Below are 110,000 nucleotides of genomic sequence, written 5' to 3'. Positions count from 1 at the left end.
GAAACCCGGCTGGACGAACTCCAGTCATCCATACGCCAATCCATAACGTATGGAAGGGAACCCGGTGAACTGAAACATCTAAGTAGCCGGAGGAAGAGAAAGAAAAATCGATTTCCAAAGTAGCGGCGAGCGAAATGGAAAGAGGCCAAACCATGGTGCGTGCACCGTGGGGTTCGGACCGCATAATTGATTCGTTGATCCTAGCAGAAAGGTTTTGGGAAAGCCTGCCAGAGAGGGTGAAAGCCCCGTAAGCGAAAGGAAAGATGACATGGCGGTATCCAGAGTACATCGAGACACGAGAAACCTTGATGGAATGAGCGGGGACCACCCCGTAAGCCTAAATACTCCTTAGTGACCGATAGCGCATAGTACTGTGAAGGAAAGGTGAAAAGGACCCCGGGAGGGGAGTGAAAGAGAACCTGAAACCCTGTGTTTACAAGCTGTGGAACATCTTTATATGATGAACCGCGTACTTTTTGTAGAACGGTCCGGCGAGTTACGCGTGCCGGCAAGGTTAAGCACTTAAGGTGTGGAGCCGAAGAGAAATCGAGTCTGAACAGGGCGTTCAGTCAGCACGCGTAGACCCGAAACCGGGTGATCTACCCATGTCCAGGTTGAAGTTGCCGTAAAAGGCAATGGAGGACCGAACGCACATCCGTTGAAAAGGGTGGCGATGAGGTGTGGGTAGGGGAGAAATTCCAATCGAACCCGGAGATAGCTGGTTCTCCTCGAAATAGCTTTAGGGTTAGCCTCATTTTAGTCTTATGGAGGTAGAGCACTGAATTTCCGCGGGGGCGTCAAAGCTTACCAAAGAATATCAAACTCCGAATGCCATGTAGATGATGAATGGGAGTCAGACTGCACGAGATAAGTTGGGTGGTCAAAAGGGAAAGAGCCCAGACCTACAGCTAAGGTCCCAAAGTGCGTGTTAAGTGGAAAAGGATGTGGGATTTCAAAGACAACCAGGATGTTGGCTCAGAAGCAGCCATACATTCAAAGAGTGCGTAACAGCTCACTGGTCGAGAGGTCCTGCGCCGAAAATGTCCGGGGCTGAAACACGACACCGAAGCTTAGGAATCACATAGTGATTGGTAGAGGAGCATTCTTAAGACCGACGAAGCTGTACCGGAAGGAGCAGTGGAGGGATAAGAAGAGAGAATGCCGGAATGAGTAGCGAGAGGAAGGTGGGAATCCTTCCGGCCGAATATCTAAGGTTTCCAGAGTAAAGCTGATCTGCTCTGGGTAAGTCGGGGCCTAAGGAGAGGTCGAAAGACGTATCCGATGGACAACAGGTTTAGATTCCTGTACCACATATAAACAGAACTGTGGGGACGCATGTGGAAAGCATAAGCCGGGAATGGAAATACCGGTACAAGCGGAAGAGGTGTCAGGCTGGCAAATCCGCCTGATAAGCCAAAGACGTGATGTGTAGCGAAATAAAAGTAGCGAAGTGTGTGAGCCATGTGCCGAGAAAAGCCGCTATTGTTTTATATGTGCCCGTACCGTAAACCGACACAGGTGGATGAGGAGAGAATCCTAAGGCCGACGGAAGAAGCATTGTTAAGGAACTCGGCAAAATGACCCCGTAACTTCGGGAGAAGGGGTGCCCACTTCAGGGTGGGCCGCAGAGAATAGGCTCAAGCAACTGTTTAGCAAAAACACAGGTCTATGCGAAACCGTAAGGTGAAGTATATGGGCTGACGCCTGCCCGGTGCTGGAAGGTTAAGAGGAGAGGTTAGTCGCAAGATGAAGCTTTGAATTTAAGCCCCAGTAAACGGCGGCCGTAACTATAACGGTCCTAAGGTAGCGAAATTCCTTGTCGGGTAAGTTCCGACCCGCACGAAAGGCGTAATGATTTGAGCACTGTCTCGACAATGCATCCGGTGAAATTGAAGTACCAGTGAAGATGCTGGTTACCCGCGCCAGGACGGAAAGACCCCATGGAGCTTTACTCCAGTTTGGTACTGGGATTCGGTACTGCACGTACAGGATAGGTGGGAGACTGAGAACTTGGGACGCCAGTTTCAAGGGAGTCGCTGTTGGGATACCACCCCTGCAGTATTGGGTTTCTAACCAGCCGCTGTGATCCAGCGGTGGGACAATGCCAGGCGGGGAGTTTGACTGGGGCGGTCGCCTCCGAAAGGGTATCGGAGGCGCTCAAAGGTTCCCTCAGAATGGTCGGAAACCATTTGAAGAGTGCAAAGGCAGAAGGGAGCTTGACTGCGACACCGACGGGTGGAGCAGGTACGAAAGTAGGACTTAGTGATCCGGTGGCATAAAGTGGGATTGCCATCGCTCAACGGATAAAAGCTACCCTGGGGATAACAGGCTTATCACTCCCAAGAGTTCACATCGACGGAGTGGTTTGGCACCTCGATGTCGGCTCATCGCATCCTGGGGCTGTAGCAGGTCCCAAGGGTTGGGCTGTTCGCCCATTAAAGCGGTACGCGAGCTGGGTTCAGAACGTCGTGAGACAGTTCGGTCCCTATCCGGCGCGGGCGGAGGATATTTGAGAGGAGCTGTCCTTAGTACGAGAGGACCGGGATGGACGGACCACTGGTGTATCTGCTGTCGACCAACGGCATGGCAGAGTAGCCAAGTCCGGAAGGGATAAACGCTGAAGGCATCTAAGCGTGAAGCCCCCCTCAAGATGAGATATCCCTTCCATAAGGAAGTAAGATCCCTTGAAGAGTACAAGGTAGATAGGGCAGAGGTGGAAGCACGGTAACGTGTGGAGCTGACTGTTACTAATCGATCGAGGGCTTGACCAAATAAAATCGGAGTTCTGTATGAAGTTTTGAAGGTACTAACTTTTAATACATATGATAAAAATGACGTATCAAATACGTCGTTTTGTTATATATTTAATATTCCTCGATAGCTCAGTTGGTAGAGCACGCGGCTGTTAACCGCGCTGTCGTAGGTTCGAGTCCTACTCGGGGAGTTTTTTTATCCGGTAAATCATAGTTTGTGTTTATCCGGATCATACTCCGGCTCCGTGGTCAAGCGGTTAAGACATCGCCCTTTCACGGCGGTAACACGGGTTCGATTCCCGTCGGAGTCACTTACAATATTATATGGCGACATAGCCAAGCGGTAAGGCACGGGTCTGCAACACCCTTATCATCGGTTCGATTCCGATTGTCGCCTCTGAAAAGTAGAGAGCTTTAGGATTTTCTAGAGCTCTTTGTTTTATTTATAAATATAAACAGAACAAAAAGCGCAATAAAAAGTAAAAATTTACAAAAATTGACTTTTTAAAACTCATTTTTTGTGATATTCTAGTATATATTCTAAATATTATTATGTTGGAGAGGCAGCAGAAGATTCTGCTCAAGAGGGTAGTGTTATGGCCAATAAGAACAAAAAATCACCTGTAAAAGGTGTAAGATCACAAAGGTCAAAAAAAGTTTCGAAACAGACAATGGTTCAAAAAAAGGAACAGAAGAAAGGCGTACTGTTTAGTATACGTGCGAAGATTTTTTTATGTTTTCTGGTTCCGATTCTGTTTTTGATTTTGGTTGGGGTATTTTCTTATAAAAAAGCAGCTGCCGGTATGTATGATACATTCCGGGATTCAAATGAACAGACAATCAATATGGCAAACCAGTATATTGATGTAAGTAACTCTTTTATTGAGGCAGAGGCATTAAAGTATGCATTTCAGTCAGATCTTGGGAAATATATGATAGGTCTGTATGAGACTGATTCCACGCGGAAAAAATCTGTTATTAACAGTGTGGGATCAAGTATCCGTGCATCTCAGGCAGGAAATGAGTTTATCAGCAATATACATATTGTGACAATTGAAGATATCCAGATGTTATCCACAAGGGCAGGCGGAACTGCAATGGGTATCTACAAAGAGTATAAGGATGAAATGCTTGGATATTCTGATAATGGAAAAAAATTACCAGAATGGGTTGATTATCATAAGACTTTAGACGAAACCCTTGGTTTAAAACAGTCAGATTATATTATGGCATATCAAACAACGCCACAGTCTGGTAAAGGATTTATTGTAATTGATATCAAAGCATCTGCTATTCAGGAATTTTTAGATAGCCTTGATATGGGAGAAGGTAGTATCATTGGTTTTGTTACTAAGTCAGGAAGAGAAATCATTTCCGAAAAACTTCCGGAAGGTCAGGAGAGTACCAGAGCGGATGGTGAGACAGTATTCTATGGACAGGATTTCTTTAATAATATTGAAGACCAGCAGACTACCAAAGAGGTCAGCATAAATGGAAAGAGCTACCTGTTCTTTTACAGCCGGATGGAGCGTACAAATGCTGCGGTATGTGCACTTGTACCAATGGAGATTGTCAATGGACAGGCAGATGAGATCCGCAATGTGACGATCGCAGTAGTAGTAATTGCATGTATCGTTGCAGTAATGATCGGTATTATCATCAGTACCGGAATACAGAAGAATATGATACGTATTTCCGGAAGACTTGAAGAGGTTGCAGAGGGAAATCTTACAACTAAGGTCAGCGTTAAAGGTCATGATGAATTTAACAATCTTGCAGTTGTTGCAAATAATATGATCAATAATAATAAAAAGCTGGTTCAGAAAGTAAGTGGAGCAACTGACACATTAGAGTCATCTGCGCAGGAAGTAAGACAGGCATCAGATGTTATGAAAGATTATTCTGCGAACATTATCCAGGCGATAGATGAGATTAATGATGGTATAACAAAGCAGTCTGAACATGCAGAAGAGTGTGTAAGAAAGACAGATACGCTTTCAGAGGAAATTCAAAATGTCAGCAGCATTGTAGGCCAGGTCGAGAAACTTGTCTCTGAGGCAGAAAGTATGATTAGTCATGGTATGGAGATGGTTCAGACGTTGGGTGAACGTGCAACAAAAACAACAGATGTAACCATAAAGGTAGAGACCAGTATTGAGGAGCTCAAAAAGGAATCTGAGATTATCAATGAGTTTGTGGAAACAATCACAGATATTTCTGAACAGACGAATCTGCTTTCTTTAAATGCTTCTATTGAAGCGGCGAGAGCAGGAGAGGCAGGAAGAGGATTTGCAGTGGTTGCTGAGGAGATCAGAAAGCTTGCAGATCATTCTGCAGAGGCAGCCGGAGAAATTCAGAACAATGTAGCTCATATCAGTGACCAGACGGTAAACAGTGTAGAAAATGCAAAACAGGCACGAGACATGGTTGCACTTCAGACAGAAGCTGTACAGGAAGTTGTTGGAGTTTTTGATGACATGAATCAGTGTATGCAGAAGCTGTTTGATGGATTGAAAGAAATCGTATCCAGTACAGAGCAGGCGGATAAAGAGCGTGAAGATACTTTGGCTGCAGTAAAGAATATTTCGGATATTATTGCAGAAACAGCAGAGGGAACAAAACTGGTTCAGAGTGTTGCTGCAAAACTTCAGGAGAATGTAGATACCATGAATCAGACGGCTCAGTCACTGGGTGATAATATGAATGATCTGAAATCGGAGATTTCAGTATTTAAAACAGAATAAAAGAAATTATGTTAAATGGGGAAAGTATAGAGTGCTTTCCCCATTTTTATGTCGTAAGCGGCGTACTAATCAGCAGGCGGCTTTTTTATTTTCTTGCAACAAAACCTGCCTTTATTTAGACTATATATATGACAGAAAAATAAGTATCTAATGAAAATCCCATGGAGAAAATATTTATGGAAAATTATCTGAAGCTTGTGTGGCGGGCAAAACGCGGAGACGTGGATGCATTTGCCCAACTGTATGCCGGAATATACGAGGATATGTACCGCTTTGCATTGTATACGTTGCGAAATGCAAGTGATGCGGAGGATGCGGTAAGTGATGCCGTTACTGACGCGTTTGCATCAGTTAAAAAGCTGCGCAGTGAAGAAGCATTTAAGAGCTGGATATTTCGGATTTTATCCAATAAATGCAAGGATAAACTGCGTGAGTATGCGGGCAAAAATGAGACAGGGATTGAGGATACAGAGGAGATTGCGTGTGATTCCGAACCAGAGATGACAGAATGTATACAGATCAGGAAGCTATTTTTTGAACTTGCGGATGAAGAGCGCCTGATCATCAGCTTGCATCAGTTTGCAGGTTATACGAGCCGTGAGATTGCTGAAATATTACATATGAATGAAAATACCGTGCGCTCGAAGGAAAGCCGGGCATTAAAAAAAATGGGTGAGTGGTTACAATAAATTGCTATCAGTAGTTAATGAGGTAGTGAAAAAGGGATTTTTCATTACAGAATGGAGTGCCTATGTCAGAAAAAGAAATTTTAGATAAAATAGAAAAATCTGCCGCACAGGAAAAAATTCCAGAGAATATTGAACCGGAGCAGATCAAAAGAAAATTAAAGGAGAACCAGAAAAACAAGGTAAAACGGAGAAGCGGGATCACTTATTACGGGGCTGTAGCAGCGGCGGCACTTGTGCTTGTCATTGGCGCAGCAGGAGGAATCCATGCGGTTACCGGGGGCGGCACAGGGCTTATGACGGCGCCGGTGGGTATAGAAAAAGCGGCATCCGGGCAAAAGTCAGATGAAGGATCAGAAGGCAGCAGCGAATTAAAAGATGGAGCGACTGCAGGCGTAGAGAAAAATGCACAAAAAAAAGATGCAGGATCTTTGTATACAGTCGCAAAAAATTATGGAGAGGTCTATGATGCAATCTGGTCTGGCAGTGGTCAGGAAAAGGAAGCAGACGGAATAGCGGTTGCGGAGGGAGATAGTTCTAACTCTGGTGATGCAGCGACATATATTATGGATGACACATCAGATACCGTGGGTGCGGCTGTAGACGGAGTGGAAGAAATCGGCGGTACACAGATGATAAAGGGCGCAGGAGCACAGGAGGGACAGACAGCGGCAGATATATCATCAGATACGGCAAAACAGCGGTATTCCGGGACAAATCTGCAGACGCAAGGCGTGGATGAGAGCGATTTTGTCAAAACAGATGGTTCTTATATTTACACGGTAAGCCACAATGAAATATTGATTACGGATATCCGGAAAAAAGCATTAAAACAGATCGGAAAAATACAGATTTTTGAAACTTCATCCGACCGTGTGCTTGAGATGTATGTGGATGGTGATATTTTAAACGTGATCGTGGAAAGTGAAGATTCCGGACTGGAAATGCAGGCAGATGATACAGAAAATTATACGGAAGACTGCTTTTATTATTTTAGTGAGGGAACACAGACACAGGTTCTTACCTATGATATCAGTGATCCGGAAAAGCCTGTAAAAACCGGGTGTGTGACGCAGGATGGAAGGTATCAGACATCAAGAAAGATCGGAAATATTATTTATCTTTTTACCAATAAAAGAATCAGTATGCCACAACAGACAAAAGAAGAAGCCGTTACGGAAGAAAATGTAAGTGGATGGATTCCGTTAGTCAATGATAATGCGGTAGATGCAGAAGATATTTACGTGGACAATGGCGGTGGAGGAAGCAACAGTCTGCTGATATCCTCAGTAAATGTGAAAAATCCGGATCAGGTTGTGGATAATACCATGATTTTAAGTCAGTATGTGGATATCTATGTGAGTGAAAGTGCGTTTTATGCGTATCAGATAAAAGGTTCCTGGAATGATGCGGTAACACAGATTGCAAAATTTGGGCTTGCTGATGGGAAGATGGATGCTGATGGGGCAGTTTCAGTGAACGGGAGAATTACAGATACATTTGCGATAAATGAACAGAGCGGAAAATTGCGTGTTTTAACGACCAGCCAGGATTCAGTGAATGGAGAGGACACGAATAATCTTTATTTGTTTGATACAAATCTGAGTCTTACAGGCAAGATAGAAGGACTTGCACAGGGAGAGGAAATCTATGCTGCGCGTTATCTGGGGAATATGGCATATTTTGTTACCTATCGCAATACAGATCCGCTTTTTGCTGTAGATTTATCGGATGATAGAAATCCAAAGGTACTTGGAGAATTAAAGATAAGTGGTTTTTCAGAATATCTGCATTTCTGGGGCGATGATAAACTGATCGGGATTGGATATGAGACGGATGAAAAGACAGGAGAACATACAGGTATTAAGATCACAATGTTTGATATTTCAGATCCTGCAGATTTAAAAGAGGTGGAGAGCCTTGTTTTAAAGGATTATAATTACAGTGAGGCGCTCTACAATTATAAATGTGTACTTGCAGATGCGGACGAAAATCTGCTTGGATTTGCACTGCAGTCTTATGGTGATGGGGAGAGTGTTACGTATCTTTTACTTACATGGAATGGGGAAAAATTTGAAACTCTGCTGTCACAAAGTCTGACTGATAAGGCGGGAAATCCGGATCAGTCCAAAGCGGCAGATACATCAGCATATAGGGGAATTTATGCGGGAGATATGTTTTATATTGTAAGTACTGAAAAAATCATCTCTTACGACAGAACACAGGAATATTGTATGAAAAAAAGCATAGATTTTAAGTAGAATTTTAAGTAGAAAATTAAAATCGGTCTTGACGCAGAAGTTTTGTTCTGATAAAATCTTAACAGAACTTCTGCGAGAGATTGGAAGTTAAAAATAACAGAAGAGACAGCATCTGTTATAACATCATATGGCGCGGTAGCCAAGCGGTAAGGCTCCGGTCTGCAACACCGTCATCACCGGTTCGAATCCGGTCCGTGCCTCTTAAAACCTCGAAAATATCTATTTTCGAGGTTTTGTTTTTTTATTCTTGATAATAGAATGTTTATGGAGCATGCATTTTGTTATAGTAAAAGTAATTTATAGCAGAAAATATAATGGAGAAGAAATTATGTTAACGGAAGTTTTTCATTTACACGAAAAAGGTTCACTTGCGGATGCAAGACTTTGTACTTATATACTGGACGATTCGGATTCCATTGCGATTGATAAGCGTCCTATGATGCTGATCTGTCCGGGTGGCGGTTATGAACACACGTCTGACAGGGAATCAGAGCCGCTTGCCATGCATTTTTTAAGTATAGGATATCATGTGGCGGTGCTGCGTTATTCGGTGGCACCGGCAGTTTATCCGACGGCACTTTTAGAGGCGGCCGCATCCATGAAGCTGATTCATGAGCATGCAAAAGAGTGGCATGTGGATACAGATAAGATCGTTGTCCAAGGGTCTTCCGCGGGCGGACACCTTGCAGCATGCCTTTCTATGTTCTGGCATACGAAGTGGCTGGCTGAGGCTGCCGGTGTGATGAATGAGATATTAAAACCTGCGGCAATGCTTTTAAATTATCCGGTTATCACATCCGGGGAATATGCACACCGTGGATCTTTTAAGCAGCTTCTCGGTGGCAATGAGACAGAAGAAATGTTGGAATTGCTTTCTCTTGAAAAACAGGTGACAGAGTATACACCGCCGGCATTTATCTGGCATACTTACACAGATCAGTCAGTCCCGGTGCAAAATTCCCTGCTTTTGATCGAGGCAATGAAAAAATATGAGATACCGGTGGAATTTCATATGTATCCGGTCGGGAAACATGGCCTCAGTACCTGCAGCAGGCTCACAGCAATGCGGGATGGTACAGGAATCCAGCAGGAGTGCGAGAGCTGGCTGCCTTTGGCAAAGAGGTGGCTGATCGCACTCCGGGATGAGTAAAAAATTATTTTACGATAATTTTTACAAATTTCTTTTTACCACGTTTTACGACAAGTCCGTCAGCACCGAAAGCGTCAGCTCCGTAAGTGGTCTGGATGTCTGTTACTTTTTCGTCAGCAACGGAGACACCACCCTGCTGTACGGCACGTCTTGCGTCGGAGCGGGATGGAGCAAGTTCTGCTTTTACTAAAAGTGCAAGGATATCTAAGTCTCCATCTGCAAAGTCAGCAGCAGTCAGTTCTAAGGTTGGCATGTGGGCAGAATCGCCACCACCTGCGAATAAAGCGTGGGAAGCTTCTTTTGCCTTGTTTGCTTCCTCTTCACCGTGTACCAGTTTCGTCAGCTCAAATGCAAGAATTTCTTTTGCCTGGTTAAGCTGTGCGCCTTCCCAGCTTTCCATTGCATCGATTTCTTCTAATGGAAGGAATGTCAGCATACGGATGCATTTTAATACGTCTGCATCAGAAACGTTTCTCCAGTACTGGAAGAAGTCAAACGGAGAAGTCTTGTTCGGATCAAGCCATACAGCACCGGACTGTGTTTTTCCCATTTTTTTGCCTTCCGAATTAAGAAGGAGGTTGATGGTCATCGCGTAAGCGTCTTTTCCAAGTTTTCTGCGGATCAGCTCGGTACCGCCTAACATGTTACTCCACTGGTCGTCACCGCCGAACTCCATGTTACAGCCGTATTTCTGGTATAAGGTGTAGAAGTCGTAGCTCTGCATGATCATGTAGTTGAACTCTAAGAAACTTAAACCTTTTTCCATACGCTGTTTGTAGCACTCTGCGGTTAACATACGGTTAACGGAGAAATGAGCACCAACTTCACGCAGTACATCAATATAATTTAAGTCCATCAGCCAGTCTGCGTTGTTTACCATAAGTGCTTTTCCATCGGAAAAATCGATGAAACGGCTCATCTGTTTCTTGAAGCAGTCACAGTTGTGCTGGATTGTTTCCGGTGTCATCATCTGGCGCATGTCGGTACGGCCGGATGGATCTCCGATCATGGCGGTTCCGCCGCCGATTAAAGCGATCGGTTTGTTGCCTGCCATCTGGAGACGTTTCATTAAGCATAATGCCATAAAATGTCCTACATGAAGACTGTCTGCGGTTGGATCAAAGCCAATGTAAAAAGTAGCTTTTCCGTTGTTGATCAGATCTTTGATTTCTGCTTCGTCAGTTACCTGGGCGATCAGACCTCTGGCAACTAATTCATCGTACAATGTCATAATTGTAAATCCTCCTAAAATTAAATTGAATCGTTTATAACAATAGATCAGCTCTTTTAGAGCAATATTTCCTGTTACATAAAAAAATCCCCGTCCTAAAAAAGGACGAGGATAAAAACCCGTGTTACCACCTTTGTTCGCAGGCAATTCACATTGTCTGCCTTATCGAGTGTCCGACAACACTCAGGCGCTTGTAACGTGCGCCGCTACGTCACAGCCTACTATCGCATCTTTCAAAAATACGAATTTGGTGTGAAGCTCGGGGATGTATTCGAAATAAGTTTTCCGTGCACCTCTCATCAGCCGGTTGCTTTCTGTTCGTTCCGCTTATTTTTACTTCTTCCCGTCAACGCTGTTGTTCTGCTTCAATTAACGCCATTATACGCATGATAGATAAAATTTGTCAAGAAAATAATTTTTTTAAAGCTGCGACCTTTTTTATTTTCCATGCGTCTAATCTATGTAAAGGTTCAGTGGTCAGAATGTTTCCACTGGATGATACAAATAGCATGAAAAATTGTATACTCAGAGGTAAAGGCAGCATGGGATATGCAATGACATGCCCTTCTATGAGCTCATAAGAAACGCTATTGTTCACACACTGTGTGAGCAGTATCAATTACAGCCCATTTGAGATGCATCTTCGATGCATGGGGCTGTAATCTGGCAAAATATAGTCTTTGGCGCACAGTTTGACAGCAAGTGTCAAACTTGCGAGTGAACAGTAACGAAGAAACAACAGAATATACAGAATATGTAAGCCGGCGGAAAGGAAAGTTATGAAAAAAGAAGAATTGGGAGAGCTGATCATCGCATCGGAAGATATGATGTATCATGTGGCGAAAACGCTGCTGTACCGGGATGCGGACTGTGCAGATGCAATCCAGGAAACGATCGTGAAAGCATTTTCCAAATTACACACGTTAAAATCAGATGCCTATGCGAAAACGTGGCTGACCAGGATACTGATCAATGAATGTTATACCGTGATAAGAAAGGAAAAGAAAGTGGTATCGTTAGAAGATTATCAGATGGAGGAACAGGCTGCGGAGACAAAGGATTACTCCGAATTATATGAAGCAATCAGCCATCTGTCAGAGGATGCGAGGCTTTCTGTCACACTGTATTATATGGAAGGGTACAGTGTGCGGGAAATAGCAGGAATTTTAGGCGTGACGGAAAGCACCATAAAAAACCGCCTGTCACGTGCAAGGGCGAGATTGAAAAACGAATTGGAACAGGAAAACAGTTACGGAATGGAGAGTTGAGTATGAATATTGAAAATATGGAGCAGGAATTTCCGAAAATGCCGCAGAGTATGCGGGATATGATAGAAAAAGAAGTAGAAAAACAGGTAAAAATAACACCTCAGAAAGGCTATTTTTCATTGAAAAAAGCGGTGGTGGCGTCACTGGCGGCGACATTTATTCTTGGAACGACGATTTTTGCGGGAACAAAATTATACCGTATGAGCAGCAGTCCGCAGGGAAATTACGGCAGAATGACAGCAATTGAAAAGACAGATGGGACAGAAAATACCGGAAAAACAGATGATCAGGCATCACAGCTTACTGCGCAGGATGCGACACAAAATGTGGCACCGGTTGCAATGAAATTATCTTATCTGCCGGATGGAATGAAAGAGACAGAAGAAGGAAAATACAGCTATGAACAGACACCAGGACAGGGGGGAATCTCCATTGTATTTTATCAGATGGATACAGGGGATGAATCTTTTGGGATGCAGGATGATTATGTGACGGAAAGTGAAAATATCCAGGTTGGAAATCATGATGGTGTCTATATAAAAAAGCAAAATACATCTGATCAGGATAAAGCATTTGATCAGATGATCTATGTGACTTATCCGGAGTATCATTATGTAATGCAGATGTATATCGGTCATGATGTGACAAAAGAGGAAGCCTGCAAGGTGGCAGAGGGGATTGTTTTAGCATCTGCAGAGGAACTTTCGGATGGCACGGTCATTCATCCATATAACTGGAGTGATTATGAGGCGACTGTGGCAGAGGATATGAAAGAGGATTCCGAAGATGGGGAGTTAAAAACAACTGCAACTGCAGATGAAATGAAAAATCTGCATAAGATTGGAGAAGAATTTGCAGTGCAGGGAGAAACTGGCGGAGAAGCTAAGAATCTGTGGATCAAAGTAACAGATGTGAAAGTAACGGATGATACCGGAATCCTTGATCCGGCTTTTGTGGACAGGGATATGATTGGCACAGATGAAAATGGAAAACTGATACCGGATACGGTTTCTTATATCAAATCCGGAGATGGAGTGAATACACTTGATGAGGTTATAAGCAGCAGGGAGGTACCGAAGAAATTAGTATATGTTACGTTAGAATACAGCAATACCGGAGATACAGAGATGAAAGACATTTTATTTTTTAATTCTGTCATGAAAATCAAAGAAGAGAACGGAATTTATGAAATCTGCGGTGCAGAGCAGCCGAAAGAGGGAGAAACATGGGATACGGTCAGCTCTGACAGCAGCAGTTTAGAATATGGTGAGGAGATGAGATATTTTGATGTGACCGGCGGAGAGCGGGGAAATAATTATTTTGACAGTATCAAAGCGGGGGAGACAAAAACGTTACATGTCGGATTTGTTGTGGATGAAGATGTGCTTCCGTATCTTTATTTAAATACCAGTACGTCAGGCTGTGGTTATGAATTTATGGAACAGGATTTAGAGCAGGGACTTGTGGATATCCGGCAGTAAAAAGAGAATATAAAGAAATGACCGAAATCGGACAGAATACCCCGAAAGCAGACAGATCCAATAACTGGAAGCTGCTTTCGGGGTATTTTTATTGGAAAATAAAGAGTTTATCTTGTGTATGAGGTATCAAAATCTTATTGACAATCTATATATACTGCCGTATAATTACCAATGGTAATTACCAAGAGTAATTATATAGAGCAGAACAGAAAAAGGAAGTGAAAGAATGACAGCAGAAAAGATAAAAAGAATGTTAGATGCCTGTTATCTTGCAAAAAGAATCCGGGAACTGCTCCCGGAACTGCCAGAAGGAGTAACACCGGCATATATTCAGTATATGGATGTGATCCACAGTCAGCAGGAGAGTAAGGAAAGAGTAAAAGTATCAGATATCAGTGATACCTTAAAGCTGCCAAGACCGGGGGTTACAAGAACGGTCAAGGAGATGGAAAAAAAGGGTTATCTCACCAAATATGCATCGGAGGAAGATGGGAGAATCACATATGTTGCGATTACAGAAAAAGGTGAAGAATTGTGGGATAAGTACGATAAAAATTATTACAGCCGGCTTTTAAAATATATGGATCATATTTCCGAAGAAGAAGCAGACTGTATGATTCAGACTATTGAAAAATTTTATGAAGTCATGAGTAAAAGGAGAGTTGACATTGAATAATTCAAAATCAGATTTTACACAGGGAAGTATTTTGGGAAAATTACTGCCATTTATGATGCCGATATTAGGTGCACTGGTGCTTCAGGCGGCTTATGGTGCAGTAGATCTTTTAGTCGTGGGAAGGTTTGGAACAACCTCCGGGCTTTCAGCTGTATCGACAGGAAGTCAGGTGCTTAACTTAGTTACGTTTGTGATCACGCAGTTTGCAATGGGTATCACAGTATTGATCGCACGGTATATCGGGGAGAAAAAACCGCAGTATATAGGGGCTTTGATCGGTGGCGCGACAATTATTTTTGCAATCGTTTCTGCGGTGCTTTTTGTAATCATGATTGGGTTTTCACAGCCGATTGCAGTATTGATGCAGGCACCGGAAGAAGCAGTGGAATTGACTTCCACTTATGTGCGCATCTGCGGCGGCGGAATCTTTTTCATTGTTGCGTATAATCTGCTCGCAGCTATTTTCAGAGGTCTTGGAGACAGCAAATCCCCATTATTATTTGTTGCGGTTGCCTGTGTGGTTAATATTGCAGGAGATCTGATTTTAGTTGCAGGACTGCATCTGGATGCAGCTGGAGCTGCGATCGCAACGGTAGCAGCACAGGCAGTCAGTGTTGTGTTTGCATTATTCCTGCTGGTAAAAAGAGAACTGCCATTTGAAATCAGTAAACACGATTTTAAAATCAATATGCACTGTGTGAGAGCCTTAAAGATCGGTCTGCCGCTTGCCTTGCAGGAATTTCTGACGCAGATATCTTTTCTTGCACTCTGCGCATTTGTCAACCGACTCGGACTTGAAGCGTCTTCCGGATACGGAGTTGCCTGTAAGATTGTCAATTTTGCAATGCTCATCCCAAGTTCCCTCATGCAGTCCATGGCATCCTTTGTATCGCAGAATGTGGGTGCAGGCAACGAAAAGAGAGCAAAAAAGGCAATGTTTACAGGCATGGGTGTTGGACTTGTGATCGGATGTATCGTATTTACACTTGTCTGGTTTAAAGGAAATCTTCTGACTGGAATTTTTACAACAGATGCAGCCGTTGTGCAGAATGGTTATGATTATCTAAAAGGTTTTGCGCTAGAAACGATCGTGACAGCTATTTTATTCAGCATAATCGGTTATTTTAATGGACACGATAAGACAGTCTGGGTTATGGTGCAGGGGCTTGTCCAGACACTGCTGGTGCGCTTGCCGTTAGCATATTATATGAGCATCCAGTCGGACGCAAGTCTTACAAAGATTGGTTTTGCGGCTCCGGCAGCAACGATATTTGGAATTGTTCTCAATGTGATCTATTATTTATATGCGAACAGAAAGCAGCAGTGATTACAATCTATTTTAAATAAAGCTTTGATGTAAGGAGGAATGTATATTGAAAGCCTGTGAAATGCATGATAAGATAAAATAATAGTGTAAATGATCAGGTTAGGAAAGGGTCCGTCGGTAAAAAGGAACTTTAGAGTGTAGACGAATTTACGGACTGGTGATGTGGAAAATGGATAAAAAGGTAGTATTTCTTGATGTAGATGGAACCATGGTCAATGAAAAAGGTGAGATTCCGGAGTCTGCACAGTATGCAGTCCGGACGGCGCAGGCAAACGGCCACAGGATGGTGGTATGTAGCGGACGCAGCCGTTTTCAGATTTATGATGCACTGTTGGAACTCGGATTTTCAGGGATCGTCGGCGGAGCCGGAGCTTTTGTGGAAGACGAAGGAAAAGAGTTTTATCATGCCTATATTGATGAGGAGCACAGAAAAAGCAGTTTTGACTATTTAGAGAGTAATGGATTTTTATTCTGCTATCAGGCGGATGACGGCGTGGTGCTAAACCAGAGAAGCTGTGATGGCATGTTAAAGGTTTACCGGGATGCCGGAATGAGTAAAGAGCGCTTAGACCGTCTGATCGGACGGATGCATCTGACCGAGAAGCCATGGGAAAATGAAAAAAATGAGAAGATCATTTATTATGGTGCACCGTTTCCGGTTGCTAAGGTACATGCGGATATGGAACCGTATTTTGATGCGGTGGCGATCAGCCTGGATGGAATGGGCGATTTTGCGGGCGAGATCGGAATTAATGGAATTAATAAGGCGACCGGTATGGAGCGTTATTTAAATCATGTCGGCATTTCACGGGAGAATTGCATTGCAGTTGGTGACGGACCGAATGATCTCCAGATGATGGAGTACGCCGGGATCAGTGTTGCAATGGGGAATGCCAGAGATGAGGTAAAAAGGTTAGCGGACATGGTAACAGACCATATTGATGAGGATGGAATTTTACATGCATTTGAGCGGCTTGGGCTGATAAACGATTGTATTTGATGGAAAATGATGATACCATGAAATGGTGCAAGTAAAATCACGAATGAAGTCGTGATGAGATCGGAGGAGCCCTATGGATAAAAAATCAGTTCAGGCAGTTTTAGTCACTATTTTTTCCGGGGTGTTATTTTTGGAAAGTATGTTTGCAGGCGGGGTCGCAAGTGAGGAGACTGGTAAAGTCTTAGATGCCATGCGGGGGCTGCGCAGAGTAAATAATGTGCATTATCTGGTGACGAACAGTTATTCCGGAAATCAGGATATTGTGCAGCAGACGCAGGAAGTCTGGGCTGATCTGTTAGATGAAACCTGGATGGTGGAATATAAGAATACAGATGCAGATGGAGCCATGACGTATGTGAAAGAATTTTGCGATGGTGTTACGGTAAATTCCTACCAGGCAGGAACCTGGAGTGAATGGAATGGTTACAGCACGACAACAGATATCCCCAATTATCAGGCACTTACCAATCCGGGTTATCGGGAGGAAGATATTGTTTCTGCAGAGACGGCAGATTTGGATGATGGAGCAAAGCAGATCATCTTTTCTTTGTCTGGGCAGCAGTTAAAAGAAAAAAGAGATCAGGCACTTGACTTAATAGAACCGGCGGGGTTTAAGGAACAGGACGATACAGAACAGATGGATAAGATGTCTGTTTATTATGAGCAGTATCAGAAGACCGGTTACCAGAATGAGCGTATTGTATATACCATTAATAAATCAGGTGTTCTGACTGGAATGGAATACAGTTTTGATGTAAAACGTCCGAAAGTAGTGATAAAAGGCGGTGTGCAGAAGCTCGAAGGGGAAGAGCAGTATGCAATGGGTGTAAAGATCGAAGTGCTTTCTTATAATCAGGCGAATATTCCCAAAGTGATAAGGAAATGTGCGGCGGATGCCGGGTATGACAGGTAAAGCATACATGTATGTCTTATGAATACTGATATTGAAAATGTTTAAAAGTGTATATTGTATGTGATTATGATGATACAAATTGTTTTAATAAAATGGGATAATGTTAACTTATAAAATAAAAAGAGTTGACATTATCCCATTTTTTAACTAATATTGTTAACTATAAGAACATTGGAGGTTAACAAAGATGAAAACAAAAGGTGTGATTTACTGTGGACTATTCACGGCACTGATCGCAGTTGGAGCATTTATCAAGATCCCGATACCGGTCGTGCCGTTTACCCTGCAATATCTGTTTACAATGCTGGCGGGGCTGCTGCTTGGATCAAGGCTTGGAACGTTGTCTGTGCTCTCGTATATGCTGCTTGGACTTGCCGGACTTCCCATTTTTTCAGAGGGGGGCGGAATCTGGTATGTGTTTAAGCCGAGTTTTGGATATATCATCGGATTTGCCGTAGGAACATTTGTAACCGGGTGGATCGCAGAACACATGGAAAAAAAGACCATAACGCGGTATCTGATTGCAAACCTGGCGGGACTTTTCTGCGTGTATGCAATCGGCATGATTTATTACTATATCATCTGTAACTTTGTGATCGATACGCCGATCGCCGTAGGACCATTGTTTTTGTACTGCTTTGTTCTGGCTGTACCGGGGGATATTGCTTTAAGTATTCTTGGAGCAGTGGTGGCAAAGCGTGTCAGACCGGTGCTTGCATATGAGGTGGTGAGAATGAGATCGTGAAAAATTCACGGTATCCGACAAAATGAGAGGGAGAAAAGGAAATGAATGCACTTACATTAGCAGAAGAAATTATTAACGGAAGAAGAATCACAAGGGAAGATGATCTGTCATTTTTTCTGACCTGTGATTTAGAGGAGCTTTGTGAGGGAGCAGACAGGATCAGAGAAGTAAGGCTCGGGGATAAGGTAGACCTGTGCTCGATCATCAACGGGCGCAGCGGAAGATGCCCGGAGGACTGTAAATATTGTGCACAGTCGGCGCACCATCATACGAACTGTGAGGAGTATGATTTCCTTCCGGAGGAAGAGATTTTGGCGGCCTGCAAAATGAACGAGAGGGAAGGTGTTGACCGTTTTTCCATCGTTACGGCGGGAAGAGCACTGACGGGAGAGGAATTTGACAAGGCGATCCATGCATATGAGACGATGAAAAAAGAATGTAAGATCGATCTGTGTGCATCTATGGGGTTCCTTTCTGCAGAGCAGCTGCACAGACTGCATGAAGCGGGTGTCACCAGTTATCATCACAATATTGAGACGTCAAGACGTAATTTCCCGAATATCTGCACGACACATACTTACGATATGAAGATCGAAACTTTAAAAAAAGTAAAAGCAGAGGGCATGTGCGCCTGCTCCGGCGGAATCATCGGTATGGGAGAAACATGGGAGGACAGACTTGATATGGCGATAAGCCTTGCGGAACTGGGAATTGACTCCATCCCGATCAATGCGCTGATGCCGATACCGGGAACACCGTTAGAACACCTGCCAAGATTGTCAGAAGCTGATATTTTGCGCACAATCGCATTTTTCCGTTATATCAACCCGGATGCCAATATCCGTCTTGCAGCGGGAAGAGCACTTTTGACAAACGATGGGGAGATTGCATTCCAGTCAGGAGCATCCGCATCCATTACCGGAAACATGCTGACGACGGTGGCATGTGCAACAATCCGCAGTGACAGACGGCTGCTTGAGGATTTAGGCCGCGATGTCACACCGGAATACTGGAAAGAGAAAAAAAAGGAAGCATAGAAATGCGCAGTATATATTGGGAAAGCGTTACAAAAAGTTGTGCAGGAATGAGGAAGTAAAATGCACAGAAAAGAGGATGGATATGAGCAAGGCTTTATTTATCACAGGAACAGGTACGGATATCGGAAAAACATATGTGACAGGACTGATCGTAAAAAAACTGGCAGAAGCCGGGAAATCTGCTGCCTACTATAAAGCGGCAATGAGTGGAAATGACCGTCGGGAGGATGGCTCTCTGATACCGGGGGATGCTCTTTTTGTGCAGAAAATGTCGGGGATTGCGCAGCCGCTTGAGGAAATGTGCCCTTATGTATATGAACATGCATATTCACCGCATCTTGCTTCAAGGATCGAGGGGCATCCGGTGCAGATGGATGTGGTGAAAAATGGATATAAAGCTGTATGTGATACGTATGATTATGTGACGGTGGAGGGAAGCGGAGGTATTTTATGCCCGATCTGCTTCGATGAAGCGAAGATCCAGCTGGAAGATGTGGTGTCAGAGCTTGGACTTAACAGTATTCTGATCGCAGATGCAGGACTTGGTACGATCAACAGTGTGGTTCTGACGGCAGAATATATGAAGGCGCATCATTTGCCGTTAAAAGGAATCATATTTAACCATTATCATCCGGGTGATGTGATGGAGGACGACAATATTTATATGTGCGAATACATGACAGGACTATCTGCGCTTGCGAAGGTGCAGGACGGTGACACGGAGCTTAAGATGGATGTGGAAACACTTGCGGCATTATATGAATAAGATACCTGGTTTGGTTATTTACGGAATATGTATCTGAAAACAGCAGGAAATGATAGAAAAGAGGAAAAAATATGATCTGGTATCCATATGAACAGATGAAAACAATGCGGGAACCGTATAAAATTTTAGATGCAAAAGGTGTTTATCTTTACACAAAAGATCAGAAACTGATCGATTCAGTATCGTCCTGGTGGTGCATGATCCATGGATATAAGCATCCAGAACTGACCGCTGCCATCAAGGAGCAGGCAGATCATTTCTGCCATGTGATGCTTGGCGGACTGACACATGAACCGGTGCAGAAGCTTTCGGATAAATTGCAGGAATATTTACCGGGAGATTTAGACTATTGTTTTTTCTCGGATTCCGGAAGTGTTGCAGTGGAAGTTTCCTTAAAAATGGCATTGCAGTACAACACAAATCAGGGCAGAAAACGTCCGCTTGTACTGGCATTAGAGCATGCGTACCATGGGGATACATTTAAGGCAATGGAAGTAGGGGATGATGAGGATTATCATTTTGCGTTTGAGGAAAAAACAGGAGTGGTTCACATTCCGACAGAAATACCGGCATTAGAGGAGGCATTTGAAAAATATCATGACAGGTTAAACTGCTTTATCGTGGAACCGTTGCTGCAGGGAGCTGGCGGGATGCGTATGTATGATATTTCTTTTCTGAAACGCGCACGGGAATTGTGTGATCAGTATGACGTGCTTTTGATCTTTGACGAAGTTGCAACGGGATTTGGAAGAACCGGCAACCGTTTTGTTGCAGATCTGGTGCTGCCGGATATTTTAGTGCTTGGAAAAGCATTGACCGGAGGTTATATCGGACATGCGGTAACAGTGGCAAACCATAAGGTATTTGATGCATTTTACAGTGATAATGACCGCCATGCGCTGATGCATGGACCGACTTTTATGGGAAATGCGCTTGCCTGTGCCGTAGCTCTGAAAGGAATTGAGATCTTTGAGCGGGAAAATTATATGGGAAAAATCAAACACATTGAAGAAATCTCACATCGTGAGATGGACGGATTTACCGATCAAAGAATCAAAGAAGTGCGTGTGATGGGTGGCTGTACCTGTGTGGAAGTATATGATAGTGCGACACTGGAAGGATTCCAGCAGTTTGCATACGAGAGAGGCGTTTTTTGCCGTCCGTTCTTAAAATATATGTATTCCATGGTTCCCTATATTATAGAGGAAGACGAACTTGTGCAGATTTTTGATGTGATGAAAGAATGGTTTCGCAGAGGTTAAAGCAGGGACTTGACATTAGACAGACAACTGTTAACATAGGATTAACAAAACTGTTATTGCAGACATATCACAATTACAGTGATTTAAGGCAAAAATTCTGTATGAAAAAGGAGAGAGGACTATGTTAACAGCGCTGTTTATTATTTTGATGTTTGCTGTGTTTGGTAAAATGATCATATTTGCATTTAAAGCATCCTGGGGGATTTTAAAAGTTTTACTTACGATCATTATCTTCCCATTGTTTCTGATCGGGTTATTTTTCTCAGGACTGGTTTATATTGCACTGATACTGCTTTTGATCGCAGGAATCGTGTCGGTGGTTAAATCTTTGACATAAAAGCTACAGCAGTGGATGTCCGGCACGCGCCAATAGACGTTCATAGCGCCTGTCGACCTCTGCCTGGATCTGGTCTGCAACTGGTTTATATTCTTCGGTGGCGAGATGTTTTGTACGCCCCATCATGGAAAACCATTCCGTGACGGGGATTTTTTTATGCGCTTTCTGTGGGTCATAGCTCAGTGATGTGATGCCGCGTTCAATTTCATAGAGCGGAAAATAACAGCAGTCTACGGCGGCAGCAATAACTTTTCGTTCTGTGTCGGGGCGGTCATTCCAGTTTAGTGGGCAGGCGGAAAGCGCTTTTACATAGGCAGTGCCAGATTCCCTTGCGTAGGCAGCGGCTTTTGCAGCTTTTTTGATAAAATCATTCGGGTTCGACTCTGCAACGGTTGCCACATAGGGCAGGTGGGTTGCAGCCATGATCTCCGGCATGTCTTTGTGAAAAAAAGTTTTTCCAAATTGTGTTTTTCCGAGATGGGAGGTGGAACTTTTTGCACCCATCGGGGTAGAGTAGGAGAGCTGGTAGCCGGTATTCATATATCCGCCGTTGTCATATTCAAACATGAGCAGATGATGACCGCGCAGCGCAGTCCCAAGCGCGGAACCCATGCCGATATCCATGCCGCCGTCACCGCTTGCCATGATAAAGGTGATTTCACCTTTAGGGTATTCGCCGCGTTTTTGCCGTTCTTCAAACACTTCCACCAGTCCGCTTAGAGTTGCAGCTCCATTTTGAAACAGGTTGTGGATATACGGAATGCGGAAAGCTGTTTTAGGATATGCAGTGGTTGTCACCATGCCGCATCCGGTCTGGAAGAGAAAGACCACATTTCCCTCGATGCCTTTTAACAGAAGGTTTAAGTTTACCGGGATGCCGCATCCGGGGCAGGTTCCGATTCCGGGGGCGATACGTTTTGGCATGGCGGTGGCATCTTTGATGAGTCCGCCTTTTACGATCATTTTTCCGGTTTCGGGATCAAAAGTGCAGGCTGTGACACCCGGAGACTGGCGTTCTTTTGTGAGCGGCGCAAAATATTGTGGCTGTGGATTTCCTGTCTTGCCCGGTGTAATACCGTAATAATCAAAAGATTTGGCGTCAGAAGAAAGTCCTTCACGAAACAGTGAAACCGCATCTTCTACAAAAAAGTCCTTACCGCCAAGACCGTAAATACGTGTCAGTACGCGGATCGGATGCGCAGAGTCCGTGGTATCCTGCAGTGCGGCGCGCAGCTCTAAGGACATATTTCCGCCGCCGGCTCCGTAGCTGTCCTGGCGGTCTGCGGCAACGATCGTCTGCGCATGCATACAGAGTTTACGCAGTTCATCCGCTGGAAATGGGCGGAGTACATTTAAGGTAATAACGCCGGCGCGGATGCCTTCTTTACGCAGTGTATCGGCGGCAACGGTTGCAGTGTGAAAAGAAGAGCCAAGCAGAAAAAGGATAATATCTGCATCTTCATACCTGTATCCGCGGCAAAAAGTATACATTCTGCCGGAGAGGGAGGCAAACTCATCAAACAGTACCGGGAGTTTTTTTCTTGTTTCTTCCATGGCAAGGGAAAGCTGGTATTTATTGTTGATGATATCCGGTTCATTCATATAAGAGCCGACAGAGATCGGATGATTCAGGTCAAGTACACTGAAAAAATGATTTTCACCGGTTGAGTCATTTCCTGCAAAAGAAGAAATATCCGGATTGTCGCAGGAAAGTTTTTTACCGATAAAATTCTGTACGGTCTCATCCTCGGAAAAAACCATACATTTCTGTTTCTGATGGCTGGTAAAGAAACCATCAAAGGCAACGGCAACCGGCAAATTTACTTTTTCAGCCAGTTTTAAGGCAATCAGGTTGAAGTCATAGACCATCTGCGGCTCATCTGCAAATAAAATGATCCATCCGGTATTGAGCAGATACATGATGTCGCTGTGGTCCCCTTTGATGCATAGAGGACCAGACACAGTACGGCAGGCTACGTTCATGACCATTGGCATGCGTGTCCCGGACTGTACCGGAAACTGCTCTAAGGCGTAGAGCAGACCGTTGGCGCTTGTGGCATTAAATACACGCCCGCCGCCGGCAGAGGCACCATAACAGATACCTGCGGCACTGTGTTCTCCTTCAGCGGCGATCAGGCGGATATCATGTTCTCCTCTTGCGCCGGACAGGTCAAGATTTTCCGCAATCTGTGTGGAGGGCGTGATCGGATAATAACCCACAATATGATAATTGATCTGTTTTGCAGCGTAGGCGGCAAGTTCATTTCCACTTTCATAGAGTTCGCGCTGCGCAGCAGTTTTCTTTACGAAAGTCTGCGATTTTTGTTGTGGCTGTTGATCTGAAATTAGAAAAGCCTGTGTTGTTGATTGCTGCTGATCCGACATTATACGATACCTCCGTCAATACGTTTTTCATCAAGATAAGAATCACTGGTGATCCAGGAGTTTGCACCTGTCTTCTGATACTGGATGCCTGCAGGCAGCAGATCCTGATCCGGCATAGAATATGGTTTTTCCGGGTAATCTTTTTCAAGTGCCTTTACGAGGGCATGTGTCGGACAGACATCGACACAGCGCAGACATCCTTTGCAGTGCCGGTAATCAAGCCCCTTGTTTACCATGGATTTTTTTCCTTTATAAGTGCCAGGAGCAAACTGAAATACCATATCCGGGCAGGTGGAGTCACACAGTCCGCAGTTGATACAACGTTCCTGCAGAAAGAGAGGAATATAACCTTCACGGGACGGGGAGAGATCGTTTGATACGGTGCTTCCGGGACGCGTATTGATCCCGCCGATCGGAGCATTTTTATATCCCCAGACATAGGTCTCTTTTGCGAGAGCAGAGGAGGCTGGGGAGTCTAAGGTCATGTCAGAGGCGTGTTTGGATCTATGGGAAAGTTTTTGTTCGGAAGTTTTTTCATACCCCATTTTTAAACCAAGCAGGTTTGCTTCGATCAGAGCCGGATATTTTTTCCCAACCGTATTTTTGCAGAGTGATTCGACAGATTCCATCGGGATAAAGGGACAGGCTCTGGCGATTGCCCCGAGCATGACCATGTTGATGCGGGATCTGGATTTCATGGCGATAGAGAGTGCGTCCAGACAATATAGTGTTCCAATAGAAATATTGTATTTTTCTGCCGCTTCATCGCATGACAAAGGTGTATTTAGAACAATTTTTGTGTCGGCGGAAATTCCGTCTAATACCGGATAAGTACCGATCAGTCCTTCGTGGAAAATGCCAAGTACATGCGGTCTTAAGACAGGACTGTTGATGCGAAGCGGGGTGGAAGCAGGACTCCAGCGGATATAGGATTTTACCGGCGAACCGCGTTTTTCGGAACCGTAGCTGGAAAAACTCAAGGAGTTTAAGGAAAGGTATAAGGCACCGAGTTCGCCGAGCATTTTTCCACAGAGATTTGCGCCGAGACCGCCGATACTCTCTAACCGTATTTCAAAATAACCGTATTCATTTGTGACAGGGAGTGTTACAGCTGGGTACATAAGATCCTCCATTTTTGTCCGGTTTTGTGACATGTAAATTTGCATGCACAGCAGTCATTAGGTAAAATATCAATGATGCTTATAGTGTGCACGGAATGCAGGAAATTATGTATGCCTTTTATTTAAGCCTGGTATCTTTACATTCGGGGGGAAAGTGATTAGAATAGACAGGTAAGTTTTATGGGTGGTGTTATATATGAAAGAAAAAATCATAGCATTTGTAAAAAAAGAAACAGTGCTGACCGTTGCAGCAATTTTAGCGGTAATATCCGCTTTTTTTGTGCATCCGGATCAGCAGTATGTGAATTATATTGATTTTCGTGTACTGGGAATATTGCTTTCACTGATGATCATTATGGCGGGGGTACAGAATAACGGGATTTTTGATGAAATCGGGCGGAGGCTTTTAGCGCATACGAAAAATACAGCCCAGCTGGCATTTGTGCTTGTTTTTTTGTGTTTTTTTTCCAGTATGGTCATTACAAATGATGTTGCGCTTCTGACGTTTGTTCCGTTTGCACTTCTGACTTTGCAAAAATGCGGTCAGGAGCGTCTTATGGTTCCGGTCATCGTACTTCAGACGATAGCAGCAAATCTTGGCAGTATGCTGACACCGATCGGAAATCCACAGAATCTGTATCTTTATAATCTCTCCGGAATGAATGTCGGGGAATTTATCGTATTTATGCTTCCATATACCGTTATTTCCGGTGTACTGCTTGCACTGACTATTTTTGTTTTAAGTGCGAGAAAAAGGAAGATCAGACTGACCGACTGCCATTTTTCGGAAGAGAAAAAGGAAATGAACAAAAAGCTGACGGTCATGTATGTGGTTTTATTTGTGATGGCACTTCTTGTTGTGGCAAGAATTCTGCCATATTATATTTTGCTTGCGGCAGTGGTTTTAGCGGTATTTCTGGCAGATAGAAAGGTGCTTGCACAGGTGGACTATTGTCTGATCGTTACCTTTATCGCTTTCTTTATTTTTACCGGAAATATCGGACGGCTGCCGGTGTTTCAGAAAACATTGCAGACATTGGTAAATGGAAGGGAGCTTTTCGTTGGACTTGTGGCAAGCCAGGTGATCAGTAATGTCCCGGCGGCATTGTTGTTATCTGGATTTTCAAGTGATTTAAAGCAGCTTTTACTGGGCGTGAATTTAGGAGGGCTTGGTACACTGATCGCTTCCATGGCGAGTCTGATCTCCTATAAGATCTATGCACATAATTATAACCGAACAAAGGGGTATTATCTGTTGTGGTTTCATCTGGCAAATATCATATTCCTTGCTGTGCTTGTGCTGCCCGCACTGGTAATGAGGTGAAGCAGAAATGAGGATTAAAATGCGGGAAAAACAGTTAGATAAAGAAAGTATGAAAGGAACCATTTATGTGCTGCTCTCTGCAGTATGTTTCAGTACAGGAGGCGTTCTGATAAAGTCGATTCCGTGGAGTTCCATTACGATCCAGGGAATCCGCAGTATTTTTTCATTTATGCTGATCGCCTCTTATATGGTGATCACAAAACGAAAATTTGTATGGAATAAGACGGTACTGTTTGGTGCTGTCTGCAATACAGTTATGGCACTGACATTTGTCTCCGCGACAAAGATGACAACGGCGGCAAATGCGATCGTGCTCCAATTTACAGAGCCGATCTTTGTGATCCTGCTGATGTGGATATTATATAAGAAGAAACCGAAAAAGGCGGCAGTGATCGCGTGCGCGGTCGTGTTCGCAGGGATATTGTGTTTCTTTTTAGATTCCTTAAGTGCCGGTGGAATGGCAGGAAATCTGCTTGCTGTATTTTCAGGATTTACCTATGCATTGGTTATGATGATGAAAGGTTTTCCTGGCGCTGATTTTGAGTCATCACTTTTAGCATCCCATGTTATGAGCCTCTGCATTGGACTGCCGTCGTTTTTAGGGGAGACCGATCATTCTGCGAAGGCATGGATCTGCATTATCCTTCTCGGTGTGATCCAGTTTGGATTATCCTACATCTTTTTATCGAGGGGCTTAGATTGTGTTTCACCGGTTACGGCATCCTTAACTTCTACATTAGAGCCGATCTTGAACCCGATTCTTGTTGCGATCTTTTGCGGAGAGACGATCGGACGCACGGCGTTTATCGGGGCTGCGCTCGTGATCGGGGCTGCGGCATGCTACAATGTTTATGAGGCGGCGCATAAGGATTAGAATCATCAGGAAAAAAGGAATCACAGGAAGAAATAAAGGCATGTTACAGAATCACAGAAATGTGGTTCTGTATTTTTTTACCCATTTTTTACATAATACTCCACACCCATTTTACAGTCACCGCTTAAGATAAGGAAAAAAGAGAAAAGCAAAAAAGCCGAGCAGAAGGAAAAACAGGCAGGATAAAAATTCTGGAAAAGAAAAACCATCAGAAAAAAGAAGAAACCGGCAGGAATGGAGTAAAAAATGGAAAGAACACTCGTGTGGGGACACCGTGGTGCGAGCGGATATGCACCGGAAAATACAATGACAGCTTTTGAGAAAGCGGTGGAGCTTGGCGCAGACGGGATCGAGCTGGATGTGCAGCTTACGAAAGACGGAGAACTTGTTGTCATCCACGATGAAACGATTGACCGTGTGAGCGGTGGAAGCGGCTGGGTAAAAGATTTTACTTATGCGAAGTTGATAAAGCATAATTTCAACCGCACGCATCCGGAATATGAGCATGCACAGATTCCCACATTAGAGGAAGTATATGCGTTGATAAAGCCAACAGATCTGACAATTAATGTGGAAATCAAGACAGGTGTTGTATTTTATCCGGAAATTGAGGAGCGGGTATTAGACCTCACAGAGCGTATGGGACTGACGGAACGTGTGATTTTTTCTTCATTTAATCATTATTCCATACAAAAAATCAAGGAGATTAATCCACAGGCGAAGACCGGAATGCTTTATGAAGACGGGATTGTCAATCCGGTCAGTTATGCATCTTATGTGGTAGGCGCAGATGCACTGCATCCGGCACTTTATAATATTCAGTATGAAGGATTTATGGAAGAGTGCAGGAGGCAGAAAAAGAAAGTCCATGTATGGACTGTAAATGAGGAAAAATATATGCGGCTTGTCTGTGCGGCACGTGCCGATGCAATGATCACAAATTACCCGGACCGTGGCAAAAAAATTGCGGAAGAGTACAGTGATGGGAAATTGACACCGGAGCTGGTGAAATTGTTGAAGCATAAAGAAATGGCGGCGTTATGAATGCGGCAGGCAGTCTGTATTTTGCAGACGAAGGATACCGGAACTGGCAAAAAAATCTGGTGGAACCATATTTAAAGCAATATCGGAAATATGGCTGCTTTCACAGTTATGACGGGGCAGTCATTTTTTATCAGCAGTATCTTAATGCAGATGCAGACACCTGTATTGTGATCTCACACGGATTCAGCGAGTTTTCGGAAAAATATAACGAGGTTATTTATTATTTCTTACAGCAGGGCTGTTCTGTTTATATCTTAGAACATCGTGGGCATGGTTATTCAGAACGTGAAGTCTCAGATGCACAGAAAGTATATATCCGCAATTTTGAAGATTATGTAAAAGACTTAGACTGCTTTATGAAGAAAATGAATTACCGGATGGAGCAGCACAGGATTCTTTTTGCACATTCTATGGGTGGTGCGATCGCAGCGCGGTATGTTGAGGAACATCCGAAAGTATTTGAACGAGCAATCCTTTCCTCACCGATGTTTCGGATGCAGACTGGAAAATATCCGTGGTGGGTAGCAAAAATGACGGCAGCTTTTTATGTGAAAACAAAAAGAGGTGATCGTTATGCTGCAGGACAGAGCGGATTTTCCGGCAGACCGGATTTTGAGCATAGCAGCTGCATTTCAAGAGAACGCTATTACTATATTTTTGGACAAAGACTGGAAAATTCCAGGTACCAGACGAATGGAGGTACATATGGATGGCTTCTGGCATCGATGAAGGCAACAGAGGTACTGATGCAAAAAAAGAGTTTAGAGCGCATTAAGATCCCTGTTTTGATCTTTATAGCAGGAAACGATCATATGGTAGATAATCGTGCGATCGCAGTTTTTGCAAATCATGTGGATACAGCTTCATTGGTCTGTATGCCGGCATCCAAACATGAAATTTTTAATGCAGATTATAAAACAAGATGCAGATATTATCATGAAATTTTTGATTTTATCATGAAGAATCGAGGTTAGTGAAAATGAAACAGAAATTGAATAAACTTGAAAAATACTGGGTAATGTACGATGTAGGCAACTCTGCCTTTGCGCTTTTAGTGTCTACGATCATACCAATTTATTTTAAAAATATGGCAACTGAAAATGGCGTATCAGCTGCGGACTCTACCGCATATTTAAGCTATGCAATCTCTATTTCTACTTTGATCGTGGCAATATTAGGGCCGGTGCTCGGAACGGTTGCAGATGGAAAGAACCGGAAAAAACCTTTATTTACGCTGTTTATGCTGATCGGTGTTCTTGGGTGTGCCGCACTTGCACTTCCGAAAAGTGCCATTTTATTTCTGGTTGTATTTGTGATCACCAAAGTCGGATTTTCCGGCAGTCTCATCTTTTATGATTCCATGCTCGTGGATGTGACGACAGATGAGCGCATGGATGATGTATCCTCGCAGGGATATGCATGGGGATATATCGGAAGCTGTGTGCCGTTTATGAGCTCTGGCTTGATGCGGCGTGGAAATTCTGGATGATGGCAACATTTGTCGGAGTATTTCAGGGAGCGATCCAGGCATTATCGCGTTCTTATTATGCGAGGATCATACCGAAAGAAAAATCCAGTGAATATTTTGGAATTTTTGATATTTTTGGAAAGGGAGCATCTTTTATGGGAACGATGCTCATGGGAATCTCCACGCAGATTTTTCATACTTCAAAAGCCGGTGTTATCGTGATCGCAGCAATGTTTGTGATCGGGTTTGTCGTTTTTAAGCTTCAGGCAAATGCGATGCAGCACAAAGAAAAGGATTTTGCACAGAAAAATGTACGGGATGAGTTCGAAGCAGAAGATCAAAATGATTATTATGAAGACGAAGATGATTACGAAATAGGAGATATGGATTTTGCCGAAGAAAGATTCTAAAAAACAGAAAAAACGCATAGGAATAAAAGAGAATTTAGCGGGAGCAGATACCTTGCTCATGGAAAAACAATTAAAAGAACAGATTGAAGCACCTATGGTACGGATTTCTTATACATATGCGATGGATGTGGTGCAGGCAAAATTAAAAATGATCAATGCGGACCTGACAGAGCAATTTGGCCGTCAGGTTATTCGTACTATGACGGGACGGATCAAGCAGACAGACAGTATTGTGAAAAAACTGATGCGGAAGGGAAGAGAGGTAACGTTTCAGGCAGCGGTAGATACTTTAAACGATATTGCCGGAATCCGTGTCGTCTGTTTTTTCTGTGATGATATTTACCGCGTGGCGGATTATATAAAGAAACAGAAGGACATTAAACTGCTCAAAGAGAAGGATTATGTAAAAAATCCCAAAAAAAGCGGTTATCAGAGCATCCATCTGATCGTGGGTGTTCCTGTTACTTATCTGGAAAAAACAACAGAGGTGCGGGTGGAGATACAGATCCGTTCGTTTGCCATGGACTACTGGGCAGAACTGGATAACCAGATGTGCTACAAGAAAAATGCAGGACAGATTGAAAATGTGGAGCAGGCAACAAAAAATTATTCTGATGTGATCGCAAAAGTAGATAACCAGATGTTAGAACTGCGCAGACAGATCGAGAAGATGTAAAAGTAAGCGAAACATTTACCATTATTTTACATACATTTTACTAAACCTCTCTCATGTATTTTACATAAGTGCTTTAAAGTAAAAACTGTCAAAAGGAAATGAAAAGAAAACAGCAGGAAAGCAGACAACCTGCAAATTGAAAAAAGAGAGGATTAAAAAATGAAAAAGAAAGTAATGTGTATGTTATTAACAGGTATGATGGCAGCCAGTATGATCGCAGGTTGTGGTAACAGTGGAAATGCAAGTGCAAATGCAGGAGCAGATACAAATACAGATGCAAGCACAGACGCATCAGGCGCTGCAGATAATTCCACAGATCAGTCAGCAGATGTCACACCAGATACGACAGCAGCAAGTGCGGCAGCAGAATCCGGAGATTTTGACAACAGTGAGTACATCAACGTTGTATCCCGTGAGGATGGTTCCGGTACAAGAGGCGCTTTCATCGAGCTGTTCGGTGTAGAAGAGAAAAACGATGCCGGTGAGAAAATCGATAATACAACAGATGAAGCGATCATTACAAACAGTACGGATGTTATGTTAACAACTGTTGCAGGTGATGAATACTCGATCGGATATGTATCACTTGGTTCCTTAAATGACAGTGTAAAAGCAGTTTCCATCGATGGAGCAGAAGCTACCGTAGATAATATTAAGAGCGGGAATTACACGATCGCAAGACCGTTTAATATTGCAACAAAAGGAACACCAAGTGATGTAGCACAGGATTTTATCAACTTCATCATGAGCGCAGACGGACAGGCAGTTATTTCTGATAACAAATACATCCCGGTAGATGACGGTGCAGCAGCATTTGAGTCAAACGGCGCAAGTGGAAAAATCGTTGTAGCAGGATCTTCTTCCGTAACACCTGTTATGGAAAAATTAAAAGAGGCATATGCTGCAGTCAACAGCGGTGCAGAGATCGAGATCCAGGAGAGTGATTCCACCACAGGTATGACAGCAGCTATGGATGGAACCTGTGATATTGGTATGGCTTCCCGTGAATTAAAAGATTCTGAGACAGAGGGTGGCTTAACAGCAACCGTGATCGCTATGGATGGTATTGCAGTGATCGTAAACAATGACAACCCGACTGCAGATCTTTCCAAAGATACTGTAAAAGGCATCTATACAGGCGAGATCACATCCTGGGATGGCGTTACAGAGTAATACAGACAGATACAAACAACATATTTCATAGAATTCCTTATTATAAAACATCAGGTAAAGACCGGGAGAGACAGATACTCTGCCGGTCTTTGCATAAATAATGTACACGACTTTTGATCAGTTTGGAGATAACAATGAATCATATCAAAGAAAAAGTAATGGAAGGCGTTTTCCTCTTTACGGCAGTCATATCCATTATCGCGGTAGCCTTAATCTGTGTGTTCTTGTTTGCAAACGGATTTCCGGCAATGCAGAAAATCGGCGTATGGCAGTTCTTGTCGGGAAAAGTGTGGAAACCGACGAATAACATATTCGGAATCTTTCCGATGATCTTAGGAAGTATTTATGTAACCGGAGGAGCTCTCCTGATCGGTGTTCCGATCGGAATTCTGATGTCGATCTTTATGGCACGTTTCTGTCCGGAAAAACTGTACCGGATATTAAAACCGATCGTGGATCTCTTAGCAGGTATTCCTTCGATCGTATACGGATTTTTCGGTCTGGTTGTGTTAGTTCCATTTATCAGAGAGCATTTTAAAGGAAATGGAAACAGTATCTTAACAGCGTCGATCCTGCTTGGAATTATGATCCTGCCGACAATCATAGGTGTATCAGAATCAGCGATCCGTGCCGTGGAAAACAGCTATTATGAAGGAGCACTTGCACTTGGTGCAACACATGAGAGAAGTGTTTTTACTGTAATCGTTCCAGCAGCAAAATCCGGTATTATGGCAGCGGTCGTGCTCGGTGTCGGACGTGCGATTGGTGAGACAATGGCGGTTATGATGGTTGCAGGAAACCAGGCAAGGGTGCCATCGAGTATTTTTAAAGGAGTCCGTACCTTAACGGCAAATATTGTAATGGAAATGGGATACGCAACGGATCTTCACCGGGAAGCATTGATCGCAACCGGTGTGGTACTGTTTGTGTTTATCCTCATCATCAATGTCTCTTTCTCTATTTTAAAGAGACGTACAAAGGATAATTAGAAAGGGCGGAATCAGATGGAAAAACATATGGAATCTGAGATTGCTGCGATCAATCAGCAGTCTTTGAAAGACAAGATCAAATCATATATGAAACATCCGGGTTCATTCATATTGCTGCTTTTAGTGCTGATAGCAGCAGTGCTGACCGTAGGCGTTTTAGTGTTTCTGGTGGGGTATATTTTAATCCGCGGTATCCCGTACTTAAAACCATCGCTGTTTGCATGGACATATAACTCAGATAACGTGTCAATGCTTCCGGCAATGATCAATACACTGTTTATGACAGTGCTGGCACTTTTGTTATCCGTGCCGTTTGGCGTAGGTGCAGCGATCTACCTTGTAGAATATGCAAAAAAAGGAAATAAGCTGGTTGGGATCATTCGTGTTACGGCAGAGACGCTGTCCGGTATTCCGTCTATCATTTATGGACTGTTTGGTATGCTGTTTTTTGTGACTGCATTAAAGTGGGGGTATTCGATGATGGCAGGTGCTGCAACACTCGCGATCATGGTACTCCCGGTCATCATGAGAACGACGGAGGAAGCACTTTTGTGTGTCCCTGATTCATTTCGCGAAGGAAGTTTCGGACTCGGCGCAGGAAAACTGCGTACCATATTTAAGATCGTACTACCAAGTGCAATTCCGGGTATTTTATCCGGCATCATCTTAGCAATCGGACGAATCGTAGGAGAGACGGCGGCACTTATTTATACATCAGGCACAGTTGCAAATCTTGCGGGATTTTTCGATTCCGGACGTACTTTAGCGATTCACATGTACTCGTTATCGCGTGAGGGTATGCATACAAATGAGGCATATGCGACAGCAGTTGTACTTCTTGTCGTGGTACTAATCATCAACGGGGTATCTTCCCTGATCGCAAAGAAGTTTGAAGCACCGAAGCAGTGATGTGAAAAAGATTTGCAGGCAAAAATAGAGGAGAAAACATGTCAGAAAAATTTAAAATTTCAAACCTTGATTTATATTATGGTGATTTTCATGCATTAAAAGATATCAATATGTCGATCGGCTCGAATGAAATTACCGCTTTTATCGGACCGAGCGGCTGCGGAAAATCCACCTTTTTAAAAAGTTTAAACAGAATGAATGATTTAGTGGAAGGATGTAAGATCACCGGAAGCGTCCTTTTGGATGGAGAAGATATTTACAATGGCATGGACGTCAATCTTTTAAGAAGGCGTGTCGGGATGGTATTCCAGAAACCAAATCCGTTTCCAATGAGCATTTATGACAATATTGCCTATGGACCGAGAACACACGGTATCCGTTCCAAGGCAAAATTAGACGAGATTGTGGAAAAATCCCTGCGGGATGCAGCAATCTGGGATGAAGTCAAAGACAGACTGAAAAAAAGTGCACTTGGTATGTCCGGTGGACAGCAGCAGAGACTCTGTATTGCAAGGGCACTTGCAGTCAATCCGGAAGTTATCTTAATGGATGAGCCGACTTCTGCGCTTGATCCTATTTCAACATCAAAGATCGAGGATCTTGTCATTGAACTGAAAAAACAGTATACGATCATTATGGTAACGCATAACATGCAGCAGGCAGTCCGTGTATCGGATAAGACGGTATTTTTCCTTTTAGGAGAAGTCATTGAAGCTGGTGATACAGAGCGGTTATTCTCAGTTCCGCAGGATAAGAGAACAGAGGATTACATTACCGGACGTTTTGGATGATACCTCAGGTTTCATTGCTTATAACATACAAAAAGCGTAAGAAAATGCACATTAACATATTACAGTGAAAAGAAAGAAGGAAGTGGAAAATCATGAGAAACAGGTTTGACAGACAGCTTCAGACATTGAATGACGAATTAATAGAAATGGGAGGCTTGATCGAGCAGGCAATCGAGATGGCATGTTCTGCACTTGTGAAACAGGATGTGGAAAAAGCGGAAAAAGCGATCAGCTTTGATGAGGAGATCGATCATCAGGAGCGGGATATTGAAAGTCTTTGTATGAAATTATTACTGCAGCAGCAGCCGGTAGCAAAAGATCTGCGCCTGATCTCTGCAGCACTTAAAATGATCACAGATATGGAGCGTATCGGAGATCATGCATCCGATATTTCGGAGATGACGATCTTAATGGCAGATGCATCCTATGAAACCGGTGATCCGATCAATCTTGACCTTATCAAGGCAATGGCAAAAGAGACAACAAATATGGTGATCAAGAGTGTGGATGCATTCGTGCAGAAAGACATGGATTTAGCACACTGGGTCATCAAAGAAGATGATGTGGTGGATGATCTGTTCAACCAGTTCAAACAGCAGCTTATCAAAAAGATCAATGAAAATGTAAAAAATGGTGAACAGGCAACGGATATGCTGATGGTTGCAAAATATTTTGAGCGTATCGGAGACCATGCGACCAATATTGCGGAGTGGGTAATCTATTCCATTACCGGGCAGCATGAAAATTAAAAATAGACAAAAATAAATGGTTTCTTAAAGATTTTACATAGATTTTACATAAAGTTGACGGCGAATTTACATACTCCTTTTTATGCTAATTGCAAAATGACGAAAAATGCTGTATAAATAAATTATATGTCAAAAAAACGTAAAGAATAAGAAAAGCGGCATACAAAAGGAGATTGAGATGGATATTTTTGGAGTACTGACCCTCATTGGCGGATTGGCACTGTTCCTGTACGGAATGAATGTAATGGGTGCCGGACTGGAGAAGATGTCAGGAGGTAAATTAGAGAAGATCTTAGAGACTCTGACATCAAACCCGATCAAGGCAGTGTTGCTTGGTGCAGGTGTAACGGCAGTGATCCAGTCGTCATCGGCGACGACGGTTATGGTGGTTGGTTTTGTAAATTCCGGTATTATGAAGCTGTCACAGGCAGTCGGCATCATTATGGGTGCAAATATCGGAACAACGGTAACGTCATGGCTTTTGAGCTTAAGTGGACTGCAGGGGGATAACTTTTTTATCCAGATGTTAAAACCATCCTCCTTCTCACCGATCCTTGCAATGATCGGTATCATACTTTGTATGTCGAAAAAGAGCGACAAGAAAAAAGATATCGGTGAGATCTTACTTGGATTTGCAGTATTAATGTACGGTATGGAGAGCATGAGCGGGGCGGTAGAACCGCTTGCAGATGTGCCGGAATTTACGAATATCTTAACGATGTTCCATAATCCGTTCCTTGGTGTATTAGCAGGAGCTGTACTTACTGCGATCATCCAGAGTTCCTCTGCATCGGTCGGAATTTTACAGGCACTGTCTGTAACAGGAGCATTTACCTATGGTTCTGTGATCCCGATCATTATGGGACAGAATATCGGTACCTGTGTGACGGCGATGATCTCAGCGGTTGGCGCAAACAGAGGTGCAAAGAGAACGGCATTCGTGCATCTTTATTTTAATGTGATCGGTACGATCCTGTTTCTGGTATTGTTTTATACAGGCAATGCGCTGATCGGATTTGAATTTACAAATGAAGTCGTTGGAGCAGCGGGAATCGCAATGATCCACACCATATTTAATGTGTTCGCAACCCTGGTTTTACTTCCATTTACAAAGGGATTGGAGAAACTGGCATACTTAACGATCCCGAAAACTGCAGAGGAACAGAATCAGAAAGAGGATGTATTTGTGATCTTAGACGACCGTTTCTTAAACAGCCCTGCATTTGCGATTGAGCAGTGCCATTCTCTTGCCAATCAGATGGCAAAGATCACACACGAAGGATTTTTAGAGGCGATGACCGTACTGGATGAGTACTCCGAAGAAAAAATCGAGGATGTCATTGCAAAAGAAAACATCGTGGATACCTATGATGACAAACTTAGTGCATACTTAACCAGGTTAAGCAGCCAGAATTTATCTTACAAAGATAGTCTGAAGGTAACATCACTGCTTCACTGCCTGACAGATTTTGAGCGAATTTCCGACCATTCCATCAACGTGGTGGAAAATGCACAGCAGATGGTAAAAGAGGGAGCCGTATTTTCTAAGAAAGCAAAAGAAGAAATGCTGGTATACAGTGCGGCACTCCGCGATATCTTAGAGCGTACCACAAATGCGTTCGTGGAGGGGGATGAAGCACTGGCACGTACGGTAGAACCGTTAGAAGAAGTTATTGATGAGTTAAACAAGAAAGTAAAGAAAAACCATATGAAGCGTCTTAGAAAAGGGAAATGTACCATTGAGCTTGGTCTTGTATTGTCAGATCTTGCAATGAACTATGAGCGTGTTGCAGACCATTGTTCGAATATCGCGGTATATATGATGCAGTTAGAGGATACCCAGTTAGAGGAACACAGTTTTACCGAGCAGATGGATGCTGAGGAGAGTGCAGAGTTTACAAAACAGTTAAACGAGTTCGAGAAGATGTATCAGATTTAAGTGTGAAGGATTTTTAGCAATCGAATATTTGCATGGAACACAGTTGGTGTACAAAAAAGACGCTTGAAAATGGAGATTGAGGGAAAATATGGCAACAATCTATATAGTGGAAGACGATATTAATATTCGTGAAATTGAGCGGTATGCACTCAAAAACAGTGGCTATGAAGTGGAAGAATTTGAGGGCAGTGCACCATTTTTTAAGCGTCTGGAAAAAAATATTCCGTCACTGATCCTTTTAGATATCATGCTTCCGGGGGAGGACGGACTGGATATTTTAACAAAGATAAGGGCAGATAAGGCAACTGCAGAGGTTCCGGTCATCATGGTAACGGCAAAGACAAGTGAACTTGATAAAGTAAAAGGACTTGATCTTGGAGCGGATGATTATATCACAAAACCGTTTGGTGTGATGGAGCTGATCTCCCGTGTGAAGGCAATGCTTAGAAGAACAAGCCGCGTGCATGAAGATTCACAGCTGATTCATGAAGATATTCTTATGGATATGGATAAACATGCTGTTACCGTTGCAGGGCAGACGTGTGAACTGACGTTTAAAGAGTTTGAATTACTGAAGTACCTGATGCTCAATCAGGGAATCGTTTTATCAAGAGATAAGATCATGGATCAGGTATGGGGCTTCGAGTATGAGGGTGAGAGCCGTACCGTTGATATGCATATCAAAACACTGCGGCAGAAACTTGGTGCAGCGGGAAGCTGTATCAAGACCGTGCGGAATGTGGGGTACATGATAGAATGAAGAAAAAGATCAATACCGGGTTTATGTTGATTGCGGCAATCGCCATTGTGGTGACTGCCGTTTGTTCTATGTTTCTGTTTTATCAGATTTTAGAAGAACAGATATTTGATGATCTAAAGGCAAATGCACATGTTGTTTCAGTGATAAGTCCGGATCAGTTATCGAAAGATATCACTTATTCTTTGGAAACCGATGGACTGCGCATTACATGCGTGGATGAAAATGGTGATGTGGAATATGACAGCATGGAAGATGTATCTTCCATGGAAAATCATAAAGAACGTCCGGAGATCGCAGAAGCAATGAAAAATGGTGAGGGAAAATCAATCCGTGTCTCATCCACTTCGTCGAAGCATACTTTTTATTATGCACTCAGAAAAGAAGATGGAAGTGTTGTGCGTGTAGCAAAAGAGAGCGGAAGCATTTATCATCTGGTGTCTACGATGTCGGGGCTGATCTTGGCGGTTGGACTGATGGTATTTCTGATGTGTGTATTTTATTCATACCGCCTGACGCGGAGACTGATGGCACCGATCGAGAAGATGGCAGACAATATCGTTCTCGTGGATGAGACAGAAGTTTATGAGGAAATGCAGCCATTTATTTCCATGATCAAAAAGCAGCATATGGATATCTTAAACCATGCGCAGATGCGGCAGGAGTTTACAGCCAATGTCTCACATGAATTAAAAACGCCGCTGACAGCTATCTCCGGATATGCAGAACTGATCGCAAGCGGAATGACAGGCGGTGAGGATACCGTGCATTTTGCAAATGAGATCCATAGGAGCGCGGAGCGGCTGCAGTCGCTGATCAATGATATTATTAAGTTGTCAGAATTAGATGACAGTGATTTAAAACTTGAATTTGAGACGGTTGATCTGCATGAGCTTGGAGAGCAGTGCGTCAGCTCCATGCAGATGCAGGCAGAGAAAAACGAGGTGACATTGCAATTAGAGGGGACGTCTGTTCCGATGAGCGGGAATAAGACACTGCTTGAGGAACTGTTGTTTAACCTTTGCAGTAATGCGGTGCGCTACAACAAAAAAGGCGGCAGTGTCACGATCGTGACTGCCATCGAAAATACAAGACCGGTACTGATCGTAAAAGATACCGGTATCGGAATCCCAAAAGAACAGCAGGAACGTGTATTTGAGCGTTTCTACCGTGTTGATAAAAGCCGTTCGAAATCTACCGGCGGTACAGGTCTTGGACTTGCCATCGTAAAACACATTGTTGCCCAGCATGATGCACAGATTTCAATGACGAGTGAAGTCGGTGTGGGAACAGAGATCAAAGTTGTGTTTTAGAAGCAGTTTTTAGTAAAAAAATCTAACCGAATCCTCAAATTTATGCTACAATAAAAAGATGCAAGAAATATACGATTGAGGAGCAAAGCAGACATGTTTTCCATATCAGACATTAAACAGGAAGCATATCCGGCAGCATACCGCCGGGGAAAGGAATTGTATGAGCAGGGACTTGTACAGGAATTTTCCTATGATGTATACACGGAAGATGGCGTTCCAAAGGCAGAATTAACTGGAAAAGTAAAAGGACAAGTCGAGGATCATTATGATGTCCGGCTTGTGATAGATGAAGAATATGCGGAAGTTTCAGAGAGCCGCTGCAACTGTGAGGCATTCTGTAACTATGAGGGCATCTGCAAACACTGCGTTGCCATTGCACTCGCTTATGTGAACCGCAGACAGGCAAAAGATATTTTGAATGCAAAACTTGGCATCACTCCTGAGAAGGAGACAAAGCCTTATGCGGAAAAAGAGTTAAAGACAGATATATCGCTGAAAAATCTGTTAAACCGTTATTCCATGCGTGCAGGTTCTACTTATCTTCTACCGGAAAATATTTACGGTAAGGTGGAGTTAGAGCCATACTTTAAAATGGAATACAGTTACGCGACAGTAGAATTTAAGATCGGAATGGAACAGAAATATGTTCTCAAAAATATTTCTGCATTTTTACATTCGATCAAAATTAACGAAAAAGTCCGTTATGGAAAAAAACTGGAATTTTATCATCATTTAGATGCATTTACGGAATCTGCAAAACGCATCATCACATTTATGGAACAGCAGGAAATGGACAAAAGGCGTCAGAGCCAGTTCCATGCGTATTATGCGTATACAGGCAGCTATGAGCGCACAATGGAGTTAGATGGTGTGGGAATCGACCGCTTTTTTGAGGCAGTTGGTGACATGCCGTTTGAGGCGGAGGTAGGATTTTTACCGGAGGATACCTATACGTTTTCACCGGAAGAGAAAAAGCCGAAACTGGTCATCCGTCAGGGTGGTTCCGGAATCTTTCTGCTGCTGGAAGATGATTCTGTGATCATAGGTGAAAAATATTTTTATTTTTATGATGCGGATATGATCTACCGCAGTCCTGCAGGAATGAAGGAGACAGTCGGGGAGTTTTTTGAATTTATGCACCGTCAGACCGGGGGACAGGCCTATATTGCTGCAGATGAGCTTGCCATGTTCTGCCGTGATCTTCTTCCATTGCTCAAGAAATATTTTAAGGTGGAGAAAGAGGCCGGATTTGATGAGAGCCTTTATGTGCCGCCAAAGCCGGAGTTTGAACTTTACTTAGACAGACAGGATATGAATACGGTAGGCGCGAAACTGATGGCTGTTTACGGGGATGATAAATATAATGTCCTTGAGAAGATCGCACCGGGGGAAGTGCGTGACCTTGCAGAGGAACTCCGCATCAAAAATCTTGTAGAACCGTATTTTAATGAATACGCCATGGCACAGACCGTGTTTGTGCTGTCACATAATGAGGAAATGCTTTACCAGCTTGTTTCAGGCGGTCTCAGAAGACTGGGCGAATTTATGACCATATATACGACGGAGAATTTCCGTAATTTAAAGGTTGTATCTTCACCGGCTGTTTCTGTGGGCATTTCGTTAAAGAGCGATCTTCTGGAATTAAAAATTCATTCCGATGAAATGTCACGGGAAGAACTTGCATATCTGCTTTCAAAATATGACCGGAAAAAGAAGTATATCCGTCTGAAAAACGGTGATTTTCTAAATATTGAAGAAGATGGACTGAGTACGTTAGCGGAAGTCAGCGAGGATCTGCGCCTGACAGAAACAAACCTGAAAAAAGGCACTGTAATTGTTCCAAAATACCGCGCAATGTATCTTGATGCGGCATTAAAGAACAATCAGCTTCTATCGATCGAGAAAAATAAAGAGTTCAAGGGCATGGTCCGCAATATGAAAACGATCGAGGACAGTGACTATGAAGTGCCGGAAACGTTAAATTCGATCATGAGAAGTTACCAGAAGAATGGTTTCCTGTGGTTAAAGACACTCCGTGAAAATGGATTTGGCGGTATTTTAGCGGATGATATGGGACTTGGAAAGACGCTTCAGGTCATCAGTCTCCTGACAGCAGAACAGGAAGAGATGCAGTCCGGGGAAAAGGAGCTGCGGCGTTCGCTGATCGTGTGTCCGGCATCTTTGGTTTATAACTGGCAGAAGGAGATCTCGCGGTTTGCCCCGCAGTTGCAGACTGTCATAGTAGCCGGCAGTGTACCGGAGCGTGCATCGATCATAAGACACAGTAAAGAGGGCGAGATCCTTATTACCTCGTATGATCTGTTAAAGCGAGATGCAGAAGTGTACCAGAAATTTGTATTTGCGATCCAGGTCATTGATGAAGCCCAGTATATCAAGAATCCGTCCACCCAGGCGGCAAAAGGTGTGAAAAAGATCACTGCAGCATTCAAACTTGCATTGACCGGAACACCGATTGAAAACAGGCTCAGCGAGCTGTGGAGTATTTTTGATTATCTGATGCCGGGATTTTTATATACTTATCAGAAATTCCGGGAGGAAATTGAACTTCCGATCGCGGTAAATCAGGATGCAAACAAGATGGAACGCTTACAGCGCATGATCCGTCCGTTTATTTTAAGACGTCTGAAGGGAGATGTATTAAAAGACCTTCCGGAGAAGATCGAAGAAAATGTATTTGCAAGGTTAGATGGCGAGCAGATGCAGTTATATGATGCTTACGCGACCAGAATGAAACAGATGTTAAGTCAGCAGAACGACAAAGAATTTCAGAAAGGAAAGATGCAGATCCTTTCCGAACTTACAAAACTGCGTCAGCTCTGCTGTGATCCGGCTCTTTTGCTGGAAGATTATCAGGGAGAATCTGCAAAGACGGATATGTGTATGGAACTGATCGTAAATGCAGTCGGAGCAGGACACAAGATCCTTTTGTTCTCACAGTTTACATCCATGTTAGATCGTCTGACAGAGCGTCTGAAAAAGGAAGGTATTGATTATTATCTTCTGACCGGTTCTGTCAATAAAGAAAAACGTATGCAGATGGTAGATAGTTTTAATAATGATGATGTTCCGGTATTCTGTATCAGCTTAAAAGCAGGTGGAACCGGATTAAACCTTACCTCTGCGGACATCGTGATCCACTATGATCCATGGTGGAATGTTGCGGTACAGAACCAGGCGACAGACCGTGCACACCGTATCGGACAGAAGCACGTCGTGACAGTATACAAACTTGTGGCGGAGGGAACCATCGAGGAGAAGATCATCGATATCCAGGAGCGCAAAAAGAAACTTGCCGAGCAGGTACTTGAGGGCGAAGGAATGGATTCTGCAAGTTTCACCAAGGAAGAAATTCTTGAGTTGCTTGGCTGATAGGAGATAACCAGTAAAAAAAGCAGTAAGGGAAAAGAGAAAAACGGCAGGACATTTTAATGATTTGCTGCTGCCGGTGATCCTGGTATTGTGTGTTTTGCCATTTGTGGTGTATTTAGCGGAGTATGATACCGGATTTAGCCAGTATAACTGGAATTCAGATTACAGCATGATACCGGATTTTTATACCTGTTACCGGAGAAGTATTTTCCTTGTGGACGCATGGATTTTGTGCTGGTTTACATATACGAGAGCGGCGATCGTGGCACTGGTTGTGGTCGCGGCAGATATTTAAGCAGGGTGCTGGATCAGAAGAAAGATAACCGTTTAGAGTCAATCGTTACGTCCCAGGATGGCGTGACAATCACTTATGAAGGTAAATCTTACCGTTTCTTCAGCTTTTGGATAATGGACAATTACATTGATTGGAGCACTCTTTCTTGCGATACCACGCACCTCCCTCGGTATTTCAGTCTATGAGAGAGAAGTTATCCGCCGCAAATGCGGAACCCAGGAAGTCAGACAATGTGATGGCCACCTGAATGGTTGCCAGAAACTTGGCAGGCTCTCTTGTCAGACGGAACAGGCGTTTTGCTCGTTTATCTCCTTGACCCGCCATCCTTTCCAATTTTGTTTCGTTTATGGAAAGTACCGCAATCTCTGCACAAGCAAAAACTGCATTTAATGCAATCAATATAATCTGTAATAAAAACAATACTAACATTTTAACCTTTTTCTGCAATAACAATATACTATCTTCAAAAAAAGCAAAAGACACATCCCATGCATGGATTCCAATGCACGAGTCGTGTCTTAACTTCTATATCTGAACAAATAGATTTTGTAATTGCATCGGTTAGGGTCAGGACAACTGTCGCTTGTATCCATTTTGTGATTCCACCTTCTTTCCCACAATATAATATTTTTTATTATAGAATAGCTCTCTGGCTATGTCACCAATTGCTCCATCAACAAAGTGTAAGTAGAGATTTTTTAACTGTTTCTTAGCATTATTCCACTTTCTGCATCCTATATCCAACGCCAATATGAGTCTGGATGAATTGTGGAGCGCCAGGGGTTTTCTCCAGCTTTTTTCGCAGAGTTGCCATAAAAACACGCAGAGAACCAATGTCATTCTCCCAACTGCTTCCCCATGCATTTTGTAAAATAAAACGATGTGTCAATACCTTGCCTGTGTTTCGTGCAAGTAAACACAGCAGCTTGTATTCCGTTGCAGTCAGAGACAGCTCATCGTCACCCAGATAAGCACAACCCACAGAATAGTCAATTCGAAGTGGACCGTTTTGATAGACCGCCTGTTCATTGCTCACATTTTGCATCAGCGCAAGGCGGCGCTGGGTAACACGCAGACGTGCTAGTAATTCTTCAACAGAGAACGGTTTTGTTAAATAATCATCTGCACCAGCATCCAGTGCATCAATTTTATCATTATCCTCAGCTCTTGCGCTGATAACAATGATTGGAACGTTTGACCAGCTACGGACACGGCGTATTACTTCCACTCCATCAATATCTGGTAGTCCCAAATCCAGTAAAATTATGTCAGGATTATGAGAAGCTACTTCCATCACGGCTCCTTCACCGGTGCCTGATGCAATAAAGCGGTAATCATGTGCTCTTAATGTTGTAGTTATTAGATTGCGTACCGGAGCATCATCCTCCACAACGAGGATTTGAAAGTTATTCATGTATTATTACCTCCTCCAGCGGAAGGGTAAAACGGAACACAGAACCATGCGGTAAATTGTCCGTAATGTGGATTGATCCGCCATGTGCCTCCACAATAGCCTTGCAGAGGTACAGACCCAGTCCAAGACTGCGGCGATTATCCGCTATTTTATGTTCGCCGCTGTAAAATTTATCAAATATTTTTCCTTTTTCCACGTCGCTGATGCCCTTGCCGGTGTCAGCGATTTTGATTTCCGCCATCCCGTTCTTGCATTCAGCACTGATACTAATCAAGGTGTCCGAAGGTGTGTATTTCAGTGCATTGTCCACAAGATTGATGATGACCTGTACGATCAGCTTTGCATCTGCCCGTACCATCAGTAAATCATCCCCATAATTCAAAGTGATGGAATGCTTTTTTGCATTGGGGCGGATATGCTGCATCGCTTCCTCGATGATTTCAGAAACCAGCTCTGGAGAGGTTTTCAGCATCATGCGACCTTCTTCGATACGAGTAGAGTACAAAAGATTTTCCACCAGGTTGGTCAACCACATGGAGTCATCGTAAATATCTGCATAAATCTGCTGTTTGGTTTCATCATCAAAGCTATGACTGTTGTGTAAAAGATTGCCTGCATTACCGGAAATCGTTGTCAGCGGAGTGCGTAAGTCATGGGAGATGGTTCGCAGCAGATTAGCTCTAAGTTGTTCACTCTCTGCCAGAATTGCTGCAGCTTCTTTTTCCCTGATATTCTTCTCATTTTCCAGTGCAAGCGCTGTTTCACCGAGAATAGACAAAAGGATGCCCTGCTCTGATGCATCCAAAGCACCTGCCATTGCATCAATTCCCACGACACCATATATTCGTTCATTGACACGAACAGCAAAATACAGATACTGTGCATCTGGGAAGTTCTTTGTTGTAGCTCCGGCATTATGATTGTTCTGAAGAACCCACTCTGCAATCGCAAGTTCTGTTTCTTCATCGTAAAAGCGCTGTTCATCCGAAATGAAACGTATCGGCTCAGATAATCGTCCACCTTCGTGGTCAAAAATGACTATACTTCGTCCGAGCAGCTTGTTGATCTGCTGTCCGGCAGTTTGCAGAATGGCTAATTTGTTTTCTGCCTTAGACAAAAGCTGATCTGTATCAAAAAGTACCTTTGTTCGTTTGGCGATTTTCTCTGATTGTCGTGCCTGTTCTTTATATCGAATGGCAAATGTACCTGTGATGTACGCCGTTAAAAACATAACTACGAATGTTACCGGATAACCGGTATCGTAAGCTGCGAGCGAGAATCGAGGTGCTGTAAACAGATAATTAAAGATAAATACACTGACTATGGATGAAATCAAGCTGTATATCTGATGGGATGTGGCAATAGATGTCAACAACACACCAAGAATATACACCATTATAATATTTGCATCGGTAAAGCCTATCTCGTGAAACAACAAACTGAGTAATGTTGCCGCAAACAGAATCAGAGCGCTCTTTACAGTGTTTTTTATGATTTGCTCGTGATGGTATTTCCTCGCCTTTTTGGGATGATAGGTCGTATCTGCTGCTTTATCTGGAATGATATGAATATCCAGCTCTGGTACATAGGACAACAGAAGTTGTGTTAATGTCGGCTTTCCAAACAGATGCTTTTGGATAGCGGAGCTTTGGCCCAAAACAATTCGAGTAATACCGGAGATGCGGGCAAACTCTGCAATTTGGTACGGAACATCGTCGCCATATACCGTTTCGATAGTCGCTCCAAGCTGTTCAGCCAGCTTGCGGTTTTCCTCCAATCGCTTTTTGTTTTCGTCGGTAGCCACTGCAAAATCCGGTGTTTCAACGAATAATGCTGTAAACTGACTGTCAAAGGCTTTTGCCATTCTTGCGGCGGTACGAATGATCTTTGCATTGGACGGTGCCGACGACAGACAGGCGAGGATATGATCCTGCTTGCTGTTAATGTTATTTAGTTTATTCATTATCCTCACCTCCAATTTTGTAATAGATTCTACCATACAAAAGTCCTGATTTCTACCTCGAAAATGTGAACGATCAGTCTAAATAGTCAGCATATCCGCATTTTAGTCTACAATGTTCCATTTCCAATGCTGTAATTACTCGGTCACGATTTTTGGATTTCAAACTCTTTTTCCAAACAACACGAATCCATTTTTCCTCATCCAAATTTTCAACCGTTAGACCAAGCGTGGTTACCAGCATCTTTGTCTTTTCGTATGGAATCCGAACAGAAGCATATTGTTGCCCCAAAGGTTCTGTGCTGTCATCTGCCAGAAGAAGAATGTCGATACGTTCGTTTATTAGCTTATCTAAGAGATGATTGATTTGTCCACTACTGAGAAAGAACTCAACATGAGGAGCAGATTCAGAACAGCTCTCTAATGCAGATGCAATGGAATTCAACAGCATCGGGGTTTCTGCTGCAATATGAATCTTGCATTGGCTATTTCGGTTACCTTCGGCGATTAGGCGTTGGTTTTCTTCAATGAAATCTCCGAATCTTGCAACAACATAGTATCCAAATGCAAAAGTTGCCAACAGAATTAGTATTAAAAATAGATCCTTCATCAAGAACACCTCCTTAGCCTGATTAAAAAAGGATTGATTATATGCGGAAGCACTTGTGGACGGCTTTTTCCTGTCCTAACACAAGAATCGATTTATTTCGACCAAGCGCGGTATCCGGCGTAATGCTCATATTTAATCTTCCGTTCTCACGGATACCAAGGATGTTGATGCCAAACTTTTTACGAATGTCTAACTGTACAATGGTTTTTCCGTTCCACTCAAGTGGGGTTTCCAATTCGAAAATAGCGTATTCGTTATCCAGTTCAATGTACTCCAAGATATTCTCAGAGGAACAACGGACTGCTGTCCATGCAGCCAACTGCTTTTCAGGGTAGACCACTTCATCTGCGCCATTACGTAGCAGAAACTTTTCCTGTATCTCACGAGATGCACGGGCAATAACCTTTTTAGCGCCCAATTCTTTCAGCAGATAAGCGGTTTCCAAAGAGTTTTGGAAGTTATCTCCAATGGCAACAATACAGGAATCGTAATTGCCAATACCCAGAGAAGCGAGGAATTCTTCATTGGTGCTGTCCCCAATCTGTGCATTGGTAACATAAGGAAGCAGTGCATTTACACGTTCCTCACTGGTATCTACTGCCATAACCTGATGTCCCATAGTGTGCAGCTTCATAGCAATAAACTTGCCAAATCGTCCAAGACCAATCAATAATATCGATTTCATAACAGAACCTCCTTGTTCTTAACCTACCGAGATTTTCTCGACAGGGAGTTTTGATAATGTGTTTTTTGTTGCCGGCAGTGTAGCGAAGATCAGCGTCAGCCCACCAACTCTGCCGATATACATCTGTGCAATCAGAATCAGTTTGCTTATAGCCCCAAGTTCCGGTGTGATACCCAGTGTCAAACCGACTGTGCCAACCGCCGATGCACTTTCATACAGGCAAGTTACAAGCGGAAGATTTTCCAGTTTACTGATTGCTATGCCACCAAGAAGAAATAACGAAATATACATAAAGAACACCGTTGCCGCATTTTTTACGGTATCATCATCGATGCGTCGCCCGAAGAAACAACCATTCTGACGTTTTTGAAAGACTGCCGCTGCGACAGATATCATTACTGCAAAGGTAGTAACTTTCATACCTCCTGCCGTAGAACCGGGCGCACCGCCGATGATCATCAACAATGATGTAATCATCTGTCCAGTTTCGCTCATTGCATTCAAGTCCACGGTGTTAAAGCCTGCTGTTCTCGGCGTAACAGCTTGGAACAAGGCTCCCCAAAAGCGTTCTGCAAACGGAAGATGTGCCAGTTCGAAAAAGAAGAAGTAGACCGTTGGAATCAGTATCAATCCTGAGGTAACAGTAAGGATAACTTTGCTTTGCATACGGTATCGCTTTATGTGGATGCCGTTGGTGCAAATATCTCTCCAAGTCAAAAATCCAAGTCCGCCGATGATAATCAGTAGCATGATTGCCAGATTGATAATTGGATTTGCAGCATATCCCATCAAAGAATTAAACAGAATACCATCATTTACAATGTCAAAACCGGCATTACAGAAGGCTGAGATAGAGTGAAATACTGCCATCCAAAGACCTTCGCCAAATCCGTAATCCCCGATGAACACAGGAGCCATGATCGCTGCGCCCAAAAGCTCAATAATTACGATGCCTTTCAAGATGAAACCAGTGAATCGGACAATGCCGCCAACCTGCGGTGCGGAAATTGCATCCTGCATTGTGCTTCTTTGCATCAAGGAGATTTTCTTTCCTGCTGCCATTGTAATCGCAGCAGCTACTGTGATAACGCCCATGCCGCCGATTTGAATTAACACAATAATGATTGCCTGCCCAAACACTGTCCAATGTGCCGCCGTATCATAAACCACAAGTCCGGTCACACAAACCGCCGAAGTCGATGTCAGCAGACAATCCAGAAACGGTGTAATCTCTCCACCTTTACTGGATACCGGCAGCATCAGAAGCAGCGCACCCAACAATATGACAGCGGCAAAACCGAGAATGATCATCTGTGAGGAGGATAATTTACGTTCCAGTTTCCCCATCTCAACACCTCCAACGTTCGTTTTCTTAATTGTATTATTGCATTTCAACCATAAAATGGGTATTAGCGTGCCGGTTATGGCATTAAATTCGCATTAAGATAAAGACCATCACTGGTTCTCAAATAGAGAACCGTGATGGCCTTCATTTTTAACAATATATCAATTCATTTAAGACGATTTCTTCCGCAGCATTGCGGATGAAGATGCCTATCAATTCTTTACTCAGCATGATACGGACTTGTTTTCAGACAAAGATGCCTTTGACAACAAGCATGGTATTATGGCGTACAACCGTACCGATCAGGAAAAAGGCAGAGCAACAAAGTACCTTCCTGCAAGTGAATGGATTGTATCTGTTGGCAAGCATCCGCGGCTGATTCCGGGTAAAGTGTGGGTACAGATTCAAGAATCTTTGGAATGCAATAAATCCAAATCCTTTAGAAAGCCACGCAGTAATGAAGCGCTTCTGACTGGCTTGCTATTCTGTAGCTGCGGTGAGCGTATGTATCCGAAAATGAGCAAGCGCAAAACTGCGGATGGAAAAGTAATTTATACCTATGTATGCAAAATGAAGGAACGCAGTCAGAGGTCTGTATGCAACAGCAAGAATGCCAATGGCAATACATTGGATATGGCTGTGGTCGAGCAGATTAAAATGCTTGCGGAGGATAAGGATACTTTCATTGCACAGTTGGAACAGAGCCGTAGATTCTATACCGGCAATCGCATGGACTATGAGCAGCGACTTGATGAAATGAGAAAGGAAAAGGCAGAAACCGAGAAGAAAATCAATTCTCTGGTAGACGCCCTTGTAGATATGGGCGACAGCCCTGCCAAGGCGCATGTAACCAAACGAATTGAGCAGTTGAACGAGGAATACCAGTCCCTTGAAAAACGTATTCAGGAACTGGAGGGTCTGACCACACAGCATGCTCTCAGCGATATTGAGTTTGACTTGATGCGTCAGCTGCTGACTGTCTTTAAGGATGGCATTGATGAAATGACCATAGAGCAGAAACGAGCAGCCATCCGCACCATCGTGCGTAAGGTTATCTGGGACGGAGTCAACGCTCATGTGGTTCTGTTTGGTGTGCAGGACGATGAAATCGAATACCCGGAAATCGCTTCTGTTGCTTCTGATAATACAGACGACGAGGACGAAAACGAGGAATTGGTGGCATTTTCTGATGTAGACTACGAAGATGACAATACGGAGGATGACCGCCTGGGAAAAACTAATCCCCTTAGTGTATCAAAAACGCATTGGGGGGAGGATAGCAAATGCAATACAGATGGATGCAAAAGAAGAATTAATATTTTGGCTGGATGATTATACACTGGAATTTTCAAAACTTGCTGCGGGATATTATTATGAGACAGAATGGGGAAAAGCGGATGAGATGGTGGAAATACCGCATGCTAATTTCCACGGACTGGAATATTTAGGAAGCGGCCGCCTTTACATCTGGTCAAGGATACTCCCAATGTTAAAACATTATATCTTAAAAGGGAGCGGTCCGGACACCTTTGCAGAAGTGTTTCCGCAAAATGATTATGTTGGAAAGATGATCTATGCGGAGAGCACCGGCAGGATCATGGAGCGTGCGCACAATGATTTCCTCGCGCACTGGGTGCAGACAGGATTGCTGTCACTTCTTGCACTGCTGTTGTTTTATGTGTTCCTTGGAATCGCGCTTGCAGCGGTGTAATGTTTTTTTAACGAAACATTCATTGACAAATCATGGTGTATAAGATATGATGTGAAAACAGCGTTTGGCATAAGTGAAAAACTTATGATGAGCACAGGCTGTTTTGAAGGAAAGCAGTCTGTGAAACCGTGAGGGAGTAGTTCGCGTGATCGCGTGGTTTGTCAACATACCGGTTTCTTTTGGTGGGCACACACGAAAAGAACCTGGCAAATCTTAAAGAATGAGACTCATGTATATTTTTGTAGGGATATCTGCGAGGATATCCGGTACAGGAATATACGTGGAGTCTCTTTTTTTGTCATATTTATTTGAGAAATATTATCATTTAAAGTATGTCAGAAATTGGAAATCACTGCAGGAATGACGCATACAGTACAAAATAACTGAGGAAACATCACGGAAAATGTCTGATACAAAAAGAAAGCGGGTAAAAAAAGATGGCTATTTTTATTGAATTGTTCCTGATGGGCGTCGGGCTGTCCATGGATGCATTTGCAGTGTCGATCTGCAAAGGACTTGGGATGCGTAAGGTCAACAAGAAACAGGCACTTGTGATCGGGTTATTTTTTGGAGGATTTCAGGCATTGATGCCTCTTATCGGATGGCTTTTGGGAAGTCAGTTTGAAAAATATATCACAAGCATTGACCATTGGATCGCATTTATACTTCTTGGAGTGATCGGTGGTAAAATGATCATCGAATCCATAAAACCGGATCAGGAAGAGGATGAGGTAAAAGAACTGGATGCGCCACTCGATCTCAAAGAGATGTTTGTGCTTGCAGTTGCGACAAGTATTGATGCACTTGCAGTCGGGATCACATTTGCATTTCTGGACTATCCGATCGTGGAGGCAATCACGATCATTGGAATCACCACCTTTTGTATCTCGATTGGCGGGGTTTATGTTGGAAACTTTTTTGGAAACAAGTACGAAAAGAAAGCAGAGTTTGCCGGCGGACTGATCTTAGTATTGCTCGGTGTCAGAATCCTTTTGACACATCTGGGAATTTTATAAATAACAGGATATAAATAACAGGAAAAACGAAGGAGGAAATGTGTATGGTGGCGATGATGCAGTCAATAGCTTTATTGATGGTGGGATTTGTTTTATTGATCAAAGGTGCAGATTTTTTTGTTGAGGGAAGTTCTTCCGTTGCAAGGGCGCTGCGGATTCCGTCTATGATTGTCGGACTCACGATCGTTGCAATGGGGACGAGCCTGCCGGAACTTGCTGTCAGTGTAACAGCTTCCGTTGCCGGTAACAATGCATTGGCAGTCAGCAATGTGATAGGTTCTAACCTTTTTAATTTAATGTTTGTATGCGGGGCATGTGCATTATTTGCACCGTTGATCGTACAGAAAGATACATTAAAAAAAGAAATACCAGTTTCTGTTCTGTGCGCGGTGCTTTTGTTTGTTCTGGGAATTTCCGGCATGGAGATAGGAAGAACAGATGGTGTGATATTGTTACTTCTTTTTATTGGATTTTTGGTATGGATGGTACGGTCAGCATTAAAAGCGCATGCGGCATCGGCAGAAGCAGAAGATCCTTCCGGTGAATATAAAATTTATCCTGCATGGAAATGTGCATTATATATTGTGGGTGGTGCAGTGGCTATTAAATTTGGCGGGGATTTTGTTGTAGATGGTGCGTCAGCGATTGCCGTAAAAGCCGGGTTAAGCCAGAATCTGATTGGACTTACGATCGTTGCAATGGGAACCAGCCTGCCGGAATTCGTCACCTCTGTGGTAGCTGCAAGAAAAAATGAAGTTGATATGGCATTTGGAAATGTGATCGGATCAAATATTTTTAATATTCTGTTTATTCTGGGAGTGACAGCAGCGATAAGTCCGGTAGCGTTTATTATGGAAAATGTGGTGGACAGTATACTTCTGGTGCTGGTAAGCATTCTTGTATGGGTGTTTGCATGGAGCAGGCTTCATATAGAGAAAAAAGAAGGTGTGGTGCTGCTTGCATGTTATGCAGGATATCTGATATATATCTGTACGAGATAAGAAAGATAATGTATAAGATGAAAAAGGTGTTTATTGAAGAAATACAGGGAAAAGAGTATAATTCTGTTTTGACAGTTTAAAAAATTAAATCGCTCTCATCAATTGCTACTTCAAAACTAAGTTTTTCACAAACAGTATTCAATCAACATATAAAGATGGAAAGCGAAAAAATTCTAAATATAAAGTTACAGAATCATTTAATTGGCTAAAGTGTTATTATCCTTGGAGTTATACAGACACAATTGGTGTTGCATGGAGTGGAGGTTTTGCCTATAGTACAAATTCAAAAAGCATAACGTATTATAATATGCTAGGAACACCACCATCGTTTAAATGGGCTAAAACATCAAAAGGAAGTAAACAAGCATTAGCAGATGGAACACCAGCGAAAGGATGCAAATATAATTTTTGCTTCATTATTTATACAGACTGCAGGATGCGAACAGACTGAATATTGGAAAAATAAAATACATATAGAAGATGTTTGGAAGGAAACATATGGAAATGAAACCATTATTGTGGGAATTATAGATAGTGGTATAGATATTACATCTTCTGATTTACAAAGTGTAATATATCATAACGATCAAGAAATTTCTAATAATCAAGTTGATGATGTGGTTAATGCAATTAAATATGGATATAATAAGGGAATTCGTCTTTTTAATTGTAGTTGGGATATGGAAGTATATAGTGAAAAATTATATACAATAATGAAAGAATGTTCAGATGTAATTTTTGTTTGCTCAGGTGGGAAAAATAGTTCTAATGTAGATGTACAACATGTGTATCCAGGTTGTTTTGAGTTACCCAATGTTATATGTGTAGGAGGTTTGGGGATAAATGGTAAAATATATGAGTTTTCTGGATATGGAGAAAAAATTGATATATATGCTCCGGCGGAGAAAGTATATTGTTTAATGCCGGAGGATACATATACTTATTCCGAAGGTGTGTCTATTTCAGTAGCATATGTTACAGGAATAATTGCATTGGCAAAAAGCATAAATCCTACATTGAAATGTGAAGAAATAAAAAATAGATTGCATAAGTGTTACAATGAGGAATTAAATATACCAGTATTAGACGTAAAGAAGATATGTATTCAGGAGTGAAATAATGGATAGAATCATAATTTTAATTATAGTATATCTTATTGCATGCTATATATGGAAAAAGATTGATTGTTCAAGACATAGGAAAATACATAATGCAGTGTTATTTATATCAAGTATAATGGTAATCATCGGTTGTATAACACCATTAAATTCCACATATATAATTTTGTGCGCAATCATATTGATATTATTAGATTGTCTGGTAAAAAAAGTATGGACTGCATAAGGTAATATTTTTTAACGAAACATTCATTGACAAAAGCCGGAGCAGATTTTGGTGACTTTGGGAGAAAATTAGAAAATCTTGGTCTGCCGGTCACGTCACTCCGAGAAAACCTACATCAGGCACATTTAGATTGCCTTATTTTCGTACAACGGAACAAAAATTACTCCGGCTTTGCGAGGGATGCCACTCATAAGCCTGCGACACAACATTTGAACGGGCAGCTCATATCAATCGTACTGTGTAATCAGCAGCGATTAACCCCATTTTATATAAAGTTAAGACCTTATTTATTGAAGATATATTAGGAAAAGAGTATAATGTGCGTAAGCAATGAGCAGTGTCAAAACAGGTACTGCGTAGTATAGAAATAATCAGGAAACCAATTCAGGGAGGTAGCACAGTATGGAGTTTTTTGATAAGTTAAGCGAGACAATCGTGAGTGCAGGTAAGGATGTTGGTCAGAAAGCGAAGGATGTATCCGGGATCGCAAAGTTAAAGATGGATATCAGATCCAAAGAAGATTTTGTGGAAAAACAGTATGCGGAACTTGGAAAAGCATATTATGAGAAACACAAGGATGAAGAGAGCGTAGAAGGCGAAGAAAAGACACCGGAACAGGAGAACTTTTTCCTGATCACGGAGGCGCTTGGAGAGATTGAGCGCATGCGCGCAGAAGTATTTAAACTTCAGGGAGCCGTGGAATGTCCGAAATGTGGTGCCAAAATGCCACAGGGAGCAGCATTCTGCAGTAGCTGCGGAACAAAAATGGACGATATATTTGAGGAATAGGAGCCGGATGCGTGGAAAATCAGAATAAAGCCCGGGCAGATCTGCGTCAGTTAATGCCTTTTTTCATTGTGGCTTTTGTGGGGATTATTTATCATCTGAGGATCCGTCCGATGGCGGGAGATGATGTATTTTTTTCGCAGGCAACGTCAGAGCTTGGATTGTGGAATTATCTGATACAGCGTTATGAGACGTGGACATCCCGGTTTGTGATAGAGTTTCTTCTTGTCTGGATCATAAAGTATCCAATTTTGTGGAGACTCATTGATCTGACGCTTTTTATTTCGTTTCCGGTATTAATCTCAAAAATATTTGATGGCGGAAAACTGATGGACTGGTGTGCGGCAGCGGCGGTTCTTTTATATCCGTTTCATGATATGGGAACGGCAGGCTGGATTACCACAACGGTAAATTATTTCTGGCCGGTCTGGGGAATGTTCTTTGTTGGATTTCTGCTGAAAAAAATGCTGGTACATAAGAAAATCAATATTGTGGAAGGCATTGCAGGGGTACTTGTCTGTGTGATCGCAAGCAGTCATGAGCAGGTAGCGGTGATCCTGTTTGTGGTTTTTATATTGTATGGCATTTATCTGATTTGTGGGAAATCTAAAAAGACGCCTTTGGTGCAGGATTCTGCTGGAAGCACGCTGACAGACAAAAAAGTGATACACAGCAATAATCTGTATCTGGCAGGAATGGTACTTGTTAATATCATAACACTGATCTCAATCCTGCTCTGTCCGGGAAATGCCGGAAGAAATGCGGTCAGCATTGCAGATCTTCCAATTTTTGAGACATATGGATTTGGAGATAAATTGTATCTTGGTCTGCTCAGTATTGAGCGTGTGTTTATAGCAAACTGCGATGCCGTATTTCTGACAGTTGCATTGGTGCTTGCAATGCTTGTCTATGTAAAAACGGATGACTATAAAAAGACCATTATTTCTGCGTTACCGGTCTTGATTTTATTCGGACAGACGGCAATGCGTACTGCTTATCCGGGATTATCAGGTCTGTTTGTCATGCCGCAGGAGATCACAGAATGGAGCTGGGGCACGCTTTCTACCTGGCTTCCGATGGTGTATCTTGCAGTCACAGTGGCGGCGATGCTTTATGCATTGTGGATTATCCTGGGAGAGCAGCCGATAGAGTATATTTACGCGCTTCTTATGTTGGGATGCGGATTTGGTGCAGGCATGATCCTTGGATTTATGGCGACGATCTATGTCTCAGGTGAGCGTGTTTATATTACCCTGTATTTTATATTGTTGTTTGTGACAATGTTTTGCATTTACCGTATGGAAGATGCTGTGGAAGAAAAATTAAAGCAGACAGGTGGAAAGCTGGCGGTGACACTGCTTGCATTGATCTGCCTTATAAATATTGGATTTGTAACCCTATCCTGTTAAGGATAGGGTTTTCTGTCATTGTTAAGGACAGGGTTTTCTGTCACCATATTTTTTTGTTGACAAAACATAGTATTCATATTAATATAGTAGGAAATAAGAAAACAAAAATATACAATACTTCAGATAAAAGACAGAACAGAAAAGGATAGTGTGAAAAATACATTTTTCACAAGCAAGGGAGATTACTATGAAAGAAATATTATGCTTTGGAGATTCCAATACTTATGGTTTGATTCCTGGAACGAAAAAACGTTACGATAGAGATACAAGATGGACGGGACTGATCGAGCAGGAGCTGTATGGGAAAGGCTACCGCATCATTGAGGAAGGATTGTGCGGCAGGACAACGGTTTTTGAGGATGAGCTGCGTGAGGGAAGAAAAGGAGCTGCATTGCTGCCAACTCTTTTAGAGAGTCATGCACCGGTGGATCGTGTCGTTTTGATGCTTGGAACGAATGACTGCAAGACATTTTACAATGCCTCAGCAGAGGTGATCGGTCTTGGTGTGGAACGTCTGGTGGAGCAGATACGTAAGGCAGATCAGAATATCCGGATCTTATTGATCTCCCCGATACAGCTTGGGGAAGGTGTCTGGGAGCCGGGGTATGATCCGGAGTTTAATGAAAAGTCCGTGGAGGTATCGAAGGGACTGAAAGCAGTTTATCAGAAAGTTGCAGAAAAATATGACTGCGATTTCCTTGCAGCATCCGATGTGGCAGAGCCGAGTAAAGAGGACAGAGAACATCTGAATAAGGAAGGTCACAAAAAGCTGGCGGAGGCAGTGCTTGGAGTGCTGGCGGCGTAGTAAGATCGTCGGACATTCCGCAGGAGACGAATATGGAATCTTTGGTATGGATTTAGGCATGGGAGCACGCACGGCGCAGGCATGTGAGGAAAAGTTAAACAGTATGGACGGAGCATCATAACAGATCGGATAAAATGACAGGTAAGAAGTTTGATTTGGATGATTTTTAGACAGAATGAAACGAAATGTTATATATTGATAAAAATATAACAAAGAGGCTCTGAATAAAGAAACGGAATTATGCATTATATATAAAACAAAACGAATAAAACTGTAAAACACAAACAAAAATGATAAAAAGCATCAAGAAAGTATTGCATTGCATTGTGCATTATGATATGATGCAGTCAGTTCAATAAGAGAGCTATGACAGGAGAGCGAATAGAACGGCCGATGAAGCCGTTGGTATTGTCGCTCTTTTTTATGTTATATTAAAACTGCAATGTAAAAACGTCATGAGGTGACCATTAGTTGTATACATATGAATTAGGAAAAAGGTGTCTGGGAAGGGGAAAGCATGAATCAGAATTTTTATGAAGCAGTAGTGGATAATCCCATCATTGCAGCGGTAAAAAATATGGAAGATGTGACAGAATGCTGTAAGCATGATGATATCAGAGTCATATTTATTTTATTTGGAGATGTCTGTTCTATTGGATCAATTGTAAAGACGATCAGGGATGCAGGTAAGATTGCAATGGTGCATATGGATCTCATCAGTGGTTTAAGTCCAAAGGAGATTGCAGTTGAATTTATTAAAGAACAGACCAAAGCGGATGGAATTATTTCCACGAAGCCGTCACTGATCAAAAAAGCAAAAGAAATGTCTATGTATACAGTACTTCGTGTATTTTTACTGGATTCGATGGCATTTGAAAATATCAGGCAGCAACAGCACATGATAAAACCAGATTTTATCGAGGTACTTCCGGGAGTAATGCCAAAGATCATTGCACAGATCAGTCATTCGGTAAAAGTACCCATTATTGCGGGAGGGCTGATCACAGATAAAGAAGACGTGATGGGAGCATTGTCAGCGGGTGCGATGGCGGTATCATCCACAAACCATAAAGTCTGGAATATGTAGGGTAAAAAATAATATATTTCAATAGAAAAAAGAACAATCAATTTTACGAATATTTATAATGCTCTGGGGGGAGCAGTTTAAATATTAAATAAAGCCAAAAGAAAGAGGAGGAAAAAGTATGGCAAAATATGTAATGGCACTGGATGCTGGAACCACAAGCAACAGATGTATCCTGTTCAACGAGAAAGGTGAGATGTGCAGCGTGGCACAGAGGGAATTTACACAGTACTTCCCACAGCCGGGCTGGGTGGAACATGATGCAGATGAAATCTGGGCAAGTATGCTCGGTGTTGCAGTTGAGGCGATGAACATGATCAATGCGACAGCAGAGGATATTGCAGCAATCGGTATTACCAACCAGAGAGAGACAACGATCGTCTGGGATAAGGAAACAGGAGAGCCGATCCATCATGCGATCGTATGGCAGTGCCGCAGAACTTCAGAATATTGCGATACCTTAAAAGAAAAAGGACTTACCGATAAATTCAGGGAAAAAACAGGTCTTGTCATTGATGCATATTTTTCAGGCACGAAGGTAAAATGGCTGCTTGACAATGTACCGGGTGCAAGAGAGAGAGCCGAAAAAGGTGAATTATTATTCGGAACGGTAGAAACCTGGCTGATCTGGAAACTGACAAAAGGCGCTGTTCATGTGACCGATTATTCCAATGCATCCAGAACAATGTTATTTAATATCAACACTCTTCAGTGGGATGATGAGATTTTAGCAGAGTTAAATATTCCAAAATGTATGCTGCCGGAGCCAAAACCGTCAAGCTGTATTTACGGGGAGGCAGATCCTTCTTACCTTGGTGGACCGATCCCGATCGCAGGTGCTGCCGGAGACCAGCAGTCAGCATTGTTTGGTCAGACCTGTTTTAACGCAGGAGAGGCAAAGAATACATATGGAACCGGATGTTTCCTTTTAATGAACACAGGCGAAAAACCGGTATTTTCCAAGAATGGTCTGGTAACTACGATTGCATGGGGACTGGATGGAAAAGTTAATTACGCACTGGAAGGCTCTATTTTCGTGGCGGGGGCTGCGATCCAGTGGTTAAGAGATGAATTAAGAGTCATTGATTCTGCACCTGATTCGGAATACATGGCAAAGAAAGTAAAAGATACGAACGGCTGTTATGTAGTTCCGGCATTTACCGGTCTTGGTGCACCTCACTGGGATCAGTATGCAAGAGGTACGATCGTAGGTATTACCCGTGGCGTCAATAAATATCACATTATCCGTGCAACATTGGAATCTCTGGCATATCAGGTGAATGATGTTCTGGTTGCCATGAAAGCAGATTCCGGAATTGATCTTACCGCTTTGAAAGTTGACGGTGGAGCAAGTGCTAATGATTTCCTGATGCAGACACAGGCGAACATTATTGATGCGCCGGTAAATCGTCCGCAATGTGTAGAGACAACAGCGATGGGCGCTGCATATCTTGCTGGTCTGGCAGTCGGTTACTGGTCAAGTAAAGAGGATGTTATTAAAAACTGGGCAATCGACAAGACATTTGAGCCGCAGATCGATGCCGCAAAGAGAGAAGAAATGATCAAAGGCTGGAACAAAGCAGTCAAATATGCATACGGCTGGGCAAAGGAAGATTAAAAAGAAGGTTTTGTATAGGGAAGGTAAAGATTGTAATGTATTGGTAAAGTTAATTGAATAAGGGGGGATAGTATGTTACCATATATAGCAGAGTTTTTGGGAACTATGATTCTGATCATCTTAGGTGATGGAGTTGTTGCAAACGTAAATCTCAACAAATCTGGCATGAAGGGTGGAGGAACTGTCCAGATCACATTTGCATGGGGACTTGCGGTTATGCTGCCGGCATTTATTTTCGGAGCAGCATCGGGAGCATCGTTTAATCCGGCGCTGACGTTAGCACTTGCAGTTGACGGAAGTTTTGACTGGGCAATGGTTCCGGGATATATCATTGCACAGTTTGCAGGAGCGTTTGTTGGAGCGGTGATCGTATATCTTTTGTTTAAAGGACAGTTTGATGCAACAGAGGATCAGGCGACAAAACTTGGGGTGTTCTGTACAGCGCCTTCTATTCCGAACATGGGACAGAATATTTTCAGTGAGGCAGTTGGAACGTTTATCCTTGTATTTGCGATCAAAGGTATGGCAAATGTGCCGGGACTTACCGATGGACTTGGAAAGTTTCTTGTATTTGGAATCATTGTATCGATCGGTATGTCACTTGGTGGACTGACCGGATATGCGATCAATCCGGCAAGAGATATCGGACCGCGTCTTGCACATGCCGTTCTTCCGATTAAGGGAAAAGGAACATCCAACTGGGGATATGCAGTTGTTCCGCTGGTGGGACCGGTGATCGGAGCAATTGTTGCAGTACTGCTATATGGAGCAATTCCATGGTAGACCGTATGTTTGTCATGCGATAAGTAACTTTATATGACAATTTTATATTTATGACAGTAGATGTGCATGTGGAACCTGCAATCTATTGTTGAGGGGCAAGAGAGAAGAGAGCCTGACAGGATAATCGCAACAGCATGGGTGCGCTTACTTGTCAGGCTTTTTTATTCATAGGAGATTACATCTTATGAATGAAAAAGCCCTCCGGGTTAGATACCAGAAGAACAAAGTAAAAAAAGGAGAGATGGAAAATGTATGACGTAATTATCATCGGAGCCGGTGTATCCGGCGCAGCAGCGGCGAGAGAATTGTCGCGTTATAATGCAAAAGTATGTGTGATAGAGAAAGAGGAAGATGTCTGCTGCGGCACATCCAAGGCAAACAGTGCAATCGTACATGCGGGATATGATGCAAAAGAAGGTTCCCTGATGGCAAAATTAAATGTACGGGGAAATGCCTTGATGGAGCAGCTTTCCAAAGATCTTGATTTTCCGTTTAAGCGGATAGGTTCTCTGGTTGTCTGCAAGGACGAGGAGGATATGCCAAATCTGAAGGCGCTTTATGACCGCGGTGTGGCAAACGGTGTGCCGGGACTGCGCATTTTATTGAAAGAGGAAGTACATGAAATGGAGCCAAATCTTTCGGATGATATCTATGCGGCTTTATATGCGCCGAGTGCCGGGATTGTCTGCCCATTTCATTTAAATATAGCACTGGCTGAGAATGCAAATGCAAACGGTGTGGAATTTAAGTTTGATACGGAAGTAACAGATCTGAAAAAAACAGGAGAGATCTGGGAGGTCCATACGAATCAGGGCGTGTTTGAAACAAAATATGTCGTCAATGCGGCAGGTGTTTATGCGGATAAATTTCACAATATGGTCAGTGAAAAGAAAATCCATATTACACCAAGACGCGGCGATTACTGCCTGCTTGACAAGAGTGCCGGAAACCATGTGAGCCACACGATCTTTGCACTTCCAGGTAAATATGGAAAAGGTATTCTGATCACGCCGACGGTACATGGAAACCTGTTATTAGGACCTACTGCGATTGATATTGAGGACAAAGAAGGAACGAACACGACAAGAGAAGGCTTAGATCAGGTTATCGCCGGGGCGAATCTGAATGTAAAAAATATTCCGATGCGTCAGGTTATCACTTCTTTTGCCGGACTTCGTGCACATGAAGATGGTCATGAGTTTATCATTGAAGAGGCAGAAGATGCAAAAGGCTTTATCGACTGTGCCGGAATCGAGTCACCTGGGCTTACGAGCAGTCCGGCGATCGGAGAAATGGTTGCAGGTCTGTTAAAAGAAAAAATGCATTTGGAAGAAAAGAAAGATTTTATCGCAACGCGCAAAGGCATCTTAAATCCAAATACTTTAAGCAAAGAAGAAAGAGTGGCCTTAATTAAGGAAAAACCGGAGTATGGCAATATTATCTGCCGCTGTGAGATGATCACCGAGGGAGAAATTATTGATGCCATCAGACGCCCGCTCGGTGCAAAATCACTAGATGGTGTCAAACGCCGCACAAGAGCCGGAATGGGACGCTGTCAGGCGGGATTCTGCTCGCCGAGAACAATGGAGATCTTAGCAAGAGAGCGCGGTGTGAGTCAGTCTGAGATCACAAAATCAGGCGGAAATTCAAAAATTATTGTCGGAACCAACAAGGACAGATTGTAAGAGGGAGGAGCCAGAGCATGAAAACATATGATATCGTAATCATCGGAGGTGGACCGGCAGGGCTTGCGGCTGCTGTTTCTGCAAAAAATAACGGAATTGATGACATATTGATTTTAGAGAGAGACAAAGAATTAGGCGGTATTTTAAACCAGTGTATCCACAATGGTTTTGGTCTGCATACATTTAAGGAAGAACTGACAGGTCCGGAATATGCGGGAAGATTTATCTCGCAGGTAAAGGAACTTGGAATTGAATATAAATTAAATACCATGGTCATGGATATCAGCCATGAAAAAGTAGTTACTGCAATGAACCGCGAAGACGGTCTGTTTGAAATTCAGGCAAAAGCAGTTATTCTTGCAATGGGATGCCGCGAGAGACCTCGTGGAGCGTTAAATATTCCGGGATACAGACCGGCAGGAATTTATTCTGCAGGAACGGCACAGCGTCTGGTAAACATCGAAGGGTTTATGCCTGGACGTGAAGTTGTCATTTTGGGTTCCGGCGATATCGGCCTGATCATGGCAAGAAGAATGACACTTGAGGGCGCAAAGGTTAAGGTTGTGGCAGAATTAATGCCATATTCCGGTGGGCTGAAACGTAATATCGTACAGTGCTTAGATGACTATGGAATCCCGTTAAAGTTAAGCCACACGGTTGTGGATATTAAGGGAAAAGAACGTGTAGAGGGAATCACGTTGGCTGAGGTTGACAGCAAGGGAAAACCGATCCCAGGAACTGAGGAGGAATATAGCTGCGATACACTTTTACTTTCTGTCGGACTGATCCCGGAAAATGAGATTTCCAAAGGTATGGGGGTTGACATGAACCCGGTTACATCAGGACCAAAAGTAAATGAGAGTCTTGAAACGAATATTCCGGGTGTGTTTGCCTGCGGAAATGTACTGCATGTACATGATCTTGTGGATTTTGTATCTGAAGAGGCAAAGACAGCCGGAAAAAATGCAGCAGTTTATGTAAAAGCAAATGGCGTGGAAGCGGCAAGAGATAACGATATTATTTTAAATCCGGTCGAGGGAGTCAGATACACAGTTCCGGGAACTATCAATGTTGCCAGTATGGATGAGCAGCTTACGGTTCGTTTCCGCGTGGGTGGTGTATACAAGAATTGCTATGTCAGTGCTTATTTTGGTGATGAGAGAGTCATCCACAGAAAACGTCCGGTCGTGGCACCGGGAGAAATGGAAGAGATCAAACTGACAAAAGAGCAGCTTTTGCAGTACCCGGATCTAAAGACGATCACAGTCAAGATCGAGCAGGAATAAAATGGAGGTATATCAATGGAAGAGAAAAATTTAATCTGTATCGGTTGTCCGATGGGCTGTCCGCTGACTGTAAAAATGGAGAACGGTGAAGTTGTCAGTGTTACAGGGAATACCTGTAAGCGCGGTGATATCTATGCGAGGAAGGAAGTGACAAATCCAACCAGAATCGTTACCTCTACAGTAAGGATCACCGGCGGAAGCGAAGCAATGGTTTCTGTAAAGACAAAAGAAGATATTCCGAAAGGAAAAATATTTGACTGTGTCAAAGCATTGAAAAATGTTGAGGTTGCTGCTCCGGTGCACATCGGGGATGTGCTTGTGAAAGATGTTGCAGGGACAGGTGTAGATGTGATCGCAACGAAAAATGTGGAGTAAGTTATAGATTACATGCGGTGTGAATAAATTTTAAACATCCGGGGCAAAACAGATATCTTTGAGTATCCGTTTCGCCCCGGATGTTTTTGCAATCATTTTATGGTCAGCTTTTTATTTGCTATAAAATACTGATGTAGGATTGGATACATAAACAGTTGTGGAACAATTTTTCTTTCCGACTTTGCAGACCGGCTTGACACTGATGTAGTACATGGTATTTTTTTTCAGCTTTTTCTTTTTAAATTTTTTCAGGGTGTAGCTGGTGTTTTTACTTTTAACGGTGTCTACTTTCGTAAAAGTTTTCGTATCGTAGCTTGTGGAAACGTATATTTCATATGCGGAAGCACCGGAAACTTTTGACCAGTTGATCTTTATTCCTGAGCCGGACTGTTTTGCAGTAATCTTTTTAGGCGAGGTGCCAAAAGTAATGACGGTACTCCATGGACTGTAAACTTTTTGCTTAGTGCCTGCAAGTGTGACATAGGAACGGACTCTTGCTGAATAAAAAGTGCCTGCTTTGATTTTTTTTGAATTGGTATATGTTCCAAGGTAACTGTAAAATTTTGTTTCGTTTACAATCGGTTTTTTAAATTTTTTGGAATCAGAAACTTTTGTTATCTGCAACTGAAATGCTTTGGCACCATTAATGCCTTTCCATTCAAAGCTGGCATCTCCGGGATAAGCAGTTGTCACTTTAAAATCACGTATTTTCTTTGGAAGTGTTGTGGCATAGGTTTCTGTGTAAGTATTAGAAACAACTGTAAAGTCAGAATTGCTGTTTAAGGCATAAACGCAGATTGCATAAGAGCCATCTTCTTTTAAGTTTTTAATCGTACAGGAATTTGTACTTGTGGTAAGTTCCTTGGAAAGATCAGAAAGACCACTTGGATAATATACAACTTTATATCCGGATGCACCGGAAACGGCTGCCCATTTAAAGGACAGGGATGCAGCGGTTGCTTTGGTTCCTGTAATTTTTGATGTTTTATCGCTGATCCGTGCAACAACTTTTAAGGTGTCAGACCAGTTTCCAATATCACAGAGATTTTTATCGTCCGTATAGAAATAGTCGGCAGGAGCAGTGTAGGCGCAGACACGCGCATAAAAAACAGATTTGCCGGACGGTCTCCATTTTTATAACCATATTTGGTGGCAGTGATATTTATTTCCGGAAAATCCTGAGTCAGGTTAAGCAGTTCATTGATGCCAGCAATGTTATCGTCGGTGAGTATATGTGTCAGGGCGGAATGCCGCAGTCTGTCCGGGAACGCTACCTGAAAATGAAGGAGGCTCCCGATCATCCGCAGAATCTGGATGTATTGATCCAGAATTTTGACTGTGCATTGTCTCACCCTGATGCCAATGACCTGGAAAAACTGAAAGAAGCCGTTATGAATTCATCTTTCTGATAAGGCCATAAAATAAGGCAGCCCCACATAACTGAGTCTGCCTTACCTTCTTTACTTAACGTTGATGCCTCTGGCATATTGTTGTAGAAACTGTTCTTTTCCACATGGTCTGCCCAAATAATATCCCTGCAGATAATCAACCTTCATTTCTTTCATTTTCAAGAGCCATTCCTTTTCCTCGATGCCTTCTGCGCATATCCTGACGTTAATGCTATGTACCATCGGGATGATATTTTTATATAATTCATAATCCCGGGCACTGTTCATCGCCTTGGCAGTAAAATCCCTATCCATTTTCACATAACTCGGATTCATATCACGTATACAATGAAGATTCGAATATCCTGTTCCAAAATCATCGATCACGAAGGGGATCCCGTTCGTGTCCAAGCTCTTACGGAATTTGCAGAATGCTGGTGTCATATCCATAAATCCGCTTTCTGTCATTTCAACGCATAAACATTCCGGCTTTAAAGTGTACTTTTGAATTACATCCAGAATATCCCGCTCTACATTGCCCTGCAGGATCTGAACATAGGATACATTTACATTCATCCGGAAGTCCGGAATATATTTCTGCATTTCACAGCACATTGCTGCGGCTTCGTTCAAAATATATCTTCCGGCGGGAATAATCAGTCCGGTCTCTTCCAACAATGGGATAAACTCCATCGGTGAAATGAACTCTCGTCCTTCTTCCGTTATCATGGAAAAACGCATCAGCGCCTCTGCTCCAATGATCTGTTCCGTCTGGCAATCCACGATCGGCTGATAATTGACTTCAAAGCCTTCGTAATTGTTTACAATAGCATTACGAAGTGCTGCTATGATTCTTCCTTTTCGTAAAAAGACCTCATAGTCATCCTGATTAAAAATATAGAATCCGTTTTTACCCATGCTTTTTGCCTGTTTCAGAGCGAATTCAAATTTTTTACGGCATTCTTCAGTCCCTTCACAAAATGTTGCTGCATTTATAACACCAATAGAAACGGAAAATAGAGCTTCATAATTTTCGGCTACTATGAAATTATAAAGTTTATCTGTGATCTTTTCTTTCAGTGCCACAGCGTCTTCCGCAGAAGAAGCATCCAGATCCACGATCACATACTGATCCGCTACCAGATGGTAAATTCTCTGCTTGTCTGAAAGGCATTCCTTCATGCAGCCGGCTACACTTTTCAGGATATAATTACCATAATCAGCTCCCCTGGAGCTATTGATCGCTCCGAAATCATCAATTCCTACATGCATCAAAAAGCCCTTGGAAATAGGTGCCTTTTGTGAACACAGGTAAGTAAGGAATTCCGGACCACCAAGCAGTCCTGTGACATTATCAGCTCTTCTCTTGTTGCCGGTCTCGTTCAGACATCCGACCAGATACTCTGCCTTTCCCTGCGGATCATTGATCACAATACCACGGCAGTTGATCCAGACCGGCATACCTTCTTTATCAAGCCACCTGTAATGAAGATTATGTACCTTTTCTCTTCCTTCGCATATATCCGCAAGATGCTTTGTAAGCATCCTGCGGTCTTCCTCATACACTACCTTCATAACTTCATTTGCAGCATCTGTCAGAAGATTTTTCGACATATTAAACCGTTTCACAGCTGACTGTGAAATCTCAAAGGTATTATTCTGCAGATCAAATATATACAGATAATCATCCGTACATTCTGTAATAATCTCAAATAAGATTTCTGCTGTCTGCTCTCCAAACACATTAAATATATCATTAATCACAACAAGTACCTTCCTTTTGACAACTTCACCCTATCCCTGCCATTTTTCTAGAATAACTTAAAGATATTCACGCGGTCATGCATCTTGGCTGCTCCCTCTGCCAGATTAATACTGATCGCAGTATTCTCTTCTGATGATGCCGCATTGCCCTGTACCACACCGGACAGCTGTTCAATTCCCTGACCGATCTGTTCCAAGGACTCTGCCTGGGAGTTGGCTTTCTCCATGGTGTTCTGTGCAAGCTCTGCAAAGGACTCCATATCTGCAATGATCTGATTGAATGCGTCTGCTGTTGTTCTTGTGATCGTATTTCCCTTTTCAATTTCCACTAAGGTCTTATCGATCAGATCTCTCGTATTTACAGCAGACTTTGCACTGTCTGCTGCCAGCTTGCCGATCTGATCCGCAACCACTGCAAAGCCTCTTCCTGCTTCTCCTGCTCTGGCAGCTTCTATGGAAGCATTCAGGGATAACAGATTGGTCTGGGATGCAATAGTCTCGATATCGGTGATAATATTACCGATCTCTTTGGAGATTTCTGTAATGTGCTCCATTTCCGTGAGCAGCTCATTCATTTTTTCTTTTTCTTCGTTCGCTTTGTTTGCAGAAGCTTTTACACGTGCTGATGCGCTCTGCGTTTCTTTCGCTGTATCTGCAGCCAGATCCACGACAGTGTCAATGGTGGCATTCAATTCCTCGATGACTCCTGCCTGCTCTGTTGCACCGTTCGCCAAGGATTTTGATGCATTTTCCACCTCGGATGAATTCGATGATACCTGTTCTGCCAGATCGCTGATCTCGGTCAGGGTACTGTTAAAGCGCTTCAGAATATACAGCAGTGATGTCTTCAATTCTGAGAAATCTCCCAGGAAATCTGTAATCTCATCACCATTTCTGGTCAGGTCACCCTGCGCGATTGCCTTAACCTCCGCGGAGATCTCCCTGACATAATCTGCCAGAATACCCATGGCTTCTTTCAGATTCCTAATGGTATCGCCAAACTCATCCTCAGACTCATAGGTAAGCATTTCTACGTTAGACAGTTCACCCTTACGCAGACTGGCAACCGCTGCTTCTATCTGTTCTACCGGCTCTGTAATGGAATTGGTAATGATGCTTCCGATCAGTGTCGTCACTACAGCAATCGCAAGACCCGCTGCCACGATCACAACAAATATGATTATGGTGCATACCTTGGCCATGGTATTTGCCCGATCTAATTCTACCTGGAACTCATCACGCAATGAAGTTAATTTCTCAGTAAAAGACTTATATTCTTCATACACCTCTCCGGTCATCAGCTTCGCTGCCTCCTGCTGTTTCCCCTCACGGCTTAACTTCAAAATTTCATCGGAAGCAGCCCTATATTTTTCCCATGCAGCGCTTGCCACTTCATAATCATCCCGTCCTTTTTGAGCATCGCTGTCTGCAGACATTATTGCATCCAGCTTCGCATCGGTATCCTGAATCTGGCTCTCCAGCTTCTGGATTTCTTCTTCGCAGGAGTTCATGACTGCTGCATCTGATTCTACCAGATGCTGATACTGTTTGATTCTGTATTTCGCAGTCATTGTCTCTAAATCCTGCAGATATTCCAATGACGGAGACCAGACCTCCGTGATCTTCTCTATATTTGAACGGATCACTAATGTCGAGATCAGCGCCACCAACACTAAAAATAATGTCATAACAAGCACTGTCATTCGATATACTTTTAATTTTCCTGCAACCTTTAAGTTAACTATACGCTTTTTGATCTTTTCCATGATGGTTTGCCTTCCTTTGTAAATTATTGATCTTTTATAACATTTATTTGTCCATAGACGATTAAAAGATAGCATACTTTATTGGAATAATCCATAAAAAAAATAAATTATTTTCTGCTAAATATTAGTGACTCAAACTCCGCACTTGAATAAGTGCCTATGCACCTTGAAAATCCAATAATACCTGGCACAAATATAGCATGAAACCGTCTGGTTTTGATATCATTGAGTTGCTCAAAATCAATCAAACTGCAAATGTAGACAAAAGGACCATTGGATACAAACGCAGGAAACTGTCCATGGAAAAAGGAACCTCCGCCATGCTTTCGCTTTTGGAAACTGCTAAAAAGGCGGTAATCCCTGCGAAATATGTTCTCTTTGACAGCTGGTTTTCCTCTCCAGGTACGCTTCATGCTGTAAAAGAGATTGGATATGATGTAATCGGCATGGTTAAGAAAACTCCAAAGATGTTCTTCTGGATCAATTAAAGGTACTTTGATATCGTAATATGGAAGTAAAATGCTTCCCGGCATACTTTCCAATGCCGGAATTTGAGCGGGTAAACTGGTATTGCGTGATCGCACAAAAAGGGTCAGGCGCTTGACTTTTTACACATTCCATGCTAGATTGAAAATAATCGTAAAAAAATAAAACACCATGAAAAAGAGAGTACATCTGTTGGAACTTTACAGAGAAGTTTCTATAATTCCGGGAAAGGTGATGTGAGTCAGGTACTTTAAATAAGAAAACCTGTATCACAGAAAATGAAAGGTCGAACCGGAATGAGGCTGAGAGGAAACGGGCGGACATAGATGGAAGATGGCTTTGGAGTGGCAGGACTGAACTGTTTTAGAAAATGACAGATAAGTCCCGACAGGTCCGCCTGTTACAGCGGGAGATATTACAGCAGATGCGCACCGGGGCAGTATGTATCCGGGCAGTCCGTGAGATATCAGAATGAGGCTGGCATTTTATGCCGGTAAATGGGAGTGGTACCACGGGATAACGTCTCGTCTTCTTTTTAGAGGACGGGACTTTTTTGTTATAATCCGCATCCATAAGCAAATTATTTAAGAAAGAAGGAAATACACATGAGCAGCAAAGGGAAATTTTATATGACAACAGCGATTGCCTACACATCAGGCAAGCCACACATTGGAAACACCTACGAGATCGTACTTGCAGATGCAATTGCAAGATTTCGCCGTCAGGAAGGCTATGATGTTTACTTCCAGACCGGAACAGACGAGCATGGTCAGAAGATCCAGGAGAAAGCCGAGAAAGCTGGTATCACTCCGAAGGAATATGTAGACAACGTTGCCGGAGAAGTAAAACGTATCTGGGATCTGATGAACACTTCTTATGATAATTTTGTCCGTACAACGGATGAAGATCATGAGAAACAGGTAAAAAAGATCTTCAAAAAATTATATGATAAAGGTGACATCTACAAAGGTTCCTACGAGGGACTTTACTGTACTCCGTGTGAATCTTTCTGGACAGAGTCACAGCTTGTAGACGGCAAATGCCCGGACTGCGGACGTGAGGTCCAGCCGGCAAAAGAGGAAGCATATTTCTTTAAAATGAGCAAATATGCTGACAAGCTCATCGATTATATTAATGAGCATCCTGAATTTATCCAGCCGGTTTCCAGAAAAAATGAGATGATGAACAACTTCCTGCTTCCGGGATTACAGGATCTTTGTGTATCCAGAACCTCATTTTCCTGGGGTATTCCGGTTGATTTCGATCCGAAACATGTCGTATATGTATGGCTTGACGCGCTGACAAACTATATCACAAAGATCGGATATGACGCAGATGGCAATTCCAGTGAGCTCTTCAACAAAAACTGGCCTGCAGACTTACATCTGATCGGAAAAGATATCATCCGTTTCCATACGATCTACTGGCCGATCTTTTTGATGGCACTGGATTTGCCGCTGCCAAAACAGGTATTTGGACATCCGTGGCTTTTACAGGGTGGCGAGAAGATGAGTAAATCCAAAGGAAATGTGATCTACGCAGATGATATGGCTGATTTATTCGGTGTGGATGCGACACGTTACTTTGTACTGCACGAGATGCCGTTTGAAAATGACGGAATCATTACTTGGGATCTTGTCATTGAGCGTTACAACTCTGACCTTGCAAATATCCTTGGAAACCTTGTAAACCGTACCATTTCCATGAGCAATAAATATTTTGACGGTGTGGTAAAGAGCACAGGTGTGACAGAGGAAGTTGATGCAGACTTAAAGGCAGTTGTAACATCTACAAGGGATAAAGTTGCAGAGAAAATGAAAAACCTGCGTGTTGCAGATGCAATCACAGAGGTATTTAACTTATTCCGCCGCTGCAATAAATATATCGATGAGACAGCACCATGGGTACTTGCAAAAGACGAGGCAACAAAAGACCGTCTGGCAGAAGTTCTTTACAATCTGGTAGAATCCATCACCATCGGAGCATGTCTGTTAAAGAGCTTTTTACCGGAGACAGCAGACCGTATCTTAGCGCAGCTTAACACAGGTATGCGTGAATATGATGATCTCGATAAATTCGGACTTTATGAGAATGGAAATAAAGTAACAGAAAAACCGGAAATCCTTTTTGCACGTCTTGATGCAAAAGAGATCATGCCAAAGATCGATGCGATCCGTGAAGCACAGAAAGCAGAATTTGAGGCAGAGCAGAGAGTACTTGGTGAATTGCCAGAGACAACAGAGGAAGCAGGCGAAGCAATCGATATCGAGGCAAAACCGGAGATCGAGTATGATGACTTCATAAAAATGCAGTTCCAGGTCGGAGAGATCATTTCCTGTGAAGCAGTGCCGAAGTCAAAGAAATTATTATGCTCCCAGGTAAAAGTCGGAAGCCAGGTAAAACAGATTGTTTCCGGTATCCGTAAATATTACACACCGGAAGAGATGGTCGGCAAAAAAGTCATGGTACTTGTAAACTTAAAACCAGCAAAACTTGCCGGAGTTTTATCGGAAGGAATGTTATTATGTGCAGAGGATGCAGAGGGCAATCTTGCGCTGATGACACCGGAAAAAGCAATGCCAAGTGGAGCAGAGATCTGCTAACATATTGAAAAATAAAAATCTGTCATGACAGTTGCGATAAATCTATGATGTTGTGCCGGATTTGTGAGGGAAAAAGAGATAGTGTATGCGCTATCTCTTTTTCGATATCACACAGGGAGGAACAAAAGAGTGAGAAAAAAAATACAGGGGATATTTCAAAGAAACCTGCCATTTGTGCTGGTGTTTATGGTGGCACTTATCTGGCATCTGGTCATTAAAATTTCTGCCGGTGATGATGTTGTCTATTTTCAGACGCTGATGGATGGAAGAAGTATCTGGGAGATTTTAGCGCACCGCTATGCGACATGGTCTTCAAGAATGGCAATCGAATTTGTTCTTATACCACTGGTACAGGTTTCGTGGCTGTGGAAAATCCTGGATATTATTATTTATACACTGATTCCTGTATTGTTATACCGCTTATTAAATAATTACACGGAATATATTGATGAAAATGTAAGCTGGTCAGATAAAGATTCAGACAGGGAAGAATCTAAGAGTATATTAAAATGGCTTGTCTGTGCGTTTATGCTGCTTTACCCATTTTCGGATATGGTATCAGCTGGCTGGATCGCAACGACGGTCAACTATCTGTGGCCGCTTTTTGGAATCTTATATATCGCCCTGCTTTTACAGAAACTGGCACAAAATAAGTTTTTGCACTGGTATGAGGGCGCAGCAGGGATGATCTGTTGTATTTTTTGCAGCAGTCAGGAACAGGTGGCAGCAATTTTACTGGTTATGATTTTTCTTGCGTTACTTTATAACTGGCACAGAAAAAAAGCGGGGAGTCTGTGGATTTACGGATATTTTGTCGTTGATCTGATTTCACTTTTTACGATTTTGTGCTGTCCGGGAAATAGTATCCGCAGCATGCAGGAAGTCGAAGGGCGTATGCCGGAATTTGCACATTTTTCCATTTGGGAAAAGATTTATATGGGAGTTGTAAATATAGAACGCATTTTTATTGCGCAGGTCAACAGTATTTTTCTGATCGTCTCGGTTATACTGGCAGTACTGGTCGGACTGAAAACGAAAAATATGATAAAAACATTGCTGTCATCTGTTCCTGTATTTTGTATTCTTGGATATGCACTGATCCGCACCGGGCATCCGTGGTATGAAAAAATATTTATTATACCGGAACAGACAGCAGGGTGGAATTTTAAAGATCCGGTGAACTGGCTTCCGGTGTTATTTTTGATCGTGACGGTGGCGGGGATGTCCTATGCACTGTTTTGTCTGATGAGAGAGAAGCTGGAAATATATCTTTATACACTTGTGATGCTTGGTGTGGGACTGGCATCCGGCATTGTCATGGGATTTTCTCCGACAATCTATGCATCGGCAGACAGACCATATATTTATCTGTATTTTATTCTGATGGTAACGTGTCTTTTTTGTATCCGGCAGATGTATGGGCAGATCAGAAAAGAAATTCCGGTACTGGTTCAGAAGATTTCAATGGTTGTGCTTGGAATGTTTTGCATGGTCAATATCGCAGAAACACTTTGGATGTGTCATATTATGTAAAAGAAACAGATGGATAAGGTAATCATTTTACATAGTTTTGCCGATGTTAAAGATATATGAACGGATTCATTTTCATGACGGGCATGTTTAAATTGATCCATATAATGTTTGTTTACAGAATGTACGATTTATCTGCAAAGAGGTATTCTGGGATTCCTGTCATGATTTCAGGGAGGAATATGAGCTATGGGATTTTCGGTAAATAGTGCTGGGAGCACCAGTGGAGCTATGGCAATGGCTGGAACATTGACCATTAAAAATGCGAATAAAGATGCACGTGCGCGTATTGATTATGTCTGTGGAAAGAGTAAAAGCAGCACAAAGAAAAAAGTAAATTATAATTACAGGGAAGTTTCGAATCAGCTTTTGCGTGCGAAGAAGCCGCAGGGCGCAGCAAATGCGCTGACAAAGGCAAAGAGCAGACTTGCCACTTTGCAGCGGTGTGCAGCAACCGGGGAATATGACAGCAAGGAGATATCTGCAGCAGTTGCGCATGCGAAAAGAATGGTAGAGTGCGCACAGTTAAAAGTCCGCCACTTAAAGCAGGAAGAAATCGAAAACAATAAATATAAACGCGAGAACCGGGCGGATAATATGCAGAAAAAAGGTGAGATCAGGCGCCGGGCTGCAAACAAAGAGCGTGAGTTGAAAGAAAAGATTGCGATTGAAGAAATACAGAATGTACAAAAGGAAAAGGCAAAGCGTGTTGAAATACGGCAGAAGCGCAATAATCACAGACGTCAGGAGCAGAGTAAGATCAGCGAAGCGGATATGAAATATATAAAAGCACAGATGGAAAACCACAACACATCTGATATATCTCCTGATTCCGGCGTGATCGTGAGCCTGTCTGCCGAATCTGCAAATCTGCAGATGACAGAGGCACAGATCAAGATGCAGGCACAGCAGGATGCGGAGTTAGAGACAGATCTGACATTGACGGATGCTGCCGGTGCATTGCCGCAGGGGATGTCTGCTTCTTATACCGGTGATCCATCGGGAAGCGCATCTGCCACAGGGCAGGGAATGACAGAGAATATTAATATTATAAAGTGTATCCTGTAGGAAAAAATGATTGACATATAAGAAAAAAGGAGAAACACAATTATGATATTTGAGACACATGCACATTATGATGATGAACGGTTTGAAGAGGACAGAGAGGAATTGATCACATCCATGCCAGAACGTGGCGTTGGAACGATCATCAATGTCGGTGCATCGATCGAATCCACCAAAACAACACTTGCGCTGTCAGAGCGGTATGAATTTGTTTATGCGGCAGTCGGAGTGCATCCAAGTGATATCAGTGGTCTGAATGAGGAAACATTTGCATGGCTGAAAGAGCAGACCAAAAGAGAAAAAGTGGTTGCAGTTGGAGAAATCGGGCTTGATTATTACTGGGATAAGGAGCCGGAAATACAAAAACAGCAGCGATACTGGTTTGCTGAGCAGATGAAGTTAGCGAGGGAAGTATCACTTCCTGTGATCATTCATTCGAGGGATGCGGCAGCAGATACCATGGAAGTGATGAAATCTGTATATGCGGAGGAAATTCCGGGAGTCATCCACTGTTATTCTTATTCGAAGGAGATGGCACAGGAATTTATAAAAATGGGATATTATATCGGTGTCGGAGGTGTTGTGACTTTTAAAAATGCCAAAAAGTTAAAGGAAACCGTACAGGAAATCCCGCTGGAACGAATCCTTTTAGAAACCGACTGTCCATATATGGCACCGGAGCCGCATCGCGGAGAGAGGAATGATTCATCCTATATTCCGTTTGTGATCGCCAAGATCGCAGAACTAAAAGGAATCACACCGGAAGAAGTGGAGCAGGTGACCAGGGCGAATGCAGAACGGTTATTTCGTATAATGTAATTTATGTTCTGTACATGATAAAAAGTCTATGTTATCATAGCACCATAAACTGGTTGCGTAAAAGAGCGTAATCACAAACCTAAAAGAGTTATAGGAAGAAGGGAAAAAGATGATATACAATCAAAATTACATAGGAGAGATTATTTGAGGTGGTAAATTTCGTTGCAACCACGCACCCTATGGGTTAAAAGAGATGCAGGGGCCGCGACGCCTGCCAAATAATCTCTTTCATCTATAAAGAGAGGCTCTGTTTATGGTAACAGGGCTTTATTTTTTACCAAGTTCCGGGGTATCATTCCAGAAGCGCTTCGGGATATTCTGCGCCTGGAGTCCTGGATTGATCCGTGCCTGGATCGCGATGTGGTCGAAAAAGGTCTGCCACAGCTTCTGGTATTTGGCCTCTCTGTCAGAGGTATGTTTTAAAAGCTCCTGATCTATACCGGAAGCGTCCACTAACATAAAATTCTTTCCGGCGGCGTGAACTGCGGCAAGCTGGCGGTTCTTGTCATATATCAAAAAATTCTCCTGCGGGAGACGATCGGTAAAGTGCTCTGCCAATATCGGCAGGGCATTATTTTTGGGGTGAATCGTGGAAAACAGTACACCATTTTCCAGTTCTGAAAAACGAAGAAAACCGAGCAGGTGATGTGCCTCATTTGCTGTAGCACGGGACAGAATAAACAGGCGGTGGACATAAGGGTTGGCAAGATCACAAATGGCGCGTGCTCCGGCAGGTGTATTCAGACCAAGTACAAGAGTATGGTAGATGGCGTCCGCTTTGTCTAAGTTATTCTTTTTTTCCGGAACAATGGAAAGAATCGCATTTAAAATGGTATCGTAAAATTCACTGCCAAGTTTGCGCTGTATGGTGCGAGCGACTTTCGATGCTTTATCAGAGGAAGTTTCCACATGGATATACTCACAAAATAGTTGATAATTGTCCGGTTCATGACACAGAATGTGGATATCATCGTGGGTGCAGGCGCTTTTTGGGGCACTGGAAGAACTATCAGCCGATGTGCTGCGGGCAGAATATTTTTTGTTTTCTTTTACCTTAAAATCCCATGCATCATAGATGCCGGATAAGATTCCATTGGGGGAATCTTCACAGATAAATGTGTACATATTATAAAATCCTCGTTATAGAAAGCCATTAATGCATCGGATTAATGATCATTAAGATGATGTTACAGCGAAATAGCAGGTTTTAATTTGCCAGCCGCTAAATTATGAATCGCTGTAGGTTCCGTCATCAGGAGAATAAACTGAGCTGCTGGTATCCCGCTTCACGTATTTCACGTGGAATCTGGGTGCGGTCTGCGATCAGGCTGCGGCAGATATAGTCCTCATCTAACTTTGTAGGGTACATCATGTGACCGGAACAGGTAATAAAGTATAGTGCACGTTTTAGTACGACACCGATCTTTTTCAGATCAGAGAAATCGAGCTTATTCATACGTCTTGCCTTTACGATGCGCGAGGCAGACTTTGCACCGATGCCGGGAACACGCAGAAGTGTACGATAATCTGCACGGTTGATCTCTACCGGAAAACATTCTAAATGGCGGAGCGCCCAGTCACATTTGGGGTCCAGATAAATATTAAAATCAGGCCGGTCTTCTGTTAGTAATTCATCTACTTTAAAATCATAATAGCGCAGCAGCCAGTCTGCCTGATAAAGCCGATGTTCCCGTAAAAGAGGCGGGCCACCCGGCAAAACCGGCAGATTTGAATTGTGGTTGACATTGACAAAGGCAGAGTAGAACACTCTCTTTAAGTCAAATTTCTGATAAAGCGTTTCGGCAACACGCATAATCTCATAATCGTGTTCCGGAGTAGCGCCAATGATCATCTGGGTGCTCTGTCCGGCTGGAACAAAACGTGGTGCTTTGCGGTAAATGGCAAGCTCGTCTTTATTTTCCGTGATACGGTTTTGAATCTGGCGCATTGGTTTCAAAATAGTGGTTCTGGATTTATAGGGAGCCAACTTCTTTAAGCTGTCAGCAGTCGGAAGCTCTAAGTTGATACTCATGCGGTCGGCAAGAAATCCTGCTTTTTCTACAAGCACGGGATCTGCACCCGGGATAGCCTTGACATGGATATAGCCGTTAAAATGATAGACATTGCGCAGCCGGTAGAGTGTCTGGTAGATCAGATCCATCGTGTAATTTGGGCTGACCATGATGCCGGAGCTTAAGAAAAGTCCCTCAATATAGTTACGCCGGTAAAATTCCATTGTCAGTTCACAGACTTCGTCGGGGGTAAAAGAAGCCCGTTTCACGTCAGAGTTACAATTATTCTGACAATAGGCGCAGTTGAAAATGCATTCATTGGTAAAAAGTATTTTGAGAAGAGAAATACAGCGTCCATCTGCAGAAAAAGTATGACAGATTCCGCATGCAAGGGAATTTCCCATACCGCTGCCATTGCCGCTGCGGTCTACTCCGCTTGAAGTGCAGGCTACATCGTACTTTGCAGCGTCGGTAAGTATGGCAAGTTTTTCCATAAGAGACATATTTTGCTGAATGTTCATGTTGATCTTCATCTCCATCCTTAAGGTCTTTGTCAAAAATATGATTGTAAGTTATGATCCGGTATTTGCATCAAATATTACGAAACATGTACTGCAAAACAAATGATGGTTTGTTGGGATATGAGTTCCCCGGCGAAGGGTGGTTCCGGGGGATTTCGATTGGCAAATTGCATCAAGCCGGGACTGTTTTGTTCCGTTGTCCGAAAATAAGGCAATCGATTTCACTCTGATTATTATCAGAGTGAAATTAGTCTGCCTGATTTAGTGTTTCTCGGAGTGACGTGTGCGTCTTAAACGCCCCGTCCGGGGGCATTAAGACTTGTGCTGCCGTCCGTGGCAGCACAACACTGTGTTACGGACAGGCAGACTAAGATTGCCTAATTTTCTCCCAAAGTCACAAAACGAATCCCGGCTTGATGCGATTTGCCAGCCGCAAGGTTGTGAACCACCCTTTGCCGGGGAACTCATTTTACAACCTTGGGGGTGCGTAAATTTTGGTAACATTCATTTCAAAAATGTCGCAAAATCTCGATGCAATCTGTTATACTTATGCTTTTAACCATACATACTTGGAATAGTAATCTGCATTATTAGTCTGTTAATTTATGAAATGATTAGTGTAATGCAACAGAGCAGATGAAAATTCAGACAAGTCATTAGGCTGAATATCAATGATACAGCACCTTAGGATTTTAAGCATATTTCCATTCGTGCGAATATCAAAAATCCGCACCTACGACCCCGATTTTGAGATGAACCGCCCGCCCCAATGGTGTTCATAACCTGAAGTCTGGCATCTTGCGCAAGATGCCACTCACAAGCCTGCGATACACCATTTGGACGGGCGACTCATATCATCAACAAACAAGAACTAATGTTCGATAAAATTAATATAACATGTGACAGATTTATTTGCAACAGAAAAATCGAAAATATGTTCGATGAAATATGCGAAAACAAAAGTGTAAGATTGAAAATCTACGAAAACATAACGAAACAGCATGCATTTTATTGAAAATACAGTCGAATATGGTAAAATTGAGTAAATGGGAGGAATTTTTACAGAGGGGGAATTTTGTATGAAATCAATAAAAACCAAGATCATTGTAACTGTAATACTTTGTTCGCTGGTATCAACTTTTATCTGTGGGGCGATCAGTATTGTTAATTCAGTCAGTACTTCTTATGAAGACTCACAGCGGGAGATGCAGCTTAAGTGTGTGAGCCAGAGCAGTGAACTTGATACCATGATGCAGAATGTTTCACAGTCAGTGGAAATGGTATACAGCATTGCAGTTGCCAAACTGGAACATGCAGCATCTTTCCGGACAAGCAAGGATTATGTGGATACTTATACAAAGCAGATGCTGCCGATTTTGATGCAGTCTGCACAGAACACTAAGGGAGCACTCACGGCGTATATCCGTTATAATCCTGAATTTACGGAACCAACAAGCGGACTTTTTCTAACAAGAGATAACAGTGACAGTGAGTTTGAGAGTGTGACGCCAACGGACTTTTCCATGTATGATCCGAGTGATGTGGAGCATGTCGGATGGTATTATATTCCGGTACAGAATGGAAAAGAAACCTGGATGGAACCATACTTAAATTCCAACATTGGTGTATATATGATCTCATACGTTATTCCAATCGAGGTGGACGGCGAGTCTATTGGTATCATTGGAATGGATATTGATTTCAGTGAATTTACAAATACGATTGATTCTTTAAGTATATTTGACAGTGGTTATGGTTTCCTTGCCAATGATTCCGGTGAGGTCATGTATCACAAAGATCTTGAGATTGGAAGTAATCTTGCGGATGCAGACAGCGGACTGCAGTCAGTAGTGGATGCGCTTGGAAATGAGCAGACGGAGGAGACTGCCGTTTCCTATACTTATCAGGGAAAAGATAAGGTCATGTATTATAAGACATTGGAAAATGGCATGAAATTTGTCCTTACGGCACCAAAAACTGAACTGCAGGAAAAATCCAGACAGCTTGCAAAACAGATATTCGGAGGAGCTGCTTTTGCAATGATACTTACCATAATTATCGGTACAGTACTCGGATTTACAATCACAAAGCCGATCACCCAGATCGACGGTATCGTAAAACAGACGGCTGAATTTGAGTTTGCGAGCAATCCGGCAAACCAGCACCTTTATAAAAGAAAAGATGAAACCGGAAGAATGGCGATATCACTTCATAACATGCGCAAGAATCTGCGGGAAATGGTGGGAAATATCCGCCATGTATACGCAGATCTGAACAATACGACGGAACAGCTTTCGGATACGACAAAGCGTGTGCGTGAGATGAGTAATGTCAACACGGATACAACACAGGAAATTGCTGCTGCAATGGAAGAGACAGCGGCAACAATGGAGACAGTCAATACTACAGTCAGCGATATCAAAGAGCGTGCAACAGATATTGAACGTTATTCCAGTGAAGGACGCGAAGCCTCTGTTGAGGTAAAAGAGCGTGCTGATCAGCTCAAATTAAAGACACAGGCTGCAAGCGAAAAAACGGTTCAGATGTACGAAAATGTACAGCGGAAAACAGAGGCTGCCATGGAGCAGGCGAAGGCGGTAGAAAAGATCAATCAATTTACGCAGGCGATCCTTGAGATCTCAAGCCAGACAAATCTGCTGGCACTCAATGCGTCGATCGAGGCAGCCAGAGCCGGAGAGGCAGGAAAAGGTTTTGCAGTTGTTGCAGGAGAGATCGGTAAACTGGCAACCCAGTCATCCACGACTGTCGGCAGTATTAATGAGATCATAGCTGAGGTCAATGAGGCTGTGGCGAATATGACAGGATGCTTAAAAGAGAGTACAGATTTCTTAGAGCAGACAGTGCTTAAAGATTATGAGGATTTTATGGGAGTTGCAGACCAGTATACAAAGGATGCGACGGTGTTCGATGATGACATGTCTGCCATCAGCGGACAGATCAATACACTGTTAAAATCTATTGTTGAAATCGCGGATGCCATGCAGGGTGTCAGCTCGACGGTTTCCGAGGCGGCTGACGGTGTGGCGGATATCGCACAGAAAACACTTGAGGTTTCCGGAATTGTCCAGGGAAATGAAACACTTGTGGACAATAACCGTGAGAATATTGTACGGCTGAACAGTGTTATCGAAATGTTCCACGATGAAAAATAAATCTTTGCCTTATATATGATTTTTGTATATAATGAGAGGCAGGGTGTCAGAGACGGACAGACCGTGATGGCATCCTGTTTGCATATTTATGACAATAGGTCTGCCCCTGGAATGCGCAGTCTATTGTATACAATATTTTATGCACAGAAATGGAGAATAGTGTGAAACATAAGAATTTTCACACGCAGGAATGGAGAATAACATGGATAACGATATTTTTTCACAGTTCCCGGACAGGGAAACATTTGACAAATACTGGAATGAGAATTATGTTCCTGTTACATACGAGGATGTGGCAGTGGTATTTCGCGATTTTGTAAAATCTGCAGAGGGACATATTTATCTTTCTGATTATGAGGAGAAAGGCTGTATTTCCAAGGAAGATTTCAAGGATAATCTTTCTCAGGAGGCGCAGTTTGCTTTTCAGGATGGACTGACGGAAGTATTTTATGATAAGAATCCGGAGCTTTATGAAACGGCATTTGCACTTTTTGAGGAAGCACAGATGACCGGTCAGGGAGACGCAAGTGTGGCGCAGACTTTTCATGAGACATTTAACGGATTGTATGCAGAGTTTTTAGATACACTGTTTGAGGAAATGTTAAGTAACCGGAAAGATTGAAAGGAGTTTTATGGCTACATTAGGGATTCCGCAGAATACGATTGCGGTCTTACAGAAATATCATTTTAATTTTCAGAAGAAATTCGGACAGAATTTTCTGATCGATCCGCATGTGTTAGAGAAGATCGTTGAAGCAGCAGGAGTGACAAAAGAAGATTTTGTCCTTGAGATCGGTCCGGGTATCGGTACGATGACGCAGTATCTGTGTGAAAATGCCAGAGAAGTGGTTGCGGTAGAAATCGATACCAATCTGATCCCGATCTTAGAGGATACACTGAGTGCTTATGATAATGTGACGGTGATCAATCAGGATATTTTAAAACTGGATATCGCAAAACTTGCGATGGAAAGAAATGATGGAAAACCGATCAAGGTTGTGGCAAATCTTCCATATTATATTACAACGCCGATCATCATGGGACTTTTTGAGAGCCATGTGCCGATCGACAGTATTACGGTTATGGTGCAGAAGGAAGTTGCAGACCGTATGCAGGTAGGACCGGGAACAAAAGATTACGGTGCATTGTCTTTGGCTGTGCAGTTTTATGCAAAACCGGAGATTGTTGCGAATGTTCCTCCAAACTGTTTTATGCCAAGACCAAATGTCGGCAGTGCGGTGATCCGTCTGACCAAACACGAAGAAGTACCGGTGCAGGTGGATGATGAAAAACTGATGTTTAGCATTATCCGCGCATCTTTCAATCAGAGAAGAAAAACACTTGCAAATGGATTGTCAAATGCGCCTCAGGTACATCTTTCCAAGGAAGAGATACAGCAGTGCATCGCAGAGCTTGGTGAACCGCTTACGATCCGGGGGGAGGCACTTACATTAGAGCAGTTTGCTACACTTTCCAATATCATTGGAAGCAGACAGAAAAAATAAAATAGCATCAAAAAGGAGAAGATTATGGACGAAAATCAGAACATGAACAATGGACAGCAGACTTATGGGGACCAGCAGTATAACAATGGACAGCAGACTTATGGGAACCAGCAGTATAACAATGGACAGCAGTATAACAATGGACAGCAGACCTATGGGGACCAGCAGTATAACAATGGACAGCAGATGTATGGAAATCCGCAGTACAACCAGAATACCTGGGCACCGCAGGAACAGCATGGACCGGTTTCAGATATTTTCTGTTATCTGTTACTGATCATAATGCCATTGCGGGAGATCATCAGCATGGTTTCTGCCTCATCCATATTTCAGTCGATGACATATGAAAGTATTATGGATGGCAGCTATATGAATGTGATGTACAGTGGAAATTATGTGATATTTTCCCTGCTCAGTTATGCATTGCTTGCAGCATTTATTATTTTTGTGGTAATCGATATCGTAAAGATCAATAAGCAGAATTACAAAATACTTGGACTGATCTTGTTTGCAATCTTTTTAAAACCGGGATATTATGTGTGGCGTGCACATCTTCTGAAACGAAAAATGGCGTTTCCGATCGTGTACACGGTACTGTATTCTTTACTCATCATAGCTGAGATCGGATTTTCCATGATGCAGGCATTTGGTCTTGTAATGAATATGATGTAAAAAATCTGAATGAGAAGTCTCTCTGTTTCATATATTAAATGGACAGGGAGATTTTTTTATGGGAAGACGAAGAAAAAAACGTACAAATTCATGGTTTACAGGAATCTGTCTGATACTGTTATTGCCGGTTTTTATCACGACACTGATGCAGAGAATGCAGTTGGAAAATCTTATATATGGAAAAGATGGAGTGCAGGGAGTTTTTACTACAGCCGATAGTGAAAAAAATATGGAGGGAGAAATACGGCAGCATCTGGAAAACAGGAAGAGTCTATTAGCGGAACAGACAGAGACGACAGACGATGGCAGGAAAGAAGAGGATGACGCAGTTGAGATAAAGATTTTGCAGATTGTGGCACAGGAAATTGGTGTCGATAAGCCGCCGGAAACAATAAAGGCACAGTGTGTGATCGCCAGAACGAATCTGTATGATGCAATGCAGGCAGGTACAAAGGAGCCGGAGAAAATGACACCGGAGCGCCAGCAGGAATTATGGGGAGAAAATTATGATAAAAATTATCAAAAACTAAAATCCTGCGTGGAGGCAACGGCGGGGGAGGTGCTTTTATATGATGGAACTTACATATATGCAGCGTATCACGCAATTAGCAGCGGACGGACACGCAACATGTCAGAACTATATGAAGATGCAGACATGCCATATCTGGTTATGTCAGAATGTCATGCAGATACCACTGCGGAAGGTTATCTTTCTGTGTTTTATTATGAAAAAGAGGAGTTTCTGGAGAAATGCCGGGCAGCGTATCCTGATGCAGAACTGACAGATCCGGGACAGATTGAGATCAAAAGCCGTGATGCAGCAGAATATGTGACAAAAATCAATGTTGCCGGAGAGACATATGATGGAGAACAGTTCCGTCATGCTTTAGAGCTTCCATCGGCGTGTTTTTCAATCACAGAAATGGATGGTCATGTACGTATCGTGGCAAAGGGAATGGGGCACGGATTTGGCTTAAGTCAGAATACAGCAGAAGAACTCGCAAAAGAAGGGTATGACTACCGGGAGATACTTGAATATTTTTATAAAGGAGCCGTGATCGGGCAGGCTGGGAATTTATAGACAGGAAATAAAAAACAATCGTATAAACCATCCGGAATGTGGCAACACTATGGTTAAAAATAAATAATGGATGGTGAGAAATAATGAAAAAGAAAGGTTTTTTTGGGTACAGACAATATGTAATTGCAGGATTGCTGATCGCTTTAGCAGCGGTTGGAACGACCGCCCTATACAGCAGCAGACAGGAAGAAGAACGGGAGCAGATGGAAGAAGAACTTGCGAGAGAAATGCAGAAGCAGTCAGATGACATTGCAGCGCAGGAAGATTCGGAGCAGTCTGCAGAAGCATCCGCTCTGGTTCCACCCAGACAGTCTTATGATGAGATGGAGAATGAATTAGACGACCCTGCAGTGACAGCAGAAATCGCAGAGGAAGATGATACAGCAGAAACAGAAGAATCAGAAGAGACGGAGCAGCAGACCGTTCAGACCGCAAATACGGCACAGTCACTTCATTTTTCCGAGGAACTGCTCTGGCCGATGGAAGGTAATGTCGTCATTAATTACAGTATGGATTCCACAGTTTATTTTCCGACACTGGATCAGTATAAGTATAATCCGGCAGTGATCATCGCAGGAGAAGTCAACGATAAAGTCTATGCCGTTGCAAAAGGGCAGATCAAGAGTATTAAAAATGATGAGGTAACAGGCTGTACGGTTACAGTTGATCTGGGTGATGGTTATGAGGCAGTTTACGGTCAGTTAAAAGAACTGAATTTTGCAGAGGGAGATTATGTGGAGGCTGGACATGTATTAGGTTATATCGGTGAGCCGACAAAATACTTTACCGTAGAGGGAAGCAATCTGTATTTTGAGCTTGATAAAGATGGAATACCGGTTGATCCGATCGCATATTTTGAATAAAAGAATCAAATAAAACAAAAAGCATTCTTCCTTGAATAAGACACAGTTCTATTTTATAATAAAAGATAGTATTCTTTTTATGGGAGAAAATCTTAGAAAAAATGTCTGGTGTGGAATGAGAGGAGGCAGTGCACATGGAATATGACGGATATGATGAAGTTGTCCGTGCATGGATACAGGGAGTGTACGACAGCCGGGGAAACGATGCGAAACGGACATTGAAGTTTTGTTATGATATCGAACAGTATGCATTGAAAAAAAACGATGCAAAATTGCTTGGATTTGCATACTACTACAGTGCAGAGACCTATTATCTGTTAAATGAAAGTGAAAAGTTCTTTTTCTGCATTACCAAAGGCGTATCTTATCTGAATGAATCCAATCAGTGGAAGCTAGTGGCGCGTGCATATAATCTGATGGCAATTACAGCGATCAATCGGGGAAATGAGCCAATTGCGCTTGATTATTATCTGACCGGATTAAATTTCTGCACAAAATATCAGTTAAAAGAAGAGGAAACCATGATAGATATTAATCTTGGAAATTTATATCTATCATGTGGACAATATTTAGAAGCACAGAGATATTTTGAACATTGCGGACAGCATGTAAAAAAATATGTGAATGATGACAGAAACAATCGTCTGATCACCTGTGTTTATATTGGCATGGGAACAGGTTTTTTGTTCCGTGACATGCCGGATCGGGCAGCACATTATGTGGAGCTTATTTCTGACGAGTGCGCAGGTCGGATTGATGGCATAGAACTCCTTAGTTTTCGCTGTTTTAAGGCACGTGTATGTCATGCGACTGGAAAGGCAGAGGCACGTGATGAATGTATCCGGTTAATCTGTGAGGAGATCAATACAGATATTCCGATCATGGATATTTTCGGAGATCTTTATGAAATCAGCCAGCTGCTGCTTGATATAGGAAATGATGATGCTTTTTTGCGGGTTATGGGAATCTTAGAGCCATTGACGTGGCAGTCAAAGATTGTTAATCTGCAGAGACAGATCATTTCCTTAAAGATCAAGTTTTACCGTATGCATAAAAATAATGATGCATATTTAGAGGCAGCAGGGCAGTATTATGAGTTGTCTGAGGTCATGGAAAAAGAAAAGCAGGCGATGATCGCAAATATGCTTGATGTCCGTGAATCTTTAGAGCGTGCAAATAAAAAAAGACGCGAGATCGAAGAAGCAAATATCAGACTTCAGGAAAAATCAGAAACGGATGCACTGACACGTTTAGCAAACAGATTCCGTCTGAATGATTATTTAGACAACGCATTTGAACGGGCACAGTCGGATCAGACAGCACTTGCGATGGAGATTTTGGATATTGATTATTTTAAGCAGTATAATGATAATTACGGACATCAGGCAGGGGATGAGTGCATTAAGCGGATTGCCGGACAGCTTGAGATGATGCAGAATGACAGGATTTTCTGTGCAAGGTATGGTGGGGATGAGTTTATTATCCTTTACCAGAACATGACAGAAGAAGAAGTCAGACATGCGGCAGAAGGGTTGAGACAGAGGATTATGGATCTTGCGATCCGGCATGCATATTCGCAGGCAATGTCTATTGTGACGATCTCCCAGGGAATCTGTTATGATATTCCGAAAGATGATACAAAAAGCTGGGACTTTTTACATGCGGCGGATGCAATGCTTTATCATGTTAAGAAAAAATCCAGAAATGATCTTGCAATGGGACATTTAGCGGATGCAAGCGATAAATAAAACAGGAAACATTTCTGAAAATGCGGCATAGAATATAACAGATACAAACAAAAATCCGCAATCGAGTTTTTCACACGGAAAACCGGAAGTAAAAATTGATGCAGTAGAATGGATAAGATACAGGATTGTCGATTGCTTTTAAATAGGAAGTAATACCCGGACCAGAGGCCTTGTGACAGATTCTGCCAGATGTCGTGGTTTGGGGTACATAATTCCCGAAAATCCGCGGTTGTAATGAACGTTGAACCGGGGAATTTCTTGACAAAAGTACGGGCACCGTGTTATCATTCAGACTGTTGCGCTTATGGGGGCTGTTGATCAGCCCCTTGTTTTACGCGCGCCTATGGCGCACGTTTCTATAGAAAGGAAATATATGGAAACAGTTAGATTCGACCAGTTAGATTTATATCCGCAGGTATTGCGTGCAATAGCAGAAATGGGATTTGAAGAGGCAACACCGATACAGAGCCAGGCAATTCCAGTTGTGATGTCCGGTGTGGACGTCATTGGACAGGCACAGACAGGAACAGGAAAGACAGCATCATTTGGAATCCCGGTACTGCATAAAGTAGATCCGAATAATAAAAAAACACAGGTTATCATCTTATCACCTACAAGAGAACTTGCAATTCAGGTGGCAGATGAGATCCGTAAACTTGCAAAATATATGCATGGAGTGAAAATCCTTCCGGTATACGGCGGACAGGAGATCAGCCGTCAGATCAAAGCGTTGAAGGGTGGAGCACAGATCATTATCGGTACACCGGGACGTGTCATGGATCATCTGCGAAGAAAAACGATCCGCTGTGAAGCAGTGAATACGATCGTACTTGACGAAGCGGATGAAATGTTAAACATGGGATTCCGTGAGGACATTGAAACAATTTTGGAGTATATTCCGGAAGAAGGCAGACAGACAGTATTATTTTCTGCTACCATGCCAAAGCCAATCTTGGATATTACCAAAAAATATCAGCATGACGCGGTGACGATCAAAGTAGTAAAAAAAGAGCTGACCGTTCCAAATATCGAGCAGTATTATTATGACGTAAAGAGAAAAGACAAGATTGAAGTTTTAACCAGACTTCTTGATTATTATAATCCGAAACTTTCCCTCGTGTTCTGTAATACAAAACGTATGGTGGATGAACTTACCGAGGAATTGCAGGGACGCGGATATTTTGCTGAGGGACTGCACGGAGATATGAAGCAGACACAGCGAGATCGTGTAATGCGCGGTTTCCGTACCGGAAAGACAGAAATACTGATCGCTACTGATGTTGCAGCGAGAGGCATCGATGTAGATGATGTGGAAGCGGTATTTAATTATGATATTCCGCAGGATGATGAATATTATGTACACCGTATCGGAAGAACAGGACGTGCAGGAAGAACAGGACGTGCATTTACTTTCGTCAAAGGAAAAGAAGTATATAAATTAAAAGATATCATGCGTTACTGCAAAACCAAGATCGTTGCAATGCCGATCCCGTCCACGGATGATGTGGCACAGATCAAGGCTGAAAAGGTCATGGAAGAGATCGGAAGGATCATCGATGAGGAAAATTTAAAAGATACGATCGATATCATCGAAAAGCAGATCAATGAATCCGATTATACCGCAATGGATATTGCTGCAGCATTCTTAAAACAGGCGTTGGGACAGATCAGTCTTGACAATGACAGAGAGGACTCTTTTGATTTTGACAATACCGGAGCGGAAGAGGGCATGGTGCGTCTGTTTATCAACATCGGTAAAAAAGACCGCGTGAAACCGGGCGATATCTTAGGTGCGGTTGCAGGCGAATCCGGCATGCCGGGTAAATTAGTTGGTGCGATTGATATGTATGATAAATATACGTTTGTGGAAGTGCCAAGAGAGTATGGCAAAGAAGTATTAGAAGCCATGAAAAATGCAAAGATCAAAGGACGTTCCGTTAATATGGAGCCGGCAAACCAGAAATAAAAAGTTTAAGTCCGTGAGTGAAAATATTTCCGGTCAAAAAAATCCCATGGGAAATGATTTTATAAATCAGTTTCCCACGGGATTTTTTTGGTTATAGGATTGTGAACTACTTTTTTACACCCGAAACTTCGTAGAAGATTACTGCCCAATTTTACTTACGATCGTGCGGTTGATCTTTACTAAGAAGAAGGCAGTTGCACACACAGATACCAGCTCGGCGATCGGGAAGGCCCACCATACCAGATTGACATTGCCGGACTGTGCTAACAGGTATGCTGCCGGGAGCAGGATCACTAACTGTCTTGCAATGGATATGCACATACTGTAGACTGCTTTTCCAAGTGCCTGAAAAATACTGCTGCAGGAAATTCCAAAACCGGCAAGCAGGAAACTTAAACTGATGATACGCAGCGCAGGGACACCGATGGAGAGCATGGTGTCGGAAGCCTGAAACATGGAGAGAAGCTGCTTTGGAAAGAGCTGGAATAAAAGCAGGCCGACTGCCATGATGCTGACTGCATAAGCGACACAGTGTTTTAAAGTTTTTGTGACACGCTCTTTGTTTCCGGCACCGTAGTTGTATGCCATAACCGGGATGACACCGTTGTTTAAACCAAAAGCCGGCATAAATACGAAGCTCTGCAGTTTAAAGTAAACGCCGAACACCGCGGTTGCAGTGGAGGAAAACGCGATCAGGATACGGTTCATACCGTAGTTCATCACGGAACCGATCGCCTGCATTACAATAGAAGGAACACCGATCACATAAATCTGTCCGATAATATTTTTGTCCGGGCGGAAATGGTGCAGGTCAATCTGTACTTCCTTATTTTTTGTGTGGTTTAAAACAATTGCCAAAATACCGGCAATCATCTGTCCGATGACGGTTGCAGCAGCAGCACCGGAAATGCCCATTTTCGGGAGACCAAACAGACCAAAGATGAGAACCGGATCGAGAGCGATATTGATGATCGCACCGACACCCTGTGTATACATGGTATAAATGGTTTTTCCGGTTGCCTGCAGCATACGCTCAAACATAAGCTGCGTAAAAATACCGAAAGAAAGACAGCAGCAGATCGTCAGATACTGTTTTCCGTAAACAATGATTTCTTCAATATCTGTCTGGCTGCGGAAAAACGGCTCTGCGAAAAACAGACCGATGATCAAAAAGAGCAGATAGCTGACAACAATTAAAAATACAGCGTTTTCTGCGATCTTATTCACTTTTTCTGTATCCTTTTCTCCTAAGGAGCGGGCTAAAAGTGCATTGACACCGACGGCGGTTCCGACACCGACAGCGATCATAAGGTTCTGAATCGGGAAAGCCATAGATACGGCAGTCAGTGCATTTTCACTGATCATGGCAACAAAAATACTGTCGACGATATTGTAGAGTGCCTGCACAAGCATGGAGATCATGATCGGCAGGGACATTGAGATAATAAGTTTGTCAATCGGCATGACGCCCATTTTATTTTCTTCCATATAAAAAGCTCCTTTGTAAAAATTTCCATAATTTACTCCCGGAAAATAAAAAACTTCCGGGAGCGCTACTTTCCTATATTATCATTCCTTTTACGGGAACACAAGCGGTAACTTCATCAAATCTTAATGTTTTGACTGATTGGAAATTCATAATTATTCCGTTACAATAAGAGCATGATCATAAAGAGACAGGTTTATGTAAAAATCTATCAGAAACCTGCGGAAAAGGGGACAACATGTACAGTATACTGGTGTGCGATGATGAAAAAGATATTGTTTCGGCATTAAAAATCTATCTGATGGCGGACGGTTATCAGGTATTTGAGGCATATAACGGAAAAGAAGTGCTTGAGGTGTTAAAGTCGCATGACATCCATCTGGTACTGATGGATATCATGATGCCTGAGATGGATGGAATCTCTGCCATGGTAAAAATCCGGGAAACAAGCAATGTTCCGGTGATCTTACTGACGGCAAAAAGTGAAGATACAGACAAAGTTTTAGGACTCACGGTCGGAGCGGATGATTATATCACAAAACCATTTAATCCGGTGGAAGTTCAGGCACGTGTGAAATCACAGCTCAGACGCTATATGCAGCTTGGAGGCGGAGCAGTCAAAAAAGATGTTCTCTCAATTGGCGGGATCGAACTTGACGACCGCAGCAAAGAGGTGTCGCTTGATGGCGAAAAAATCTCGCTGACGCGCACGGAATACGATATTTTAAAACTTCTGATGGAGCATCCCGGAGAGGTGTTTTCCCCGAATCAGATTTACGAGCAGGTATGGCAGGACAATCCATACGGAACAGAGAATACCGTAGCAGTACATATCAGACATCTGCGGGAAAAAGTAGAATATAATCCGGCAGAGCCGCGGTATCTGAAAGTTGTGTGGGGACGTGGTTATAAAATGGAAGGACAGGTGTAAAAAGTGGAAAAGTGGAAAGGTTCGATCATGGCAAAGATCATTGCCTGGATCGTGCTGAGTGCAAGTGCACTTTGTTTTATATTTGGTGCGGCAGGCTCAGTTTTTATGATAGAGGAAGGTGTTTATAACAATTCAAAAGATGATATAAGAAAGCAGTGGTTTGAACAGGTATCCTTTCAATATGGGTTGTCTGCAATCGATGATCTAAGGAGAGAGCGGACAGAAGGTATGGATACAAGTCCGTATTTTAAATATGGAATTATCAAGGCAGAGAGCTTGGACGGAATCGACTTAAACGATGAGAAATCGTATGCAGTCCGCAATTTTTCCGATAAGATAAGCATAGATGATGTATATACGAACAGTGTGGAGCTGTCGGATGAGGATCAGATCGTTTATACAAATGGAAATTTCCTGACCGGCGGCGGTGTGGAACTCATGTATTCCGGGGATAATTCATATGTCAGCATTTATGCGGACCGGATCTGTTATGATGAAGCGAAAGGCATTTTTGTATATCTGGCAGGAAATGAGTATTACCCGGTGCAGCAGATCGAGGTGGAATCAGAAAAATCCGGCAATCTGATTTTTACTTATGATGCAGAGAAAAAAATGTACCGGAATGAGCAGACACAGACAACAGACAGCGGGTTTATGACAGATGGGACAGGAGAGTATGATATAGCAGAATCTACAGAATCCTCCATCACGGATGTGGCAGGTGAGTATGTTTCTGCAGAGTCAACGGAAGAAACAATTACGGATGTAAAGGAAAACGAAAAAGTTGCAGCAGAATCCACAGAAGAACCGATTAAAATGGATGTGCTGGATCAGGAATATATCACATTTGATATGCTTGATGGCACACAGTGGGATGTGAAAAACTGGGATTATCTGCTGTTAGACGGTGTTCGTGGGATATCCATGGATGAGATTGACCGGGTAGATTCCTCTGAAAAAAACGCGGAAAATGCAGATATTTCTTATACAACATATGGTGATTATTATCTGGATGGTAATTATACACTCTGGGTAAATATGGGGCAGAAGACACCGAAAATCACTTATCAGTTGATCGTACTTCTTCCGCAAAATGTGGGAACAGACAAGAACAGCACAGACTGGTATGTACAGGCAAATACCCTGCTGGATTTTGTATACAGCATGCGCTATACAGCGCTGGTTGTGATGTTTTTCAGTTTTATCATCGGAGTTGCAGCGTTTGTATTTCTGATGTGCGCAGCGGGACACCGTAAGGGGACAGACAAGATTGTTACGACCGTCTGGGATCACATGTGGTTTGATGTTTTTGCAGTACTTATTGTGCTGGCAGAGGTATTTATATTTTACGTGGCATTTATGTTTCTGGCAAATATAGATATTATGTATCTGCCATTTATCCTGTTTGTGACTGCGATTGCAAGTCTTTGTATGGGATGGCTGCTGTTACTGTTTTTATTGAGTTTTGCAGTGCGGGTAAAACTTGGAAAATGGTGGAGACATACTCTGTGTTACCAGATCTGCAGCAAAATCAGAAAATTTTTTCATATGATATGGGAAAATATTGGATTTTTATGGAAAGTGATTTTAGTCATGCTGGTGCTTGCGTTTCTTGAAGGAATTGCAGTGCTCATGTTTTTGAATACAGGCATTGCTTTCTTTCTTTGGCTGGTGGAAAAACTGATTTTATATCCACTCATTCTGTGGTGCTGTGTACAGTTAAATCAGTTAAAAACCGGAACGGAAAAAATTGCAGGCGGCGAGCCGGGCTATCAGATCGGTACAAAGCATATGACCGGTATATTTAAGGAACAGGGAGAGCAGATCAATCACATCAGTGATGGCATGACGCATGCGATCGAGGAGAGGATGAAGAGTGAACGGTTTAAGACAGAACTGATCACAAACGTTTCCCACGATATCAAGACACCGCTGACATCCATCATCAATTATGTTGATCTGTTGGAAAAAGAAGATCTGCACAACGAGACAGCGCAGGAATATTTAGAGGTATTAGATCGTCAGTCGGGACGTTTAAAGAAATTGATCGAGGATCTGATCGAGGCATCAAAGGCATCTACCGGAAACCTTCCGGTACATTTGGAAAAGTTGGAAGCCGGAATATTTATGACGCAGACCGTCGGGGAATTTGAGGAAAAGACAAAAGCTGCAGGACTTGATCTTGTGATCGAAAAGCCGGATACACCAGTCTATATTATGGCAGACAGCAGACATTTCTGGCGTGTCATCGATAATCTGATGAATAATATCTGCAAATATGCCCAGAACGGAACGCGTGTCTACATCAACCTTGAGGTAAAAGAGGCACAGGTGTCCATCACCTTCCGCAATACTTCAAAATACCCGCTCAATATCAGCAGCGAAGAACTGATGGAGCGTTTTGTGAGAGGCGATGAATCCAGAAATACGGAAGGAAGCGGACTTGGACTTTCCATTGCAAACAGTCTGATGGATCTTATGGGTGGCACATTCCGTCTGTATGTGGATGGAGATCTGTTTAAGGTTGTGCTCGGATTTGCCGAGGCAAAAGAGAAAAAAGATGAAAACTAATTACCAGAAAGCATGGATGTCCGGAGGGCACCATGCTTTTTGTCTTGAACTTTGTTATTTGACGTTAGCATTTGTAGATTTTGCTGCTAAAATCAGATTGTGAAAAGGAATACCGGAGGGTATAATATAAAGTAAGAATTTATTGAATTAGTGGAAAAATACTGTATGGAACAATTTGAATAAAAAATTACACGGAGATCAGTGTGAAAAATAACATTTTTCACACGCAAGATTTGTGCTTACGCACAAACTTGATATGCAAATAAAAACGTTGTTTTTATTAAAAAGACAGCGCAAGAATGGAGATTTTTATGGACAACAATAAAATTGATGAAGGATTACAGGGAAACGAAAAAATAGAGACTGCGATTGCAGCATTACAGCAGGAACCAAGCGAGGAGATGTTAGCACATACCCTGACTGTAATACGCAGGCGCATGAAAGAAGGCGGTCAGTTTATCATAGCGGTAGAACCGCCAAAAGGCGATGATCAGATGCAGGTGCAGGCAATACAGACACCAGACGGCAATCGCTGGTGGGCGGCATTTACCAGTTTCGAGGAAGAATTAAAGGGCAGCGGCAGTGTGATGTCCACATTTTTGACGGGGATGGAGCAGGCATTTCGCACCGTTCTCATGGCAGAAGAGGTTAATGGGATCATTGTAAATCCGTGGAATCGGACGATTATGTTAGATAAGAATCTGATACGGATCATACTTGGGGAACAGGAATAGTTTTATTATTTAATTGCAACAGCATTTATGCAGAAAATTTTGAATGATAGTTAATGGCTTACGAAAAAAGAGGAACAGGTGTTTTGTACCTGTTCCTCTTAAAATGCTTATTTTTGCGTTCGCCAATTAGCCAAAGTATCTATTTAATAATCCTTCGAACGCTTTACCATGACGAGCCTCGTCACGAGCCATCTCATGAACGGTATCATGGATTGCATCAAGGTTTGCAGCTTTTGCACGTTTTGCAAGATCAGTTTTTCCTGCTGTTGCGCCGTTCTCAGCGTCAACTCTCATCTGAAGGTTCTTCTTGGTGCTGTCTGTTACAACTTCACCGAGCAGCTCTGCAAACTTAGCAGCATGTTCTGCTTCTTCCCATGCAGCTTTTTCATAGTAGGAACCAACTTCCGGATAACCTTCACGGTAAGCAACACGAGCCATTGCAAGATACATACCAACTTCAGAGCACTCGCCCTCGAAGTTTGCTCTTAAATCAGATACGATATCTTCGCTTACGCCTTTTGCAACGCCTACAACGTGCTCAGCAGCCCATACTTTTTCACCTTCCTGTAATTTGAACTTCTCAGCTGGAGCTTTACATACCGGGCAGATCTCCGGAGCTGCATCGCCTTCATAAACATAACCACATACTGTACATACATACTTTGCCATAATCTTAATCTCCTTTTTGAAAAATATTATTTGTTTACTGTAATAGATTTCCCCGCTTATTTGAAATCTATTACTGTGTGCTTTAAATTGATATCAGTAACTATTACTGATTTTAAATGAAAAACTTCTTTTTGTCAAGACTATTTTTACGTCATTTTTGAAGTTTTTGAGGGAAAACAATCAGGAAGTCTGTATTTTGCCTTTGCAGGAAGGGCATTTTCCATAAAAATATGTTACATGTCCTTCAATCTCGCCGTCAAAGTCCTGTGCGGCAAGAACATTGATATGATCCAGTCCTGTTACATTCAGATCCAGAACGCTTCCACATTCTTTACAGATAAAATGGTAATGTGGTTTTGGATTACCGTCAAAACGATCAGGTCCGATTCCTGTAGACAGCTTCTGGATCTCACCGATATCTGCAAGCAATGAGAGATTGCGGTATACCGTGCCAAGGCTGATATTCGGAAATTCTTCCTTGATATTCATATAGACGGTCTCTGCGGTAGGGTGGTCATAACGCGAGATTAAAAACTTCTTGATGGATTCCCGCTGCTTACTTCGTTTCAGCATTTTACCATCCTTTCTTAATAATAGTAATTGTTACTAAAATTATCATATGATAATTAATAAAAAAAGTCAACAGTATATTTGACATAGAACAGAAAAATCAGCATATAAATAGAAAAAAAGTAACAGAGAGTGCCTATGGCGGGAATGAAACGGTTTATTACATATATATATGCCTATGAAAATACAAAAAAAGCAGGAAATACAGGATTTGCCCGAATCGAGCTGCGTGGAGAAGAATGCAGATTAGAAATCCATCTGCGGGGTGTCTATGCGGCACAGACTCATTGTAAGATTTATCTGTTCCGTAAACAGGGCAGGGGGATAGAAGGAAGCCTGATTGGAGAAATGGATGTCCGTAATGGTGCAGGGGATTTTAACGTAATTATGAAAACAGCACATATACCGACATCATTGCTTAGCTTTTTTGAGATGGAAGGAATTTTTTTGTGCAGTGAAGATGGAAGTATTTTTATGAGCCGATGGACAGAGGGAGAGCCACTTGCTGTGGATATGGAACACTTCATAGAGTGGAAGGCAGAGCAGACGGAAGAAAATATATATGCAGAAGAAAAACAACAGGAAAATAAAATCCAGACCGCCCAATTTGACCGGGAATCTGACAATGAACTCAGAGCAACCGAACTTCCAGCCCGTAATTTCTTCCCACAGTACCAGTGGAAGGATATCTGGGAACAGTTTTTAAAAAGTCATCCGGCAAGCATGCCTTTTTCAGAAAAGAATATTACCTGCATTAAAATTGAATTAAAGGATATCAGAGAGCTTCCGAGGAAATACTGGTATCTTGGAAATAATAGTTTTTTGCTGCATGGATTTTTTAATTACAGATATCTTGTGCTTGGAAAAATAGAAGAAGATAACGAAGATAAATGGTTTCTCGGAGTGCCTGGAATTTATCAGAATCAGGAGCGTGTTATGGCGATCATCTTTGGGTTTCCGGAATTTATGCCGGAGCAGGTGGAAAACCGGTTTGGCTGCTGGTATCGTTTTATAGAGGAATAGTTATAAGTAAATAATCCTTAGCTTTCATCAGATGGGTTGAGGTATGCGTAGCGCAGATGGTCTTCCCAGCGGTTCTGGATAAGAAAGCAGCCGCGTTCTACACCTTCGTATTGGAAACCAATTGATTCTAAAAGATATATGGATGCTTTATTTTCCGGCATAACGCGAGCAAACACGCGGTGAAGATGGAGATCATAAAAGGCAAGACGCATAGCACCTTTGACAGCTTCTGTGGCATACCCCATGTGACGAAATGCTGCGTCAAATTTATAGCCAATTTCTGTACAGGAATATGCGGCAAAGCGGATGTCATGAAGGCATACGGTTCCGATGATCGTCAGGGGATCTTCTTTCCGGAAAACATAGAAACGGATGCACTGCTGTTTCAGGGCGAGATCCCATTCACATTTCAAAACAGCCTGCTGGTAGGATGCAGTATAAAAATTATCCAGTCTAGCCGGTTCATAGGCTTCAAAACTTTCGCGGTTGCGGTTCTGGAAATTTAAGACTGCATTGGCGTAGTTTGGAGTCAGGACTTTTAGGAACAGGCGCTCTGTCTCAAATTCATATTTTAAAGAAGCGTTTTTTCGCTGCATGCAAGGTGCTCCCTTCTCGACAAAAATGAAAAAGTGCGGTAAAATACTGCATATTATATAGTATAACATTTTGGGGAAACTGTCCATGAATCAGGATGAAAAATACATGAAAGCAGCGATCCGGCAGGCAAGGAAAGCATACGCCTTAGATGAAGTACCGATCGGCTGCGTGATCGTGCAGGATGATAAGATCATTGCACGCGGGTATAACAGAAGAAATACAGAAGGCAATACGTTAGCACATGCGGAACTGACTGCCATACGTAAGGCAAGCAGGAAAACGGGAGACTGGCGGTTAGAGGACTGTACGATGTATGTGACGTTAGAGCCGTGCCAGATGTGTGCAGGGGCGATCGTTCAGAGCCGGATGAAAAAAGTGGTGATCGGAAGCATGAATCCGAAGGCGGGATGTGCCGGTTCGGTGCTAAATCTGCTTCAGATGCAGCAGTTCAACCATCAGGTCGAGATTGAAAAAGGAGTGTTAGGAGAAGAGTGTTCGGAAATGCTTTCCACATTTTTCAAGGAACTTCGCCAGAAAAAGAAGTCCAAAGAGCTGTATCCGTCTTGACAATACAGGGCAAAATAGGCTATACTTAAATCTCCGAGCAGCCGGGGTGGTAGCGGTACCCTGAACCAGCAATCCGCTATAGCTGGGGTGATGCCGAACGGAGGGTTGTCAGATTGTGGAGCTGCCCTTCATAAGTGGCGTTGAAGTTTGGGTCTTACGCAACAGGAATCTGTGAACCGGGTCAGGTCAGGAATGGAGCAGCCCTAAGCAGAAGCTCTTGTGTGCCGTAAGGGTGCCTGGGCCGAGTTAACTGTGGAGGTAACGTCTGTGGTCTGGATTCGATGGGAGGCGCTCGGTTTTAATTTATGACAATCGGAATGTTCGCAGAGCGTGCATTGATTGGATTGATTTTGATAGTTGAAAGGAATAACAGTGGATAAACTCAGAAAAGGACTGTATCAGGTAAGTGAAGGTTTAGAACTCATCATAGCATTAGTTGCCGTGATCGGTGTGGTCATTGCAACACTTAATCTTTTTCCGGAACTCTTATTATACTGGCAGAACCGGACGGACGCGGAAGCGTTTCTTATCTTTCTTGATGCCGTTTTTGATGTGGTGATCGGGTTGGAGTTTATCAAGATGCTCTGCAAACCGAGTTCCCAGAATATCATGGAAGTGTTGATCTTTTTGATCGCACGCCATATGATCGTGCAGAAAACATCAGCACTGGAAGATCTGCTTTCGGTTGTCAGCATTGGAATATTATTTTTCTTCCGCAGATTCATGCTTGCAACAAAACCGGATAAAGAGCAGCATGTGCCGGAACTTTTTGGGGCAATCCGAAATGCAGGAAATAAAAAGGAGAGAGAATCCGCAGACAGTGAAGAGTAAACGGGTTTTCATGTGATAAATAAAAGGTACCGCAGGTCATAATCTGATCTGCGGTACCTTTTTGTATGAAGAAAAATACAATTTACGTTAATTTTTTCACAAAGATACTGACAGTATATCAAAATTGAGAGAATATGTCAAATAAAACTGCATTTATTTGAATACAAATATTGAATTTCAAAAAAACTGCTATATAATGAAAACATGACACGCGCTGGTAGAGAGCGCCAATTACATTATATAAAAAGTGAGGAAATAATCATGTTTGGATTTGGACAACTGATCGACATCTTAAAAAAAGATCCTAAGAAAATCGTATTTACAGAAGGCGATGATCCTCGTATTTTAGAAGCTGCTTCCCGTCTGTTAGCAGGAACATTCCTTCATCCGATCTTAATCGGTAGCCCGGAGAAAATCGCTGTAGAGGCTGAGGAGAGCGGTTTTAATATCCGTGGAGCAGAGATCATTGATCCGGCTAACTACGACAGAATGGATGAGATGATTTCTTTATTCTGCGAACTTCGTAAGAGTAAAGGTGTGACACCGGAGCAGGCAAAGGGTATCCTTTCCCAGGCAAACTACTTCGGAACAATGCTTGTAAAAATGGGCGTTGCTGATGCACTTCTTGGTGGAGCTACTTATTCAACAGCAGATACTGTACGTCCGGCATTACAGCTGATCAAAACAAAACCGGGCAATACAATCGTATCTTCCTGCTTTATCATGGTTCGTCCTGCAGCTACCGGTGAGAACGAAGTTCTTGCAATGGGTGACTGTGCGATCAATATTCATCCGACAGAGGATGAGTTAGTTGAGATCGCAGGTGAGACAGCACAGTGTGCGAAGATTTTCGGTGTTGATCCTAAGGTTGCATTCTTAAGCTACTCTACACTCGGTTCCGGTAAAGGTGAGGATGTAGACAAAATGCGCAACGCAGCAAGCAAAGCAAAGGCAAAATACCCGGATCTTCCAATTGAAGGAGAACTTCAGTTCGACGCAGCAGTTTCTCCGCGTGTAGCACGTACTAAATGCCCGGGTAATCCGGTTGCAGGTCATGCAAACACATTTATCTTCCCGGATATCAATGCAGGAAATATCGGATACAAGATTGCACAGCGTCTTGGTAACTTCGAGGCTTATGGACCGATCTTACTTGGATTAAATGCTCCGATCAACGATTTGTCCCGTGGATGTAATGCAGCAGAAGTTTATTCTATGGCTATCATTACAGCAGCACTTGCATAAGATAATGTGTAAGAAACTGTTGGCATGAATCAATCCAGTGCATAACAGTATATTTTAAATAAAATGTCAGTATGACGAGAGAGTAACGTGGCATGGCGTAAGCTGTGCCACGTTTTGCATGGGGATAAATTTTAAAATAAGATTTTTATATGCAGGAAATGAGGAGAAATATGGAGCAGCCGCTTTTTACAAGAGAAGATTTAAAAAAATTGATCATACCACTGATCATTGAACAGATGCTGGCACTCAGCATTGGTCTGTTTGATACTTTAATGGTGTCATCCTGCGGGGAAGCTGCGGTTTCGGGCGTATCGCTTGTAGACAGTATCAGTGTGCTGTTGATCCAGATATTGTCGGCGCTTGCGACCGGTGGAGCTGTTGTGTGCAGCCAGTATCTCGGTAAAAAAATGCCGGAGAAAGCAAAACTTTCGGCGGGTCAGTTGATGTTTATCATGCTCACATCATCTGGTACTGTGATGATACTGGTACTGTTTCTGCACCGTTTTTTATTGCGTGCAATTTTCGGACAGATCGAAGCAGATGTTATGGACGCAGCTCAGATTTATTTTCTGATCTCTGCGATATCTTATCCGTTCCTCGGCGTGTATAATGCAGGAGCAGCACTGTTTCGAAGCATAGGGAATAGTAAGATCAGCATGTATACAAGCCTTGTTATGAATGTGATCAATATCGGAGGCAATGCGATTTTGATTTATGGGTTTGGAATCGGTGTGACAGGTGCGGCGCTTGCGACACTGATCGCACGAATGGTATCTGCACTTGTTATGGTAGTGTTGTTGTCGAAAAAAGATAATCCGCTCTGCATCACGACACCGGGATGTATGCGTCCAAAGAAAGACGTGATCGGGAAAATTCTTAAGATCGGTATTCCAAGTGGTATTGAAAATGGAATGTTTCAGATCGGCAAACTTTTAGTATCAAGCCTGACTGCAACATTTGGAACGGCTGCGATCGCAGCAAATGCCGTAGCAAACAGCATCGCAGGCTTTGCAAATATTCCGGGAATTGCCATCGGGCTTGCAATGGTCACAGTAATCGGACGATGTATCGGTGCAGGGGAAAAAGAACAGGCAAAACGGTACAGTAAAAAACTGTTGGGACTTGCATATGGCGGCATGTGTCTGACGGACATTACGTTATTGATCCTGGTTCGGCCATTGGTTGGCTGTTTTTCTCTTTCCGGGGAGGCATTTACGATTACAGTGCAGCTTCTGCGGACATTTTCCATTTGTGCCATGCTGATCTGGCCATTAAGTTTTGCATTGCCGAATGTCCTGCGTGCTGCGGGAGATGCAAAATATACCATGGAGGTCAGCGTATTTTCCATGTGGGTATTCCGAGTTGCAAGCAGTTATTTCTTTGCGGGTACGTTAAAAATGGGAGTTCTTGGTGTATGGATCGGAATGTATGTGGACTGGGTGTTCCGTTCACTCCTGTTTGTAATACGGTATAAGCGGGGAAAATGGCTCAATAAACGTGTTGTATGAGAAGTTATAGATTGAAAAACCTAGATATACAGGCAAATAAAAATTGTGCGACAATATATAAAATAAAAATGAAAATTTAGATAATAAGTGGATAACTCTGTGGATAATGTGGATAAGAGTGTATAATAGTGGAAAACAGTAAATTTGTTGCACAATTATAAATTATATGTAAAATAAAAGGAAAATATACATAAAATATAAAAAAAGAGACATATCGCAGTCAACTTAATTGGTTTTTGCAATATGTCTCTTGTTTTTAGGTATTATTTTTCAGGATGTCTGTCGATCATACGCTCAATCAGTTCTACGGATTCTTCGATACCGTAGCATGCACTGTTGATACAAAGATCATAGTTTACGGCATCGCCCCATTTACGTCCGGTATAAAAATGATAGTACTGCTCATGTCCTTTATCAATCTTTTTCAAACGGCGAACGGCTTCCCTGAGTGGAAGATTGTTTACCTCCATCATACGGTGCACACGCTGTTCAAACGGAGCGGTGATGAAGATACTGATGTGTGGGATGCGGTTGTTTGTCAGAATCACATCTGCACAGCGTCCCATTACGATAAAGTCTTCTTTTTTTGCCATTTCCACGATCAGATCACTCTGATTGAAAAATACTGCATCTTTTTTTGGCAGACCGTGATAACGGCTGAAATCTTTTAAGAAACGCTTGGCGTTGGTATCGTGTTTAGCTACTTTATCAAGTTTGGCTGTAAAACTGTCGCGGTCTGTAACGGAATCTTTTTCTGCCTCTAAACGCTCTAATACGCGGTTGAAAATCTCAACATCATAGTAGTTGATCTTTAATGCATCTGCAAGTGCAAAACCGATATCAGTACCGGCACTTCCGTGTGTTCTTCCGATACAGATGATCAGATGATCGTCTTTGGAAAATTTCTGGTGCAGGTTGGATGTATTTAAGGAAGCAAGATTCTGGTCAAGGATATCGACCGAACCAAAACTTGCAGGCAGTTCTGCAATCTGGTGTAAAATCTCATTGTATTCATGCATCATACGGCTGCGGTCCTCTTTATTGCGGATCGTACGTGCCATATTACCGATTAAAGCAATCTCACTGCGGAGCAGGTGTCCCTGCGGGTGTGTGGAGATCAGGGTTGTCAGGTTACGAATGCTTGTTTCTTTGTCGCCGGTAAAAGTGCGTCCAAGGGAAGAACCTATCAGACGGTAAACTTCACTGTCGAGATCATAAATGCGGGTAGCAAGTGCCCGTGATGTTTCGATATTATTTTCCATTGTGAAATCCCCCCTTTATAAAAAGAATACCAGAGTGTCAATGATAAACACCGGAACTAAAAATACGATTGACCATAATAAGTATCCGAAGAACGATGGCATGCGCACACCGTTCTCGTCAGAGATGGATTTTACCATAAAGTTTGGTGCATTTCCGATATAAGTGTTTGCACCCATAAATACGGCACCACAGGAGATCGCAGTGAGCATCTTGACCGGAATTGTTCCGACGGTAGTTGCAATACCCTGCGAAAAACCAAGTGTACCTGCGGTTGTCAGGAATACCAGATAGGTCGGTGTGTTATCAAGGAAACTGGAAAGTGCACCGGTTGCCCAGAACATTTCAAATGGTTTGGAAAGACCAAGCTCCGGTCCCATGGATTTAAGAAGCATCAGCGCCGGCTGCATGGTAATAAAAATACCGATGAAGAGAACGGCAACTTCTTTGATTGCACCCCAGGTAAAGTGGTTGCTGGTACGGATCTGCGGGTCTGTTGTTTTAAAGGAGAGTAAAGCGGCAAGCAGGATGATGGCAACCTCAATAATAGAAGGAAAACCAAGAGTTACTTCACGGAATATACGGATACCACGTACATTTCCGGCTGCATCCTGAAATGCGGCAAGGTTTGGAAGTGTTCCGCTTAAAATAACGGCAGCAACGATCATAACCAGGAAGATGATGTTGTGCAGACCATCGATTTTTAAAGTAGTACCGGCTTTGCTGATATCCGGTTTTCTGCCGTTTGCGATATCTTTGCGGTAATTGTGACGGTCTAAGAGATAAAATACAGTCAATAAAATTACCATATTAAAGATTAAAATCGGGAACAGATGCATGCTCCAGAAGAACGGAACACCACGCATAAATCCCATTAAAAGTGGCGGATCACCGATTGGGGTTAAGCATCCTCCCATATTCGAGATCAGGAAAATGAAGAATACCATAATGTGACTCTTGTGCTGACGCCAGGAGTTCATCTTGATCATCGGACGTACCATTAACATACTGGCACCCGTTGTACCGATACAGCTGGAAAGTAAGGTACCGATTGCAAGGAAGATTACGTTGACACGCGGGGAACCTGCGAGATCGCCTTCTAAAGTGATGTTACCGGCAACACAGAACAGACCAAATAACAGGACGATAAAAGTCAGGTAATCGTTTAAAATACACTCAAGTACTGTTTCGACCGCATCGCCGGCACTATAGGTCACTGCAAATGGAATAATAAATAACAGGGACCAAGCAGCTACGGCAAGCGGCTGGTTTTTCTCCCACCATTCCGGTTTTACAAGCGGAAGTACTGCGATACAGAGTAACAGACCGGCAAATGGGATACAAAGCCATACCGGAACGGTTGCAGTACTGCTTTCGCCGGATTCTGCTGCGAGAATCGTTAGCGGTGTGAAAAGCAGCATAGTTGCGATGCTTCCACAAAGAGCAAGTAACTTTTTCATAAAATCAGCCTCCAAATTCTATGATATATAAATTCATATCATTATTTGTTGATTGCAAAAAAATGTCAATAGATAGTCTTTTTGCAAGGTTAAATCTTAACACAATCTGAATTTTTTTTCTGCCAGAAAATAAAAAAAGCGTAAAAACAATAAAAAAAATACAAAATTCATTTCAAACTTTAAAAAAACATGTAAATATGGTATACTGAATCTCTGACGGCTTCATATATTAATATAGGATCGTTATTTGCGGGGTATGGCGTAGTTTGGTAGCGCGCACGGCTGGGGGCCGTGAGGTCGCAGGTTCAAATCCTGTTACCCCGATTGAAACAAAATAGCCGGAAAGTCGAGATTTTGCAGTAAAATCAAGGCTTTCCGGCTATTTTGCTTTAAGCAGAATGCTTTCTTATTTCAGCAACTCTGTAATATTAATTGTCAGATCATCATAAATACATACCTGTATATCATCGTCAAAATTGTACTGGTCACTTAATTCCTCTTTTTCCAAATCAAACACGTTTACTGTTTTGGTGAGTGGATTTACAATCCAGTATTCACGGACTCCGGCAGAACGGTATTTGAATAATTTTATTCCAAAATCGAGGCGCTTCGTGCTGGGAGATGCAATCTCAATGATCCAGTCCGGTGCACCGTTACACCCACGGTCGTCAAGTTTTGATTTGTCACAAATAACGCTGATATCCGGTTCAACGTAAGTTTTATCGTCCTGATTCAGAAAAACGGCAAATGGTGCCGGATAGACTTTGCAGGAACCATTATTTTTTTTGATATAATCACGAATTTCTGCTGATAAATTCATCACAAGTTCCTGATGCAGTCTGTTTGGCGGTGCCATATCATAAATAACACCATCGATCAGCTCTGCGCGTTTCCCTTCTGGAAGGGAATAGATATATTTGGTTGTAAAAGTGTTTTCTTTTGATAATGACATGGCGTGTACCTCCTTTTCGGCAGATTCTTATACATCCATAATACAATTTAATTTTAGTATAGTCAAAAAATATATTTTTAGATATTTGATTTTGCCAGAAATATTGCAAAATATCTGTGAAAAGGGTAATATTTTAAATAGAGCGAAAGACACAGAGTCGGCACATGCAAAAATTGTGCAATGCAAATATGGGTATACAGGAGGAAACGCAGATGAAGAGAATCGGTATGTTGACAAGCGGTGGGGATTGCCAGGCATTAAATGCAGCAATGCGTGGTGTGGTAAAAGGATTGAGTGAAAACGTAGATGAGCTGGAGATTTATGGTTTCTTAAATGGTTATAAAGGATTGATCTACGGAGATTACAGATTACTGACATCAGCGGATTTCTCAGGAATCCTTACCAAAGGAGGAACGATCCTCGGATCTTCGAGACAGCCGTTTAAACAGATGCGCGTTCCGGATGCAAATGGATTAGACAAAGTAGAAGCTATGAAATCTACCTATTATAAATTAAGACTTGACTGTCTGGTTATCTTAGGCGGTAATGGGACAGAAAAAACAGCGAATCTGCTCCGCGAGGAAGGTTTAAACGTGATTCATCTTCCGAAGACTATTGATAACGATATTTATGGAACAGATGTTACATTCGGATTTCAGAGTGCGATCAATATTGCAACAGATGCGATCGACTGTATCCACACAACAGCAGCTTCACATAACCGTGTATTTATCGTGGAAGTTATGGGATATAAAGTTGGCTGGCTGACTCTCTATGCAGGGGTTGCCGGTGGTGCAGATATCATTTTGCTGCCGGAGATCCCATATGATATTGAAAAAGTGATTGCAGCGATCAATAAGCGTACCAAGGCAGGAAAAGGATTTACTATCCTTGCAGTTGCAGAGGGAGCAATTTCCAAGGAGGACGCGGCATTATCCAAGAAAGAATACAAAGAGAAAGTGGCAAAACGCAAATATCCGTCCGTTTCCTATGAGATTGCAGACCAGATTTTTAAGGAAACAGGAGTGGAAGTACGTGTGACTGTTCCGGGACATACACAAAGGGGTGGAAGTCCATGCCCTTATGACCGTGTACTCTGCACCAGACTTGGTTCCGCAGCAGCACAGGCTATTATGGATGAGGATTACGGCAATATGATCGCCATGATCAATGGAAAGACAAAGCGCGTGCCATTAGGTGAAGTGGCAGGCAAATTAAAAACAGTAGATCCGGATTGCCAGATGATCAAAGAGGCAAAACGGATCGGAATCAGTTTCGGGGATTAAGATGTCATATACAGCATTATATCGAAAGTTCCGTCCGCAGGAGTTTGAGGACGTCAAAGGACAGGAACACATTGTTACAACATTAAAAAATCAGATCAAAGCAGACAGAATCGGGCATGCATATCTGTTTTGTGGAACGAGGGGAACCGGTAAGACCACCATTGCAAAGATATTTGCAAAAGCGGTTAACTGTGAGCATCCCGTAGACGGCAGCCCATGTGGAGAGTGTCCGACCTGTAAGGCGATTGCAGCGGGCAATTCCATGAATGTGATAGAGATCGATGCGGCGTCGAATAACGGTGTGGATAATATCCGCCAGATCCGTGAGGAGGTGGAATACCGCCCGACGGAAGGAAAGTATAAAGTATATATTATCGATGAGGTTCATATGCTTTCCATAGGTGCGTTTAATGCACTGTTAAAGACACTCGAAGAACCGCCGTCATATGTGATCTTTATTCTTGCAACGACGGAGGCTCATAAGATTCCGATCACGATCTTATCACGTTGCCAGAGATACGATTTCAGACGTATTTCTATTGAAACGATCTCAGCGAGACTGATGGAGCTGATGGAGAAAGAACATGTCACAGTGGAGGAGCGCGCGATCCGCTATATCGCAAAAGCAGCGGACGGCTCCATGCGCGATGCGCTTAGTCTGTTAGATCAGTGTATTGCTTTTTATCTTGGTCAGGATCTTACTTACGACAAGGTGCTTGAGACACTTGGTGCGGTTGATACCGAGATTTTCAGCAGACTGCTCCGCCAGATTTTAGAGAAAAATGTGACCGGTGCGATCGGTGTGATCGATGAGATGGTCATTGAGGGCAGGGAATTAGGGCAGTTTGTCAATGATTTTACATGGTATTTAAGAAACCTTATGCTTGTGCAGAGTTCGGATGATATGGAGGATGTGCTTGATATTTCAACGGAAAACCTTGCTCTGTTAAAAGAAGAGGCGCAGATGGTCGATACGGATATTCTTATGCGTTACATCCGTATTTTTTCGGAATTAAGTAATCAGATCCGTTATGCAGTGCAGAAACGTATTCTGATCGAGATTGCGGTGATCAAATTATGTAAACCGGAGATGGAAAAAGATTATGGTTCACTGATCGACCGCGTGGACAGTCTCGAAAAAAAGCTGGAGAAGGGCGTTGTAGTGACGCAGGCATCCGGTGAGATGGCTGCGGGGACAACAGGTTCTTCTGCCGCATCGGAAGTGTTAAAAAAAAAGGAACTTCCCAAGGCAATCCCTGAAGATATTAAGCAGGTCATGAGCAGCTGGAGCGGCATTTTATCACAGCTGACAGGAATTACAAGAACCTATCTCAAAAAAGCAGTTCCGACATTAGGAGAGGGCAGTACGCTGATACTGGCATTTGAGGATGCCAACGCGTATACTTATATAGAAGAGAACCGTTCCAACTGTCAGGATGAATTTCGGGCAGCAGTTGCAGAAAGACTTGGCAAAGAGGTAGAGATTCTGGTAAAATTAAATGACACTGGCACGCCAAGCGGGGAGATATACCCTGATTTGCGCCAGTTGATTAATTTTGAAATAGAAGAAGACGATTTTTAGGAGTAAAATCGAGCTCAGTGTGCTGGGCATTGCTCCTGCAAGAGGCACATGCTATGCAAGCTATTAGGCATAGCATGCATAGCAGACATTTTGCTCCGCAAAACAAGGAGTAAAATCCTCTGCTCCTGCATAGGCAGTCGCATTTTGCTCCGCAAAACAAGGAGTAAAATCCTCTGCTCCTGCATAGGCAGTCGCATTTTGCTCCGCAAAACAAGGAGGATTCACATGGCAAAAAGAGGCGGTTTCCCGGGCGGTATGCCGGGCAACATGAACAACCTTATGAAACAGGCGCAGAAAATGCAGCGTCAGATGGAAGAGGCACAGAAAGAATTAGAAGAAAAAGAGATTACAGCAGCAGCAGGTGGTGGAGCTGTTGAAGTTACTGTTTCCGGTAAGAGAGAAGTAACAAAAGTAAAATTATCAGAAGAAGTGGTTGATCCGGATGACATCGAGATGTTAGAGGATCTGATCATGGCGGCAACCAATGAGGCACTTCGTCAGTTAGAAGAGTTCTCTTCGGATTCCATGTCAAAAATCACCGGTGGCATGGGTGGTCTTGGTGGACTTCCATTCTAAGGAAAAAGGCATAATGATTCAGGGAAGACGAGGAATGTTTTTCACCTGAACCATTATGCTTTTTTTGATTCATTGGAAATTATGTTCCATGAATCAAAAAGACCTCATTTTACAACTTTGCCCGGAACACTTCATCTGCCGGATAGCCGCCGGCACATTTCTGCATGCCGCGCTGAATGCTGTCAGCGGAATTTCCCCAGTCTTTATCTTTGTTCCGGTAGTCATTTTTTTCTACAAACCATGCAACTTCTTTTTGCAGGCGTTCCATATTTTCCTGCATTAGTGCAAATGCCTTCGGGTAAAATTCCCTTTTCTGCGCATCGTTCAATTTGTTTTCCGCAGTCTCGATCAGATCCCCGAAATGAGGCAGGCAAAATCCTTTGCTCTCTTCAAAAAGCTGGCGGAATTCTTCATTTTTCAGATACAGGTCGAAAAAGGTATCCAGATATCTGCCATAGATTTTGCGGAAATGATCGCAGACATAGCAGTCCGTCGTCTTTTTGGAGATCCATGCGCCAAGCGCGGTCTGCGGTTCATGCTCTGCGGTTGCGTCTGTGCGTTTCATGCGTTTTAACAGACTTGATTTGCCTGGGGCAAAATCGGACATTTCTTTTGCGAGTTCCTGATTCAGTTTCTTCAAATGCGTGCTTAAGATCAATGCATTTCCAAGTCGATTGCCGTAATCGTACATCATTTTAAAGTGATGGCGGCAGAATCCGGTTGCATCTGTTTTTTCACGGATATCATCCTCCATATAGGCGGAACCTAAAATAAATGAGACCGCATGCTGCTCGGCTTCGCGCTCTAAATTGCAGAAAGGGCATTCGTCTTTGGCGTTGAATGCTTTGATTAAAGGGATGGTTGCAATATTTTCTTTCATAAGATCTATGACTCCTTTGACCAGTTGATCCACTTTTTTATTTAAAAAATTATAACAAAGTCTGATAATTCAAACAATAACACATAATAAATTTAAAGTTATGCCATAATAAATAAAAAACGCAACATTTCATATAAAATGTTGCGTTT

General features: G+C 42.8%; 90 protein-coding genes, 5 tRNA genes, 1 rRNA gene, 1 other RNA gene and 4 pseudogenes (1 of these 101 running past the window's edge). 78 read left to right on the top strand and 23 right to left on the bottom strand.

What is annotated here, in order from left to right:
* The 9 genes from H8S51_RS00500 to H8S51_RS00460 all read left to right on the top strand — a co-directional run.
* Positions 1-2,771: ribosomal RNA gene (locus H8S51_RS00500) — 23S ribosomal RNA — on the top strand; it begins 122 nt to the left of the window's first position.
* Between the two features lie 100 nt (positions 2,772-2,871).
* Positions 2,872-2,944, top strand: a tRNA-Asn gene (locus H8S51_RS00495).
* 48 nt (positions 2,945-2,992) lie between these two features.
* A tRNA-Glu gene (locus H8S51_RS00490) sits at positions 2,993-3,064 on the top strand.
* A gap of 15 nt (positions 3,065-3,079) precedes the next feature.
* Positions 3,080-3,150: transfer RNA gene (locus H8S51_RS00485), tRNA-Cys, on the top strand.
* 199 nt (positions 3,151-3,349) lie between these two features.
* Positions 3,350-5,497, top strand: coding sequence for a methyl-accepting chemotaxis protein (locus tag H8S51_RS00480; protein ID WP_186899858.1), 2,148 nt, complete (start codon positions 3,350-3,352; stop codon positions 5,495-5,497).
* Positions 5,498-5,673: 176 nt separating this feature from the next.
* Positions 5,674-6,186: an RNA polymerase sigma factor gene (locus H8S51_RS00475; RefSeq protein WP_186899857.1), complete on the top strand. Its 513-nt coding sequence runs from the start codon at positions 5,674-5,676 to the stop codon at positions 6,184-6,186.
* Positions 6,187-6,248: 62 nt separating this feature from the next.
* The gene (locus H8S51_RS00470; RefSeq protein WP_186899856.1) at positions 6,249-8,444 is read left to right on the top strand and encodes a beta-propeller domain-containing protein; all 2,196 of its coding nucleotides are present in this window, start codon (positions 6,249-6,251) and stop codon (positions 8,442-8,444) included.
* A gap of 129 nt (positions 8,445-8,573) precedes the next feature.
* Positions 8,574-8,644 (top strand) — tRNA-Cys (locus tag H8S51_RS00465).
* Between the two features lie 128 nt (positions 8,645-8,772).
* On the top strand, positions 8,773-9,594 hold the full coding sequence (locus H8S51_RS00460) for an alpha/beta hydrolase (protein ID WP_186899855.1): 822 nt from the start codon (positions 8,773-8,775) through the stop codon (positions 9,592-9,594).
* 4 nt (positions 9,595-9,598) lie between these two features.
* Here the strand turns inward: H8S51_RS00460 and tyrS are convergent, their stop codons facing one another.
* Positions 9,599-10,825 carry a tyrosine--tRNA ligase gene (gene tyrS / locus H8S51_RS00455; protein ID WP_186899854.1) on the bottom strand — a complete coding sequence of 409 codons (1,227 nt, stop codon included), beginning with the start codon at positions 10,823-10,825 and terminating at the stop codon, positions 9,599-9,601.
* A 779-nt stretch (positions 10,826-11,604) separates the two neighbouring features.
* On the opposite strand from tyrS, the gene H8S51_RS00450 reads away from it, so the two are divergent.
* From H8S51_RS00450 to H8S51_RS00400, 11 genes are all read left to right on the top strand, one after another.
* The gene (locus tag H8S51_RS00450) at positions 11,605-12,093 is read left to right on the top strand and encodes an RNA polymerase sigma factor (protein ID WP_015561507.1); all 489 of its coding nucleotides are present in this window, start codon (positions 11,605-11,607) and stop codon (positions 12,091-12,093) included.
* Positions 12,094-12,095: 2 nt separating this feature from the next.
* A complete protein-coding gene (locus H8S51_RS00445; protein WP_118209296.1) occupies positions 12,096-13,574 on the top strand; it encodes a DUF4367 domain-containing protein in 1,479 nt (492 codons plus the stop codon).
* A 226-nt stretch (positions 13,575-13,800) separates the two neighbouring features.
* Positions 13,801-14,250 carry a MarR family winged helix-turn-helix transcriptional regulator gene (locus H8S51_RS00440; RefSeq protein WP_117920868.1) on the top strand — a complete coding sequence of 150 codons (450 nt, stop codon included), beginning with the start codon at positions 13,801-13,803 and terminating at the stop codon, positions 14,248-14,250.
* Entirely contained in the window at positions 14,243-15,577 is a 1,335-nt protein-coding gene (locus H8S51_RS00435) for an MATE family efflux transporter (RefSeq protein WP_186899853.1), read from the top strand. Before H8S51_RS00440 ends, H8S51_RS00435 begins: the two co-directional genes overlap by 8 nt.
* Positions 15,578-15,746: 169 nt before the next feature.
* Complete coding sequence (locus H8S51_RS00430; protein WP_118209294.1) at positions 15,747-16,577, top strand: HAD family hydrolase; 831 nt, start codon at positions 15,747-15,749, stop codon at positions 16,575-16,577.
* Positions 16,578-16,650: 73 nt separating this feature from the next.
* Positions 16,651-17,490 carry a hypothetical protein gene (locus H8S51_RS00425; RefSeq protein WP_117920865.1) on the top strand — a complete coding sequence of 280 codons (840 nt, stop codon included), beginning with the start codon at positions 16,651-16,653 and terminating at the stop codon, positions 17,488-17,490.
* A gap of 187 nt (positions 17,491-17,677) precedes the next feature.
* Positions 17,678-18,235, top strand: a complete 558-nt coding sequence (locus H8S51_RS00420) for a biotin transporter BioY (protein ID WP_117920864.1) — start codon at positions 17,678-17,680, stop codon at positions 18,233-18,235.
* A 41-nt stretch (positions 18,236-18,276) separates the two neighbouring features.
* A complete protein-coding gene (gene bioB / locus H8S51_RS00415; protein WP_186899852.1) occupies positions 18,277-19,272 on the top strand; it encodes a biotin synthase BioB in 996 nt (331 codons plus the stop codon).
* An 82-nt stretch (positions 19,273-19,354) separates the two neighbouring features.
* Entirely contained in the window at positions 19,355-20,038 is a 684-nt protein-coding gene (gene bioD, locus H8S51_RS00410; protein WP_118209305.1) for a dethiobiotin synthase, read from the top strand.
* Positions 20,039-20,109: 71 nt separating this feature from the next.
* A complete protein-coding gene (gene bioA, locus H8S51_RS00405) occupies positions 20,110-21,300 on the top strand; it encodes an adenosylmethionine--8-amino-7-oxononanoate transaminase (RefSeq protein WP_118209292.1) in 1,191 nt (396 codons plus the stop codon).
* Between the two features lie 121 nt (positions 21,301-21,421).
* Positions 21,422-21,637: a hypothetical protein gene (locus tag H8S51_RS00400; RefSeq protein WP_117920861.1), complete on the top strand. Its 216-nt coding sequence runs from the start codon at positions 21,422-21,424 to the stop codon at positions 21,635-21,637.
* 3 nt (positions 21,638-21,640) lie between these two features.
* Here the strand turns inward: H8S51_RS00400 and H8S51_RS00395 are convergent, their stop codons facing one another.
* Together H8S51_RS00395 and H8S51_RS00390 are read right to left on the bottom strand one after the other, a co-directional pair.
* Positions 21,641-24,022 carry a transketolase C-terminal domain-containing protein gene (locus H8S51_RS00395; RefSeq protein ID WP_186899851.1) on the bottom strand — a complete coding sequence of 794 codons (2,382 nt, stop codon included), beginning with the start codon at positions 24,020-24,022 and terminating at the stop codon, positions 21,641-21,643.
* Positions 24,022-25,143, bottom strand: a complete 1,122-nt coding sequence (locus H8S51_RS00390; protein WP_186899850.1) for a 2-oxoacid:acceptor oxidoreductase family protein — start codon at positions 25,141-25,143, stop codon at positions 24,022-24,024. Before H8S51_RS00390 ends, H8S51_RS00395 begins: the two co-directional genes overlap by 1 nt.
* Positions 25,144-25,339: 196 nt before the next feature.
* Here H8S51_RS00390 and H8S51_RS00385 point away from each other — a divergent pair, with 196 nt between their 5' ends.
* The 16 genes and pseudogenes from H8S51_RS00385 (at position 25,340) to H8S51_RS00310 (ending at position 43,244) form a co-directional block, all read left to right on the top strand.
* Positions 25,340-26,467, top strand: a complete 1,128-nt coding sequence (locus H8S51_RS00385) for an SLC13 family permease (protein WP_186899849.1) — start codon at positions 25,340-25,342, stop codon at positions 26,465-26,467.
* 7 nt (positions 26,468-26,474) lie between these two features.
* A complete protein-coding gene (locus H8S51_RS00380) occupies positions 26,475-27,341 on the top strand; it encodes a DMT family transporter (protein ID WP_241070818.1) in 867 nt (288 codons plus the stop codon).
* 246 nt (positions 27,342-27,587) lie between these two features.
* A complete protein-coding gene (locus H8S51_RS00375; protein ID WP_186899848.1) occupies positions 27,588-28,385 on the top strand; it encodes a glycerophosphodiester phosphodiesterase in 798 nt (265 codons plus the stop codon).
* Positions 28,382-29,359: an alpha/beta fold hydrolase gene (locus H8S51_RS00370; RefSeq protein ID WP_241070817.1), complete on the top strand. Its 978-nt coding sequence runs from the start codon at positions 28,382-28,384 to the stop codon at positions 29,357-29,359. Before H8S51_RS00375 ends, H8S51_RS00370 begins: the two co-directional genes overlap by 4 nt.
* A 5-nt stretch (positions 29,360-29,364) precedes the next feature.
* A pseudogene (locus H8S51_RS18335) lies at positions 29,365-30,263 on the top strand (MFS transporter).
* On the top strand, positions 30,244-30,939 hold the full coding sequence (locus H8S51_RS00360; protein ID WP_186899847.1) for a GTP pyrophosphokinase: 696 nt from the start codon (positions 30,244-30,246) through the stop codon (positions 30,937-30,939). The pseudogene H8S51_RS18335 and the gene H8S51_RS00360 overlap by 20 nt, the downstream one beginning before the upstream one ends.
* 159 nt (positions 30,940-31,098) lie before the next feature.
* Entirely contained in the window at positions 31,099-32,112 is a 1,014-nt protein-coding gene (locus tag H8S51_RS00355) for a substrate-binding domain-containing protein (protein WP_186899846.1), read from the top strand.
* Between the two features lie 134 nt (positions 32,113-32,246).
* Positions 32,247-33,101, top strand: a complete 855-nt coding sequence (pstC, locus tag H8S51_RS00350) for a phosphate ABC transporter permease subunit PstC (RefSeq protein ID WP_117920855.1) — start codon at positions 32,247-32,249, stop codon at positions 33,099-33,101.
* A 15-nt stretch (positions 33,102-33,116) separates the two neighbouring features.
* Positions 33,117-34,010, top strand: a complete 894-nt coding sequence (gene pstA / locus H8S51_RS00345) for a phosphate ABC transporter permease PstA (RefSeq protein WP_117920854.1) — start codon at positions 33,117-33,119, stop codon at positions 34,008-34,010.
* 38 nt (positions 34,011-34,048) lie between these two features.
* The gene (pstB, locus tag H8S51_RS00340) at positions 34,049-34,801 is read left to right on the top strand and encodes a phosphate ABC transporter ATP-binding protein PstB (RefSeq protein WP_118209284.1); all 753 of its coding nucleotides are present in this window, start codon (positions 34,049-34,051) and stop codon (positions 34,799-34,801) included.
* Between the two features lie 92 nt (positions 34,802-34,893).
* Positions 34,894-35,550, top strand: coding sequence for a phosphate signaling complex protein PhoU (gene phoU, locus H8S51_RS00335; RefSeq protein WP_186899845.1), 657 nt, complete (start codon positions 34,894-34,896; stop codon positions 35,548-35,550).
* A 178-nt stretch (positions 35,551-35,728) separates the two neighbouring features.
* The gene (locus H8S51_RS00330) at positions 35,729-37,489 is read left to right on the top strand and encodes a Na/Pi cotransporter family protein (RefSeq protein WP_186899844.1); all 1,761 of its coding nucleotides are present in this window, start codon (positions 35,729-35,731) and stop codon (positions 37,487-37,489) included.
* An 88-nt stretch (positions 37,490-37,577) separates the two neighbouring features.
* On the top strand, positions 37,578-38,249 hold the full coding sequence (locus H8S51_RS00325) for a response regulator transcription factor (RefSeq protein WP_117920850.1): 672 nt from the start codon (positions 37,578-37,580) through the stop codon (positions 38,247-38,249).
* Positions 38,246-39,559: an ATP-binding protein gene (locus H8S51_RS00320; RefSeq protein WP_186899843.1), complete on the top strand. Its 1,314-nt coding sequence runs from the start codon at positions 38,246-38,248 to the stop codon at positions 39,557-39,559. Before H8S51_RS00325 ends, H8S51_RS00320 begins: the two co-directional genes overlap by 4 nt.
* A gap of 93 nt (positions 39,560-39,652) precedes the next feature.
* Positions 39,653-42,949 carry a DEAD/DEAH box helicase gene (locus H8S51_RS00315; protein WP_186899842.1) on the top strand — a complete coding sequence of 1,099 codons (3,297 nt, stop codon included), beginning with the start codon at positions 39,653-39,655 and terminating at the stop codon, positions 42,947-42,949.
* A 64-nt stretch (positions 42,950-43,013) separates the two neighbouring features.
* Positions 43,014-43,244 (top strand): hypothetical protein, encoded by a 231-nt coding sequence (locus H8S51_RS00310; RefSeq protein WP_118209280.1) that lies wholly within the window; start codon positions 43,014-43,016, stop codon positions 43,242-43,244.
* A 186-nt stretch (positions 43,245-43,430) separates the two neighbouring features.
* Here H8S51_RS00310 and H8S51_RS00305 read toward each other — a convergent pair.
* The 6 genes and pseudogenes from H8S51_RS00305 to H8S51_RS00280 form a co-directional block, all read right to left on the bottom strand.
* Positions 43,431-43,673, bottom strand: a pseudogene (locus H8S51_RS00305) (CNNM domain-containing protein); the annotation flags it as partial.
* 286 nt (positions 43,674-43,959) lie between these two features.
* Positions 43,960-44,658, bottom strand: coding sequence for a response regulator transcription factor (locus H8S51_RS00300; RefSeq protein ID WP_117920846.1), 699 nt, complete (start codon positions 44,656-44,658; stop codon positions 43,960-43,962).
* A complete protein-coding gene (locus H8S51_RS00295; protein WP_158576207.1) occupies positions 44,651-46,621 on the bottom strand; it encodes a DUF4118 domain-containing protein in 1,971 nt (656 codons plus the stop codon). Before H8S51_RS00295 ends, H8S51_RS00300 begins: the two co-directional genes overlap by 8 nt.
* A 73-nt stretch (positions 46,622-46,694) precedes the next feature.
* On the bottom strand, positions 46,695-47,228 hold the full coding sequence (locus tag H8S51_RS00290; protein ID WP_118209277.1) for a hypothetical protein: 534 nt from the start codon (positions 47,226-47,228) through the stop codon (positions 46,695-46,697).
* A gap of 37 nt (positions 47,229-47,265) precedes the next feature.
* Positions 47,266-47,913, bottom strand: coding sequence for a potassium channel family protein (locus tag H8S51_RS00285; protein ID WP_118209276.1), 648 nt, complete (start codon positions 47,911-47,913; stop codon positions 47,266-47,268).
* 18 nt (positions 47,914-47,931) lie between these two features.
* Positions 47,932-49,260 carry a TrkH family potassium uptake protein gene (locus H8S51_RS00280; protein WP_241070816.1) on the bottom strand — a complete coding sequence of 443 codons (1,329 nt, stop codon included), beginning with the start codon at positions 49,258-49,260 and terminating at the stop codon, positions 47,932-47,934.
* A gap of 238 nt (positions 49,261-49,498) precedes the next feature.
* Here H8S51_RS00280 and H8S51_RS00275 point away from each other — a divergent pair, with 238 nt between their 5' ends.
* The 15 genes from H8S51_RS00275 (at position 49,499) to H8S51_RS00205 (ending at position 64,161) form a co-directional block, all read left to right on the top strand.
* Entirely contained in the window at positions 49,499-50,590 is a 1,092-nt protein-coding gene (locus tag H8S51_RS00275) for a recombinase zinc beta ribbon domain-containing protein (RefSeq protein ID WP_118209275.1), read from the top strand.
* Positions 50,553-50,969, top strand: coding sequence for an O-antigen ligase family protein (locus H8S51_RS00270; RefSeq protein WP_158570868.1), 417 nt, complete (start codon positions 50,553-50,555; stop codon positions 50,967-50,969). The genes H8S51_RS00275 and H8S51_RS00270 overlap by 38 nt, the downstream gene beginning before the upstream one ends.
* A 437-nt stretch (positions 50,970-51,406) precedes the next feature.
* The gene (locus H8S51_RS00265) at positions 51,407-51,985 is read left to right on the top strand and encodes a manganese efflux pump MntP (RefSeq protein ID WP_117920841.1); all 579 of its coding nucleotides are present in this window, start codon (positions 51,407-51,409) and stop codon (positions 51,983-51,985) included.
* 44 nt (positions 51,986-52,029) lie between these two features.
* The gene (locus tag H8S51_RS00260) at positions 52,030-52,986 is read left to right on the top strand and encodes a calcium/sodium antiporter (RefSeq protein WP_118209273.1); all 957 of its coding nucleotides are present in this window, start codon (positions 52,030-52,032) and stop codon (positions 52,984-52,986) included.
* Between the two features lie 374 nt (positions 52,987-53,360).
* Positions 53,361-54,101, top strand: coding sequence for a S8 family serine peptidase (locus H8S51_RS00255; RefSeq protein ID WP_118209272.1), 741 nt, complete (start codon positions 53,361-53,363; stop codon positions 54,099-54,101).
* Between the two features lie 631 nt (positions 54,102-54,732).
* Positions 54,733-55,119 carry a zinc ribbon domain-containing protein gene (locus H8S51_RS00250; protein ID WP_186899841.1) on the top strand — a complete coding sequence of 129 codons (387 nt, stop codon included), beginning with the start codon at positions 54,733-54,735 and terminating at the stop codon, positions 55,117-55,119.
* Between the two features lie 11 nt (positions 55,120-55,130).
* Positions 55,131-56,525 (top strand): hypothetical protein, encoded by a 1,395-nt coding sequence (locus tag H8S51_RS00245; RefSeq protein ID WP_118209270.1) that lies wholly within the window; start codon positions 55,131-55,133, stop codon positions 56,523-56,525.
* A 187-nt stretch (positions 56,526-56,712) separates the two neighbouring features.
* Entirely contained in the window at positions 56,713-57,330 is a 618-nt protein-coding gene (locus H8S51_RS00240; protein WP_117920835.1) for an SGNH/GDSL hydrolase family protein, read from the top strand.
* Positions 57,311-57,451: a hypothetical protein gene (locus tag H8S51_RS00235; RefSeq protein ID WP_241070815.1), complete on the top strand. Its 141-nt coding sequence runs from the start codon at positions 57,311-57,313 to the stop codon at positions 57,449-57,451. The genes H8S51_RS00240 and H8S51_RS00235 overlap by 20 nt, the downstream gene beginning before the upstream one ends.
* Positions 57,452-57,847: 396 nt before the next feature.
* The gene (locus H8S51_RS00230; RefSeq protein ID WP_118209269.1) at positions 57,848-58,417 is read left to right on the top strand and encodes a glycerol-3-phosphate responsive antiterminator; all 570 of its coding nucleotides are present in this window, start codon (positions 57,848-57,850) and stop codon (positions 58,415-58,417) included.
* 118 nt (positions 58,418-58,535) lie between these two features.
* Positions 58,536-60,032, top strand: coding sequence for a glycerol kinase GlpK (gene glpK, locus H8S51_RS00225; protein WP_015519905.1), 1,497 nt, complete (start codon positions 58,536-58,538; stop codon positions 60,030-60,032).
* Between the two features lie 72 nt (positions 60,033-60,104).
* Positions 60,105-60,815: an MIP/aquaporin family protein gene (locus tag H8S51_RS00220; protein WP_006857092.1), complete on the top strand. Its 711-nt coding sequence runs from the start codon at positions 60,105-60,107 to the stop codon at positions 60,813-60,815.
* 248 nt (positions 60,816-61,063) lie between these two features.
* Entirely contained in the window at positions 61,064-62,500 is a 1,437-nt protein-coding gene (locus H8S51_RS00215; protein WP_118209268.1) for an NAD(P)/FAD-dependent oxidoreductase, read from the top strand.
* 17 nt (positions 62,501-62,517) lie between these two features.
* Entirely contained in the window at positions 62,518-63,786 is a 1,269-nt protein-coding gene (locus H8S51_RS00210) for an NAD(P)/FAD-dependent oxidoreductase (RefSeq protein WP_186899840.1), read from the top strand.
* 15 nt (positions 63,787-63,801) lie between these two features.
* Complete coding sequence (locus H8S51_RS00205; protein WP_006857089.1) at positions 63,802-64,161, top strand: DUF1667 domain-containing protein; 360 nt, start codon at positions 63,802-63,804, stop codon at positions 64,159-64,161.
* Between the two features lie 111 nt (positions 64,162-64,272).
* Here the strand turns inward: H8S51_RS00205 and H8S51_RS00200 are convergent, their stop codons facing one another.
* Positions 64,273-64,785, bottom strand: coding sequence for a fibronectin type III domain-containing protein (locus H8S51_RS00200; RefSeq protein ID WP_241070814.1), 513 nt, complete (start codon positions 64,783-64,785; stop codon positions 64,273-64,275).
* A 159-nt stretch (positions 64,786-64,944) separates the two neighbouring features.
* Positions 64,945-65,136, bottom strand: a pseudogene (locus tag H8S51_RS18490) (fibronectin type III domain-containing protein); the annotation flags it as partial.
* A 137-nt stretch (positions 65,137-65,273) separates the two neighbouring features.
* On the opposite strand from H8S51_RS18490, the gene H8S51_RS00195 reads away from it, so the two are divergent.
* Positions 65,274-65,570 carry a flavodoxin family protein gene (locus tag H8S51_RS00195; RefSeq protein WP_408639573.1) on the top strand — a complete coding sequence of 99 codons (297 nt, stop codon included), beginning with the start codon at positions 65,274-65,276 and terminating at the stop codon, positions 65,568-65,570.
* A gap of 51 nt (positions 65,571-65,621) precedes the next feature.
* Here the strand turns inward: H8S51_RS00195 and H8S51_RS00190 are convergent, their stop codons facing one another.
* Positions 65,622-67,313: an EAL domain-containing protein gene (locus tag H8S51_RS00190; protein ID WP_186899839.1), complete on the bottom strand. Its 1,692-nt coding sequence runs from the start codon at positions 67,311-67,313 to the stop codon at positions 65,622-65,624.
* 47 nt (positions 67,314-67,360) lie between these two features.
* Positions 67,361-69,079 (bottom strand): methyl-accepting chemotaxis protein, encoded by a 1,719-nt coding sequence (locus H8S51_RS00185; protein WP_117920829.1) that lies wholly within the window; start codon positions 69,077-69,079, stop codon positions 67,361-67,363.
* A gap of 251 nt (positions 69,080-69,330) precedes the next feature.
* On the opposite strand from H8S51_RS00185, the pseudogene H8S51_RS00180 reads away from it, so the two are divergent.
* From H8S51_RS00180 to H8S51_RS00160, 5 genes and pseudogenes are all read left to right on the top strand, one after another.
* Positions 69,331-69,564 (top strand): annotated as a pseudogene (locus H8S51_RS00180) (IS4 family transposase); the annotation flags it as partial.
* Between the two features lie 606 nt (positions 69,565-70,170).
* Entirely contained in the window at positions 70,171-72,168 is a 1,998-nt protein-coding gene (gene metG, locus H8S51_RS00175) for a methionine--tRNA ligase (protein ID WP_117920828.1), read from the top strand.
* Between the two features lie 129 nt (positions 72,169-72,297).
* A complete protein-coding gene (locus tag H8S51_RS00170; RefSeq protein WP_186899838.1) occupies positions 72,298-73,701 on the top strand; it encodes a DUF6056 family protein in 1,404 nt (467 codons plus the stop codon).
* A 186-nt stretch (positions 73,702-73,887) separates the two neighbouring features.
* Positions 73,888-74,766: a hypothetical protein gene (locus H8S51_RS00165; protein ID WP_186899837.1), complete on the top strand. Its 879-nt coding sequence runs from the start codon at positions 73,888-73,890 to the stop codon at positions 74,764-74,766.
* Between the two features lie 42 nt (positions 74,767-74,808).
* On the top strand, positions 74,809-75,582 hold the full coding sequence (locus H8S51_RS00160) for a TatD family hydrolase (protein WP_186899836.1): 774 nt from the start codon (positions 74,809-74,811) through the stop codon (positions 75,580-75,582).
* 267 nt (positions 75,583-75,849) lie between these two features.
* Here H8S51_RS00160 and H8S51_RS00155 read toward each other — a convergent pair whose 3' ends face one another.
* Both H8S51_RS00155 and H8S51_RS00150 read right to left on the bottom strand, forming a co-directional pair.
* On the bottom strand, positions 75,850-76,707 hold the full coding sequence (locus H8S51_RS00155) for a TIGR03915 family putative DNA repair protein (RefSeq protein ID WP_117920823.1): 858 nt from the start codon (positions 76,705-76,707) through the stop codon (positions 75,850-75,852).
* 127 nt (positions 76,708-76,834) lie between these two features.
* On the bottom strand, positions 76,835-78,115 hold the full coding sequence (locus tag H8S51_RS00150) for a putative DNA modification/repair radical SAM protein (RefSeq protein ID WP_186899835.1): 1,281 nt from the start codon (positions 78,113-78,115) through the stop codon (positions 76,835-76,837).
* A 1,079-nt stretch (positions 78,116-79,194) separates the two neighbouring features.
* Here H8S51_RS00150 and H8S51_RS00145 point away from each other — a divergent pair.
* The 8 genes from H8S51_RS00145 (at position 79,195) to H8S51_RS00110 (ending at position 89,123) form a co-directional block, all read left to right on the top strand.
* Positions 79,195-81,288 (top strand): methyl-accepting chemotaxis protein, encoded by a 2,094-nt coding sequence (locus H8S51_RS00145; protein ID WP_117920822.1) that lies wholly within the window; start codon positions 79,195-79,197, stop codon positions 81,286-81,288.
* Positions 81,289-81,490: 202 nt separating this feature from the next.
* Positions 81,491-81,910 (top strand): serine/threonine protein phosphatase, encoded by a 420-nt coding sequence (locus H8S51_RS00140; protein ID WP_241070813.1) that lies wholly within the window; start codon positions 81,491-81,493, stop codon positions 81,908-81,910.
* Positions 81,911-81,920: 10 nt separating this feature from the next.
* A complete protein-coding gene (gene rsmA / locus H8S51_RS00135) occupies positions 81,921-82,793 on the top strand; it encodes a 16S rRNA (adenine(1518)-N(6)/adenine(1519)-N(6))-dimethyltransferase RsmA (RefSeq protein WP_186899834.1) in 873 nt (290 codons plus the stop codon).
* Positions 82,794-82,817: 24 nt separating this feature from the next.
* Complete coding sequence (locus H8S51_RS00130) at positions 82,818-83,465, top strand: hypothetical protein (RefSeq protein WP_186899833.1); 648 nt, start codon at positions 82,818-82,820, stop codon at positions 83,463-83,465.
* Between the two features lie 58 nt (positions 83,466-83,523).
* The gene (locus H8S51_RS00125; protein WP_186899832.1) at positions 83,524-84,546 is read left to right on the top strand and encodes a SpoIID/LytB domain-containing protein; all 1,023 of its coding nucleotides are present in this window, start codon (positions 83,524-83,526) and stop codon (positions 84,544-84,546) included.
* An 83-nt stretch (positions 84,547-84,629) separates the two neighbouring features.
* Entirely contained in the window at positions 84,630-85,409 is a 780-nt protein-coding gene (locus tag H8S51_RS00120) for a M23 family metallopeptidase (RefSeq protein WP_186899831.1), read from the top strand.
* Between the two features lie 134 nt (positions 85,410-85,543).
* The gene (locus tag H8S51_RS00115; RefSeq protein WP_118209301.1) at positions 85,544-87,157 is read left to right on the top strand and encodes a GGDEF domain-containing protein; all 1,614 of its coding nucleotides are present in this window, start codon (positions 85,544-85,546) and stop codon (positions 87,155-87,157) included.
* 373 nt (positions 87,158-87,530) lie between these two features.
* Complete coding sequence (locus tag H8S51_RS00110; RefSeq protein WP_186899830.1) at positions 87,531-89,123, top strand: DEAD/DEAH box helicase; 1,593 nt, start codon at positions 87,531-87,533, stop codon at positions 89,121-89,123.
* Positions 89,124-89,261: 138 nt separating this feature from the next.
* On the opposite strand, the gene H8S51_RS00105 is transcribed toward H8S51_RS00110, so the two are convergent.
* Positions 89,262-90,611: an MATE family efflux transporter gene (locus H8S51_RS00105; RefSeq protein ID WP_186899829.1), complete on the bottom strand. Its 1,350-nt coding sequence runs from the start codon at positions 90,609-90,611 to the stop codon at positions 89,262-89,264.
* Positions 90,612-90,847: 236 nt separating this feature from the next.
* Here H8S51_RS00105 and H8S51_RS00100 point away from each other — a divergent pair, with 236 nt between their 5' ends.
* The 3 genes from H8S51_RS00100 (at position 90,848) to H8S51_RS00090 (ending at position 94,845) form a co-directional block, all read left to right on the top strand.
* Complete coding sequence (locus H8S51_RS00100) at positions 90,848-91,540, top strand: response regulator transcription factor (RefSeq protein WP_117920813.1); 693 nt, start codon at positions 90,848-90,850, stop codon at positions 91,538-91,540.
* Positions 91,541-91,543: 3 nt separating this feature from the next.
* On the top strand, positions 91,544-94,111 hold the full coding sequence (locus tag H8S51_RS00095) for a sensor histidine kinase (RefSeq protein WP_186899828.1): 2,568 nt from the start codon (positions 91,544-91,546) through the stop codon (positions 94,109-94,111).
* A 311-nt stretch (positions 94,112-94,422) separates the two neighbouring features.
* Entirely contained in the window at positions 94,423-94,845 is a 423-nt protein-coding gene (locus tag H8S51_RS00090) for an SseB family protein (RefSeq protein WP_118209241.1), read from the top strand.
* A 126-nt stretch (positions 94,846-94,971) separates the two neighbouring features.
* Here H8S51_RS00090 and H8S51_RS00085 read toward each other — a convergent pair whose 3' ends face one another.
* Entirely contained in the window at positions 94,972-95,514 is a 543-nt protein-coding gene (locus H8S51_RS00085; protein WP_006857073.1) for an NADH peroxidase, read from the bottom strand.
* Positions 95,515-95,694: 180 nt separating this feature from the next.
* Positions 95,695-96,087 (bottom strand): Fur family transcriptional regulator, encoded by a 393-nt coding sequence (locus H8S51_RS00080; RefSeq protein ID WP_117920809.1) that lies wholly within the window; start codon positions 96,085-96,087, stop codon positions 95,695-95,697.
* Positions 96,088-96,222: 135 nt separating this feature from the next.
* On the opposite strand from H8S51_RS00080, the gene H8S51_RS00075 reads away from it, so the two are divergent.
* A complete protein-coding gene (locus tag H8S51_RS00075) occupies positions 96,223-97,107 on the top strand; it encodes a DUF6128 domain-containing protein (protein ID WP_186899827.1) in 885 nt (294 codons plus the stop codon).
* Between the two features lie 17 nt (positions 97,108-97,124).
* Here H8S51_RS00075 and H8S51_RS00070 read toward each other — a convergent pair whose 3' ends face one another.
* Positions 97,125-97,703 carry a GNAT family N-acetyltransferase gene (locus tag H8S51_RS00070; protein ID WP_241070812.1) on the bottom strand — a complete coding sequence of 193 codons (579 nt, stop codon included), beginning with the start codon at positions 97,701-97,703 and terminating at the stop codon, positions 97,125-97,127.
* Positions 97,704-97,788: 85 nt separating this feature from the next.
* On the opposite strand from H8S51_RS00070, the gene tadA reads away from it, so the two are divergent.
* The 5 genes from tadA to H8S51_RS00045 all read left to right on the top strand — a co-directional run bounded on the left by tadA (position 97,789) and on the right by H8S51_RS00045 (position 101,855).
* Positions 97,789-98,271 carry a tRNA adenosine(34) deaminase TadA gene (tadA, locus tag H8S51_RS00065; protein ID WP_186899826.1) on the top strand — a complete coding sequence of 161 codons (483 nt, stop codon included), beginning with the start codon at positions 97,789-97,791 and terminating at the stop codon, positions 98,269-98,271.
* Positions 98,272-98,304: 33 nt separating this feature from the next.
* An RNA gene (gene ffs, locus H8S51_RS00060) (signal recognition particle sRNA large type) lies at positions 98,305-98,567 on the top strand.
* A 76-nt stretch (positions 98,568-98,643) separates the two neighbouring features.
* Positions 98,644-99,102 carry a hypothetical protein gene (locus H8S51_RS00055; protein ID WP_241070811.1) on the top strand — a complete coding sequence of 153 codons (459 nt, stop codon included), beginning with the start codon at positions 98,644-98,646 and terminating at the stop codon, positions 99,100-99,102.
* 261 nt (positions 99,103-99,363) lie between these two features.
* Entirely contained in the window at positions 99,364-100,347 is a 984-nt protein-coding gene (pta, locus tag H8S51_RS00050; RefSeq protein ID WP_186899825.1) for a phosphate acetyltransferase, read from the top strand.
* Between the two features lie 170 nt (positions 100,348-100,517).
* Positions 100,518-101,855, top strand: coding sequence for an MATE family efflux transporter (locus H8S51_RS00045; protein WP_186899824.1), 1,338 nt, complete (start codon positions 100,518-100,520; stop codon positions 101,853-101,855).
* Between the two features lie 263 nt (positions 101,856-102,118).
* Here H8S51_RS00045 and H8S51_RS00040 read toward each other — a convergent pair whose 3' ends face one another.
* On the bottom strand, positions 102,119-103,117 hold the full coding sequence (locus tag H8S51_RS00040; protein ID WP_118209236.1) for a cytidylate kinase-like family protein: 999 nt from the start codon (positions 103,115-103,117) through the stop codon (positions 102,119-102,121).
* Positions 103,118-103,132: 15 nt separating this feature from the next.
* On the bottom strand, positions 103,133-104,575 hold the full coding sequence (locus tag H8S51_RS00035; RefSeq protein ID WP_118209235.1) for a sodium:proton antiporter: 1,443 nt from the start codon (positions 104,573-104,575) through the stop codon (positions 103,133-103,135).
* 250 nt (positions 104,576-104,825) lie between these two features.
* Here H8S51_RS00035 and H8S51_RS00030 point away from each other — a divergent pair.
* Positions 104,826-104,899 (top strand) — tRNA-Pro (locus H8S51_RS00030).
* A gap of 82 nt (positions 104,900-104,981) precedes the next feature.
* Here the strand turns inward: H8S51_RS00030 and H8S51_RS00025 are convergent.
* The gene (locus H8S51_RS00025) at positions 104,982-105,527 is read right to left on the bottom strand and encodes a Uma2 family endonuclease (RefSeq protein WP_186899823.1); all 546 of its coding nucleotides are present in this window, start codon (positions 105,525-105,527) and stop codon (positions 104,982-104,984) included.
* Between the two features lie 212 nt (positions 105,528-105,739).
* Between H8S51_RS00025 and H8S51_RS00020 the strand changes: the two genes are divergently transcribed.
* The 3 genes from H8S51_RS00020 to H8S51_RS00010 all read left to right on the top strand — a co-directional run bounded on the left by H8S51_RS00020 (position 105,740) and on the right by H8S51_RS00010 (position 108,971).
* Positions 105,740-106,813, top strand: a complete 1,074-nt coding sequence (locus H8S51_RS00020) for a 6-phosphofructokinase (protein WP_186899822.1) — start codon at positions 105,740-105,742, stop codon at positions 106,811-106,813.
* Position 106,814: 1 nt separating this feature from the next.
* Complete coding sequence (gene dnaX, locus H8S51_RS00015) at positions 106,815-108,395, top strand: DNA polymerase III subunit gamma/tau (RefSeq protein WP_186899821.1); 1,581 nt, start codon at positions 106,815-106,817, stop codon at positions 108,393-108,395.
* 225 nt (positions 108,396-108,620) lie between these two features.
* Positions 108,621-108,971 (top strand): YbaB/EbfC family nucleoid-associated protein, encoded by a 351-nt coding sequence (locus tag H8S51_RS00010; RefSeq protein WP_186899820.1) that lies wholly within the window; start codon positions 108,621-108,623, stop codon positions 108,969-108,971.
* Positions 108,972-109,080: 109 nt separating this feature from the next.
* Here H8S51_RS00010 and H8S51_RS00005 read toward each other — a convergent pair whose 3' ends face one another.
* Positions 109,081-109,851, bottom strand: a complete 771-nt coding sequence (locus tag H8S51_RS00005) for a DUF6062 family protein (protein WP_118209232.1) — start codon at positions 109,849-109,851, stop codon at positions 109,081-109,083.
* Positions 109,852-110,000: the final 149 nt, after the last annotated feature.

Source organism: Roseburia rectibacter, assembly GCF_014287515.2.
Taxonomy (GTDB): Bacteria; Bacillota; Clostridia; order Lachnospirales; family Lachnospiraceae; genus Roseburia; species Roseburia rectibacter.
Note: the sequence above shows the minus strand (reverse complement) of the source record. Positions and strands in the feature narration are given on the sequence as shown.

Bases quoted from the DNA above. Each gene is read 5' to 3' on its own strand.
- H8S51_RS00440 (WP_117920868.1), top strand. From the start codon at position 13,801: ATGACAGCAGAAAAGATAAAAAGAATGTTAGATGCCTGTTATCTTGCA.
- H8S51_RS00400 (WP_117920861.1), top strand. From the start codon at position 21,422: ATGTTAACAGCGCTGTTTATTATTTTGATGTTTGCTGTGTTTGGTAAA.
- H8S51_RS00395 (WP_186899851.1), bottom strand. From the start codon at position 24,022: ATGTCGGATCAGCAGCAATCAACAACACAGGCTTTTCTAATTTCAGAT.
- pstB (WP_118209284.1), top strand. From the start codon at position 34,049: ATGTCAGAAAAATTTAAAATTTCAAACCTTGATTTATATTATGGTGAT.
- H8S51_RS00080 (WP_117920809.1), bottom strand. From the start codon at position 96,087: ATGCTGAAACGAAGTAAGCAGCGGGAATCCATCAAGAAGTTTTTAATC.
- phoU (WP_186899845.1), top strand. From the start codon at position 34,894: ATGAGAAACAGGTTTGACAGACAGCTTCAGACATTGAATGACGAATTA.
- H8S51_RS00280 (WP_241070816.1), bottom strand. From the start codon at position 49,260: ATGGGGAAACTGGAACGTAAATTATCCTCCTCACAGATGATCATTCTC.
- H8S51_RS00380 (WP_241070818.1), top strand. From the start codon at position 26,475: ATGAGGATTAAAATGCGGGAAAAACAGTTAGATAAAGAAAGTATGAAA.
- H8S51_RS00450 (WP_015561507.1), top strand. From the start codon at position 11,605: ATGAAAAAAGAAGAATTGGGAGAGCTGATCATCGCATCGGAAGATATG.
- H8S51_RS00420 (WP_117920864.1), top strand. From the start codon at position 17,678: ATGAAAACAAAAGGTGTGATTTACTGTGGACTATTCACGGCACTGATC.
- H8S51_RS00315 (WP_186899842.1), top strand. From the start codon at position 39,653: ATGTTTTCCATATCAGACATTAAACAGGAAGCATATCCGGCAGCATAC.
- H8S51_RS00020 (WP_186899822.1), top strand. From the start codon at position 105,740: ATGAAGAGAATCGGTATGTTGACAAGCGGTGGGGATTGCCAGGCATTA.
- H8S51_RS00240 (WP_117920835.1), top strand. From the start codon at position 56,713: ATGAAAGAAATATTATGCTTTGGAGATTCCAATACTTATGGTTTGATT.
- pstC (WP_117920855.1), top strand. From the start codon at position 32,247: ATGAATCATATCAAAGAAAAAGTAATGGAAGGCGTTTTCCTCTTTACG.
- H8S51_RS00090 (WP_118209241.1), top strand. From the start codon at position 94,423: ATGGACAACAATAAAATTGATGAAGGATTACAGGGAAACGAAAAAATA.
- H8S51_RS00375 (WP_186899848.1), top strand. From the start codon at position 27,588: ATGGAAAGAACACTCGTGTGGGGACACCGTGGTGCGAGCGGATATGCA.
- H8S51_RS00110 (WP_186899830.1), top strand. From the start codon at position 87,531: ATGGAAACAGTTAGATTCGACCAGTTAGATTTATATCCGCAGGTATTG.
- H8S51_RS00150 (WP_186899835.1), bottom strand. From the start codon at position 78,115: ATGAACATTCAGCAAAATATGTCTCTTATGGAAAAACTTGCCATACTT.
- H8S51_RS00265 (WP_117920841.1), top strand. From the start codon at position 51,407: ATGGCTATTTTTATTGAATTGTTCCTGATGGGCGTCGGGCTGTCCATG.
- H8S51_RS00130 (WP_186899833.1), top strand. From the start codon at position 82,818: ATGGACGAAAATCAGAACATGAACAATGGACAGCAGACTTATGGGGAC.
- H8S51_RS00075 (WP_186899827.1), top strand. From the start codon at position 96,223: ATGGCGGGAATGAAACGGTTTATTACATATATATATGCCTATGAAAAT.
- H8S51_RS00390 (WP_186899850.1), bottom strand. From the start codon at position 25,143: ATGTACCCAGCTGTAACACTCCCTGTCACAAATGAATACGGTTATTTT.
- H8S51_RS00255 (WP_118209272.1), top strand. From the start codon at position 53,361: ATGGAACACCAGCGAAAGGATGCAAATATAATTTTTGCTTCATTATTT.
- H8S51_RS00370 (WP_241070817.1), top strand. From the start codon at position 28,382: ATGAATGCGGCAGGCAGTCTGTATTTTGCAGACGAAGGATACCGGAAC.
- H8S51_RS00100 (WP_117920813.1), top strand. From the start codon at position 90,848: ATGTACAGTATACTGGTGTGCGATGATGAAAAAGATATTGTTTCGGCA.
- H8S51_RS00145 (WP_117920822.1), top strand. From the start codon at position 79,195: ATGAAATCAATAAAAACCAAGATCATTGTAACTGTAATACTTTGTTCG.
- H8S51_RS00155 (WP_117920823.1), bottom strand. From the start codon at position 76,707: ATGTACACATTTATCTGTGAAGATTCCCCCAATGGAATCTTATCCGGC.
- H8S51_RS00445 (WP_118209296.1), top strand. From the start codon at position 12,096: ATGAATATTGAAAATATGGAGCAGGAATTTCCGAAAATGCCGCAGAGT.
- glpK (WP_015519905.1), top strand. From the start codon at position 58,536: ATGGCAAAATATGTAATGGCACTGGATGCTGGAACCACAAGCAACAGA.
- H8S51_RS00040 (WP_118209236.1), bottom strand. From the start codon at position 103,117: ATGGAAAATAATATCGAAACATCACGGGCACTTGCTACCCGCATTTAT.
- H8S51_RS00085 (WP_006857073.1), bottom strand. From the start codon at position 95,514: ATGGCAAAGTATGTATGTACAGTATGTGGTTATGTTTATGAAGGCGAT.
- H8S51_RS00160 (WP_186899836.1), top strand. From the start codon at position 74,809: ATGATATTTGAGACACATGCACATTATGATGATGAACGGTTTGAAGAG.
- H8S51_RS00025 (WP_186899823.1), bottom strand. From the start codon at position 105,527: ATGTCATTATCAAAAGAAAACACTTTTACAACCAAATATATCTATTCC.
- H8S51_RS00480 (WP_186899858.1), top strand. From the start codon at position 3,350: ATGGCCAATAAGAACAAAAAATCACCTGTAAAAGGTGTAAGATCACAA.
- H8S51_RS00230 (WP_118209269.1), top strand. From the start codon at position 57,848: ATGAATCAGAATTTTTATGAAGCAGTAGTGGATAATCCCATCATTGCA.
- H8S51_RS00165 (WP_186899837.1), top strand. From the start codon at position 73,888: ATGGGATTTTCGGTAAATAGTGCTGGGAGCACCAGTGGAGCTATGGCA.
- H8S51_RS00470 (WP_186899856.1), top strand. From the start codon at position 6,249: ATGTCAGAAAAAGAAATTTTAGATAAAATAGAAAAATCTGCCGCACAG.
- H8S51_RS00430 (WP_118209294.1), top strand. From the start codon at position 15,747: ATGGATAAAAAGGTAGTATTTCTTGATGTAGATGGAACCATGGTCAAT.
- H8S51_RS00355 (WP_186899846.1), top strand. From the start codon at position 31,099: ATGAAAAAGAAAGTAATGTGTATGTTATTAACAGGTATGATGGCAGCC.
- tadA (WP_186899826.1), top strand. From the start codon at position 97,789: ATGAATCAGGATGAAAAATACATGAAAGCAGCGATCCGGCAGGCAAGG.
- bioB (WP_186899852.1), top strand. From the start codon at position 18,277: ATGAATGCACTTACATTAGCAGAAGAAATTATTAACGGAAGAAGAATC.
- H8S51_RS00260 (WP_118209273.1), top strand. From the start codon at position 52,030: ATGGTGGCGATGATGCAGTCAATAGCTTTATTGATGGTGGGATTTGTT.
- H8S51_RS00460 (WP_186899855.1), top strand. From the start codon at position 8,773: ATGTTAACGGAAGTTTTTCATTTACACGAAAAAGGTTCACTTGCGGAT.
- H8S51_RS00290 (WP_118209277.1), bottom strand. From the start codon at position 47,228: ATGAAGGATCTATTTTTAATACTAATTCTGTTGGCAACTTTTGCATTT.
- H8S51_RS00320 (WP_186899843.1), top strand. From the start codon at position 38,246: ATGAAGAAAAAGATCAATACCGGGTTTATGTTGATTGCGGCAATCGCC.
- H8S51_RS00385 (WP_186899849.1), top strand. From the start codon at position 25,340: ATGAAAGAAAAAATCATAGCATTTGTAAAAAAAGAAACAGTGCTGACC.
- pta (WP_186899825.1), top strand. From the start codon at position 99,364: ATGTTTGGATTTGGACAACTGATCGACATCTTAAAAAAAGATCCTAAG.
- H8S51_RS00120 (WP_186899831.1), top strand. From the start codon at position 84,630: ATGAAAAAGAAAGGTTTTTTTGGGTACAGACAATATGTAATTGCAGGA.
- H8S51_RS00425 (WP_117920865.1), top strand. From the start codon at position 16,651: ATGGATAAAAAATCAGTTCAGGCAGTTTTAGTCACTATTTTTTCCGGG.
- bioD (WP_118209305.1), top strand. From the start codon at position 19,355: ATGAGCAAGGCTTTATTTATCACAGGAACAGGTACGGATATCGGAAAA.
- metG (WP_117920828.1), top strand. From the start codon at position 70,171: ATGAGCAGCAAAGGGAAATTTTATATGACAACAGCGATTGCCTACACA.
- H8S51_RS00005 (WP_118209232.1), bottom strand. From the start codon at position 109,851: ATGAAAGAAAATATTGCAACCATCCCTTTAATCAAAGCATTCAACGCC.
- rsmA (WP_186899834.1), top strand. From the start codon at position 81,921: ATGGCTACATTAGGGATTCCGCAGAATACGATTGCGGTCTTACAGAAA.
- H8S51_RS00205 (WP_006857089.1), top strand. From the start codon at position 63,802: ATGGAAGAGAAAAATTTAATCTGTATCGGTTGTCCGATGGGCTGTCCG.
- H8S51_RS00125 (WP_186899832.1), top strand. From the start codon at position 83,524: ATGGGAAGACGAAGAAAAAAACGTACAAATTCATGGTTTACAGGAATC.
- tyrS (WP_186899854.1), bottom strand. From the start codon at position 10,825: ATGACATTGTACGATGAATTAGTTGCCAGAGGTCTGATCGCCCAGGTA.
- H8S51_RS00220 (WP_006857092.1), top strand. From the start codon at position 60,105: ATGTTACCATATATAGCAGAGTTTTTGGGAACTATGATTCTGATCATC.
- H8S51_RS00105 (WP_186899829.1), bottom strand. From the start codon at position 90,611: ATGGAAGAAAATAAAATGGGCGTCATGCCGATTGACAAACTTATTATC.
- H8S51_RS00285 (WP_118209276.1), bottom strand. From the start codon at position 47,913: ATGAAATCGATATTATTGATTGGTCTTGGACGATTTGGCAAGTTTATT.
- H8S51_RS00010 (WP_186899820.1), top strand. From the start codon at position 108,621: ATGGCAAAAAGAGGCGGTTTCCCGGGCGGTATGCCGGGCAACATGAAC.
- H8S51_RS00330 (WP_186899844.1), top strand. From the start codon at position 35,729: ATGGATATTTTTGGAGTACTGACCCTCATTGGCGGATTGGCACTGTTC.
- H8S51_RS00475 (WP_186899857.1), top strand. From the start codon at position 5,674: ATGGAAAATTATCTGAAGCTTGTGTGGCGGGCAAAACGCGGAGACGTG.
- H8S51_RS00250 (WP_186899841.1), top strand. From the start codon at position 54,733: ATGGAGTTTTTTGATAAGTTAAGCGAGACAATCGTGAGTGCAGGTAAG.
- H8S51_RS00045 (WP_186899824.1), top strand. From the start codon at position 100,518: ATGGAGCAGCCGCTTTTTACAAGAGAAGATTTAAAAAAATTGATCATA.
- H8S51_RS00185 (WP_117920829.1), bottom strand. From the start codon at position 69,079: ATGGAAAAGATCAAAAAGCGTATAGTTAACTTAAAGGTTGCAGGAAAA.
- H8S51_RS00210 (WP_186899840.1), top strand. From the start codon at position 62,518: ATGAAAACATATGATATCGTAATCATCGGAGGTGGACCGGCAGGGCTT.
- H8S51_RS00115 (WP_118209301.1), top strand. From the start codon at position 85,544: ATGGAATATGACGGATATGATGAAGTTGTCCGTGCATGGATACAGGGA.
- H8S51_RS00295 (WP_158576207.1), bottom strand. From the start codon at position 46,621: ATGAATAAACTAAATAACATTAACAGCAAGCAGGATCATATCCTCGCC.
- bioA (WP_118209292.1), top strand. From the start codon at position 20,110: ATGATCTGGTATCCATATGAACAGATGAAAACAATGCGGGAACCGTAT.
- H8S51_RS00300 (WP_117920846.1), bottom strand. From the start codon at position 44,658: ATGAATAACTTTCAAATCCTCGTTGTGGAGGATGATGCTCCGGTACGC.
- H8S51_RS00035 (WP_118209235.1), bottom strand. From the start codon at position 104,575: ATGAAAAAGTTACTTGCTCTTTGTGGAAGCATCGCAACTATGCTGCTT.
- H8S51_RS00325 (WP_117920850.1), top strand. From the start codon at position 37,578: ATGGCAACAATCTATATAGTGGAAGACGATATTAATATTCGTGAAATT.
- dnaX (WP_186899821.1), top strand. From the start codon at position 106,815: ATGTCATATACAGCATTATATCGAAAGTTCCGTCCGCAGGAGTTTGAG.
- H8S51_RS00215 (WP_118209268.1), top strand. From the start codon at position 61,064: ATGTATGACGTAATTATCATCGGAGCCGGTGTATCCGGCGCAGCAGCG.
- H8S51_RS00270 (WP_158570868.1), top strand. From the start codon at position 50,553: ATGGATGCAAAAGAAGAATTAATATTTTGGCTGGATGATTATACACTG.
- H8S51_RS00070 (WP_241070812.1), bottom strand. From the start codon at position 97,703: ATGCAGCGAAAAAACGCTTCTTTAAAATATGAATTTGAGACAGAGCGC.
- pstA (WP_117920854.1), top strand. From the start codon at position 33,117: ATGGAAAAACATATGGAATCTGAGATTGCTGCGATCAATCAGCAGTCT.
- H8S51_RS00140 (WP_241070813.1), top strand. From the start codon at position 81,491: ATGGATAACGATATTTTTTCACAGTTCCCGGACAGGGAAACATTTGAC.